Genomic DNA, 112,115 nt, shown 5'->3' on the forward strand with positions numbered 1-112,115 from the left:
GGGGCGCGGTCCGGTGGAGGAGGCTTCGCCTAGTCCGGTCTATGGCGCCGCACTGCTAATGCGGTTTGGGCCTTCAAGCCCATCGAGGGTTCAAATCCCTCAGCCTCCGCCATGGAGGGAGCCCCGTCGACGGAAGTCGGCGGGGCTCCCTGCATTTCCGGCGGGCCCCGGTACGCACCCGCACGGCTTGCAGGCCGTCGCGCCCCGGGCGGGTCCTGCCGGTCCCGCGGCCCCGGTGCGTGCCGGCCCCGCAGCCCCGGCGTGCGGGGTGCTCCCGGTGCGTCCCGGCAGGTCCCGGCGCCCGCGCGGGGCCGGGCCGGCCGCCGCGGGGCGTCCGGGATCAATCGATTTCACCCCAGGTCGACGGTCATGTAATGTTGTCCCCGCACCGCCCCGGAGGAAAGACGCCAGGGCGAGCGCTCATAGCTCAACGGATAGAGCACTTGACTACGGATCAAGAGGTTGCAGGTTCGAATCCTGCTGAGCGCACCACAACTTGCCGCGGCGGTCCCCAGGGGCCGCTCAGGCGCTCATAGCTCAACGGATAGAGCACTTGACTACGGATCAAGAGGTTGCAGGTTCGAATCCTGCTGAGCGCACCACCCGAAGGCCCCGGACACCGTCCGGGGCCTTCGTCGTTCCTCCTGGGCTCAGGCCAGTTCGGTGCGGTTGATCCAGGCGACGTCGCGCTCCTCCAGGAACCGCTCCGGGGCCGTCAGCGGGCGGGAGCGGTTGAGGGTGCGCGGCACGGGGTCGTGCCGGATCAGCGCGGGGTCCGCGCCGAGGCCGATCAGGATCTCCGTCACGGAGGGGGCGAGGTCGGGCGGCCCGCTGAGCAGCACCTCCCGGTTGGAGCAGTCGCCGAGCCGGTGCAGACCCTCGTGGAGGAGCGCGACCGCCTCGCCGCGCGCCGATCCGTCGGCGGGTGCGGCGAGCACGACGTCGAGGCGTACGCAGTCGGCCACCATGGCGTGCACGGCGTCGAGGTCGTAGTGGTCGGCGTCGTCGCGGGCGCCGAGCATCACGGTGACGTGCCGGGTTCCGTCCTTGACGACCTGCTCGACGACGGCCTTGACCTGGGCCCAGCCCGTGCCGCCCGCGACGGCCAGCAGGGGGCGCCGGGACGCCGCGTCGAGCACGGCCTCGCCGATCGGCGGGCCGATCCGCAGCCGGTCCCCGGGCACGACGTCGTTGACGAGCACGGGGGAGAGCTGCCCGTCCGGCACCCGGCGGACGTGCACGTCGAGCGTGCCGTCCCCGCGGGGGGCGCACGCGATCGAGAACGGCCGCCACACCTGGGGCACCCGCGGCGAACAGAGCGTGAGGTACTGGCCGGGGACGTACGGGTACGGCCGGTCGGGGGCGAGCGTCAGCACGGCGACGTCCGGTGCGGCGCGGCGGCGGCGCACCACCTCCGCCTCCCACCACGCGGGCGTGTCGGCGGGGACGGCCGCGGCCGCGTCGATCATCGCCTGGGAGATAACGGTCCACGCCTCCGTCCAGGACTTCTCGTCCTCCACCGTCCAGGAGTGGCCGCAGACCTGCTGGAGGGCGGCGATGAGGCTGGCGCCGACGGCGGGGTAGTGCTCGGGGGCGGCGCCGAACTTGCGGTGGTCGCGGCCGAGGGCCGCGAGGTAGCCGGTCAGCCGCTCGGGTTCTTCGAGACGGCCGATCAGGTGGGTGATCGCGGCGAGCAGCCGGTCGCGCTGCTCGTCGAGCTGTTCCGGGAAGAGCGCCCGCACGCCGGGGTTGTGGGCGAAGAGGTGCGCGTAGAAATAGGTGGTCAGCTGGTCGGCGCGACGCTCGGCCACGGCGAGGCCGGCGCGCAGGACAGCGGGGTCGAAGGCCACCGGAGCGGTCTCAGTCGCGGGCCGCGGATCGGACGGCGTCCGCCAGCGCGCCGCCCATGACGTCCGTGACGACGCCGTACACGGCGGTCCACGAGGCCTCGGTCTCCGGGGTCCACGCGTCGCCAGCGAAGTGCGCCAGGGTCGCGAGCAGGCTGCCGCCGACCGCCGGGAAGTGCTCGGGCAGCGCGCCGTACGCGGCGTGGCGGCGGCCGAGGTCCTGCAGGATCCCGACGAGGGTGTCGGTGTCCTCCAGGTGGGTGACCAGTGCGCCGAGGGCGGCGAACAGGCGGTCCTGCTGGTCGTCCATGTGTTCGGCGAAAAGGCCGCGCACGGCGGGGTGGTGTTCGAAGAGGTGGCGGTAGAAGTAGGCCGTCACCTCGGTGCCGTGGGGTTCGACGGCGGCGAAACTGCTCTTCACGAGAACGGGGTCGATGCTCACGTGCGCCGACTCTACTGACGCGCCGACAAATCGAACAGGTCCCATCGACGAATGATCGGAAACAGGCGGGGATTTCCGATCGTGATCTCACCGGAATGGCGGGAAACCGCCATGTCCGCAGAGCTTCTGACGTGCCGTCCGGCCGGGGCCAATCGGGTGCAAATGCGGATGGGTCGACTGGTGTCGTGGTTTGACGGATTGCCGGTCGTGGTTCCCTTTTGTCGGATGTTATGGCCGCGTCATCTCTCGGCTGCGCGGCACGCCCCACGGCAGCGAAGGAGAGCCGGATGAACCGACGGTTCCGCCCGTCCGCACCGGTGCCCGGTGCCGGCCTCCGGGCGGTGGAGGCGCTGCGACCCGCCCGGACGACCCGCCCGGCCGCGGCGGCACTGGCCGCGGCGCTCCTCGCCCTGTCGACGGGGGCCGCGGACGCGCAGCAGAGCCCGGCCGCCTGGGGTCAGGACCGCCGCGCCCTGCTGCCGTCCGGCCTCGCCGTCCAGATGGACTTCTCCCCCCTTCCCGGGGTCACCGCGAGCGCCGTCCCCGGAACGCTCGGCCGGCACGCCGGAGCAGGCGAAGCGTACACGGACGGAATCCGGCCGGGTGATCCCGCCGAGACCTTCCGGATCGGCGGGAACAGGCCGTCCGCGGACGGTTCCTGGCGCACCCTCGGGGAGCTCCGGATCACCTTCTCCCGACCCGTGCGCAATCCCCGGCTGCACGTCAGCGGCCTGACCGCACGCGCCACCGGCACCACCGGCACCACCGCCACGGCGGCCCGGCTCACCGTCACCGGGGCCACCCCCACCGCACCCACCCTGGTCGGCCGGACCGCCTGGACGGGCTGGACCGCCGCAGGCAACGAGCTGGCCCCGCCCGCCGACGCGAACGCCGACACCGCAGCCGACGGCACCGGCACCGTCGAGCTCGCCGGCACCCTCGCCGGGGTCACCCTCCGGGTCGAGCAGCGCACCACCGCCCGCAACGGCTCCACCACGCCGCCGCCCGCGCTCACCCCCGCCCTCACCGTCACCCTGGACGAGTCGCTCGGCACCGCCCCGCAGAGCTACGGCAACGCCTCGCACGTGCTCTCCGACCTCTACCTCGGCCAGGACGCCGCCGACGAGACCCACCGGCCGCGCGCCGTGCCGCCGCCGCTGGTGCGGCCGCTCGTCCCCGCGCCGCCCGCCGACGGCCCGGGCACCTCCGTCCCGCCGGCGGGCACGTCCGCCGACAGGACGGACGCCGGCGGCCGGCCCGAGGTGCCGGCCGCCCGCCCGCTGGTCGAGCTCGCCCCCGGGGCCGCGTGGCGCAGCATCTGGGCCAACCCCGTGCCGCCCCGCACCGGCCCGGGCCGGGCGCCGTACCAGGGCGCGGACCCGACGCTCGTCTTCCCGGCCGACGCGGTGACCGGCGGCACGTACGGGCTGGACGTGCCCGTCGCCACCGGCGGCGGCGCGGCCGTCCTCGCCGGCTGGGTCGACTTCGACCGCAACGGCCGGTTCGACGCGCTGGAGCGCGTCCAGGCCGAGGTCGTGGCCGGTGCCGACGCGGCCCGGCTGGAGTGGACCGTGCAGGGCCGGGTGGTGCCCGGCGACACGTGGGCCCGGCTCCGCATCGGGCGCGACGCCTCCCAGCTGGTCGACCCCGCGGGCTTCGCCGACTCCGGGCAGGTGTCCGACCAGCGCATCCGGCTCGCGCCCGGCTCCGTCCGTCCGGAGATCACCCTGCCGGTGGACGGCACGGTCACCGCCGACGTCCGGCCCCAGGTCGTGGGCGCGGGGGCCGCCGGTGCGGCGGTCGCCGTCACCGACGGCGCGACCGCGGTCTGCCGGGCCACCGCCGGCCAGGACGGCAACTGGGCGTGCCGCCCCGACGCCGCCCTCGCGGAGGGCCCGCACGCGCTCGTGGCGGAGGAGTCCGCGGCGGGTGGTGCGGTGCGCCGCAGCGAGCCCGTCCGACTGACCGTCAAGACGGCGCCGCCCGCGGCTCCCGTCCTCACGCTGCCCGAGTACACCAACGACCCCGGCCTCCTGGTCACCGGCCGCGGCGAACCCGCCAGCACCGTCTCGGTGACCGAGCCGGCCGGATCCACCCGGATCGCCGGGGAGCTCTGCAGCACCGGGGTCGGCGCCGACGGCACGTGGTCCTGCCTGCCCGTCGAGCCCCTCGGCGAGGGGGCCCACCGGCTCACCGCCAGGGCGGTGGACGCCGCGGGGAACACCGCCACCGGCCGGCCGGCCGCCCTCACCGTGGACACGGTCGCGCCCGGGGCCCCCGCGCTGGCGTCGCCGCGGGCGGGCGAGGACGTCCCGTCCCGGCCGCGGTTCGCCGGCCGTGCGGAGGCCGCCGCCACCGTCACCGTGACCGCGCGCACGGGCGGCGGGGAGCGGACCACCCTGTGCAGCGGGACGGCGGCCGCCGACGGGGCCTGGTCCTGCGCCGCCGACGCCCCGATGGCGGTGGGGGAGCAGGTCGTGTCGGCCACCGCCACCGACCGGGCCGGCAACGGCACGGCGGCGGCACCGGTCGTCGTCCACGTGACGGAGGACCCGCCCGGCCCGGCCGGACCGTCCGACGGTCCCCCGGCGTCCGCGGCCGCACCGGCCGGTGGCACGCCCGCCGCGGGAGCGCCCCCGGCGTCCCCGTCGCCGACGGTGTCCGGGAAGCCCGGCGAGCCCTCGCCCGCCGCCGTCCTGCTGGCCCACGCGATGGCCCCGCCGCCGGACCGCACGGCGCTGTCGCAGTCCGGCGGGGAGGACCTGCGCCTCGTGCTGTACGGCGGGATGCCGCTGGTCACGCTGGTGGCCGGCCTGCTGCTGCGGCGCATGCTCGCCCGCGGGTCCGGAGCCCGGCGCCGCTGACCGTGCGGCCGACCGTCCACCGGCGGCCGGACCCCGGGTCCGTGCCGCCGGTCCGGCGGCCCCGCACGGTCGGCGGACCGCCCGTCGACACGCCCACCGCTGTCCGCTGTGGCACATGTGACGACTTGTCAACCTAGCCTGAAACCGGCGCTGCCCGTCAGATCCGGGCCCCCGTTGTGCCGCACTCGAACCCGAGGATCCGCGCATGGACGTCACCCGCGACTCGTCGCCACGACCCGCCCCCCACCCGGCCCCCCGGCCCGACCTCGCGGCGGGCGCCCCCGGCGGGACCGGCGCGGCCGGGTCGACCGCCGCCACCGGCAAGGCCCAGCCGCCCCGGGCGACGAGCGGAGGCCTCACCCGACCGCTGCTCCGCAAGGCCACCCCGCCGTCCCGGCCCGCACCGGCCGCCCCGCCGGCCCTCCCGGACGACCGGGACGGGCCGCCCACCCGGCCGCTGACCCCGGTGCGCCCCGGCCCCGGGGCCGAGACGCCCGCCGCCCGCCGCCCGCCCCGCGTCGACCAGGCGGTGCGCGAACGGCACGCCCTCGCGCTGCCCGGCTGGCTCGCGCTGCTCGTGCTCCTCGCCGGTGCCGCCGGTGTGCTGGCGATCCTCGTCCGGGCCGGTGTGCTGCCGGAGTTCGAGGCACTCCCCGACATCCGCACCGGCGCCGTACACCGCGGCGGCCCGGTCGGCCTCACCGCCCCCGAGATCGCCGTGGTCGCCGGGCTCGGCCTGCTGCTGGTCACCGTCCTCGCCGGACTGCTCTCCAACCCCGGGGGCGAGGCCCGCGTGCTGACCCGCTGGGGCCGCTACCGCGGAACCGTCCGCCGGGCCGGCCTGCTCTGGGTCAACCCGCTGGTCCGCCGGCGGCGGGTCGACATCCGCCTGCGGCACTGGCGCAGCGACCCGGTCACCGTCACCGACCGCACCGGCACGCCCATCGTCGTCCGGCTGCTCGTCGTGTGGCGCGTCCGGGACACGGCACGCGCCGTGCTGTCGGTCGCCGAACACGAGGCCTACCTGCGGGAGCAGATCCACGCGGTGCTCAGCCGCACCGCCAGCCGCCTCCCGTGCGACTCCAACTCCGGCCCGGGCCCCGCGCTCCGCGACGGCCCGTGGTTCGCCGACGAGCTCAGCCGCGCGCTCGCCGCGGAGGCGCACGCGGCGGGCCTGGAGGTCTACTCCGCGCAGCCCCTCGCCCTTGAGTACGCGCCCGAGGTCGCCGAGTCCATGCGCCGCCGCCGCCTCGCGGACCTGGATGCGGGCCTGCGCACGGTGCTCGTCGACGACGCCGTCGAGGCGGCCGCCCTGGCCGTCCGGAGGCTGGAGCGCGCCACCGCCCACGAGCTCGACGAGGCCGCCCGCAGCGCGCTCATGGAGCACCTGCTGGTGGCGTTCGTCGCCCCGGCGGGGGTGACGGCCCCGGTGCCCGCGCCCGCCGCCCGCGCCGCCCGCAAGGAGGGTGCGGCCCGCACCGACGGGCGGCAGACGTGACGACAACCGCAGGCACCGGGCCGATCGGCTCCGCCGAGGCGGTGGCGGCCGACCGCCACCCGACCCGCTCCGACCGCCGCCCGACCCGCTCCGGCCGGCCGTAGCCGCGGCCCGTCCGCAGGTCGAAGAGTTGTCCACAGGCTGTGGACGGGGATCCGGTACCGGGCCCCGTCCACAGCCTGTGGGTTTCCGCCGCGCGGGCGTCCGGACTCAGGCCGAGGCCTCGTCGAGCAGGGCCGTCTCCTCGGGCGACAGCCGCAGGTCCACCGAGGCCAGCAGCGGCGGCAGCTGGGCCGCGGTGCGGGCGCTGGCGATCGGCGCCGCCACGGTCGGCCGGGCGGCCAGCCAGGCGAGCGCGACGGTCGAGGGCTCCGTCCCGCGGGCCTCCGCCACCTTGTCGAGCGCCTCCAGCACCAGCGGGCCGCGCGGCTGCGCCAGGTAGCGGGCCGCGCCCTGGGCCCGGGCGCTGGCCACCTCCGCGCCGCCCGGCCGGTACTTGCCGGTGAGGAAGCCCGAGGCCAGCGCGTAGTACGGCACCGCGGACAGCCCGTGGCCGGCCGTCACCTCCGCCAGGTCGCCCTCGTAGGTGCCGCGGGAGACGAGGTTGTAGTGCGGCTGCACCGCGACGTACCGGGCCAGGCCCTCGCGCTCGGCGAACGCCAGCGACGCGGCGAGCCGCTCCGGGCCGATGTTGGAGGCCGCGACCTCGCGGACCTTGCCCTCCCGCACCAGTTCGTCGAGGGCGGTGACGATCTCCTCGACCGGCGTCTCCGGGTCGTCGCGGTGCGTGTAGAAGAGGTCGATCCGCTCGATCCCGAGCCGCCGGAGCGACTCCTCGGCGACCCGCTTGATGTTCGCGGCCTTCAGCCCGGACGCCTCCGGGTGCATGCCCGCCTTGGTCGCGACCACGATGTCCTCGCGGTTGCCGCGGCTGCGCAGCCACGCACCGATGACCGTCTCGGACTCGCCGCCGCTGTTGCCCGGCACCCAGGCCGAGTACGAGTCGGCGGTGTCGACGAAGTTGCCGCCGGCCGCGGCGTAGGCGTCGAGGACGGCGAAGGACTCCGCCTCGTCCGCCGTCCAGCCGAAGACGTTGCCGCCGAGGGCGAGCGGGAAGACGGCGAGGTCCGAGGAGCCGAGCGTGACTCGGCGGGCGTCGTTTCGGTAAGCGCTCATGCCAGGAGTCAACCCGATCGCCGGGCGGCGTCTTCCGGCATCGGGAGGGAGTTCACACACCTGTCGCACGGGCGCCCCCGCGGACCGGTGGGGAGGGTGCGTGGAGATCGCCCCGGGGAGGGGTCCGGGCTGTTCCGCCGGCCGCAGGGTTGGCTAGAGTCCTCGGCATGGCTGACAACGACTACGACCCCGCCGGCAGCACCCAGATGTTCCGGGCGTTCGTCGACGAGACCCCGGCGCCCCAGGCCCCCGGCGCCGTCACCACCTACAGCAGCAACGGCGGCGGCTCCAGCCGCACCGGCGTGATCGCCGTGGCCGTGCTGGTCGCGCTCGCCGTCGTGGGCGGCGTGATCTGGCTCGCCGTCAAGTAGGGCCGCTCCCCGGCCGGCGTCCGTGCCGCGGGGCGGTCCCTAGACTGGGCGGGCCCATGCCGTACACCCGTGCCAGGAGGCCGCCACCGTGACCCAGCCCACCGAGACCGCTCGCAGCCTGGGCCTCCGGGGCGCGGTCAACGCCCGTGACCTGGGCGGATACCGGACCTCGGACGGGCGGACGGTGCGGCCGGGCGCCGCCCTGCGCGCTGATGCGCTCAACCGTCTGACCGACGGCGACCTCACCGTGCTGTCGGACCACGGGCTGCGGCAGATCGTCGACCTGCGCAGCCTCGACGAGGTCCGCGAGGCCGGGCCGGACCGGGTGGCCGGGCTGCCCACCGCCGCGATCTCCGCCGCGGAGCTGTCGGCCACCCCGGTGACCGTCGAGCGCACCAGCCCGGACGGCATCACCCTGCACCACCTGCCGGTCTTCGCCGAGGACTTCGACATCTACGTGGCGCTGCGCAACGCGCTCGCCGACCGCGACGCCGACAAGCAGCGGGCCCTGCTCGGCGGCGGCAAGGCCGAGGCGATGATGACCGGCCTCTACCGGTGGTTCGTCACCGACGCGGTCGCGCGCGACCGCTTCGCGACCGTGGTCCGGCTGATGGCCGAGCCCGACGGCACTCCGCTGCTGTTCCACTGCTCCGCCGGCAAGGACCGCACCGGCTGGACGGCCGCGATCGTGCTCACCGCGCTCGGCGTCGACCGCGACACCGTGTACGCCGACTACCTGCTCACCAACGAGCGCTCGGCCGCGATCGTCGAGCACGTCGTCGACAGCTTCGGCACCCGCGGCCTGATGGAGGAGCCGGCGCTGCTCCTCCCGGTCTTCCGGGCCGACCGCCGCTACCTCGACGCGGCGTTCGAGGAGGTCACGGCGGGCTGGCCGTCCTTCGAGGACTTCTGGCGCGACGGCCTCGGCCTCGACGGCGCCGTGCTCGACGGGCTGCGGGCCAACCTGCTGGACTGACCCGGCTCTCAGCCCTCCGAGGTCAGGCCGGCGCGGAGCTGGGCGAGGGTCTTGGTGAGCAGCCGGGAGACGTGCATCTGGGAGATGCCGATCTCCTCGCCGATCTGCGACTGCGTCAGGTTGCCGAAGAAGCGCAGCATGATGATCCGCCGCTCGCGGGCGGGCAGCCTGGCCAGCAGCGGCTTGAGGGACTCGCGGTACTCGACGCCCTCCAGCGCCAGGTCCTCGTAGCCGAGCCGGTCGGCCAGCGGGCCCTCGCCGTCCTCGTCGCCGGGCGCGGAGTCGAGCGAGCTCGCGGTGTACGCGTTGCCGACGGCGAGGCCCTCGACGACGTCCTCCTCGCTGACGCCGAGGCAGACGGCGAGCTCGGCGACGGTGGGGGAGCGGTCGAGCTTCTGCGCGAGTTCGTCGCCGGCCTTGGTGAGGGCGAGCCGCAGCTCCTGGAGCCGCCTGGGCACCCGCACCGACCAGCTGGTGTCGCGGAAGAACCGCTTGATCTCGCCGACGACGGTCGGCATCGCGAAGGTCGGGAACTCCACCCCGCGGTCCGGGTCGAAGCGGTCGATGGCCTTGATCAGCCCGATCGTGCCGACCTGGACGATGTCCTCCATCGGCTCGTTCCGGCTGCGGAAGCGGGCGGAGGCGTAGCGCACGAGCGGCAGGTTGAGCTCGATCAGGGTGTCGCGGACGTACGTGTGCTCCTCGCCGCCCGGCTCCAGGCCGGCGAGGCGGCGGAACAGCGTGCGGGAGAGCGTGCGGGTGTCCATCGGCCGGTCGCCGACCACGGCCGCGCCCGGGGCAGCGGACGCCCCTGCGGCACCGTCCGGCGCGACGGCCTGCTCGGGGACGACCTGGCGCCCCGGCACGACCGTGCCGGGCCCCGTCGGGCCCGGGACCACCGGCGCGGGGACCACCGGGTGCGGGACGTGCTGCGCGGGCAGCACCGGACCTGCGGGCCGCTCCGCGGGCCCCTCTTCGACGACGACCGCACCGGCCGGCTCTGCGGACACGCGCCCACCCCCCTCGTGACTGACCGTTCAACGGCCACCACCGCTGCGTGGTTCCCGCCGACATCCCTCCCCCCACATACCGGCACACCGCCCCCGGCAAACCCGGCCGTCGCAAGATGTCACGCAGTGGTAACGCGCGGCGATCCGCGGGCGCCGGTCACTCCTCCCAGGTGTTGCCGGTCCGCAGGCGGTTGAGGATGCGGGAGAGCAGCCGTGAGACGTGCATCTGGGACATGCCCAGTTCGGTGGAGATCTGCGACTGCGTCAGGTTGGCGAAGAAGCGCAGCATGATGATCCGCCGCTCCCGCTCGGGCAGCTGCACCAGCAGGTGGCGGACCATGTCGCGGTGCTCGACGTCGGCGAGCGCCGAGTCCTCGTAGCCGAGCCGGTCGAGCAGGGCGAGCCCGCCCTCGTGCTCCTGCGCGGCCTCCAGGGAGGCGGCGTTGTAGGCCCGGCCGGCGTCGAGGCAGGCCCGCACGTCCTCCTCCGGGATGCGCAGGCAGGCGGCGATCTCGGGCACCTTGGGGGTGCGGCCGTGGGTGACGGTGAGCTCCTCCATCGCCCCGCTGACCTGCACCCACAGCTCCTGGAGTCGCCGTGGCACGTGCATGGTGCGCACGTTGTCGCGGAAGTACCGCTTGATCTCGCCGAGGATGGTCGGCAGCGCGTACGTCGGGAACTGCACGCCGCGGCCGGGGTCGAAGCGGTCGATGGCGTTGATCAGTCCGATGGTGCCGACCTGGACGATGTCCTCCATCGGCTCGTTGCGGCTGCGGAACCGGGTGGCCGCGTACCGGACCAGCGGGATGTTGATCTCGATCAGGGCGGCCCGCACCCGCTCCCGTTCGGGGGTGTCCGGGGCCAGCTCGGTGAGCCGTTCGAAAAGCACCCGGGTGAGCGTGCGGACGTCGACGGGTGTCCGGGTGCCGCTCTGGCGGTCCCTCGTCCCGGCGGCCCGCAGGTCCGCGACGAGGCTCTCCGTGGGCGACCGGGGGGCCTGCGGCCCGTCCGTCCCCCGTGCGCTGTTCTGTGTCTGCACGGACACGTCACCCCTCCCAGACTCGACACCTGCGATCCGGGCCGCTGCCCGGAGGGTTCCGGCCGCGCTCACCACCTCGCCAGATCAGGCAAAACCGGTCATAGCATCACAAGTCGTCCACATCGGCGGCAAGCACCACCCTTGCGCGTGTTGGCTGACACCGTTCGGCCGGACGGGGAACGCCACAGCCCTCCGCCGGGGTGAAGGCGAAGGGCTGCAAGGGTGGTGCGTGCACGATGTGCGGATGTTCGGGGTCAGACCTCGATGTCGGCGATCACCCAGGTGGCGAACTCCCGCCACTGCCCGGCCGCGGCCTGGTGCGCGGGGTGGGTGAGATAGGCCTGCAGTGCGTCCCGGTCCTCGACCAGGCTGTTGATCGCGTAGTCGTGGGCGATGTCGCGGACGGTCGTGTTCCAGCCGCACTCCCACTCGCGCAGCTCGGGGATCTGCGGGCCGAGCGCGGCGAACGCCGCGGCGCCGGCGACCGCCCGCGGGTCCTCCGGGGAGACGCCGTCGACGAGCTTGAACAGGACCAGGTGCCGGATCACGATGCCGCTCCTTGCTGAAGGGGTGAGGAACCCCGCCACGGTAGCCGTCCGGCCGCCCGCCTCAGCTCACCAGCCCCGTCATGAACGTCCCCAGCGCCTTCGCGGCGTCCGAGATCCCGACGAAGCCGGACTGCACCAGCTCCGCCGACCTGGTCGGTGACGTGATGATCGTGTAGATCACGAAGATGAGCAGGAGGTACATGCCGATCTTCTTCGCCTGCGCCATCGAACCGGCCGCCTCCCTGCCACGGGCCGCCGCCGCTCTCCCCGGGCGTCCCTGCTGTCGGGCAGCTTATCCACCGGACGGCCCATCGGGTGAGAGCGGCATTCACTCCCCGGGACGAAGGTCCCCGCGAGTGGTGGCTTTGTGCGGTCGCCCGGGTGCGACGGGTGTCGCAGGATGGAGGGGTACCGCGGGATCTGGCAGGAATCCCCGGTGCGAGGAACCGGGATTCCCCGCTGTGGGACCGGACGCCGCGGCTTCCCCCTGACGCGGCGCCGGTAGTGGGAGTCCCGACGGGGGCGCGGCCCTTCCCCCCGAGGCCGCGCCCCCTCCGTCGTACCCGCACACCGCGCACGACGAAGGCCCCGACCGTCTCCGGTCGGGGCCTTCGTCCTGCTCTGGCGGTAGCGGTGGGATTCGAACCCACGGTGAAGTTGCCCCCACACACGCTTTCGAGGCGTGCTCCTTTGGCCGCTCGGACACGCTACCGAGGGAGACTCTACCGGACGTCCCGGGCCGTCACGAAATCCGTTTCAGCGCTGGGTGCCGAAGAAGGCGAGCAGCTGGGCGGAGCAGTCGTCGGCGAGGACGCCGGACACGACCTCGGGGCGGTGGTTGAGCCGGCGGTCGCGGACCACGTCGAAGAGGGAGCCCGCCGCACCGGCCTTCTCGTCGAGGGCGCCGTAGACGACCCGGTCGAGCCGGGACAGCACGATCGCGCCCGCGCACATGGTGCAGGGCTCCAGGGTGACGACCAGGGTGCAGCCGCTCAGCCGCCATTCGCCGACGGCGGCGGCGGCCTCGCGGATCGCCACGACCTCGGCGTGCGCGGTGGGGTCGCCGACCGCCTCGCGCTCGTTGTGGCCGCGGCCGATCACGGCGCCGTCCGGCCCGAGCACGAGCGCCCCGACCGGTACGTCGCCGGTGGCGGTGGCCAGTGCGGCCTCGGCGATGGCGAGGCGCATCAGGTCCGTCCACCGGTCGCGTACCGGGTCGGGGCGCACGGGGGCCGGGAGAGGGGCGATGCGGGGGACGGGTGCGGACTGCATGGCACCAGTGTCGGGCACCCGTGCCGCCGCTACCGAACGGCCTCCAGCACCTCGCCCGCGCCGAGCGCGTCGGCGATCTCGGAGAGGGCGTCGCCGGGCACCGCGCCTTCGGCGGCGAGGGCCAGCAGTTCCTTGGCGGACAGCCCGAAGTCGGCGAGCAGGTCGGACTCGCCGAGCGGGCCGGCCTGCGGGCCGAGCGGGCCGTCGGCGGAGCCGTCGTCACCGTCGTCGTCGAGGGCGAGCGTGCCCTCCTCGTCGTCATCGGTCTCCCCGACGTCGGCCACGATGGCGTCGAGGTCGTCGTCGAAGTCCTCGGACTCGATCAGCTCGTCGGTCAGCACCGACCCGTACGAGCTGCGCGCCGCGGCAGCGCCGTCGGAGACGAAGATGCGCGGGTCCTCCTCGCCGTCGACGCGGACGACGGCGAACCAGGCGTCCTCCTGTTCGATGAACACCAGGACGCTGTCGTCGTCCTGGGCGGCCTCCCGGGCCAGGTCGGCAAGATCCGCAAGGGTTTCGACATCGTCGAGTTCCGTCTCGCTCACATTCCACCCGCCGTCGGTGCGAGCAAGCACTGCAGCGAAGTACGCCACCAGGGACACTCCCAAGATTGGTCTCGGCTGTAGGCGATCTCGGGCGAACGCGGTCTGGCCGCCCCCGCGCCAGAGGCGGCCCGCCGTTCGGACCGTCCCTCCGGCATCGTGACAGAAAGCCCGGCGCCGCGGGGGGTGTTCGGCAGCGCGTCTTTGCAGGTCGTGTCGGAATGGCCGACCGGAGGCCGGTCGGACGGCCCGGCCGGTCTCAGATCCGGAAAGTTCGCATCCGCATGGCTTCGCGGAGCCGCCGCTCCTTCGTGCGCCGGGGCTGCACCCGGGCCCGGAGCTCGCGCGCCTCGGCGAGCTCACGGAGGAAGAGGGTGCGGCGCTTGCGGCGCTGCGCCTCGGTCTCGGGGGCGGCGGGCCCGGACTCCGTCGAGCCGGTCCCGGGGTCCGGGTTGCTCTTCATGCGATCCGACCTTCCCAGATGTGTCGGCTTGATACCACCGGGAAGGTCTCGGTTCGGCCTCCCCGCCGCCCGGCCCCGGGGGCCCCGCCGCCGGGCGAGTCGTACGCCAGTGCCCTTGCCCGTTATGGTCGATACATGCGTCTCCACGTCGTCGACCACCCTCTGGTGGCCCACAAGCTCTCCACCCTGCGCGACGAGCGCACCGACTCCCCGACCTTCCGCCGGCTCACCGACGAGCTGGTCACCCTGCTCGCGTACGAGGCCACCCGGGACGTCCGGACGGACGCGGTGGAGATCACCACGCCGGTCGCCGTCACCACCGGCACCCGGCTCAGCCACCCGCGGCCGCTGGTCGTCCCGATCCTGCGCGCCGGCCTCGGCATGCTGGACGGCATGACCCGGCTGCTCCCGACCGCCGAGGTCGGCTTCCTGGGAATGGTGCGCAACGAGGAGACGCTGGAGGCGTCCACCTACGCGACCCGCATGCCCGACGACCTCTCCGGCCGTCAGGTGTACGTCCTCGATCCGATGCTGGCGACCGGCGGCACGCTGGTCGCGGCGATCCGGATGCTGCTGGAGCGCGGGGCCACGGACGTGACCGCGGTCGTGCTCCTCGCCGCCCCGGAGGGCGTCGAGCTGCTGGAGAAGGAGCTCGCCGGCCGGCCGGTCACCGTGGTCACCGCCGCGCTCGACGAGCGGCTCAACGAGCACGGCTACATCGTGCCCGGCCTCGGCGACGCCGGCGACCGGCTCTACGGCACCGCGGGCTGAGAGGCCTTCCCGCGCAGGCGCGCGGACACCAGCGCGGACACCAGCGCGGACACGAGGAAGGGCCCGCTCCCCCGGGGGAGCGGGCCCTTCCTCGTGCCGTGGTGCGGGGCCGTCAGCAGGAACCGGGCTGCGGCGACGGGGTGGGCGAGGGCTTGGTGGCCTCGGCCAGGGCGGCCGCGGCCTGGGCGGGGTCGAGCAGGGCGGCGAAGCCGTCGCCGATCACGAAGTCGACGGTGGCGTCCGTGCGGGTGTCGGCGGTGGCCGCGGAGTTCGCCACCTGGGAGCCGAGGAGCGTCGCGGCCCCCAGCCCGCCCGGGCCGCTGATCACCTGGACGGTGCCGGTGACCTTCTTGTCCAGTGCGGCCGGCGCGTTGCCGACCTGGCCGATGGTGAAGCCGCGCTTCTTGAGCTCCTCGGCCGTCCGCGCCGCCATGCCGGACTTGTCCGTGGCGTTGAAGACGTTCACCGTCACGGTCTGCGGCTGCGGCACCGCGGTGCTGGTGGCACCGGGGGCCGGGGGGGCCGAAGCGGCCGCGGCGTCCGAGGCGGGCGCCGCGAGCGGTTTGCCGGAGGCGCCCGGTGTCGAGCAGGCCTGCGCCGAGGCGTGGCGGCCCTTGAAGATGTCGAGGAGCTGGACGCCGCCGAGGGCGATCAGCGCCAGGGCGAGCAGGGTGCCGATGGCGGCCAGCACCTTCCGGCTCCTGCGGGGCGGTCGGCCCAGGCGGGGGTAGGAGTTCCCGGTGATCCGGTACTGCTTCCCCTTCAATCCCTGGGGGGTCAGCATGCTCACGTCGGTGTCCCCCTCGTGCCAGGACAGGCTCGGTCTCGGGTGCGGCCAAAGGGGCGTGCGCCAGAAGAATAGGCCGTTGTTCAGCAGATTAGTGCGACAGCTGCTGTGAAGGTACTAAATGATCATCATCTGGAGTACCCGGGTACCCGAAAGGATGTACCGGAGCCGTCCCGGGCCGCCCGGCAGGGCGCCCGCGGGGGGTGGTTCGACCCCGGTCAGTCCATTTCCAGCACACGTGCGTGCAGCACCTGACGCTGCTGCAGTGCGGCCCGCACCGCGCGGTGCAGGCCGTCCTCCAGATAGAGGTCGCCGCGCCACTTCACCACGTGGGCGAAGAGGTCGCCGTAGAAGGTCGAGTCCTCCGCGAGGAGGGTTTCCAGGTCCAGCTGACCCTTGGTCGTGACCAGCTGGTCCAGCCGCACCGGACGCGGCGCGACGTCCGCCCACTGGCGGGTGCTGGTCCGGCCGTGATCCGGGTACGGCCGCCCGTTGCCGATGCGCTTGAAGATCACACGGAAAGCCTACCGTCATGCGTGCGGGGGGCGCAGCAAGCGCGGCGTTACCGACCTGCCTCCTCGTCCGGATGTTTGATGGCAGACGGCCTGTCCGCCTCGCCGCCCGGGAGCCCGCCGCGATGACCGATCCCCGTAGTCCCGCCCCCGCAGGGCCGCCCGAGGCCGTCCGGGAGATCGCCGACGGCTACGCCTTCACCGGCCCCGCCCTCGACCTCGGCGCCGTCCTGCACGACGGCACGGCGTACCCGGACGCACAGGTGCGTATCCCGCTCGGGGTGCTCAACCGGCACGGGCTGGTCGCCGGGGCCACCGGCACCGGCAAGACGAAGACCCTCCAGCTGATCGCCGAGCAGCTCTCCGCCCAGGGCGTGCCGGTGTTCCTCGCCGACATCAAGGGCGACGTCTCCGGCATCGCCGCACCCGGCGTGCCCGGCGAACGCGTCTCGGCCCGCGCCGCCGAGGTCGGGCAGAGCTGGACCCCGCAGGGCAGCCCCGCCGAGTTCTACGCGCTCGGCGGGCAGGGCACGGGAATCCCCGTCCGGGCCACGGTCACGAGCTTCGGCCCGCTGCTCCTCGCCAAGGTGCTCGGCCTCAACGAGACCCAGGAGGCCTCGCTCGGCCTCGTCTTCCACTACGCCGACCGGGCCGGGCTGGAGCTCCACGACCTCAAGGACCTCACGGCCGTCATCACCTTCCTCACCTCGCCCGAGGGCAAGGGGGAGCTCAAGGGCCTCGGCGGGGTGTCCGCGGCGACGGCGGGCGTCATCCTCCGCTCGCTGACGGTGCTCGCCAACGAGGGCGCGGACACGTTCTTCGGCGAGCCCGAGTTCGACACCGCCGACCTCCTGCGCACGGTCGGGGGCCGGGGCACGGTGTCGGTGCTGGAACTGCCCGCCGTGCAGGACCGGCCCCGGCTCTTCTCCACCTTCCTCATGTGGTTGCTCGCCGACCTCCACCAGGAGCTGCCGGAGGTCGGCGACCCCGACCGCCCGAAGCTGGTGTTCTTCTTCGACGAGGCGCACCTGCTCTTCGCCGACGCCTCCCGGGCCTTCCTGGAGGCCATCACCCGGACGGTCCGGCTGATCCGCTCCAAGGGCGTCGGGATCTTCTTCCCTCCCGATAGTTTCCTCCCATGGACACCGGAACGACAGCCGGCGGGTACATCCGTCAGAGCCAAGAGCGGCAAGACAAGTCGGAGGCGTCGCCCCGCGCGCAGCGTGAGGCATGCCGGGCAGAAGCCACGAAGCGCGGCCTCGTCTACGTCGACGACTACGAGGACAAGGATCTGTCCGGCTACAAACTCGGCGTAGTACGTCCCGCGTTCGATCGCTTGATCAACGACGCCCGTTCGGGCTTGCTCAGCGTGATCATCGTGCACTACATCAGTCGGTTCTCCAGGCAGCGTCCGAAGGATGCGCTCCCTGTGATCCTGGAGCTGCACCGTCTCGGCGTCACGATCGTCTCCGTGATGGAGGGTGAGTTCCCGCCTGACGGAGACACCATCTCTCTGTTCTCTCTGATCATGCGCCTGGACGCAGCGCATCAGGAGAGCGCCAACAAGTCGAAGGCCGTCAGATCGGCGAAGAAGATCCTTCGTGATGCTGGCTCGTGGGTTGGGGGGCTACCGCCCTACGGCTACGCGACGGAGGAAGTCCAGGAGAACAAGCTCACCCTCCGCCGACTCGTGGTTGTAGAGGACGAGGCGGACGTCATCCGGGAGATCGTGCGCACGATCCTGGACAACAAGGATCGTCCGGCAGAGTCGGGGCAGCGTCACCCCGGTTCACTGGCGGGCATCTGTGCAGACTTGAACGCCCGTGGTGTGCCGACCAAAACGGCTCGACTCCAGGGCAAGTGGCGTGGGGCAGTAACCGTGACAACTCCCGGGCGGAAGAACCCCCCGCAATGGGAGGTGACGACGCTTCGCCGGATCCTGGAAGACCCGCGGCTACTTGGCTACAGCGTTGAACCGGTCTACGAGGAGAAGGAAGCGCGGGACGGCGCTGTGCGTACGCGGGTCACGGGGTATCGGATCCTCCGGGACAGCGTGACGCAAGAGCCGCTCGTCAGCCATGACCGGATCCTGGAGCCCGCAGACTGGCACGCGCTGCAGACATGGCTGACCACCCGGGGGCGCGGGAAAGGGCTCGCACGGGCCGGATCTCTGCTCAGCGGCTTGGCGCTGCTGTTCTGTGAGTGTGGCGCCACCATGGCCAGCAACGGCATGCACGACGACACCGCGTCCTATCGGTGCACGCGTCCGAAGGGTGCCACCACCGGCCACAAGGGCGGCAACAGCATCAAGCGCAAGTACGTCGAAGACCACGTGGCGCTTCGTCTCTTCGCCCGCTTGACGAGCGCGGAGGGCGACGAGGAGGTGTTGGCCATGATCGAGGAAGCCACCCGCCGGTATGCCGCCACCATTGCGGCACCTGGCGTCGCTGCGGAGCGCGCATCCCTAACGATCGACAGAGCTGACCATGAGACTGCCCTAGGGCAGATGTACGACGACCTGAAGAGCGGCATCTACGAAGGTCGCATCGGGCGGGAGCGGTTCCTCGCAGAGAAGCTGCAGCTTGAAACCCTGATCGGCGCCGTGAGTAAGCGGCTCGAAGAGATCGGACGGCTGGAGAACCCTCGGCTTCCGATCCACGAATGGGCAGACCCGAACGACAGTGAGCACCCGATTGGGCCCGGGTCGTTCTGGTCCCGCGCGACCCTCGCGGAGAAGCGCGATGTGCTTCGGCTCTTCGTCGACCGTGTCGAAGTAGCGAAGGCCACCACACGCGGGAACCGGTGGGTCACCTACGACGCTGAGACGCGCGTAGTGATCCATTGGGCAACGCCTGCTGACGACGAGCAGGACTGACGCTCAGCGTCACAAGATCATGGGTGCCCGGCAGACCAACTTTGGACGGTCTGTCTGCCGGGCGCTCCCCAATCACAGAGGAGCAACTATCATGGCAGACGCACAGCTCACCGTTCTCGGTTCTGCAATCCGGCCCGGGGACACGATCCTCCGGTACCCGACTGCCACCGTGGCAGCCGTGGAGCCCTACCGGGCGGATCTGAAGGTCACCCGCACCTTCCGCATGGCGAACGGCGCCTGGTACGCCGTCGACCGGACCGCGGAGTACAAGATCGTCCGTCCCGCCCCCTCCCGCGTCCTCGTCATCGGCCCGGCCTCCACGGCGGACGAGCTGCGGGACCTGAGTGCCTACTGCTGGGACGCCGCTGACCAGTCGGGGCGCACGGCCGTCGTCGCGACGGACACCGACCACGACGTGACGGCGTACGCGGCTGTCTACGCCGCTCCCGGGTGGATGGACGACTGGACGGCCCTCGTGCTCGGCACGGAGGCGTGGGGGGCCGGTGTGCCGCTCGTTGAGCAGCCCACGTGGGACGACGTCAGCCGCTGCACGGGCTGCCGGCTGCCGCTGACCGTCGGCACCGTCGACGGCGCGCCGAACCTCTGCGGTCCGTGCGCCGGTACGCACTGCTCGTGGTGCGGCACCGACGAGGACCGGGCGCTTCCCTACAGCTCGGACGAAGGCGCCACGTGGGACATGTTCTGCCGCCCGTGCGCCCGTCAGGACCGGCGGGAGACGAAGCGCCTGCGGGCCGTGAAGGTGGCGAAGGCTGCCTGACGCCCGACGCACCTCCGAAGCCCCTGCCGCCCTCCCGGGTCGCGGGGGCTTCGGCCGTTACGGAGGGTGATGAGACACGTCGGGTAGTCAGGGCGTCCGCGGGACGTCGATCACGGCCTCATCCTCCGCCGAACACCGCTGAGCGGACGTATATGTCCGGGAGGCTTGGCGCAGACATGGCGCTAGTGTCCGATATATGCCTTTCGGGAGGATCTCTGGTGTCCAAAATTCCAAACTTACCCCTCACCTTCTAAACCCTCTAACGCGAGTAAGAAGGTTTAGGAATTGTCCAAAAGTTTGGACAGTCTGTATCGCGGTTCGCCGCGCCCCGGCGTCACTCACTGTTCGTGGCGATGGAGGATGTGCGCGACGAAGGCGCCGCCGGTGGAATCTGGGGCCGGTGCTGCTACGGCAAGGCGGTGCGGGAGTCTAGAGCAGGGATGGGCCGTAGAGCGGCCTGGAGGGCCCTTGGGGTGCCTTGGGTGTAACCCTGGGCCATTCGTCCATCGTGGACCTGCGTGCCCCCTGGGTGGCATTGTGTGGCTTTTGAGCTGCGGGGGCGATTTGGATCGCTGTCGCCGGCGTCGAGCATAACGTTTATATAACGGAAGCGAGTGATCCCCCGGCCCCGCATCCTGGAGTCAACACGCCCAACGTCCCACTTGACGTGCTGTTTCGAGTCGATCGACGGGAACGGGTCAACGTCGCAACAGGCAAACGCGGGCACCAATAACTCTAACGAGGGAAGAAGGACCGCGACGCCGGCGAATGGCGCGGCGTCCCCTTCTCCCGGGCGCCGCCACCGCCATCCGAAGGTGGGAGAGAGCGGCGGTAGGACAGCCCCGCAATAACTCGGTAGAGGGAACCTTCCAACGCCCGGACAGCCCGCCTAACAACATAGGTAGGAGGCTCGGCTGAGACGGCCTACCTCCCCCACAACGAGCCGACGCGCACTCTCCTCCGCGTCGGTTCTCCCCTCCGGTCTGCCGTTGAGCTGTTGCAGCGCGCTCTCCTCCTCTCGGGCGCGCTCCGGCTCCGGCAGACCGGAGACCTTCCCGCCGGTGGCCCGTGGTCGCCGGCTTTTTCTTTGCGCCGCGATTGCTGCGAACACCCCAATCAACCGAATGGAGGCGGGATGAATCTGTTCCCGTGCAAGTGCTGCGGCGCTTCCATGCCCCGCAACCGCTCGAACTTCAGGATCCGGCTGGGATGCCGTGACGGGCTCAGTCCCACGTGTATGCCGTGTGACCGCGCGCAGGCGCGTGCCCGGTACGCGGCCAACCCGGAGCCGTTCAAGGCGGCTGTGGCCGCTCGACGTGCGCGACAGCGGACGGCCCTGGGGCTCCCACCGTCGACACCGCGCGAGCGGATGCCTGGCGACGACCCGACCAGCCCGACGTTCTGACCTACCCCCTGTGGCCCGTAGCGGATCCCCGCTACGGGCCACACGTGTTTCTGGACCCGAGAGGACACCATGATCAACCCTGAGATGGAAGCCGCCTGGAACGCGGTACCCGAGTTCGCGGCCCTGACGGACCGTCGCACCGAACTGTCGAAGAAGGCGGACGCGCTCCGCGCGCAGGGCACCGACCCGGAGCGTGCGCGGAGCGCCGTCATCGCCGAGATCGCTGCTGCAGTCGCTGACGGGTCGGCTCTGCCCGCGGACGCCGGCAAGAGGGCCGCGAAGGCGTACCTGACGGCCCTGGAGGCGTCCGCCGAGTGGCGCATCCTCTCCGAAGCCCACGTGGCCGTGGAGAGCCGTCTGCGAGCCCTGCGGGAGACCGACGGGGCGGATGCGGCCCTCTCCGCGCTGAACGTCCGCCTGTCGGAGGTGCTCGCGGAGTCCCGGGGCGTGCTGGAGCGTCTCGGCGGCATCAGCACCGCCGAGAACGCCATCGACGCCGGCAAGGGTGAGGAGTTCGGACGCCTGCGCGTTCTGCTGCGGGCGGTCGCGGACATCCGGTCCGCGCAGAGCATGACCACGGGCCGCGTGCGCGACGGCATCGGCGGACCGGGAGGTCTGGCACGGAAGGTCGCTGCGCACGCGCGCAACCTGACGGAGGCGGACGTTCCCGCGGACGTCGTGCGCGTCATCCAGGGTGCCGATCCCGTCGGAGTGACGTACCTGCGATGGATCGCAGGCGTCGCGGAGCCGTGGGTGCCGACGGTGTCCGAGCTGTTCGACGCCGTGGAGACGGAGAAGGCGCTCGCTCTCGGCGAGGGCATGCCCGACGACATCGGCCCACACATCGTCATCACCTCTGACCCGACGCCCGTCCCGGCCCGCCGTGTCCGCGACACCGACGGCTACGGGAGCGAGCACCCGCGTGCCCGCCGTGTCCGCTCCAACTTCTGACCGACCCGAGAGGAACAACGATCATGTCCGAACCTGACGAACTCGCAGCCGCGCAGGCTGCGCAGGCCGACGCCGAGCGGCGCGCCCTGGCGCTCGAAGTGGCGGCAGAGAAGGGCCTGACGGGTCCACTGGCGGCCCGACTGCAGGGCAACACACGTGAGGAGCTGGAGGCGGACGTAAGGACGCTGATGGCGCTCTTCCCGGGCCCTGCGGCCCCACCTGCCCCCCGGTCGGGTGGCTCGCGGGGTGTCGACGTCAGGGCGTCGAACGGCAGCGTGCAGGCGGGTATGGACCTGTACCACGAGAAGAACCCGCCGAAGCCGGAACCGAAGCCGATGCCCGGCCCCAACGACCGCACCCACGATCGTGGCCCGACCTACCGATTCGAGCGCTGATGTTCCCGACGAAGGATCAGCCGCGACCCTGCATCGGGTGCTCGGCGGAGGTAGTCCAGCAGCCCGGACCGGGCCGCCTGAAGTGGTTCTGCAAGCCAAGCTGCGGGCGCAGGTTCCGCGCCCTCCAGGCGGCCCGCTACGGCGCGGACGCTTGCCCCTCGTCCCTGTGGAGGACCGCATGAACGACGACGCTCTGAACACCCTCACAGCCCGCGCTACCGCCCTCGTCGGTACGACCGTGACCGTCCGTCTGCGGGGCGGTGGGGCGGACGTGACGGGCACCCTGACGGCCTTCGCGGGCAGTGCTCCGGCGTGGCCCGCGGGCACGGCTGCACCGAAGGCATGCCTGACCGTCACCGAGACGTCCGGCGGGAAGGTCTGGACGGTCCGCGTCGACGAGGTCGCGGCCATCGGCGCGTGACGGCGCAGGTAGTAGGCGCGGTTCGCCCGTGACTGGCTACGCCAAGGTAAGAGCGCATCATCTTGCGCGCGCAAGACTCTGGCTGCTAAGTTTCATTCATCGGGGCTTGACCCCTGGTTCCGCATGCCCGTACTCTCTCGTGCCATGCAGTCGTTCCTGACGGGCTTTCAGCCCGCAAGCCTCATGGTCGCCCTGGTCGTCGCGCTTGGGCTGACGGCCACGTGCAGCCCCAATCCTGACGCCCGGCGCCGCGCGCTGGAGACGCTCCGTGCGATGTTCGGGGGCCGCCCCTGACGTCGCGCTTGTGCAGTGGCAGCCCAGCCAGCAACCTGCCGGCTGGGCTGCCAGGGGTTGCACCTATCGCCCGCGCCCCCGGAGGGACCGGAAGAACTCGGCGAGTGCCTTGATGATCGCCGGTCGCTCCTTCGCGGCAGTGCCGCGAAGGCACAGAGCGAGCGATCCGAGCAGGATGAAGCCCAGCAGGAACAGCAACAGGGCGAGAATCATGGGCGCGGTGGCTGCCAGGTCGGCAACAGTGGACCAGATCATGGCGGGGTCTCCTCGACGGTGCGTCGAGCCACCTGTTCGAAGAGGACAGCCATCGGCAGCACCCCAACGAAGACAGATGACTGTCCAAGACGCAGGGCCCGATGCTGCGCCACACCGTCATGGTGTGTTCGTTGAGGTCTGCAAGAGACCAGGAGTCGACTGGATGCACGGCGAGCGTGCGTAAGTCGGGCCGACCTCGCGTTCCGCTGAGCGGTTAGTGAGGCCCAAGAGCGTCCACCATCACGGTTTAACGCCCAGCGCCGACCATCACGGTCAGCGGGAACTAGGTAGGTCGCTCTAGCCTGCGCCCGGGATTGCCCCGAGGTGGGATTGCCCCACTCCTGTGAGGACTGTAACACGCCAGCTAGCAACTGCGCTTGCAAGTCACCCTCGTGGATGGAGAGTTAAGCGGGTACCCCCCAGGCCGTGACCCCCTCCGGCCGATCTTGCGCATCGAAGAGGTGCTGCCCTCGCCAGTTCGTACGGGTCTGGGGGAAGTCGCTCCAGGTGCCTCGCTGAGCACTCTGGGCGCTCCGTAGCGGCCCGCAGGCGGATCGAGTGGGATGGATGGCGCTCTCAGGGCGTCGCCCGGCAGGCGTGCGCACGGGGCGTCAGCCTTATTGACTACTTTACATCTCTGCAGGTCAGGCTATGTTTTACCGTCACATCGGGTAGACTGGAGCCGTGAAGACGAGGGCGTGCGAGCGATGCGGGGAACACCTCCGCGCGCGTCACTCGCACCGGGCCCGCTTCTGCAGCGCTGCATGCCGACAGGCCGCGTACCGCGCACGCAAGGCGCAGGCTGACCTTCCTGCGGAACTGACGAGTCGTCCCCGGTGGGTGCGCCGGTCGGAGGACAAGAGGCCGCTTACGGCAGCTGGCAGGGCTGCCAACAGCACCGACCCGCAGACCTGGACGACCTACGACGAAGCGGTCCGGTCGACGGCCGGGGCGGGCGTCGGGTTCGTGCTCAACGGTGACGGCGTCGCCTGCATCGACCTGGACCACAGCGTCCGCCCTGACGGCTCGCTGGAGCCGTGGGCGGAGGCAATCGTCCAAGCCGCCGGTCCCACGTTCGTAGAAGTGTCCGTCAGCGGTACGGGCCTCCACATCTTCGGGTACGCCAGCGTCCGCCAGGGACGGCGCATCCGACGAGACGGCATGTCCGTGGAGGTTTATGGAACCGGCCGGTTTATTGCCGTTACTGGGCGCCGGTTTGCGGATGCTCCCGCCGTGCTCGCAGACATTTCAGAGCTGGTCGCCGATCTGATGGCTTAATCGCTCTCCCAACACATTCAAGCCCCCTGCAGCCTTCGGACTGACGGGGGCTTTCGCATGCCCCGACGAGAGGAACACATCATGACGGAGACGACCACCCACCGAGTCTGCGAGCGGGCAGGCTGCCGGTTTCCGCGCCTGTATCTTCCGAAAGTCGCGGGGCGGAAGCGGAAGCGGTCCCGATATTGCGGCTCGCAATGTCATGTCTGGAGCGCCAGAGCGCGCCGCGTCTCCCTGATGTCCGGCGCGGAAGCGGCTGCTGACGCTGCCGAACTGCTGCGACTCTCAGTGCTGCTGGATGCCCGTCAGAGCCCTGACGAAGAGGTGGCCGGGGTCTTCGACCACGCTCGCCGTCAGCGGCCGTAGACGGCCCGCGCGGCCCCTTCTTAGCCCCGTCGCCATTCCTGCGACGGGGCTTTTCCATTCCCACGAGAGGACGAACCATGACCGAGTCTCGATGCGCGCGCACTGACTGCCCGCTTCCCGTCGGCTATTACCCTGGCGCTTTTTGCTCGCCGATTTGTGAGACCTGGTTTGCCTACTTCATCATCCTCCGGGACGCCGATCCGTCCGACGAGGTGGAACGGGCTTCGGAGGAAATGCTGTTTTGGCTGCCGGTGATGAACTCCCGTACCGACCCGCGGGAGAACCCCCTCGACATTTCCGATATTCTTCAGGCAGGTGAATGATGCCCGGTACTGACATTGTCGGCACGGTCGGCGTCGACGTCGTCCCGATCGGCCAGGGCTTCAACGAGAAGATGGCAGCCATTGCCAAGCCTGCTGGCGACGCTGCTGGCCGGGTGGCAGGACAGGCATTCGTCGACAAGTTCGGCGACGTGATCGGGCAGCGTCTGACGATCACCCTTCCCGCCTCCGTCACCCGGGCCGGTCAGGCTGCCGGCCGCGCTGCTGGTCGCGCGGGTGACGACACGGCCGGGGCGTTCGCCCGGTCGGTGAAATCCCGCCTGGAGGTCGCGTTCCGATCGATGCCCCGCCTGGATATCCAGGTAGGGCAGACGGGCGTGGATGTGGAGCTTGCGCGCCTGCGGACGAAGCTCCAGCAGCTCTCCGGTAAGCGCATCGGTATCGACATCAGCGCAGCGGATGCGGCTGCGAAGGTCGCGGAGTTGGACGAGAAACTCGCGCGACTCGGCGCACGGCACCCGAACCCTGTCGTTCGCGTGGACATCGGCACTGCTCGCGCAGCCCTGGCGGAGGTGCGGGCCGAGATCGCAGCGATCGACGGGAAGACAGCGCACACGCGCGTCGACGTCGACACGAGCGGCGCCGCGTCCGCGGTGCTCGCTCTGGCTATCCAGATCGGCGCACTCGCTGCGATCCCCGCCGTGCCGGTGCTCGCTGTCGGCGTGGGCGGCATCGCGTCCGCCTTCGTCGCGGCCGGTGTCGGTGCGGGCGCCTTCGCTCTCGCTGCAGCCCCGGCGCTCAAGAGCGTGACGGCAGCGCTGCACGCGCAGTCGGCTGCGCAGCAGCAGGCGACGAACGGCAACATCACCGCGCAGCAGCATGCGCTGTCTCTCGCAGGTGCGCAGCAGTCCCTTGCGTCGGCACAGCGGAGCGCAGCTCAGCAGGTGGCCAGTGCGAACCGTCAGGTGGAGTCTGCAAGCCGCAGCCTCGTCGATGCGCAGAAGGCCGAACGGGCTGCGCAGGACGATCTGACAGCCGCTCGACGGACCGCGGAGCAGCAGCTCCAGGCGTACGAGGATCGCCTCCGGGACGGTGCTCTCAGCGAGCGGGAGGCGGCTCTCCGGGTCGCCGAAGCGCAGGAGAATCTGCAGGCCGTACAGGCGAAGGGCGCGGCTGCGACGGGACTGGAACGGGAGCGTGCGCAGCTCGACTATGACCGAGCGGTGCAGGCCGCGAAGGAAGCTGCGACTGCGCAAAGAGACCTGTCCGCGGAAGCGAAGGCTGCTCGGGATGCGGGTGTCGACGGCTCCGCGGTTGTGCAGCAGGCGCAGGACAAGCTGACGCAGGCGCAGCGCCGTGCAGTCGACGCTTCGCGTGCCGTGGCGGATGCGCAGAAGGCTGCTGCGTCCGCGCAGGCGGCTGCAGCGGAGAGCGTGGCCAGTGCGCAGCGTGGTCTGCAGCAGGCGATGCTGTCGACGGAGAAGAGCGCAGGGAGTGCGGACGACGCGCTGTCGAAGCTCTCGCCGTCCGCTCGCGCCCTCTTCGACGCCATCGCAGGCCCGAACGGGCTTAAGACGGCGTTCTCCTCGTGGTCGGCGTCGATGTCCCCGGCCGTCCTGCCGCTGTTCGTCCGGGGCGTGGACGCTGCGAAGCACACGCTGCCCGGTCTGACGCCACTCGTCACGGCCACGGCTGACGCGATCGGCGAGCTCTTCGACCGGTCGTCCCGGGCCGTCAAGTCCCCCTTCTGGCAGGGCTTCAAGGCTGACCTTGACGGGGCCGTGAAGCCGGCGTTCGTCGGTCTCGGCGTCGCGGTCGGCAAGGTCTTCACCGGCATAGCCGGCATCGTGGACGCCTTCCTCCCGCACATGGGCGGCATCTCGACGACGCTCCAGCGGATCACCGACAAGTTCGCCCGGTGGGCAACGGGGCTGAAGGGCTCGCCGGAGTTCGAGAAGTTCCTCAGCTTCGCGTCCCGCGTCGGCCCCGGCCTGGCCGATGCCTTCGGCAAGGTGGCGGACGCGCTGCTCTCCGTCTCGAAGGCTCTCGCGCCACTCTCCGGCCCGGTGCTTGAAGGGTTCGGCATCGTGGCTGACGGAATTTCGGCTGTTGCGGATTACGCGCCGGAAGCTGTGCTCGGAATCTACGCGCTCGTCGTGGCGATGAACGTCGCGAAGCTCGGATTGATCGCGTGGAACGGCGCAATGGCCGTCTACAATGCGATCGTCGCTATCGCCACGGCCGAGACGATCACATGGGACGTGGCACTCCAGGCGACGGGAATTGTCCCGCTGATCACGCTGATAGTCGCAGCCATCGCAGGTCTTGTGGCGGGCGTCATCTACGCGTACAACCATTTCACGTGGTTCCACGTGGCGGTGGACGCGGTATGGGCCGCTATCAAAATCGGCGCGCTGTTCCTCTGGAACAACGTCCTGAAACCGACGTTCGAAGCGATCTGGATCGGCCTGCAGTACGTCGGCAAGGCTGCGATGTGGCTGTGGGAGAATGCGCTCCGACCAGCGTTCGAAGGAATCTGGCTAGCCGCCCGCATCCTGTTCGCCATTGTCGCCGTCGCCGTTCTGGCGCCGCTCGTCATCGGATTCAAGGTTCTCGCAGCCGTAGGAATGTGGCTGTGGGAGGTAGCCCTGAAGCCCGTGTTCGGGTTCATTGGTGACGCTGCGGTGTGGATGTGGAAGAACTACATAAAGCCGAGTTTTGACGGCGTAGTCCTCATCTTGAAGGCGCTCGGAATTGCCGGAATGTGGCTGTGGACGAACGCGCTGAAGCCTGCGTTCGAAGCCATCGGCGCCGTGGCGTCGTGGCTCTGGGAAAAGGCGCTGAAGCCTGCGTTCGAGAAGACGAAGGACGCGCTGCGGCCGTTGGGCCAGGCTTTCGAGTCGGCGAAAGATCTCATTGCGGCAGCCTGGAACAAGCTCTACGACATCACGAAGAAGCCCATCAACTTCTTGATCGAGTGGGTTTACACAAAGGGCATCAAGGCCGTGTGGGACAAGGTGGCCGACTTCGTCGACCTCCCGCACCTGCCTGACGCCCCTAAGCTGCTCGCGGCCGGCGGAACGGTCGGCAACGGCTGGGGACCGGCGGTCCCGATGATGACGAATCGTCCGACGGCGATTGTCGGCGAGGGTAATCCGCTCTACCCCGAGTTCGTCATCCCGACGGACCCGAAGTACCGGGATCGCGCCCTCGCGATGCACGCTGCTGCCGGTACCCGCCTCATGGCGTCCGGCGGAATTCTCGGATCGATCTGGGACGGGATCAAGGGCGCAGGCGGCGCAGCGTGGGATTTCACGAAAGACGGAGCCGACCTCTTCGCCCACCCCGGTAAGGCGTGGGAGAAGCTGACGAAGCCCGTCCGCGATCTGATTGCGAAGATCGGTCAGTCCTCCATGGCTAAGACCATCGCAGGCATTCCGACGAAGGCAGTCGGCGGCCTGGCGGACAAGCTGAGCGGATTCATCGGGCTCGGCGGTGGAGGCGGAGGCGGTAACGGGGGCTCCGGCGTGCAGCAGTGGGCGCCGACGGTCCTCCAGGCGCTGAGCATGCTCGGGCAGCCGTCGTCGTGGCTGGACGTCGTTCTCCGACGGATGAATCAGGAATCCGGCGGTAACCCCAACGTCGTGAACCGATGGGACTCCAACTGGCTCGCCGGGACACCGAGCGTCGGTCTGATGCAGGTCATCGGCCCGACCTTCCGCGCCTACGCGGAGGGATTCCGGAACACCGGACCTTTCCTCTACGGAACGTCGACGAACCCTCTGGCGAATATTTTTGCCGGCCTGAACTACGCACAGCACCGGTACGGCTCGCTGAGCGCGCTCAACCGGCCCGGAGGCTACGACCAGGGCGGCTACCTGCCGACCGGCACGAGCCTCGTCTACAACCACAGCGGGAAGCCGGAGCCGGTGTTCACCACCGGCCAGTGGGACGCGATCAAGGCTGGTGGCCTGAACGGCGGACACGTCCCCAACGTGCAGATCGACAACCGGACCTTCCTGGGGGACCGCGAGATCACCGATCTCGTGCGGACCGAAGTGGATGTCAAGGTCGACGGCATCGCCCGCGACCTGTACGCCGGCGTGAAGTAGCCCGGCAGCACAAGAGCCCCGCATCATCCCTCGGGACGGTGCGGGGCTCTTCGGCGTTTCCGGGGGCGTCACTCCGGCGGCACGCTGTACCGCTCGACGGCAGCCTTGCCGGTGCTTGCTTCCTTGAACGTCAGCGTCCACGGGCCGCTGTTGATCTCGAAGTCACGGCCGAAGCCGATCCACTTGCCCGCCATGCGACGGCCCGTCGGCTCGACAAGCATCTGAAGGGCGCCGTGGTAACGGGCGCCGCTGTAGTACCCGTCCGACGCTGTCTGCTCCACCCACGTGCCGGTCACGACGTTGCCGTCCGCCTGCAAGTCCAGGGTCAACGGGCTGTCAGGGTTGGACGAGGACAGCGACCGGCCGGTGATCCGGTTCCCACGCTGGAGCAGCAGCACGTAGTGCATCCCGACGAAGGTGTCGGACCGTCCGGAGCTGTAGAACTCGTAGCGACTTAGCCAGATGCCGGAGATTGGTCCCACAGCCGCCGACGCTTCCGCGGCAGGAGCCGGGAGATCGCCCGCAGGGGCGTCAAGGTCATGCCCGCCCTGGCCGTCGGGGTGGACGCGGGGAGACTGCTCGGGAAGGTCGAAGCCCATGGACTCCACGGGTACTCCCGTGACGGCCTCCAGGGCCCTGGCATAGACCGGGCGTGGCTGACGGACCTGGCCGCCTTCCCATCGCTGGACGAGGCGCTTGCTTGCCTCGTTGGGTTCCCCTATGTCCTCGCCCGCCTTCCTGAGTTTCTGGGCTAGCTCGTCCTGGCTGAGACGCATGCCAATGCGTACAGCCCTGAAGGTGTCGTTCGGCGTCGGCATACATCCAAGGTAGGACGAACGGCGCGGTAATGACACCGAAATGACGCCCCGTCGTGTCGCCGCTTTGACGCCTTGACGTCGTCGCAGTGCCCGGGGAAGTGGATCACCCTGGCTGAGTGGGCATCGGCGACGAAGGGGGCGCGGACATGGCAGGGAGAGCAGGCGTCGGAAGCATGGCCCGTGAACAGGCGCCTCCCGGCGTTGTGCTCTCCCGGGACATGGCGGACACGCTCACCCGGGAGCAGCTCCACGGCAGCCGGTGCTACCGCGGACTCGACTGCACGGGGCCGCTCGTACCGGCAGGGCACGCGTACACCACGCCGGCAGAAGACGGAGCGCCGCTCGGCTGGGTCGTCGCGGCCTGCAAGCGGCACGGCCGGCGGAGGACGGCGTGAACGAGACGACGCGCGCCAGGTTCCGCGCCGAGAAGATGGGCGACGGAGACCCGTACCCCGGCATGTGGGGGGTCCGCGACGGCGACGAGTGGCGGATCGTCGGCGACGAGGCCGACCGCTACCCGATGCAGCACTCCGCGGAACAGGCGGCCCGAAGCCTCGGGTACGTCGCCCGCATGACATGAGACTGCCGCGCCTGCCCGCAGGAAGGGTCAACAGGGTAGGCGCGGTGCAGTACCCGTCGGGCGGAGGCATGCCCTTCACTCGTCCTCCCGACGGTCGGCCGGCAAGGGGTGCAGACCCGAACCGGCCACCCCCGCTGCGGGTCGCTACCGAGATTCACACAGAGCGCAGCGGGGCAAGCGGTAAGGGTCGCAGCCCGTAACCGCGGGCCGGAGGGATTGCAGTCCGAAGGCCCAAAGACGCCTCGCCCGGTGTCGGTGCACAGACGGCGGGTGAGGGCAGAGCGGGGCCGTGGGTAAAGACGCTTGGCGGTGTCACACCCGCGGCCCCGTGCAGTGCGCCGGGGGCTGTGCGGGCATCGCCGCAGGCTGGGAAACTAGTGGGGTAATTGACAGAAGCGTTCGTCACGCAGACCCCGAAGGACGTCCCCGCGGACGTGCTCGCCCAGCTCGGCAACCGGGTGCAGCACGCACTGCGCGCCTTCACCCCGGACGACGCGAAGGCCCTGAAGGCCACCGTCTCCACCTTCCCGCGGTCCTCCTACGACCTCGCGGAGGTGCTCACCGGCCTCGGCACCGGGGAGGCTGTGGTGACGGTGCTCTCGGAGAAGGGCGCGCCGACGCCGGTGGCGGCGACCCGGCTGCGGGCGCCGCAGTCGCTCATGGGCCCGCTGGACGCCGTCGCGCTCGGTACGGCGGTGGCGTCCTCGCCGCTCGCCGCACGCTACGCGGAGGCGGTCGACCGGGAGTCCGCGTACGAGAAGCTGGCCGCCCGGCCGGCCGCCCACGAGGAGGCGCCCGCGCCGGGGCGGGAACCGGCGGCGCGGCAGGCACCCCCGCGGGAGGCCCCGGCCGAGGGCGGCGACGGCGGCGGGCTGATCGGGTCGCTGATGCGCAACCCGGCCCTGAAGTCGCTCGCGCGGTCGGCCGGCACCCAGCTCGGACGGGAGATCACCCGCAGCCTGTTCGGGACGTCCCGGCGTCGGCGGTAGGCCCCGGCCGGAGCCCGCTCAGGCGCGCAGGGCGGCGCCGATCCGGTCGAGCGAGGAGAGCCGCATCAGGCCGTAGTGGTAGAACTCCACCTCCGGCACGCCCAGCTCGCGCAGCACGCCGATCTTGGCGGCGAGGTTGGCCGGGCCGTCGCAGTCCTCGGCCATCGGCCGGAGGATCACCGCCATCGCCTCGGGGCTCACGCCGTGCAGCGCGAACGCGGCGACCTTCTCCCGCACCTCCCCGGGGGAGCGGGCGTAGCCGAGCGTCTCGACCTGGTGCGCGGCCTTGGCGAGGGCCGGGAGGTCGATGCCGGAGAGCCAGCCCTTGCCGGGCCCGGCGCCGTCCATGAAGGTGAGCCGCATGCCGTGGGCGGCGGCCGCCTCGGCGACCTCGGCGGCGAGCGAGGTGACGGTGCCGGTGGCGGCGTCCAGGTAGGCGGCGAGGGCGCCGCCCGCGAGCTCGTCGAGGGCGGCCGGCTCGGCGGCCCTCCGCTCGTCGGCGAGACGGCCGCGCAGCTCGTCCCGGACGGCCTGCTGCACCTCCTCGGCGGGGACGCCGGCGGCGCGTGCGGCGGCGCGGCAGTGCGGGCAGAAGCAGATGCCGAGCAGGGCCTCCGCGACGGCGCCGAGCTCCTCGAAGTACCGCTCGTGGTGGTAGCCGTGCCGGAGGCCGTGGAAGTGCAGCGACTCGGCGCGGATCGCGTCGACGCCGTACCGGGCGAGCTCCTCGACCAGCGTCAGCGCGTAGGCGCGGACCTCGGGATGGGCGGGACACAGCTCGGTGAGGTGGCGGTCGCCGAAGGCGTTGGCCGGGGCGCAGTCGGGGTGCTGGAAGCCGAGCCGGTCGTTGTGGCAGAAGACCGTCCAGGCGTGCAGCTTCAGGCCGCGCCGGCCGGCCTCGGCGGCGGCCTCGGCGAAGGGGTCGCGGTCGCCGATCGCGCCGGAGGGCGCCGGGACGAGCCGTCGCCCCGCCCAGCGGGCCGGGTCGGGCCGGAAGTACGCGGCGCCGGGCTCCAGGTACCGCACGACGCGGCGCGGGTTGTGCGGGAAGACGTCCCGGGCCTCGTGGTAGACCGAGGCGAGGGTCAGGCCGCCCACGCCGGCCCGGTCGGTAAGGTGGCCGAAGAAGGTGTCGGCGCCCTCGTCCAGCAGGTCGGTGGCGAAGGCGAGGACGGACGACTCCACGGGGCGGCTCCGGGGCAGACGGTGCGGGTGCGCCCCCACGCTAGCCCGGTACCCGGCATTGGTCTATACCTCAAGGCTTGGGAGACGGGCGATGACGCCGCTGTACCGCGAGTTCGACCACGGGGAACTCGCCCGCGAGTACTCCCCGAGCAGCTGCGTCGACGACCTGGCGGCCGAGCTCGCCGCGTACACCGACCGCAGCCGCGCCGCGTACGCCGCGCTGGAGGTCCGCACCGACCTGCCGTACGGCGCCGGGCCGCCCGAACTGATCGACTTCTTCCCCGCCGCCCGGCCCGGCGCACCCCTGCACGTCTTCGTCCACGGCGGCTACTGGCAGGAGCTGGACAAGACCGACTCCGCCTTCGCCGCCCCCGACTTCACCGCCCTCGGCACGGCCTACGCCGCCGTCGGCTACGGCCTCGCACCCGGCTGGCCCCTGGACGCCATCGTGGCGCAGGTCCGCCGCGCGGTGCACTGGCTGCTCGACCACGCCGAGGACCTCGGCGCCGACCCGCACCGCGTGCAGCTCTCCGGCAGCTCCGCCGGCGCCCACCTCGCCGCGATGGCCCTCCTCGGCCCCGCCTCCCCGCGCGGCCGCCGCGTCGCCGACGCGGTGCTGCTCAGCGGCGTGTACGACCTGGAGCCGATCACCCTCACCTACGTCAACGACGCGCTCGGCCTCGACCCGGCCGCCGCCCGCCGCAACAGCCCGCTGCTGCTCCTCGCCGACCACCCGCCGGCGGAGCCGCTGCCGCCGCTGCTGCTCGCCGTCGGCGAGCACGAGACCGGCGAGTTCGCCCGGCAGCAGGAGGAGTTCGCGGCCGCCGCGCGGAAGGCCGGGGTGCCGGTGGAGGCCGTGGTCGTCGCCGGCCGCAACCACTTCGACCTGCCGCTCGACCTCGGCCGGCCGGACACTCCGCTCGGCGCGGCCGTCACCGCCAGGCTCGCTCCCTAGACTCGGAGGAGAGCCACCCGCGCGACGAAGAAGGAGAAGGTGCAGCGACCATGACGCTCCGTCCGCCCCTGCCGTACGACCACCTGCCGAAGGTGCCCGGCTTCGACCTGACCAGCCGTGACCTCGTGGACGGCGCCACGATGCCCGACGCGCACGTGCACGCCCACGGCAACGGGTCGCCGCACCTCGCGTGGTCCGGCTTCCCCGCCGAGACCCGCGGCTTCGCCGTGACCTGCTTCGACCCGGACGCCCCCACCGCGAGCGGCTGGTGGCACTGGCTGGCGCTCGACCTGCCCGTCGGCACCACCGAACTCGCCCGCGGCGCCGGTGCCTCTGACGCGACCCTGCCCGGTGACGGCTACCACGCCCGCAACGACTTCCCGGGCCACCGGTACGACGGCGCCGCCCCGCCGCCCGGCCCGGCGCACCGCTACGTCTTCGCCGTGCACGCGCTCGACGTGCCCACGCTCGGGCTGACGTCCGACACCCCGGCCGCGGTGGTCGGCTTCAACCTCACCTTCCACACCGTGGCGCGGGCCCTGCTCACCGTCGAGTACGCGAGCGGCTGACCGGCGCGGCGCACCGCCCCGGGCGGACTCCCGGCCGACCGCCGGGAGCCCGCCGGCTCAACCCCCGGCCCCCTCGGCCTCCTTGGCCCCCTTGGCCTTCTTCGCGGCCTGCTTCGCCTCCTGCTTGGTCGCCCGCACCTTCACGAGCGACTCCGGCCCGGTGATGTCCGCCACCGAACGGAACCCCGGCTCGCCGTACGCCCCGGCGGCCTCGCGCCAGCCGTCCGGGGTGACGCCGAACTGCTTGCCCAGCAGGGCGAGGAAGATCTGCGCCTTCTGCCTGCCGAAGCCGGGCAGGTCGTCGAGCCGCTTCAGCAGCTCACGGCCGTCGGGCGCATCCCGCCAGACCGCCCCGGCGTCGCCGTCGTAGTGCTCCACCAGGTACTGGCAGAGCTGCTGCACCCGCTTGGCCATCGAGCCCGGATACCGGTGCACGGCGGGCTTCTGCGACAGCAGGGCGGCGAACTCCTCCGGGTCGGCGGCGGCGATCCGGTGCGCGTCCAGGTCGTCCGCGTCGAGCCGTTGCGCGATCGTGTACGGGCCGGTGAAGGCCCACTCCATGGGGATCTGCTGGTCCAGCAGCATGCCGGTGAGCGCGGCGAGCGGGCTGCGGCCGAGCAGGTCGTCGGCCTCCGCTTGCTGCGCGAGGTGGATGGTGACGCTCACGGTGCGGCCCCTGGTGCGGCGGTCGGTCGGGTCGCCCTCATCGTGGCAGCCCGGGCGCGGGGGCGCGGCGCACAACACACCGCCCGGTCACCGCCCGCGTGGTGCACGTCCGCCGTACGAAGGCTGCCGCGGGCGCCGACTGACGGGGGGTCGGGTGATTGGGCCGGGCGGGCGACAGGCGGCCTGTCGGCGCCGGGTCCGCCGCGACGCGGCTGCACGATGAACCGACGAGCAGATGGTCGGCCCCGGCCGGTACGGGTCTCCCGGACCGGCCGGGGCCGGTTTGCCCACCCGCGCCCCCGCCGGGCCGCCGACCACGGCGCCCGCCGCCGCGCGGTTCGCGCACCGCAGGCCCACGGCGGGTCCAGGAGGCTCCGTGCACCGTTCCAGATCGCTCACGTCCGCACTCGTACAGGTCGCCGCCGCGGCCCTGGCCGCCGGCACCCTCACCGCACCCGCCGGGGCGGCGCCACCACCCGCCCGGGTGACCGTCGCCGACCCCGCGCAGTACGTCGACGCGTACGTCGGCACCAAGCAGGGCGAGCCGGACTTCGGCAACGGCGGCGGGGCCGGCAACACCTTCCCCGGCGCCTCCGCGCCCCTCGGCATGGTGCAGTGGAGTCCCGACACCGCCACCTACCAGCACGGCGGCTACTTCTACGACGACCAGCGGATCAACGGCTTCAGCCTCACCCACATCTCCGGCGCCGGCTGCGGCGACTACGGCACCACGCCGTTCATGCCGGTGCTCGACGGCCGCCCGACCGACCACGCGGACTTCCGGCACGCCGACGAGACCATCGCCCCCGGCTCGTACGCCGTCACCTTCGGCAACGGCCTGCGGACCGAACTCGCCACCACCCAGCGCTCCGGCATCGCCCGCTTCACGTACCCCGCGGGCCGCACCGCCTCGCTGACCGTCGACGCAGGCAAGGCCTTCAACGACGCCTCCGGCAGCATCAGCATCGGCGCCGACACCCTCTCCGGCTGGACCGAGAGCGGCGGCTTCTGCGGCACCGGCAACCGCTACCGCGTCTACTTCCACGCGCAGTTCGACCGGCCGTTCAGCAGCGCCGGGATCGTCCGCACGGGCGGCGCCGACGCCGGCACCGTCGACACCACCCGCCGCACCGCCACCGGCGGCAGCGAGGGCGTGGCCCCGCAGGCCGCCCGCACCGCGCAGGACCACGGCACCGGCACCGGCGAGGACCAGCACCCCGCCCGTACCCGGGCCGCCTCCGGCGCCCAGGCCCTCGTCTCCTTCGACACCGGCACCGACCGCACCGTCACCGCCCGGGTCGGCGTCTCCTTCGTCAGCGCGGACGGCGCCCGCGCCAACCTCGCCGCCGAACAGGGCACCACCGCGTTCGACCGGCTCCGCGACGACGCCCGCGCCACCTGGAACGACCTGCTCGGCAGGATCGCCGTCGACGGCGGCACCACCACGCAGCGCCGCATCCTCTACACCGCGCTCTACCACGCGCTGCTGCACCCCAGCGTGATCAGCGACACCGACGGCCGCTACCCCGGCTTCGACGGCGCGATCCGGACCGCCCGGCCCGGCCACGCGCAGTACGCCGACTACTCCGGCTGGGACGTCTACCGCTCGCAGGTGCAACTGCTGGCGCTGCTCGACCCCGCCCGGGCCGCCGACATCGCGCAGTCCGTCGTCGACCAGGGCGCGAGCGCCGGCTACCTCGACCGGTGGACCCTCGCCAACGGCGGCACCGGCGTCATGGTCGGCGACCCCCTGCCGATCATCGCCGCGAGCATCCACGCCTTCGGCGGCACCGACTTCGACGCCGCGGGCCTGCTCCGCATCGCCACCGCGGGCAGCCGCGACCCCCGCCAGCGGCCCGGACACGGCCCGTACGACACGATCGGCTACATCCCGTCCGACGCGTCCGGCATCTGGGGCTCCGCCGCGACCACCCTGGAGTACACCAGCGCCGACTTCGCCCTCGCCCAGCTCGCCGGCCGGATCGGCGACACCGCCGCCCACGACACCCTGATGCACCGCTCCGCGAACTGGCGCAACCTGCTCAACAGCGGCAGCGGTTACCTCCAGCCCCGCGGCACCGACCACGCCTGGCCCGACTTCCGGCCCGCCCAGCAGGACCACTTCGTCGAGGGCAGCGCCGCGCAGTACGCCTGGATGGTGCCCTACAACCACCGCGGACTCTTCGACGCGATGGGCGGCGACACCGCCGCCGTCGCCCGGCTCGACGGGTTCTTCGCCGAACTCAACGGCGGCCCCGACTCCGAGCACGCCTACCTCGGCAACGAGCCCTCCGCCAACACCCCGTGGGCGTACGCCTACGCGGGCCGGCCGGACCGCACCCAGGACACCGTGCGGCGCGCCCTCACCGAGCTCTTCTCCGACGCCCCCGACGGCGAGCCCGGCAACGACGACCTCGGACAGATGTCCTCCTGGGTGGTGTGGGCGGCGCTCGGCATGTACCCGCAGGCACCGGGAAGGTCCGAACTCGTGCTCGCCAGCCCGCTGTTCCCCGCCGTCACGGTGCGCCGCGGCAACGGAGCCGTGATCGAGGTGACCGCACCCGGTGCCTCCGAGCAGGCCCGGTACGTGCACGCCCTCGCCGTGGACGGTGCCGCCACCGGACGCCCCTGGTTGAGCGAGGAGTTCGTACGCCGCGGCGGCACCCTGGCCTTCACCCTCTCCGACGCGCCCGACCCCGCCTGGGGGCGCGCCCCGGAGGACGCGCCGCCCTCCTTCGACGTCGGCCCGGCCCGCCCGGCCACCGGACCGGTCGTCGGTCCCGACGCCAAGTGCGTCGGAGCGGACGGGGGTTCGGCCGTCAACGGCACCGCCGTGCAGCTCGCCGCGTGCACCGGCGCCGCCGCCCAGCAGTGGACCACCGCCTCCGACGGCAGCATCCGTTCGCTCGGCAAGTGCCTCGACGTCGACGGGAGTTCGGTCTTCAACGGGGCGGCCGTCCAGCTGTGGGACTGCAACGGCACCGGCGCCCAGCAGTGGTGGCCGCGCGCCGACGGCTCGCTCCTCAACCCGCCGTCCGGCCGCTGCCTCGACCTGCCCGGCAGCGACACCACCGACGGCAGCCGCCTGCAGCTGTGGGACTGCAACGGCACCGGCGCCCAGCGCTGGACCGTCCCGGTGTGACCCCGTCCCCGCCCGGCGCCCGGTCCCGCCGGACGCCCCTCCCCGCCGTCCTTGTACGACCGCCGCCACCCGAACAGGAGGAGGACCATGAACACCCCGCCCGCCGCCGCCCTCCCGCGCGAGCGCGCCGACCTGCTGGAGACGCTCGGCAAGCACCGCGGCTTCCTGCGGTACACCGTCCGTGAACTCACCGACGAGCAGGCCGCGCAGCGCACCACCGCCAGCGCGCTGTGCCTCGGCGGCCTCGTCAAGCACGTCAGCGGCGTCGAGGCCCGCTGGATCCGGTTCGTGCTCGGCGGCGCCGATGCCATGCGGAGCGAACCCGTCGACTGGGAGGGCCAGTTCAGGATGGCCGACGGCGACACCCTGGACGGGCTGCTGGCGGCCTACGCGGAGGTCGCGGCCCGCACCGACGACCTCGTCGCGACCCTCCCCGACCTCGACGCGGCCCACCCGCTGCCCGAGGCGCCGTGGTTCGAGCCCGGCGCCACCTGGTCGGCCCGGCGCGTCCTGCTGCACATCATCGCCGAGACCGCCCAGCACGCCGGCCACGCCGACATCATCCGCGAATCCCTCGACGGGGCCAGGACGATGGGCTGACCCGGCCCGTGCCCCGCCCCCGCCACCCACCCCTGCGAGAGGAAGCAGACACCATGGCAGTGCAGCCCGAAGGCACCCCCTGTTGGGCCGACGCGATGTTCACCGACCTGGAGGGCGCCAAGGACTTCTACGGCGCCGTCCTCGGCTGGACCTTCGGCGAGAGCTCCTCCGAGTACGGCAACTACACGCAGGCGTACAAGGACGGCAAGGCCGTCGCCGCCGTCGTCCCGCCGATGCCCGGCCAGGAGGCGCAGTCCGCCTGGTGCCTGTACTTCGCCTCCCCGGACGCCGCGGCGTCCGCGGAGAAGATCCGCGTGGCCGGCGGCGAGATCGTCATGGGCCCCATGCAGGTGGGCGACTTCGGCACCATGCTGATCGCCCGCGAGCCCGGCGGTGCGGCCTTCGGCATCTGGCAGGCCGACCGCCACGAGGGCTTCGAGAAGGTCGGCGAGCCCGGCGGGTACGCCTGGGCCGAGCTCTGCACCCGCGACACCGCCGCCACCGACGCCTTCCTCACGGCCGCCTTCCCGTACCGGGCCCAGCAGATGGACGCCGGCGGCATGGACTACCGGGTCTACAGCATCGGCTCCGATCCGGTGCTCGGCCGGATGGAGATGGGCTCAGACTTCCCGTCCGGCCTGCCGCCGTTCATCAACGTGCACTTCGCCGTGGACGACTGCGACGCGGCCGTCGCCAAGGCCACCGAGCTCGGCGGCCACCTCCACTACGGCCCGATGGACAGCCCGTTCGGCCGCTTCGCCTCCCTCACCGACCCGCAGAACGCGGCCTTCGCGATCATCGACCTCGGCCGCACCGAGGGCGAGATGCCCTCCCTCAAGGACGTCTGATCCGTCCTCCCCCCCAGCCCACCCGGCCCCGTCGGGGCACCCCCCACGGTGCCCCGCCGGGGCCGCGGTGCGACCTCCCGCACCCGCGGCCGCAGGCCGTCAAGCCGATGGCAATCGGATGCCAAGCCGCGCGGGGCACGCTTGTTCCGTCGACGCGAGTGCTCCGTCGACGGAAGGGGGACACCATGACAGGCAACGGCCCGCACAGACGCGGACACGCTGTCGTCGCCGGAGCGGGGATCGGCGGCCTGCTCGCCGCCCGGGTGCTCGCCGGGACGTACGAGCGGGTCACCGTGATCGAGCGAGACGCCCTGCCCGACGACGCCGCACCGCGGCGCGGCGTACCGCAGAGCCACCACGCGCACGGTCTGCTCTCCAAGGGCTTCGAGGTCCTGGAGGACCTCTTCCCCGGCCTCGGCGACGACCTCGTCGCCCGCGGCGCCATCATCCGCGACGCCCAGAACGACGTGCGCTGGGTCAACGACGGCCACCCCCTGCTGCAGGCCGAGTCCGGACTGCGCTGCCTGATGGTGAGCCGGCCCACCCTCGAACACCACCTCCGCACCCGGGTGGAGGCCCTGCCCGGCGTGGAGATCCACCAGCGGTGCGAGGTCGTCGAACCCCTCGCCGACGGCGCCGCCGGACGGATCACCGGCGTCCGGCTGCTGCGCGTCAACGCCGAACCGGAGGACCTGCCCGCCGACCTCCTCGTCGACGCCACCGGCCGCGGCAACCGCGGCGCCACCTGGCTCCGCGCGCTCGGCTACGAACCCGCCCCGGAGGAACGCGTCGACTCCGGCATCGCCTACGTCTCCCGCGAGTACCGGCGCCGTCCGGGCGACTCCGACGTCGACGCCTACGTCATCGGCGCCGAGGCGAACGCACCGCGCGGCGGCGTCGCCCTCAGCGGGGAGGGCGACCGCTGGCTCGTCACCCTCTTCGGCATGAACGCCGACCTCCCGCCCGTCGACCCGGACGGCTACCACCGGTTCGCCGAACGGCTGCCCGTCCCCGACCTGCACCAGCTCCTGCAGCGGCTCGAACCGCTCGGCGCACCCCGGATGATGCGCATCCCGGTCTCCATCCGGCGCCACTACGAACGGCTGACCCGCTTCCCCGAGGGCTACCTCGTCTTCGGCGACGCCCTCTGCCAGTTCAACCCCTCCTACGGGCAGGGCATGACCGTCGCCGCGTGCGAGGCCGCCGCGCTGCAGGCGTGCCTCGCGGAGAACCCCGGGGACGGGCTCGCCCGGCGGTTCTTCCGCCGGGCCGCGCGCATCACCGACGTCCCGTGGGACATGTCCGTCGGCGGCGACCTGCGCTTCCCGTTCGTCGAGGGCCGCCGCACCCTCCGGGTGAGGCTGCTCAACCGCTACATCGGCCGCCTCCACCGTGCGGCCGCGGTCGACCCGGCCGTCGGACGCGCCTTCCTGAGCGTCGCCAACCTGCAGGCCCCGCCGCAGCGACTCTTCGCCCCCGGCGTGCTCGGCCGGGTGCTGCGGCCCCGCGCCGCCCGCCCGGCGGTGGCGGCGCCTGCTGCGGTGGCGGCCGGTCCGGTGGCGGCCGAGCCGGCCCCGCGGTCCGTGCCGCGGGCGGCGGCCTGACACGGCCCGGCGCCGCCGACCGCGGCGCGCCGCACCCGGCCGACGGGGCACGCGGTGCGCCGGGGCGCGCGGTGTGCCGGGTCAGAGCGCGGCGGCCCTGACCTGGGTCTTCAGGGCGGCGTACAGCCAGGTGTGCGCGGAGCCCAGGGTCGGCTCCGCCGGGCCGGACGGCGGAGAGAGGAGCTCCCCGGTGAGGTCCCAGTAGCGTTCGACGACCGGGTCCGCGGTCTGCGCGAGCATGCCCGCCAGCCCGCGGCGGAACGCCGGGGTGTCCCGTGCGCCCCGCGCCTGCGCGTGGGCGGCGACGAAGCAGTCCAGCGAGCCGCCCTCCTGCGGCGGCCGCCGGCCCCGCAGGTCGTCGGAGGCCAGCGCGTACGCCTCACCGAGGCCCGCGTACAGGACGGCCGGACGGAACCCGTCGTCCGGCATGCGGGACGCGGGACGGCACTGCTCCTTGCCGAACTGCACGCCGCCCACCAGGACGTGCAGCCGGGCGAAGGCCAGCACCTGGGCGGGGGTCGGGTCGGCAGGAGGCTGCGGTACGGCCGACTCCAGGATCGAGGAGAGCAGCGGGGCCGGGAGCCGCGCAGGGAGCACCCGGCGCCAGAACCGGGCCAGCGCGTCCGAGCCGGGCGGCGCCGGGACGGCCCCGACCAGCCGCAGCAGACCGGGCCGCTCCTCGGGCGTGGCGTCGTGAACCAGCCGCAGGGCGGCCTCCTGCCAGCGGAGCGCGGCGAGCTGCGAACCGAGCTCCCGCAACTGCCTGGCCACGGCGTCCTCCAGCGCACCGCCGGAGGCGTCCTCGGCGGCGAGGATCCGGCCGACCTCCGGCACCGGCAGGTCGAGCGAGCGGAGCGAGCGGATCAGACGCAGCCGGTCGAGCGCCGGAGGACCGTACCGGCGGTGCCCGCCGGAACTGCGGGCCGCCTCGGGCAGCAGCCCGCGGTCGGAGTAGAAACGGACGGTCTTGACGGTGACGCCCGCCTGGCCGGCGAGCTCCCCGATGCTCCACAGGTCGTCGGAGACCACGGCTTGAACCTCCCTCAGGGGGAACTCCCACCGTACCCAGGAGCGCGGACGGGCAGCGAGACCCGCACCGCGGAGCCGGGGTGCGCGGGGAAGGGGACGGCCGTGACGGCATTCGTCCGGTCAGTGCGCCGTGCGCTCGTCGGTGCCGGGCACCTTCGCCGTGCTCAGCGCGATGCGGTTCCAGGTGTTGATCGTGAGGATCAGGGCCAGCAGCCGGGCCAGCTCCTCCTCGGTGAACTGCGCCGCGGCCGGGCCGTAGACGGTGTCGGGCACACCCGCCCGCCCCACGAGGGTGACCGCCTCGGTGAGCGCGAGCGCGGCCTGCTCCTGCTCGGTGAAGAAGTGCGCGGCGTCCTTCCAGACGGACACCATGTGCAGCCGCTCCTCGCTCTCACCGGCTTTGCGGGCGTCCGAGGTGTGCATGTGCAGGCAGTAGGCGCAGCCGTTGAGCTGCGACGCGCGGATCTGGACGAGCTCGACGAGGGCCGGGTCGAGACCCTCGCGGGCCGCGGCGTCGAGCCCGATCAGGGCCCGGAACGCCTTCGGGGCGGCTTTGGCGAAGTTCAGGCGGGCGATGGTGGTGGTGGTGGTGGCTGCGCCGGTGTTCGTCATGACCACGAATCTAGGCCCGGAAAGACCCCCGGTAGAGTGCACTTCCATGCCGGAATCCTGGGTCGATTCGGCCGAGCGCATCGGCCTCGACCTCCACCTGGCCCTCGCCGGACCGGGGAGCCGCCAGGCCGCCCTCACCCGGGCGCTGCGCGAGGCGGTGAGCGACGGCCGCCTGGCCCCCGGCACCCGCCTGCCGCCCTACCGCTCGCTCGCCGCCGACCTCGGCATCGCCCGCAACACCGTCGCCTCCGCCTACGCCGAACTCGTCGCCGAGGGCCGGTTCACCGCCCGCCAGGGATCCGGCACCCGCGTCGCCGACCGCGCCGCCCCGCCGAAGCCCGTCCGCGTGCCGGTCAAGGCGCCCGCCCGCAGGCCGGGGCCCCTGCACGACCTGCGGCAGGGACAGCCGGACGCCGCCTCCTTCCCCCGCACGGACTGGCTCGCCGCCGCCCGCCGCGCCGTCGGCTCCGCTCCCAACGAGGCCTTCGGGCCCGGCGACCCGCAGGGCCGCACCGAACTCCGCCAGGCCCTCGCCGCGTACCTGGCACGGGTCCGCGGGGTGCGTACGCTGCCCGACCGCATCGTCATCTGCTCCGGATTCGCCCACGCCCTAAGGCTGTTGTTCGGCGGCGCCGGGGGATCGGGCCGGGGCGTGCTGCGCGGCCCGCTGGCCGTCGAGGCGTACGGTCTCGGCTTCCACCGCGAGCTGCTCGCCCAGGCCGGCGTCACCGGCGTGCCGTTGACCGTCGACGAACGCGGCGCCCGCATCGAGGAGTTGGCCGACCACCGGGCCGTCCGGGCCGCACTCCTCACCCCGGCGCACCAGTTCCCCACCGGCGGCCCCCTGCACTCCGACCGCCGTGCCGCCGCCGTCGACTGGGCCCGTTCCCGGGGCGGCCTGCTCCTGGAGGACGACTACGACGGCGAGTTCCGCTACGACCGCGAACCCGTCGGCGCCGTCCAGGGGTTGGACCCCGAGCGGGTCGTTCACCTCGGGTCGGTCAGCAAGAGCCTCTCGCCGGCGCTCCGCCTCGGCTGGATGGTCCTGCCCGAGCACCTCGTCGACCGCGTCCTGGCCGTCAAGGGCGAACGCGAAGCCTGGGCCGGCACCCTGGACCAGCTCACCCTGGCCGAACTCATCACCTCCGGCCGGTACGACCGGCACGTCCGCCGGATGCGGCAGCGCTACCGCCACCGCCGCGACCGGCTCGTCGCCGCCCTCGCCGAGCACGCCCCGCACATCCGCGTCACCGGCATCGCCGCAGGCCTGCACGCCGTGCTGCGCCTCCCCGCCGGCACCGAGGCGGCGGCCCTCAAGGCCGCCGCCTGGCAGGGGCTCGCTCTCGACGGCCTCGGAGCCTTCCGTCACCCGCAGGCCGCCGGGCCGGCGCCCGACGGCCTCGTCGTGGGCTACGCCACCCCGCCGGACCACGCCTACGGCGCCGCCCTGGAGGCGCTCTGCCGCGCCCTCCCGCCTGCGTGAGCGTCCAGCGCCGGGGCCTTCCGGCTCTCCCGGGTCTTCCGGCTCTCCCGCCCGCCGCGCACCGGCGGCGCGCGGGCGGGAGGGAGAGTCGGGTGCGCCTAGCTCAGGGTCCGCAGCGCGGCCGCGTCGTACGGCTTCAGCTCGTCGAGCCGGCCGCCCAGCACCTTCGCCGCCCACTCCGGGTCCTGCAGCAGGGCGCGGCCCACCGCGACCATGTCGAACTCGTCGCGCTCCAGGCGGTCGAGGAGGTTGTCGAGGGCCCGGACGGGCGCGCCCTCGCCCATGAAGCCGCGGATGAAGTCGCCGTCGAGGCCGACCGAGCCGACGGTGATGGTGGGCCGGTCGGTGAGCTTCCTGGTCCAGCCCGCGAGGTTCAGGTCGGAGCCCTCGAACTCCGGCAGCCAGTAGCGGCGGGTGGAGGCGTGGAAGGCGTCGACGCCGGCCTCGGCCAGCGGCGTCAGGATCGCCGCCAGCTCCTCCGGGGTGTCGGCGAGGCGCGAGTCGTACGCCTCCTGCTTCCACTGCGAGTAACGGAAGATCACCGGGAAGCCGGGCGAGACCACCGCGCGGACCGCGGCCACGATCTCGGCCGCGAACCTCGTACGGGCCACGGGGTCGCCGCCGTAGGCGTCGGTGCGGCGGTTCGTCCCGGCCCACAGGAACTGGTCGAGGAGGTAGCCGTGGGCGCCGTGCAGCTCGACCCCGTCGAAGCCGATGCGCTCGGCGGCGGCCGCGGCCTCGGCGAACGCGCCGATGACGTCGTCGAGGTCGCCCCGGGTCATCGCCCTGCCGGTGCCCTCGGTGCCGTCGACACGGATGCCGGAGGGACCGACGGCCGGGGCGTCGGCGAACGGCGGCTCGCCCTGCTTGCGCACCATGCCGATGTGCCACAGCTGCGGCACGATCGTGCCGCCCGCCGCGTGGACGGCCCCGGCGACCTGCGCCCACCCCGCCAGCTGCTCCTCGCCGTGGAACCGCGGCACGCGGTCGCTCTGCCCGGCCGACTCGTGGCCGACGTACGTCCCCTCGGTGACGATCAGGCCCACGCCCGCGGCGGCGCGCCGGGCGTAGTACGACCGCACGTCCTCCCCGGGCACACCGCCCGGGGAGAACATGCGCGTCATGGGGGCCATCGCGATGCGGTTGGGAACGGTCAGGCCGTTCAGCGCGACGGGCCGGGACAGGAGGGCGGCCGCGCGGGAGGCGGAGGATGCAGCGACGGTCATGGGTGGTCCTCGCAGGTACGGACGGTATGTGCACGTGCATTGAATGTACGGGTGCCAACCGTTCGGGCCGCCGTGGCATTTCGTCCACCCGGCGAACCGCCCTGTGATCCCGGACACGCGCCCCGGGGTGGGGCGGCTTCGACCGTACGGCCCCGCCGGCCGCGGTGAGGCCCCGGCTACACCCGCGCCTCCCGGGCCGCCCGGAGGAACCGGTCGCCCCACTCGCCGATCCGGTCGAGCAGCTCGGGCGGCCCGACGACGTGGAAGTCCGCACGGACCGAGCCGAGCGCCATCATCGGCCAGTCCAGGGAGTCGGCGGTCATCCGGACCCGGCAGCGCCCCGCGTCGACCTCCTCGACCGTGCTCCACCGGCCGATCCGCTCACGCACGGCCGCGGCCGGAGCGTCCACCACGGCCTCCACCCGGTACGGGCGGGGCATGGTCGTGAGCCCGGCCCGCACGAAGGCGGCGGCATCGGCAGCGGGCAGGTCACGCGGTCTGAAACGCGTGCCGGCACCCTGCGGCACGGCGAGACGGTCGAGCCGGAACGTGCGCCAGTCGTGCCGTCCGAGGTCGTACGCGACCAGGTACCAGCGGCGGCCGAGGCAGACCAGCCGGTGCGGTTCGACGTGCCGATCCGCGCGGCGCCCGTCGGCGGCGGTGTAGGAGAAGCGGAGCTGCTCGGCATCCCGGCAGGCCAGTGCCACCACCGTCAACTCGTCCGGATCGACGCCCGAGGGGGCCGACCCGCCCCAGTCGGTGCGCACGGTCATCGCCCGCAGCGCGTCGACCCGGCGCCGCAACCGCGGCGGCATCACCTGCACCACCTTGGCCAGCACCCGGACCGAAGCCTCCGCGATGCCCTCCACCGGGCCCTCCGCGGCGGCCTGCAGGCCGACCGCGAGCGCCACCGCCTCCTCGTCGTCGATCACCAGCGGCGGCAGCACCGCACCCGCGGCGAGCTGGTAACCGCCGGCGACACCGCGCTGCGCCTCGACCGGGTAGCCCAGCTCACGGAGCCGGTCGATGTCGCGGCGCAGGGTACGGACCGAGACGTCCAGCCGGTCGGCCAGCTCGTCGCCCGGCCAGTGCCGGTGTGTCTGGAGCAGGGAGAGCAGTCGCAGCGTGCGGTTGCTGGTGTTCGCCATGGCTCCGATCATCCCGGGATTCAGGCCGGAAAGTGACCGCTGTGCCTCATAGCGTGGACCTTGTCCGACGGAGCAAGAACGACGAAGGCGGAGACCATGAGCGAGACCCTGACCGTCAGCGAGTCGACCACCGGCGCGCAGGCCACCGACACCCAGGCCACCGACACGCGGACGGCGACCGGCGAGCGCGCCGACCTGCTGGTGGCCCTGGCCAAGCAGCGCCACTTCCTGCGCTTCACCACCCGCGACCTCACCGACGAGCAGGCCGCGCTGCGGACCACCGCCAGCGCGCTCTGTCTGGGCGGCCTCGTCAAGCACGTCGCCTCGGTGGAGCGGGCCTGGGCCGCCTTCATCCTGGACGGCCCGTCGGCGATGCCCGACTTCGCCGCCATGACCGAGGCGGACTTCGCCCGTCGCGCCGACGAGTTCCGGCTGCTGCCCGGGGAGACGCTCGCCGGTGTCCTGGCCGACTACGAGGAGGCCGCCCGCCGGACCGACGACCTGGTCGCCGCCCTGCCCGACCTCGGCGCCACCCAGCCGCTGCCGAAGGCCCCGTGGTTCGAGTCCGGTGCGGAGTGGTCGGCCCGCCGCGTCCTGATGCACATCGTCGCCGAGACCGCCCAGCACGCCGGCCACGCAGACATCATCCGCGAGTCCCTGGACGGCGCCAAGAGCATGGGGTGAGTGCGGCCGCCCCCGGCGTGCCGCGTACGGCGAAGGCCCGGACCGCCGTGCGGTCCGGGCCTTCGTCCGGCGCTCACCCCGGAGTCCGTGCGGTCCGTGGTGGTGCGGTGCGGTCCGTGGTGGTGCGGTCCGGCGCGCTACGCGGTTGCCGGGATGCCGCCCGACCGCAGTGTGAGCAGCGTGATCTCGCTCGGTGCGAAGACCCGGAAGGGCGGCCCCCAGAAGCCGGTGCCCCGGCTGGTGTAGAGCTGGGTCCGCTCCCCGTGCCGGCTCAGACCGTGCACCACCGGCTGGTCGATCCGGACGAGGAAGTTGAACGGCCAGATCTGGCCGCCGTGGGTGTGCCCGGAGATCTGCAGGTCGATGCCGGCGGCCGCGGCCTGCGGCACGTACTTGGGCTGGTGGGCGACCAGCAGGACCGGGCGGGCCGGGTCCGCCCCCGCCAGTGCGCCGTGCAGGTTCGCGCGGTGTCCGGCCAGGCCGGAGGACTCCGCGGTCACGTCGTCCACGCCCGCGAGCACGAGGGCGTCGCCGTCGCGCTCCACCACGACATGGCGGTTGTGCAGCGGCTCCCAGCCCAGTTCCGCCATGCGGTCCAGCCAGCCCTGGGCCTCCCCGGAGTACTCGTGGTTCCCCGTGACGTAGACCTTGGCCAGCCGCGACCGGATCGTTCCGAGCGGCGCGGACTGCTCCCGGCGCTGGCCGGGGGTGCCGTCGGCGATGTCGCCGGCGTGGACCACGACGTCCGCGTCGAGCGCGTTGACCGCCTCGGCAACCCGCGCCGACCAGTCCGCCCGGTCGATCGGCCCGTAGTGGGTGTCGGCCAGCACGACGACACGGGTTCCGTCCAGGCCGCCGCCGAGTCGCGGGACGTGGACGTCCAGCCGCTTCACCCGGGGCACGCGCATGGCCTCGTGGTGCCCCCAGGCCAGCAGCCCGGCGGAGACCACGGCGACGGACACGGCGACGGTCCTGGCCCGGCCGGCGCCGCCGACGTCGAGCCCGGTCAGCACGAGGTCCACCAGGCCGCCCAGCACCGACCAGGTGAAGAGCACCCAGATCATCCCGAGGGTGGTGTCCGCGACGCGCGCGGCCCGGTCGTTCCGTCGTGACCCGTGGCCCGCGGCCATCAGGAAGGGGAAGGAGGCCGCCCAGGCGGCGAGGACCGCCGTGCCGGCCAGGACGACCGGGAGCGGCCAGTCGGCGCCGGAGCCGAACAGCGTCCACCACGGCGGGAGGCACAGGACCACGAGGACGAGGACGGCCACGGCCAGCCGCCGGCCCGTGGACCGCCGACGCCCTGTCCTCCTGCCCGGGGCCTCGGCGCCCGGTACCTCGGCGCCCGGTACCTCGGCGCCCGGTGGAGGTACCGCCCCGGCCTCGGGCCCAGCGGTGTGCACGGCGGTCTCCGGCCCCGACCCGATCGATTCACTGTCTGTCACTGCGCGCCCCTCGTCTTCGCTGTCCCCATCATCCGGCACGCGGTGACCGTCGGAGCCGTCCGGGTCCGGACCGGACCGGGTCCGGAGCCGTCCGGTCCGGACCGTCCGGAGGCCCGACGACGGTGCTGTCGCCGTCCCGGGCTACGCGGGCATCACGCCGTGGATACGGGAGATGGTGAACATGCGCTCGTCGTCCCGCAGGTGGCACCAGGCGTGGAGGTAGGGGGCGTCGAGTTCGAGCCGGCTGAGGGTGCGGACGGTCGTGCTGCCCGAGGTGGCGACGTACTCGATCGTGATCGGCTGGCCCTTGTCGACGGCGTGGGTCAGTTGGCGGACATCGGTGAAGGTGAGGTTGCGCGCGTACCCGGCGATGATCTCCTCGGTGTCGCTGGCGTAGGGGCGGCCGTCGTGCGGGTCGGGCTCCGCGAGGTCCTGCGGGGCGTTCAGGAGCCGGGCGGCGAGGGCGTGCAGGTCGACGGCCGTCCCCGCGTCCGCGGTGGGGGCCTCCGTCCGCTGCTTGCGGGACCTGCCGCCGGGCAGGCGCGGGGACGGGACGGGGCTCGCCGCACGGTGGCGCCGGGCCCGTTCGATCCGGACGGATCCGTCGGGCTTCTCGGCGACCGGGGCGTAACCCGCGGCGCGCAGCGCCGTGAGGGTCTTGTCCGCCGGGGCCCGGCTGATCAGCACCGTCGGTGCCAGCTGTCGCAGGCCGAGCGGGACGAGTCTGCGGTGGGCGGCCAGTTCCGCCAGGAGAGCGGGCTCCTGGCCGTGGATCACACAGGCGGCGGAGACGACGCGTACCCGGCCGTGGCTGCGCGCGGTGTCGTGGATCAGGTACGAGAGCGGCTGGGGAAGCGACTCGACGGCGACGGCGGCCAGGTCGGCCGTGAGGTCGTCGGGGGTGAGGCCCGCGTCGATGGCGCGGCGGACGCTCCCCGGGCTGAACCGCCACACGGACGCCGCACCGGCGGTCTCCCGGTCCGCGACGGAGTCCAGCAGCGCGAGGAGGTGCGCCGACGGCGTACCGGCGACCACGGCCGTGAGGTCGCTGCCGAAGCGGGCGGTCCCGCTGGCGGCGGGCAGCAGCCGCCGGCAGACGTCGGTCAGAGCTTCGGCGTCGTCGGAGAGCAGGGCGGCCCCGATCGGGGACACGGCCCCGCGGGCGAGTGCGCCGAGCAGTTCCGCCTCCCGGATCAGGGTGGCGAACGGCGTGGCGTCCTGGGGGAGTTCGTCGACAAGCGGGCGGAGCCATGCGAGCAGCGCCCCCAAGTCCGCCGAGTTCGCCACGCCTTCGTCGGCCGGCAGTTGCGATGCGGCGGCGAGCAGCCCGTGCCGGGCCTGTACGCAGTCTCCGCAGGGTGGTGCCCCGGCGAGTGCCGGCAGGGCCTTCCCGTCCTCGTCGCGGCTCCCGCCAGGGGTCAGCGGAAGTGCCCACCACGTTCGGAGCAGCACGGCGAGCTGGTCGGCCGGTTCCTGCCCGGCCCAGGTGTCGTAGGTCGCTGTCGCCGCGACCCGGTCGCCGTCCCGGGCCAGCAGCCCGGCCGCGCTTGCCGCCTCCAGCACGAGGCGTACCAGGATCTCGTCGCACTGTGCCGCTCTGCCGATCCGGGAGAGCTCGCGGGCGCCGACCCCGCCGGCCTTGAGCCGGGCCGGGGGAGCGGCGGCGCACACCCCGAGGACGGACACGGCGTGGGCGGCGAACGCCATCGAGGCGGCCGCGGCCTCCCGTTCGACGTCCGGGACGGTGGCGGGCACCGACCGCACGCCGGGCGGGACGGGTGTGAACGGGGCGTGCCAGTCGGAGCCGCGCAGCGCGAGTGCCACCTCCGCGGACATCCGGGCCGGCCCGTACCGGTGCCGGTCCCGGATCAGCAGCCCCCGTTCCACCGCCCATCGTTCGCCGGGCTCGGAGTCCGTCTGCGAAGCCCCGAACATGATGAAGCCCGGCCGTTCCGGAGCCTCACGTGCCCGCCGCTCAAGGAGTTTCCGGGTGGCCGCGGGCGCCTTGGCCACCAGCGTGGCGACCCGGGCCGGATCGCTGTGATGGCCGACCAGCGCCGCCAGCCGGGCCTCTTTTCTGCCGGCGACAGGTGCGACGTCGATTTTCGCCAGCATGCGGCCCAGCTCGTCGGAGGTCGAGCCCGCGAGCAGTCGCACGAGCGGTGCGTCGAGCCCCAGGGGCGAGCCCCATACGTCCCGCAGCGGCGCAGCCGTGCGCAGCAGGCCGTTGCCGTCCGGCCACACCAGGGCGTGATCCGCCAGCGTCTCCAGGACGGCGGCCAGTTCGTGGGCGCGTTCACCGTGCGTCGCGTCCAGGAAGCCTGACAGATCGTCCCGTGACGCGGCCGGCAGTGCGGCGAGGGCCTCCGCCACCTGCAGGCACGGCAGCGCGAGCCGGGGCAGGACCAGCGCCACTGACGCCGGGCGCTGAAGACGGTCCGCCAGTTCACCGACCGACCGCGGCTCCGGAGCCGACGCGGCGTCCGGACGCGCCGCCAGGACCCGCTCCAACCCGGCCGCATCGAGACCGCGCAGCCATGAGGCCGGCGCCGATCCGCTCTTCTTGCCGATGGGGACACCTCACCACGTAGGAGGACGGCCGCGCCCTGTCGAAGACCGGCCCGGAGCACCAGGATGACGTACCAACAGAGGCGGGAAAGACGGAGATCGTTCCAACCTGCTGCGGACCGGTCGGCCGAGCGGCGATCGAACCTGGCCGGACGCGTCGAACGGAACCGCGACCGGAAACGACGAAGGCCCGGACCGCGTGATGCGGTCCGGGCCTTCTGTCGGCGGAGGATACGAGATTCGAACTCGTGAGGGGTTGCCCCCGACACGCTTTCCCATTCTCCCGAACGCTGTCCGTCGAGGTTCACGCCCGCTCTGACCTGTGGTGGAGTGGTTTTCGCGCTGGGGTCGGACAGTCCCGAACCCCGATGGATGAGACCGGAACTGATACCAGGACGGGCTCAGACCGCGTGCGGCGTGAAGGCGACGGTGGAGGTGTCGCCGTCCAGGGCGATGTTCAGCGACGCGTCCAGCGCCTTGGCGAGGCGGGCCAGCAGTGGCAGCGTGGGGACGGTGCCGCCGAGCTCGAGTTTCGAGATCTGGGGCTGGGTCATGTTGGCGCGCTTGGCGAGTTCCGTCTGGGAGATGCCCAGCGCTGTCCGGCGGTCGTGGACTGCCTGTCCGAGGTCGAAGGCCATTCGGATCTCCGTGCGCATGGCTTCGACCTCAGGCGGTTCATTCTGGCCTTCGGTGATCGCGCGCTCGCGGGTGAGCTTCCAGCGAGTGTGGTTCATCGGGCTTCTCCCCTCGTCATGGTGCGGCTGAACTCGTCGTGTGCGGTGTGCCGTTCGTTCTCGCAAGTCTTCCTGGCCTGTTTGGCGCGATCCACCTCGGCGTCCTCGCGCATTTTGGTCTTGCGGAAGACGGTCAGGAGGACGATTCTCCGGCCTGGTGCGAGCCAGTAGGTCAGGCGAATTGCCTGACTGTCGTGGCCGAGCATGAATCGCAGCTCGCGCAGGCCGTCGCCAAGGTGGCGGGCATACGGCTCGGAGAGGGTGGTGGGGGCGTCGAGCAGCCGCTCGGCGGCGTGCTCCGCCTGGAGGTAGTCACGATCGGACAGGTTGTCCAGCCAGTGCCGGACTTCCGGTTCGATCTCGATCTCCCACCCAGCATCCATACAATCGACTGTATAGATAGTCGAGTGTATGGGCAAGTGTCCGGCGGGGGCGTCGCGAGCAGGTCGGCCCGGAGGGGGAAGTGCTGGCATCAGGGCGCGAAGACGACGAAGGCCCGGACCGTCGAAACGGTCCGGGCCTTCTGCCGGCGGAGGATACGAGATTCGAACTCGTGAGGGGTTGCCCCCAACACGCTTTCCAAGCGTGCGCCCTAGGCCTCTAGGCGAATCCTCCGTGGGAGAGCTTAGTACATGTCGAGGGGTGCTCGCGAACCACTGTCCCGGAGGTGTCCGCAGGTGGCTGCCTGCGGATCGGAGAGCGGGGTGGGTGGCTGGCTGCGGGTCCGGGATCCGCTACTCTTGGGGCAGCCCCTCGTGCGGCGCTATCTCTCTGAACTCCCCCAGGGCCGGAAGGCAGCAAGGGTAGGAGGGCTCTGGTGGGTGCACGAGGGGTCCTTGCGTTCCCGGGCCCGGCGCGACGGCCGGGTCGGGTGGGCGGGGCGCCGCGTTTGTCGGCCGGTGCCGATAACCTCGGTGGCGTGTCCCTAGCCCTGTACCGCCGCTATCGCCCCGAGACCTTCGCGGAGGTCATCGGGCAGGAGCACGTGACCGCCCCGCTCCAGCAGGCCCTGCGTAACAACCGGGTCAATCACGCCTACCTCTTCAGCGGGCCGCGCGGCTGCGGCAAGACGACGAGTGCCCGCATCCTGGCGCGCTGTCTGAACTGCGCGGAGGGCCCCACGCCGACGCCGTGCGGCGAGTGCCAGTCGTGCCGCGACCTGGCGACGGGCGGCCCGGGTTCGATCGACGTGATCGAGATCGACGCCGCCTCGCACGGTGGCGTGGACGACGCCCGTGAGCTGCGGGAGCGCGCGTTCTTCGCGCCGGTGCACAGCCGGTACAAGATCTTCATCCTGGACGAGGCGCACATGGTGACCTCGGCCGGCTTCAACGCGCTGCTGAAGGTGGTGGAGGAGCCGCCGGAGCACCTGAAGTTCATCTTCGCCACGACGGAGCCGGAGAAGGTGATCGGGACGATCCGCTCCCGCACCCACCACTACCCGTTCCGTCTGGTGCCGCCGGGGACGCTGCGCGACTACCTCACCGAGGTCTGCGGCCGCGAGGGCATCCAGGTCGAGGATTCGGTGTTCCCGCTGGTGGTGCGGGCGGGTGCCGGTTCGGTGCGTGACTCGATGTCGGTGATGGACCAGCTGCTGGCCGGCGCGGACGAGGGCGGCGTGACCTACCCGATGGCGACCGCGCTGCTCGGGTACACCGACTCGGCGCTGCTGGACGAGGTGGTCGACGCGTTCGCGGCGCAGGACGGCGCCACGGTCTTCCAGGTGATCGACCGCGTCGTGGAGGGCGGCCACGATCCTCGGCGTTTCGTGGCGGACCTGCTGGAGCGGCTGCGTGACCTGGTGATCCTGGCCACCGTGCCGGACGCGGGGGAGAAGGGCCTGCTCGACGCCCCGGCCGACCGGGTCGCGATCATGCAGGCGCAGGCGGACGGCTTCGGTGCGGCCGAGCTGAGCCGGGCCGCCGACCTCGTGAACACCGGCCTGACGGCGATGCGCGGGAACGCCGCGCCGCGGCTCCAGCTGGAACTGATCTGTGCCCGGGTGATGCTGCCCGGCGCGTACAGCGACGAACTCTCGCTGCAGGCGCGGCTCGACAAGCTGGAGCGGCGTGCGTCGGCCGGCGGTTTCGCCGCGGCCGGGCCGGGCGTCCCGGGGGCCCCTGCCATGGCACCGGCCCCGGTCGCCCAGGCCCCGGCGGCAGCGGCCGCCTCCGGCTTCGCGGCCCCGGCCCACCCGACCTATCCGGCCCCCGCGGCAGCCCCCGCCGCCCAGCCCGCAGCGGTCCCCGCTCCGGCCTCTACCCCGGCGCCCGCTCCGGCGCCCGCCGCGGCCCCTGGTGCGTGGCCGATCCCGCGCAGCTTCCCCGCCCCGGGCGGCGCCGAGGCGTCCGCCGCCGCACCGGTCCCCGCTCCCGCCCAGCCCGCGGCCCCCGCTCCGGTGGCCGCGGCCGTTGCGCCTGCCCCGGTGGCGTCGCCGACGCCGGGCGGCGCGCAGCCGTCCGCGGCGGCCCAGCAGGGCGCCGGGCAGGTCCGGCAGATGTGGCCGCAGATCCTGGAGGCGGTGAAGAACCGCCGGCGCTTCACCTGGATCCTGCTCAGCCAGAACGGCCAGGTCGCCGGGTTCGACGGCAGCGTGCTGCAGGTGTCGTTCATCAATGCGGGCGCCCGCGACAGTTTCGTCGGCAGCAACAGCGAGGAGGTGCTGCGGCAGGCGCTCGCGGACGCCCTCGGGGTCGACTGGCGGGTCGAGTGCATCGTCGACCCGTCCGGCGGTTCGGCGGCGGCTCCGGCCGCGCCCGCGCCGTCGGGCGGTGGCTGGGGTGCTCCGCAGGCTCCCCGTCCGGCTCCCGCCGCGGCTCCCGCGTACCAGGCGCCGGCCGCCCCGCCGGTGCAGCAGCCCGCGCCGGCACAGCCGCAGCGTCCGGCGGGGCCGGGTTCCGCGGCGCAGCCCGTGCAGGCCGCTCCGGCGCCCGTTGCCGCGCCGTACCAGCCCCCGCAGCCGCCGCCGGTGGCTCCGGAGGACGACGTGCCGGAGGACGACGATCCCGACCTCACGGAGGAGGCGTTCTCCGGTCAGGAGCTGATCATCCGCGAGCTGGGGGCGACGGTGCTGGAGGAGGTTCACCACAACGGCTGACCCGGTGTGGCGGCCGGTGCCGCCGCGTAGGCTCGGTGGCGACGATGTCGTGCACAGGCAGGAGTAGAGCCGTGTTCCCTGGTGGCCAGCCCAACATGCAGCAGCTGCTGAAGCAGGCGCAGAAGATGCAGGAGGAGCTCGGCAAGGCTCAGAAGGAGCTGGCCGAGACGAAGGTGTCGGGTTCGGCCGGCGGCGGCCTGGTCGAGGCGACGGTGACCGGCGCCGGCGAGCTGGTCGCGCTGGCGATCGCGCCCGCCGCGGTCGACCCCGAGGACACCGAGACGCTGGCCGACCTGGTGCTGGCCGCGGTGCGTGACGCCAACGCGGCGGCGCAGAAGATGCAGGCCGAGCGGATGGGCCCGCTGACGCAGGGCCTCGGCGGCGGCATCCCGGGGCTTCCGTTCTGACGCTGCCGACCGGCGGCGGGACGCAGCGTAGCCGTCCGGGCCGGAGCTGTGTGATTTATGGGTGAGTCGGGCGCCGGACGGTGTGTCCGGCGCCCGATTCGTTGGATGATGGCCCCGGGCGTCGGCCCGGGGCACTGGGCACCGGGCCGCGGCCCGGCCGAAGGAAGGCGTGACGTGTACGAGGGCGTGGTTCAGGACCTGATCGACGAACTGGGCAGGCTGCCCGGCGTCGGGCCCAAGAGCGCGCAGCGGATCGCCTTCCACGTCCTGCAGGCCGACCCGGTGGACGTCCGGCGGCTGGCGCACACGTTGATGCAGGTGAAGGAGCGGGTGCGGTTCTGCGTGGTCTGCGGCAACGTCGCGGAGGCCGAGCAGTGCCGGGTCTGCCTGGATCCGCGGCGCGACCTCGCGGTGATCTGCGTGGTCGAGGAGCCGAAGGACGTCGTGGCGGTCGAGCGGACGCGGGAGTTCCGTGGCCGGTACCACGTGCTGGGCGGCGCGATCAGCCCGATCGAGGGCGTCGGTCCGGACGACCTGCGGGTCCGCGAGCTCATGGTGCGGCTCGCCGACGGCACGGTCACCGAGCTGATCCTGGCCACCGACCCCAATCTGGAGGGGGAGGCGACCGCGACCTATCTGGCCCGGCTCTGCAAGCCGATGGGCCTGAAGGTGACCCGGCTGGCGAGCGGTCTGCCCGTCGGCGGGGATCTGGAGTACGCCGACGAGGTCACCCTCGGCCGGGCCTTCGAAGGGAGACGACTGCTCGATGTCTGACCACAGTGACACCACCCGTACCAGCGAGCCCGACGACTTCGCAGTGCAGATCGCCGACTCGGTGGAGAGCTTCGTGCTCGCCGTGACCGAGGTGGCGAAGGGCGACGAGCCGGGCAGTGCGATCTCGCTGCTGCTGCTGGAGGTCTCGCAGCTGCTGCTGGCCGGCGGCCGGCTGGGGGCCGTCGACGACGTGCTGCCGGAGGACCGCTTCGAGCCGGACACCGGTCCGGAGCCGGACGGTGTCGAGCTGCGGGAGCGCCTGGCCGAGCTGCTGGCGCCGATCGACGTGTACCACGAGGTCTTCGACCCGTACGGGCCGCCGGAGAAGCCGAGCGCCTTCCGGATCTCGGACGATCTGGCGGGTGTGGTGGCCGAGCTGCGGCACGGGCTGGTGCACTACCGCGAGGGCCGGATCAGCGAGGCGCTGTGGTGGTGGCAGTTCTCGTACCTGTCCAACTGGGGTTCGACGTGCACGGCGGTGCTGCGTGCGCTGCAGTCGCTGATCGCGCACGTGCGGCTGGACAGCCCGATCGGGGCGGCGGTGGACGGTGCGGACACCGACGACGACGGTCTGACCGACGAGCAGCTGGAGCAGCAGGCGGGCGACCTGATGGCCGCCGAGCTGGGGCTGTGACGAAGGATTCACCAGATCTGCACAACGTGAAATCCGGGACCGGGCCGACCCCGGTCCCGGATTTTCTTCTGGCCACCGCCGGTCCGCCCGTAGACCTGCCCGTTCCGGCTGTTCACCAGGCGATACGGTCGTCTCATCATATGGAGAAGGCCGGACGGCGCGGCCGTGCTCGATAGACTGACCGTGACCGCACAAGGGGGCCACCACCCCCGAAACGACACAAGTCGAGGAGCGCACGTGGGCCTTGTCGTGCAGAAGTACGGCGGCTCATCCGTTGCGGATGCCGAGGGCATCAAGCGCGTCGCCCGACGGATCGTCGACACCAGGAAGGCCGGCCATGAGGTCGTCGTCGTGGTGTCCGCGATGGGAGACACGACGGACGAGCTCATCGAACTCGCGGAACAGGTGACCCCTATTCCGTCCGGCCGTGAGTTCGACATGCTGCTGACCGCAGGAGAGCGCATCTCCATGGCCCTGCTGGCCATGGCGATCCGAACGCTGGGCTTCGACGCCCAGTCCTTCACGGGCAGCCAGGCCGGAGTCATCACCGACTCCACCCACAACCGGGCGCGCATCATCGACGTCACGCCCGGTCGCATCCGCAACGCCCTCGACGAGGGCAACATCGCGATCGTGGCCGGCTTCCAGGGCGTGTCGCAGGTCAGCAAGGACATCACCACCCTGGGCCGCGGCGGCTCCGACACCACGGCCGTCGCCCTGGCGGCGGCGCTCGGCGCCGAGGTCTGCGAGATCTACACCGACGTGGACGGCGTCTTCACCGCCGACCCGCGCGTGGTGAAGAAGGCCCGCAAGATCGACTGGATCGCCTTCGAGGACATGCTGGAGCTGGCGTCGTCCGGCTCCAAGGTGCTCCTCGACCGCTGTGTCGAGTACGCGCGCCGCTACAACATCCCGATCCACGTCCGCTCGTCGTTCTCCGGTCTGCCGGGGACTATCGTGAGCGGCGTCAACCCCAACAAGCCCGAAGGGGGCGAGATGGAGCAGGCCATCATCTCCGGAGTCGCCCACGACACGTCCGAGGCCAAGATCACGGTCGTCGGCGTGCCGGACAAGCCGGGCGAGGCGGCCCGCATCTTCCGCGCCATCGCGGACGCCGAGGTCAACATCGACATGGTGGTGCAGAACGTCTCCACCGCGTCGACCGGCCTCACCGACATCTCCTTCACCCTGCCGAAGGCGGACGGCCAGAAGGCCATCGACGCCCTCGGCCGGGTCAAGGACGGCATCGGCTACGAGTCGCTGCGCTACGACGACGCCATCGGCAAGCTCTCGCTCGTCGGCGCCGGCATGCGCTCCAACCCCGGCGTCACCGCGACGTTCTTCGAGGCGCTCTCCGAGGCGGGGGTCAACATCGAGCTGATCTCGACCTCCGAGATCCGCATCTCGGTCGTCACCCGCTCCGAGGACATCCCGGAGGCCGTGCGCGCCGTGCACACCGCCTTCGGCCTCGACACGGACACCGACGAGGCCGTCGTCTACGGCGGCACCGGCCGCTGACACCGGCACCGGGTGGGCCGGGCCGAACCGCTGCACGGCGGTCCGGCCCGGCCCACCTGTGCGCATTGCGGGGAACGGACACCGTTTCTCCCGATCCTGCCGAGACAATCCGTCAGAATCACCCGCCGTCCGCTGGAGCGCGTCCGGTCCGTACGGAAGAATGTCTCGCCGTCCGGGCAACCATGACGGGGGATCGTGTGTCCAACAGGCGTGTCGAACGTGATCGAGGCGGTGCCGAGGGTGTCGTTGCCGGTGCGCCGGCCGGCAGATAGTCGGATGAGCTTCTCCGCGGCGGCGGCGGACGCATCGGGAGCCAGCGTCGACCGGCTCACCGAGACCTACCAGGCCCACTACAGGTCGCTGCTTCGCCTTGCCGCCCTGCTCCTCGACGACCTCTCCTCCTGCGAGGACGTCGTGCAGGAGGCGTTCATCCGCGTCCACGCGGCGCGGCGCCGGGTCCGCGAGCCGGAGAAGACCCTCGCCTACCTGCGGCAGACCGTCGTCAACCTGTCGCGGTCCACCCTGCGCCGGCGGATCCTCGGCCTGCGGCTCCTCCCCAAACCCATGCCTGACATGGCCAGTGCAGAAGAAGGGGCCTACGATGCGCTGGAGCGCGATCAGCTGAGGAGCGCGCTGAAGGGGCTGCAACGCCGTCAGCGGGAGGTGCTCGTGCTGCGCTACTACGCGGACCTGACGGAGGCGCAGGTCGCCGAGGTGCTGGGCGTCTCGATCGGTTCGGTGAAGGCCTACGGCTCCCGCGGACTCGCCGCACTCCGCGTGCTGATGGAGAGCAGCCATGACTGACGGCCTGACAGGGGCCGAGCGCACCGAGCTCGCCCTCCGGGCCCGCTTCCACGAGGCCGTCGTCACCCTGGAGCCCGACCCCTCGGCCCTCGGCCGGATCCGTTCCGCCGTCCCGCGCCGCCGGGCCCGCCGCCGCCACGCCTGGGCCGGTGCCGTCGCCGTCACCCTGCTCTCCGTCGCGGCCGTCCCCGTGCTCCACGCGGCCCGCCCCCTCGCCCTCTCCGACGGCCCCGCCGCGGGCAGCACGGAGGCCCGCGACCCCTCCGCCGGCCCGCGGCCCAGCCCGAGCGGCCGGGGCGGCCCGCACACCCTGCCCGTCCCCGCCGTCCCCGGCGGCGGGCCCGCCGCCACCCCGAGCGGCTCCGCCCCGCCGAGCACCGGCACGTCCGCCTCCGCCGCCGCCACGGCGAGCGTCCCCGCCTGCGCACGGGCCGACCTCGGCCAGGCCGAGGCCCGCACCGACGCCCCCGACAGCGCGGGCAACGTGTACGGCTGGTTCACCGTCCGCAACGTCTCGGCGCACAGCTGCGGCATCACCGGGCCCGGTACGGTCACCGCCGTCGCGGCCGGCGGCGCGGACCAGTCCCGGGTCAGGGTCGCCGACCACATCGCCGGGGACGCGGCCGCAGCCCTGCCCCCGCCCGTCCCCGCCTCCGGCCCGCTGGTGCTCGCCCCCGGCACGGGCTACCGCGTGCGGTTCGGATGGGTGCCGGAGGGCACCTGCCCGAGCGCCGCCGCCGAGGCACGGACCGCCACCACGGCCGACCCGGCCGCGGGCCCCACCGAGGCCGCTGCCCCCGAGAGCCCCACCGACGGCCCCAGCCCCACCGCCACCCCGCCGGTCGCCGGGCCGAGCGTCACCGTCGCGCACACCCCCGACGGCGGCGCCCCGGAGGCGGCCGACACGGTCGTCACCGGCAGCTGCGGCGGCACGGTGTACCGCACGGCCCCGGAGCCGGCCCCGGCCGATCCCGCGCCCACCGCGCCGGTCACGGGCTGACCCGGCGCCCCGTCCCGTCCCGTCCCGTCCTGTCCTGTCCCGTCCTGTCCCGTTCCGCCCTGTCCCGCCTCGACCGCCCGACCTGCCGGCGGGACGGGGCCGGCAGGCTGCCGCTGCCTGCCTCCCCGCGGACCCATCGCGGCCTCCCGGCGGATCCACCGCGACCCTGCGGCCGGGGACGGCGTAGGAGGTCGTTACCGTGGTGGGGTGTACCGGTTCCTCCTCACCCCGCGCTGGATCATCGCCGGCGTCGTCGCCCTGGCCGCGATCGCGGTGTGCCTGGTCCTCGGCACCTGGCAGCTCGGCCGGTTCGAGGACCGCGTCGACAGCCACCGTGACACGGTCCGCGCCGGCAGCGCCGCCGCGGCGGCCGCCCCCGCCCCGCTCACCACGGTGCTCACCGCGGACCGCCCGCAGGTCGGCACCGACACCCTCGGCCGCCCCGTCACCGTGACCGGCAGCTACGACGGCGCCCACGAACTGCTCGTCCCCGGACGCACCGTCGACGGCCGCGAGGGCTACTACGTGCTCACGCCGCTGCGCACCGCGGAGGGCCGCGCCGCGGCCGTCGTCCGCGGCTGGGCCGCCGGTCCGCCCGGTGCCGCGGCACAGTCCGTCCCGGCGGCACCGACCGGCCGGGTCACCGTCGTCGGACGGCTGCAGGCGTCGGAGAACAGCGGCAGCGGCGGCGCCATCGCCGGCGGGCTGCCCGCGGGCCAGCTCGGCACCATCAGCCCGGCCGCCCTCGTCAACGTGCTGCCCTACCCGGTGTACGACGGCTGGATCGCCGCCGACCCCGCCCCGGCCCCGCTGACCGCGGTGCCGACCGTCGAACCGACGGGCGGCGACGGGCTCACGCTCCGGGCGTTCCAGAACCTCGGGTACACGCTGGAGTGGTTCGTCTTCGCCGGCTTCGTGGTGTTCATGTGGTTCCGGCTGGCCCGCCGGGAGGCGGAGGCCGCCCAGGACCGGGCCCTCGGGCTGGACCCGGCGGTCTGAGCCCCCGACCCCGCCGGGCCGGCTTCGGAGGAGCCTTTCCGGTCAGGGCATCCGGTCAGGGAATCCGGGTCGGCGACGGGCTCGGCGTGTACGACCCGCAGCCCTGACCGTCCCCGCCGGTGCTGTCGCTGTCGCTGTGGTGGTGCACCACGGTGCGACTGCTCTTCGACTTCTTCGAGCTGCGGCCGGACTTCGAGCCGCTGCGGCTCTTCGCCATCAGCTGCGCCCCGGCCTCGCCGAGGACCGACCCGCCGGGCAGCAGCGCGCCCGGGCGGATCGAAAGACCTGCGGGAGCACCGTCCGGCAGCGCGCCGTCCGCCACGTCCCGCAGCGCGCCGTCCGCACCGTCCGACAGTGCCACGTCCGGCAGCGTCACGGCCGGACGCCCGGCCACGTCGTCACAGGGGTCGTCGCTCCCGGCGGAGCAGGCCGTCGCGGTGAGCAGGACGGCCAGCACCGCCACCGCGGCCAGGGCGCTGCGTCTTCTCATCCGTCGTTCCCCCCGTGCGCCGGACGGCCCAGGTGCCGCTGCGCGAAGTCGATCTCCAGCCTCAGCTGCCTGATCCGTTCCTCCACCACGAGCGAGCCGTGCCCGGCGTCGTAGCGGTAGACCTCGTGCACCTTACCGAGCCCGTCCAGCCGGGCGACATAGTTCTCGATCTGCCGGATCGGGCAGCGCGGGTCGTTCACCCCGGCGCTGATGTAGACCGGTGCCTTCACCTGCTCGACGTACGTCAGCGGGGAGGACGCCCGCCAGCGGTCCGGCACCTCCTCGGGGGTACCGCCGAAGAGCGTGCGGTCGAGCGACTTCAGCGCCTCCATCTCGTCCGCGTACGCGGTGAGGTAGTCGGCGACCGGCACGGCGGCCAGGCCGAGCGTCCAGTCGTCCGGCTGCACGCCCAGGCCCAGCAGTGTGAGGTAGCCGCCCCAGGAGCCGCCGGAGAGCACCAGTTGCGCGGGGTCGGCCAGGCCGGAGTCCACCGCCCAGGCGCGGACCGCGCCGACGTCCTCCAGCTCGATCAGGCCGACCCGCTCGCGCAGCGCGTCCGTCCAGGCCTGGCCGTAGCCGGTGGAGCCGCGGTAGTTGACCCGGACGACGGCGAAGCCGTGGTCGAGCCAGGCGGCCGGACCGGCCGCGAAGGAGTCGCTGTCGTGGTGGGTCGGGCCGCCGTGCACCTCGAAGACCGTCGGGAACGGCCCCTCACCGGCCGGCCGCTGCACCAGGGCGTGCACCCGGCCGCCGGGCCCGTCCACCCAGACGTCCTCGACCGGCACCGACCCGGGCGGCACCGGGCCGGGTGCCCGCAGCACCACGGTGCCCGCCGTGGACCGGACGGCCGACGGCTCCGCCGCCGACGACCACAGGAACTCCACCGTGCCGTCGGGCCGCGCGGTCGCCCCCGCGACCGTGCCGCGCGGCGTGTCCAGCCGGGTCAGCACACCGGTGGCCAGCTCGTACGAGAACAGTTCGCTGCGGGCCTCGTACTCGTGCTCGACGAGCAGCGACCGCGCGCCGGGCCGCCACTGCGCGGACAGGTCGCCGGGGAACTCCCGGCCCTGCTCGTCGCGGAGCACCAGCTCGGTCTCGGCGCCCGTGACGACGTCCCACAGCATCGGCTCCCAGCGGCCGGTGCGCTGGTGCGCGACCAGCAGCCGGGTGTCGCCGTCGGCCGGGGCGAAGCCCAGGCAGGCCACCCCGCGCGGCTCGTCGCGTCCGGTCACCTCGTCGAGCTCGGCGACCGCGGAGCCGTCCGCGAGCCGCAGCACCCGGATCGCCGAGTGCATGGCGTCGCCGTGCTCGGTGTGGTCGACCGCCAGCAGCGCACTGTCGTAGGAGAGGTCGCCGATGCCGCCGTACTCGGCGTGGTGGTAGACCACCTCCACCGCCTCCGCGCCGGGGCGGCGCAGGTGCAGCGTGGTGCCCTCGTCGTCGGTGGAGGTGCCCACCACCACGGTGCCGTCCCGGCCGAGCGCCAGACCGGCCGAGTAGGCGGCGGGCACGCCCGGCACCGCCTCCTCGTCCGGGCCGCCCGCGAACGGCTGGCGCCGCCACACCCCGAACTCGTCGCCGTCCGTGTCGTCGAACCACCAGACCCACGTGCCGTCCGGGCTGAGCTCGGCGTCCGTCGTGCCGTTCGGGCGGTCGGTGACCCGGCGGTGCGCACCGGTCGTCCGGTCCCAGGCGTACACCTCGTACGTGCCGGTGCCGTTGGACACGTACAGCGCCCGCTCCGGGGCGTCCTCCGCCCAGTCGGGCAGCGACACGCGTGCCGCCCGGAACCGCTGCTCCCATGCCGGTACGGCGTTCTTCTCCTCGCTCATCCCCCCATCCAACCCGATGCCCGGCACCGGGCGGAACGCCCCCGGGAACCCGGGCCGCCGGCGGCCGCCCGCCGGCGGCCGGGGTGCCCGGACCGGCCCGTCCGCGCAGCCGTCCTGCGGCGACGCGCGGGCGGCACGTCCCTGGCGCGCCGCGGCGCGCGGTCCGGGTTATCAATGAGTCTGGACAAACACGGACAAAAGGAGAAGCGCCATGCCCGTCTCCAACCTGATCGTCGGCCCGCCGCCCCCACTGACCGTCACCGCGGACGGCTCCGCCCTCATCGCCGAGATCGAGGACTACCTGGCCTCCCTCCCCCCGTCGGCCCGCACCCCCGTCCCGTACGTCTGCCCGCTGGGCCGCGCCGTCCAGCCCTGGAACGCCGACCAGCCGCTGCCCCGCCGCACCGTGCTCGACCGCCTCACCCACCGCCCGCCGCAGCCGGTCCCCGTGTCGGTGGCCGGCCACCTCCAGCTGACGTCCCGCTACCTGACGGCCTTCGGCTGGCTGCAGGGCGCCCTCTGGGACTCCCGCGGACGCGTCTGCCTGCTCGGCGCCCAGGCCGCCGTCCTCGCCCACGGCTACGGCACCCCGCAGACCGTCCGCCGCGCCCGCACCCAGGTCATGGAAGTGCTGCACGCCGGCGGCATCACCGTCAGCTCCCCGGACGCCTACAACGACGCACCGACCACCCGCCAGGCCGACATCCACCGCCTCCTCGCCGCCTCCGCGGCCCGCGCCCACGGACTCCGCATCTGACCGGCCGCCCGTCCGGGGCTTCCGCCCCACCCGGGCCCGGCGGCAGGATGGACGGCAGGACGCGGGAGGCGCCCGTCCGGGCCCGGCCGCCCCCGGCCGCCCGCGACGCGACACGGGAACCCCGCCAGGGGCCCGGGAAGGAGCGGCGGCACCATGCGGACCGGCGGACCCCTCGCCCTCGTCACCGGGGCGAACCGCGGCATCGGCCGGGAGACGGCCCGACAGCTCGCCGCCCTCGGACACACCGTGCTCGTCTGCGCCCGCGACCCCGACGCCGCGGCCCGCGCCGCCGCCGGAATGCCCGGCACCGCACTGCCGTGCCGCCTCGACGTCACCGACCCGGGCACCGTCCGCGACCTCGCCCGCGCCGTCGGGACGGAGTTCGGACGCCTCGACGTGCTCGTCAACAACGCAGCCGTCGACTACGACACCGGCGCCCGCGCCACGGACGCCGACCTCGACGACGTCCGCCGCACCCTGGAGACCAACCTCTTCGGCGCCTGGACCGTCACCCAGGCGTTCCTCCCGCTGCTGCGCCGCTCCCCGCACCCCCGGGTGGTCAACGTGTCGAGCGAGTCGGGATCACTCGCCGGCATGGGCGGAGGCACCCCCGCCTACGGCATCTCCAAGGCCGCCCTCAACGCACTCACCCGCAAACTCGCCGACGAACTCCGACCGGACGGCATCCTGGTCAACGCCGTCTGCCCGGGATGGGTGGCCACCGACATGGGCGGACCCGGCGGCCGGCCCGTCGCCGAGGGCGCCGACGGCATCGTGTGGGCGGCCACCCTCCCCGACTCCGGACCCACCGGCGGCTTCCACCGCGACGGCCGCCCGCTGCCCTGGTAGGGCCGCAGGCCGCAGCGGGTGCGGTCCGTCCCCGCAGCTCGGCCCCGCAGCTCGGCCCCGCCCCGGAACCGCTCCTTCTCCAACGCGTGCTGAAGGAACGTCATGCGGGACGCCGGAGGTGAAAAACCCTCCGCGGGAAGGGTGCTGACCTGGCGCCGTGGAGTCGATCGGCCCCCGGTGCGGAGCGTCCCGGAAGCGGCCGTCCTCCCGGCGGGCGCGAGCCCCGGACCGTCGTCGGACGGTTCCTGACGGCCGGTGTTACACGGACAGGACAGTTGACGAACCGATCAGGGATCTCCGCTTGCCATGCTTCTCCTGTCGAACGGGGCAGCAGCAGGTCGAACGGGTGGGCAGTACTCCCGGGAGCGGCGGCGCGGCTCGCCGGACGCCAACTTTCGCACCGTCGTCCTTCCCGGGGGGGGGGGAACACCCATGTCTGCTCGTACTCGCCTGCGCACCGCCGCCGTCGCCCTGGCCCTCGTCGCCACCGCAGGCAGCTCGGCCCTGCTCACGGCCTGCGGCCCCGTGGCCGACACCGGTTCCGAGGCCGCCCCCGCCACGCCCGGCGCCCGCTCCGCGTCGCCCGGTCCGGCCGGTTCGCCCGGTCCGGCCGGCACCACCGCTCCGGTCTCGCCCCTCGGCTTGACGGCCACGACGCCGTCCACCGCCGCTCCGGCCGGCACCGGTGCCCCCGGCACCGCACCGGCCGTCGCCGACGGGACCGCCCACAGCGCACTGACCATCAGCAACGGCACCCGGTACGTGCTGATGAACGGCACCTCGGTCGACTTCGGCACCGCTGTCCGCGACCTCGCCTGGTCCCCCGACGGCGCCAGGGCCGCGTTCATCACCGGCTCCGGCGACCTGGCGACCGCGAACCCGGACGGCAGCGGACGCGTCGTGGTGGCCAGGAACCCCGGCGGCCAGACGTGGTCGCACCCCACCTGGCAGGTCGCGCCCGCCGCCGGCGAGTACCAGCTCCCCGCCAAGAACAACCTGATCTTCGCCGCGGCGAAGGACGGCGTCACCCGGCTGAAGCGCGTGACGGCCACGGCCGCCGGCGCCGTCCCGGCCGACCTCGCACTCGGTACCTACGCCGACGAGAACGCCAAGCCGCTGCCCGAGACCGGCAACACCTGGCCCAGCGCAGGCGGCACGTACGGCACCGCCGTGTACGCCAACACCGGGACAGGCGAGGTGTACATCCGCGACGAGTACCTGCGCCAGCAGGGCAGCGCGCTCACCCCCGGCTCCCAGCCCGCACTGTCCCCGGACGGCGAGGACATCGTCTTCGTCCGCGCCGTCGACGGCCACGACCACATCTTCGCCCTGACCGACCACGGCAGCCGCAGCAAGGACCTCACCCCGCACGCCACCACGGACTACACCGAGCCCGTCTTCTCCCCCGACGGCCGCACCATCGCCGTCCGTACGCCGTCGGGCATCGCGACCCTCCCGGCCGACGGCTCCGCCGCGCCCACCGTCGTCTCCGGCCACCCCGGCCTGCCCGCCTACCGCGGCGGCCACCGCTGAGACCACCGGCCTGGCCCGCCCCTGATCCCCGGACCCGGGCATCAGGGGCGGGCCAGCTCCGCGCGCAGCTCGTCCAGGTGCGCGTCGGCCGTCTCGTGCGGCATGAACTCGACCACGTCGAGAAAACGGAACAGCACCCTGGTCGGGGTGACCGCGTACTCGTACTCGCCGAACCCCACCACCGCGCCCGCCCCGCCCCGGGCCCGACCGCGCACCACGTGCGCGGTCAACTCGTCCGAGCCGTCGGCCGACAGACCGCGGCGGGCATTCGGACGGGCGAGGTACGGGCACACCATCGCGGCGTACAGCATGCAGGCGCGGTGCCCCGGCCCCTCCAGCGTGGGCGCGACGTTGCGGTACGGCCGCCCGGCCGCGAGCGCGTCGGCGATGGCCGCACTCTCGTCCGCACCGACCACCCGCCACACGGCGCCCCGCGGCATCACCGTGTTGCACACCGAGCAGAGCCGCTCGCGGGCACAAGCCGCACTGCGGCCGTGATCGGTGAGCGCGAACTGCGGTGCGCCGTCCTCCCACGGGGTGATCGCGGGCACCGGATAGCCACGGGGGTCATGCGGCCTGGCCCCGACGGCCGGCGGTTTGGGAACGCTCTCGAAACGCACCGCCCATACCTACCAGCCACCCCCGCCCGGGCGCACCCCACCCCGTCCACGGAAAGGTTGCGCGGCCCGGCTCGTGTGCACGCGTCAGGCCCCCGACGCGGCCGCCGCCGTGGCGCCCCGAGCGTCCGGAGCGTCCGGAGCGTCCGGAGCGGGAAGAGCCCGACAGGTTCCCCGATCGCTTCCCCGGCACGAGCCGACCGGTTCACCGCGGGCACCTTCACCGCCGCCACCCGGCCCGCCACACTGCCTGCCCCGGGAACGCCGGAGGCCCGGTATCTCTTGCGAGATACCGGGCCTCCGGTCCTACTGGGTCGGGGTGGCGGGATTTGAACCCACGGCCTCTTCGTCCCGAACGAAGCGCGCTACCAAGCTGCGCCACACCCCGGTCCTGCTCTGTTGCCTTCCGTGTCCGGCGCAACGAGTAGAACTCTAACAGGAGGTGCGCCGAGAGACGAAATCCGATTCCCCGGGGGGCGTCGGGCAGGTCAGCGGCCGGGTGTGAGGGTGAGCAGGGTGGCTTCGGGCGGGCAGGCGAAGCGGACCGGGGTGTAGCGGTTGGTGCCGCAGCCGGCGGAGACGTGCAGGTAGGAGCGGTGACCGCCGGCCTTGTGGGTGGAGAGGCCCTTGACCCGGTCGGCGTCGAGGTCGCAGTTGGTGACCAGGGCGCCGTAGAAGGGGATGCAGAGCTGTCCGCCGTGGGTGTGCCCGGCGAGGATGAGCGGGTACCGGTCGGCGGTGAAGGCGTCGAGCACCCGCAGGTAGGGGGCGTGCACGACGGCCAGCGACAGGTCGGCGTCGGGGGAGGGCCCGCCGGCGACCTTGGCGTACTTGTCGTGGCGGATGTGCGGGTCGTCGAGGCCGGTGAACTCGACGTCGAGGCCGCCCAGGGTGAGCCGGCCGCGGGCGTTGTTGAGGTCGAGCCAGCCGGCGTCGTCGAAGCCGTCGCGGAGCTTCTGCCAGGGGTTGTGGACGGCGCCGCTGATGCCGCGGCGGCTGGTGCCGTCGGGGTTGTTGAGGCCGTGGACGCCGCTGCGCAGGGCGCTGAGGTAGCGGGTGGGGCTCTTGCGGGCGGGGCCGTAGTAGTCGTTGGAGCCGAAGACGTACACCCCCGGGAACTCCATCAGCGGGCCGAGGGCGTCGAGGGCGGCGGGCACGCCGAGCGGGTCGGAGAGGTTGTCGCCGGTGTTGACCACCAGGTCGGGACGGAGGCCCGCGAGGCTCTGCAGCCATCGCTGCTTCTTCCGCTGGCCGGTCACCATGTGGATGTCGGAGACCTGCAGCACTCGGAGGGGCCGCGCGCCGCGCGGCAGGATCGGGACCTCGACGCGGCGCAGCCGGAACGAGCGGACCTCGTAGCCGGCGGAGTAGGCGAGGCAGGCGGCGCCGGTGGCGGCGATACCGAGCGGGACGGAGTACAGCGGTCGCATCGCCCCATGCTCTCAGACCCCGGATCGCGCCGGGAACGGGCAGGTCACTCCTGGTGTCCCCGGACGGCGACGGCGCTGCGGACGGCGGCGGCGACGGGGCCGCGGGGGCCGGTGGCGAGCGGCAGGTCGACGGCGCCCCGGGCGGGGTGCCGGGCGGGGTGCCGGAGCCGGGGCGGGCGATATTGCCGGGCGTCCGGGGCGCGGACCTTGCAGAATGGCGGCATGACGACGCTCAAGATGCAGCTGCGGGACGACCTCACGGTTGCGATCAAGGCACGGGACGAGCTCCGCTCGTCCACCCTCCGGCTCACGCTGTCCGCGATCACCAGCGAGGAGGTGGCGGGCACGGCCAAGCGTGAGCTGTCCGACGACGAGGTGCTGAAGGTGATCGCCCGGGAGGCGAAGAAGCGCCGGGAGGCCGCGGAGGCCTTCGAGAAGGCGGGTCGCGCCGAGTCGGCCGCCCAGGAGCGGGCCGAGGGCGAGGTGCTGGCGCAGTACCTGCCGCAGCAGCTGTCAGACGGGGAGCTGGCCGTGATCGTGGCCGCCGCCGTCGCGGAGAGCGGTGCGTCGGGGCCGCAGGCGATGGGTGCGGTGATGAAGCTGGTCCGCCCGAAGGTGGGGGACCGCGCCGAGGGCGGCCGGGTGGCCGCCGCGATCAGGGCGGCGCTGGCCGGCTGACCCGGCCCCGGCTGAGCCGGCCGGCCGACTGACCTGGCCGGCTGACCCGGCCGCCGCAGCGCACGGACACCCGACACGGGCGTCACGACGGGCCCCGCCTGCGAGGGCGCGTACAGGACGCCGGAGGGCGGCCACCCTGACCGGGTGGCCGCCCTCCTGTCGTTCGCGTGCTCAGCGGTGTCCGGGCCTGCCGGTGTTGCCGCCGATGACACCGGGCGGCAGGGTGAAGCCGCCGTTGATGACGCCGGTGCTGCCGGTGGGCGGCGGCGCCTGGGTGGTGGGCGTCTCGGACGGCTCCGGGGCCGTCTCCGGCACCTCGACGGTCTTGAAGTTGGTCCGCTTGGTGCCGACCAGCACCTCGTTCATGGCCTTCTGCCAGATCGGGCCGGGGCCGTCGGCGCCGTAGACCGAGGGGAAGTAGTGGCCGCCGATGGTGATCTTGCGCATCGAGGTGTTCTTGGTGGGGCCGCCGAGCCAGACCGAGGTGGCGAGCTCCGGGGTGTAGCCGGTGAACCAGGCGGCGTACCGGTTGTCGGTGGTGCCGGTCTTGCCGGCGATCTGGCGGCCGTCCGAGATGTTGATGCCGGAGGCGGTGCCCTTCTCGGTCACGCCGAGGAGGAGGGTGTTGATGCCGTCCGCGGTGGTCTCGGACATCGCCTGGGTGCACTCGGCCTTCGGCACGGCGAGCTTCTTGCCGTCGGTGCCGACGACCGAGGTGATGGCGACGGGCTTGCAGTACTTGCCGCGGGCGGCGAAGGCGGCGTAGGCGCTGGCCATGGTGAGCGGGCTGACCTCCTGGGTGCCGAGCACCATGGAGGGCACCTGCTTGATCGGGCTGCCGTTGGCGAGCTTGCCGATGCCGAGCTTGGTCGCCATCTGCTTCATCGCGCAGAGGCCGACCTCCTCCTCCATCTGCACGAAGTAGGTGTTGACCGACTTCGCCATGGCGTCCTTGAGCGCGTAGGGGCCCTTCTCCTTCTCGCTCTCGTTCTCGACCGGCACGCCCTTCTCGTTCCAGGTGCCGTCGCAGGTGGACATCTTGGGGTAGTCCATCTCGTAGGGCGAGGGGTACTGCTGGTCGATCGGGATGCCCGACTCCAGGGCGGCGGCGGCGAGGATCGGCTTGAAGGTCGAGCCGGGGGCGAAGCCGTTGCCGCCGCCCATCGCCGCGTCGACGTTGAGGTTGAGCACGGTCTCGTGCTGGTCGGAGTTGAGGCCGTACGGGCGGGTCTGCGCCATGCCCACGATCTTGCCGGTGCCGGGCTCGACCATGGTCATCGCGGCCGACACGCTGTCGGTGACGTGGACCTTGGTGGTGACGGCCTTGTAGGCCGCCTTCTGCTTGGCCGGGTCGATGGTGGTGTAGATCTTGAGGCCGCCCTGGGTCCAGAGCTTCTGGCGGTCGGCCGCGGTCTTGCCGAAGACCGGGTCCTGCTTCACGACGTGGCGGACGTAGTCGCAGAAGAAGCCCATGCCGGAGTCGGCGGTGATGCAGCCGTTCAGCGGCTCCTTGTAGTGGATGCCGAGCGGCGCGGCCTTGGCCTCCTTGGCCTGCTCCGCCGAGATGTGCTTGTTCTCCAGCATCTTGTCGATCACGGTGTCGCGGCGGATCTGTGCGGCCCGCGGGTGCAGGATCGGGTCGTAGGCCGAGGGGTTCTGGACGAGGCCGGCGAGCGTCGCGGCCTCGGGCAGGGTGAGGTCCTTGGCGCTCTTGCTGAAGTAGCGCGTCGACGCGGCCTCGATGCCGTACGCCTGGTGCCCGTAGAACGTGATGTTCAGGTAGTTGGTGAGGATCTGGTCCTTGGTCAGGTCCTCTTCCAGCTTGATCGCGAACTTCAGCTCCTGGACCTTGCGGCCGAGGCTCTTCCGGGTGGCGTCCAGGAAGGCCTGCTGGTCGTCGCCGGCCTGCTCGACGAAGACGTTCTTCACGTACTGCTGGGTCAGCGTCGACGCGCCCTGGGTCGCGGCGCCGGCCTCGGCGTTCTTGGTGATCGCGCGCAGCACGCCCTTGAGGTCGACCGCGCCGTGCTCGTAGAAGCGGGCGTCCTCGATGTCGACCTGGGCCTGCCGGATGACGGGCGCCATCTGCTCCTGGGTGAGGATGGTGCGGTCGCGATCGTAGACCTTGGCGATCACGCCGCCCTTGGCGTCGTAGATGGTCGACGCCTGGGAGAGGGCGGGGGTCTTGAAGTCGTCCGGGATGTTGTCGAAGCTGTCGGCGGTGTCCTTGGCGGTCAGCCCGAGTGCTCCGACGGCCGGCAGGGTCACACCGGCCACCAGGATCCCGGCCAGGACGCTGGTGCCGAGGAGCTTGATGCCGAGACCTGCCTTGTCGAGCACGGATCCCGCGGGTCGCTGAGTCGCCATGGGGAGAACACTACGTCGCCGATTCCCGTACAGGGGGGCAGGTGTTCGCCTACGCTTGTCACAAGACTGCGACAGCTTCTCTCTGTTCATCATCGTCACTCTTGTGAGTGATGAGCTTTGCCCGATTTGAACCATTCCGTGGCGGTCTGCCCCAGTGTGCTGGCTGATGTTCAGTGGCACAGAGTGACGAAAGTGGTCGAACAGCTTCTGGCAAGGCTTGCGACCTGCGATCACTCCAACGAGTGAGGTACTGAGCACCCATAGTCCGATCGGGCCATTCGAGATTGGGCCCGAAGGGGCTGTTGCTCGCTGCCGTTCTTCCGTAACGTCCTCAACTGGCAGCGGTGAATATGCCGTTGCCGCCGTGGGGGAGCCCCGATTCGGGAGAGGACGGCGCCGAGATGGGCTGGGTGGACGACTGGAGTGCGCAGGCGGCCTGTCGCACGAGTGACCCGGACGAGCTCTTCGTCCAGGGAGCGGCGCAGAATCGCGCCAAGGCCGTGTGCAGCGGGTGTCCTGTGCGTACGGAGTGTCTCGCGGACGCTCTGGACAACCGGGTGGAGTTCGGGGTCTGGGGCGGCATGACCGAGCGCGAACGCAGGGCGCTGCTGCGCCGCAGGCCGACCGTGATCTCGTGGCGCCGGCTGCTGGAGACCGCCCGCACCGAGTACGAGACCTCGCTGGCCACCGGTGTGGTGCTGACGGACTACGCACAGGCGGGATGACGAAGCGGCGGGCAGGGGGCCCGCCGCCGACTCCCCGTCCTGCCTGCCGTACGAGTCTCCCCGCAGCCGTCGGGCCGTCAGTCCGTGCCGTCTGCGGGGCCGGTGACTCCCAGCTGCTCGCCGATGGCCCGCAGCCCGTCGAGGTCGTGCACGTCGCCGGCGAGGGCGGCCACCTCGACGATGGGCACGTCCGGGTAGACCGAGGCGAACCTGTCCCGGGTACGCCGCTCGCGCCCCATCACCTGCATCCGTTCGGCATGCAGCCGCAGCAGACCCGCCGCCAGCATCTCGGCGGCCACCGACGAGGTCTGCGACCCGTTCTCCTCCAGCGCCTCGGCCGCGGCCAGGGCGCGCTCGGCGGTGAGCTGCGGGGCCCCCGTCGAGTGCACCCGGTTGAGGACCAGGCCAGCCAGCGGCATCTCGTCCGCGGCCAGCCGGTCCACGAAGTACGCGGCCTCGCGCAGCGCGTCCCGCTCCGGTGCGGCCACCACGAGGAACGCGGTGCCCGGCGCCTTGAGCAGCTGGTAGGTGCGGTCGGCCCGCTCGCGGAAACCGCCGAACATCGAGTCCGTCGCGGAGATGAACGTCTGGATGTCGGTCAGCAGCTGCGCGCCGAAGATCTTGCCGAGGGTGCCGGTGATCAGCCCCATGCCGACGTTCAGGAACTTCATCGCGCTACGGCCGCCGACCTTCGCCGGCGCGGTCAGCAGCCGGATCACCTTGCCGTCGAGGAACGACCCGAGCCGGCTCGGCGCGTCCAGGAAGTCCAGCGCCGACCGGGACGGCGGGGTGTCCACCACGATGAGGTCCCAGCGGTCCTCGGCCCGCAGCTGGCCGAGCTTCTCCATCGCCATGTACTCCTGCGTCCCCGCGAAGCCCGCCGACAGCGACTGGTAGAACGGGTTCGCCAGGATCGCCTTCGCCCGCTCGGGTTCGGCGTGGGCCAGCACGACCTCGTCGAAGGTCCGCTTCATGTCGAGCATCATGGCCTGCAGCTCGCCCGGGCCGTCAGCGCCCTTCACCACCCGCGGGGTGTTGTCCAGCTCCGTCAGGCCCATCGACTGCGCCAGCCGGCGGGCCGGGTCGATCGTCAGCACGACGACCTTCCGCCCCCGCTCCGCCGCCCGCAGGCCGATCGCCGCCGCCGTGGTGGTCTTGCCGACCCCGCCGGAACCGCAGCACACGACGATCCGGGTGCCCGGGTCGTCGATCAGCGCGTCCACGTCCAGCGCCGAGGCCGACCGGGCCTTCCGGGGCTGTGCCCCCCGCGCGCCCGCCGCCGTCATGCCGCCCCCTGCCGCTTCAGCTCGCCGGCGAGCCGGTACAGCCCGCCGAGGTCGACGCCCTCGCCCAGCAGCGGCAGCTCGTACATGGGCCGCTCCACCTGCCGCAGGTCCAGGCGCTGCTCGCGCTCCAGCTCGACCCGCTCCGCGTGCTCCCGGGCCTGTGCCAGCAGCGGACCGAGCAGCGGCTCCACGGCGGCCCGCACGGTCTCCGGCTTGCGCGAACGCCCGCCCAGCCCGGCCTCGCCGAGGGCCACGGCGACCTCCTCCCGGTGATCGCCGTCGACGGCGTCCAGCGCCGCCGCGTCCAGCACCGGCGGACGCACCATGTTGACCATCACCCCGCCCACCGGCAGCTGGGCGGCCCGCAGGTCCGCGATGCCGTCCACGGTCTCCTGCACCGGCATCTCCTCCAGCAGCGTGACGAAGTGCACCGCCGTCTCGGGCGACTTCAGCACCCGCATGACCGCCTGCGCCTGACCGTGGATCGGCCCGAACCGGGCCAGCCCGGCGACCTCCTCGTTGACGTTCAGGAAGCGCGTCAGGCGGCCGGTCGGCGGGGCGTCCATCACGATCGCGTCGTACGCGCGCCGGCCGTTCGGACCCTTGCGGCGGGCCGCCTCGCAGGCCTTGCCCGTCAGCAGCACGTCGCGCACGCCGGGGGCGATGGTGGTGGCGAAGTCCACGAAGCCGACCTTCTGCAGCGCCTTGCCGGCCCGGCCCAGCTTGTAGAACATCTCCAGGTACTCCAGCAGCGCCAGCTCGGTGTCGATCGCCAGCGCGTACACCTCGCCCTGCCCGGTGCCCGGGAGCCCCAGCCGCGCGGGGGAGACCGTGGCGACCTTGCGTTCCTCGTACGGCAGCGCGGCCATGCCGAACAGCTCGGCGATGCCCTGCCGGCCCTCCACCTCGATCAGCAGCGTCCGTCCGCCGTCGGCCGCCAGCGCCAGCGCCAGCGCCGCCGCCACGGTGGTCTTCCCGGTGCCGCCCTTGCCGCTGACGACGTGCAGCCGGACGCCTTCCCAGTCGGGCTCGGCCTGCGCCGGTGGGCCGGGAGTGCTCGCCACGCTCCGTCTCCGTCCTGCGTCGACCCGGCGCCGCACCGGGTGCCCTTCCTGGCGAGGGTAACCAGCGAGCGCCGCCGATGGCGGGACCATCGGGTCGCCCGAGGGGAATCATGCCCTCTTTGTGTCCCACCTCACACCGGCGCGGTTGGCTAGAGTCAGCCCCATGACCAAGTGGGAATACGTCACCGTGCCGCTCCTCGTCCACGCCACCAAGCAGATCCTGGACACCTGGGGCGAGGACGGCTGGGAGCTCGTCCAGGTGGTGCCCGGGCCGAACAACCCCGAGCAGCTGGTTGCCTACCTCAAGCGGGAGAAGAGCTGATGAGCAAGGTTGAGGAGAGGCTGGCCGCGCTCGGCCTGAGCCTCCCCGACGTGGCGCCGCCGGTCGCCGCCTACGTGCCCGCGGTGCGGACCGGGCACCACGTGCTGACCTCGGGCCAGCTCCCGATGGTCGCCGGCAAGCTGCAGCACACCGGCAAGGTCGGGGCCGAGGTCACCCCGGAGCAGGCCAAGGACCTCGCCCGGATCTGCGCGCTCAACGCGCTCGCCGCCGTGAAGTCCCTGGTCGGCGACCTCGACCGGGTCGCCCAGGTCGTCAAGGTCGTCGGCTTCGTCGCCTCCGCGTCCGACTTCACCGGCCAGCCCGCCGTGCTCAACGGCGCCAGCGAGCTGTTCGGCGAGGTGTTCGGCGAGGCCGGCGTGCACGCCCGCAGCGCCGTCGGCGTCGCGGTCCTGCCGCTGGACGCCCCGGTGGAGGTCGAGATCATGGTCCGGGTCACCGACCCGTCCTGACCCGCCGTACGCGCGGGGGTGCGGCAGGCCCTGTCCAAGCCCGCCCCCGCGCGTCTAGCATCCGGGCATGAACGATCGCGCACCGTCGGCACCGATGCCGCCCGGCTGGCCCGCCCGCATCCGGGCGGTCGCCGCGGGCGAGCTGACCCCGGCCGCACCGAAGCCCTCCGCGACGGTCGTCCTGCTCCGCGACACCCACGACGGCCCCGAGGCCTACCTGCTGCGCCGCCGCAGCTCGATGGCGTTCGCCGCCGGCATGTACGCCTACCCGGGGGGCGGCGTCGACCCGCGCGACGCCGACGCCGAGCTCGGCTGGGCCGGCCCCACCCCCGCGGAGTGGGCCGCCCGCCTCGGCGTCGACGCGCCCACCGCCCAGGCCGTCGTCTGCGCCGCCGTCCGGGAGACCTTCGAGGAGGCCGGCATCCTGCTGGCCGGCCCGGACGCGCACTCCACCGCCGAGCCCCGCGACTGGGCCCCCGAACGGGCCGCGCTGGAGGCCCACGAGCTCTCCTTCGCCGCGTTCCTCCGCTCGCACGGCCTCGTGCTGCGCAGCGACCTGCTCGGCGGCTGGGCCCGCTGGGTGACGCCCGAGTTCGAGGAGCGCCGCTACGACACGTGGTTCTTCGTCGCCGCGCTGCCGGCCGGACAGTCCGCCGCGCTGGAGGTCGGCGAGGCCGACCGCGTCGCCTGGCTCACCCCGGCCGACGCCGTCGCCGGCCACGACGCCGGCCGCTACGGCATGCTGCCGCCGACCGTCACCGTGCTGCGCGAGCTGCTGCCCGTGCGCTCCGCCGCCGAGGCGCTCGCCGCGGCCGGTCACCGCACGGTCGAGCCCGTGCTGGGCCGGGCCGAGACGGCGGGCGACCGAATGACCGTCCGCTGGGACGGGTATGACGAGCTGACCATCCACGGAGAATTCCCGGCGTGATCCGCACGCCGCGGTGCACCAGGAGAACACGGAAGGACACCCTGCCGATGACCCACAACGACGTGGCTCGCCGGACGGCGCACACCCTGCCCGCCCGCAGCCTCACCCCGCGCACCGTCGCCTGCGACGGCGAGTGCCCGGACCGCCGGGCCCCGCGAGCCCTGCACCGGCCGCTCCCGGCCCGCGGACCCCTGCACGGCGAGAGCGGCCGGTGAGCGGTCTCCTCCCGGGCGACCCCGCCGCCACGGTCGGCGGCGGGGCCACCCCGCGGGCGCTCTGCGTGCTGGCGCCCAACCCGTCCCCGATGACGCTGGACGGCACCAACACCTGGCTGCTGTCCGAACCGGGCTCGGACCTCGCCGTGGTCGTCGACCCGGGCCCCCTCGACGAGGGCCACCTGCAGCGCGTCGTCGACACCGCCGCGCAGCAGGGCAAGCGGATCGCGCTGACCCTGCTCACCCACGGCCACCACGACCACGCCGAGGGCGCCGCCCGCTTCGCCGAGCTCACCGGCACCCACGTGCGCGCCCTCGACCCGGCGATGCGCCTCGGCGACGAGGGCCTGCAGCACGGCCAGGGGCTGGACGTCGGCGGCCTGGAGATCAGGGTCGTCGGCACGCCCGGGCACACCGCGGACTCGCTCACCTTCCACCTGCCGGCCGACGGCGCGATCCTCACCGGCGACACCGTGCTCGGCCGCGGCACCACGATGGTCGCCCACCCCGACGGCCGCCTCGGCGACTACCTCGACTCGCTGCGCCACCTGCACACGATGGCCGCCGAGCACGGCGTACGGACGGTGCTGCCCGGCCACGGGCCGGTGCTGGCGGACGCCCTCGGGGCGGTCGACTACTACCTCGCGCACCGCGCGGCCCGCCTCGCGCAGGTGGAGACCGCGGTGGAGTCCGGCTGCCGCTCCGCCGCCGACGTCGTGGCGCGGGTGTACGCGGACGTCGACAAGGCGCTCTGGCCGGCCGCGGAGCTGTCCGTACGGGCCCAGATCAGCTATCTGGAGGAGCACGGCCTCATCTAGGCCGCTAGGCCGTCCGGGCGGCCGCGGTGCGGTTCTCCCCGGCTCCGGGCGGCCGTGGCGCCCCTCCTCGCCCGGTGGCCCGGGTACGCCGAAGGGGGCGCGGGGAGGTCCCCACGCCCCCTCCGGGGGCCGGTCTCAGCGCGAGCGGCGCGAGAGGCGCTCGACGTCCAGCAGGACGACCGCGCGGGCCTCCAGCTTCAGCCAGCCGCGGCCGGCGAAGTCGGCCAGGGCCTTGTTGACCGTCTCGCGGGAGGCGCCGACCAGCTGGGCCAGTTCCTCCTGGGTGAGGTCGTGGGAGACGTGGATGCCCTCCTCCGACTGCACGCCGAAGCGGCGGGAGAGGTCGAGCAGCGCCTTGGCGACGCGGCCGGGGACGTCCGAGAAGACCAGGTCGGACATGACGTCGTTGGTGCGGCGCAGCCGGCGGGCGATGGCGCGCAGCAGCGCGATCGACACCTCGGGGCGGGCGTGCAGCAGCGGCAGCAGGTCGCCGTGGCCGAGGCCGAGGAGCTTGACCTCGGTCAGTGCGGTGGCGGTGGCGGTGCGCGGGCCCGGGTCGAAGAGCGAGAGTTCGCCGATCATCTCGCTGGGGCCGAGTACGGCGAGCATGTTCTCCCTGCCGTCCGGCGAGGCCCGGTGCAGCTTGACCTTGCCTTCGACGACCACGTACAGCCGGTCACCCGGGTCGCCCTCGTGGAACAGCGATTCGCTGCGGGCGAGGGTCACCTCGGTCATGGAAGCGCGCAGCTCGGCAGCCTGGTCGTCGTCGAGGGCCGCGAACAGCGCGGCGCGGCGAAGAACGTCGTCCACGTGCTTCCTCCTGCATCGTCCGGTGGTGTTTCTCACCACCAAGGATGGCGCATGTCGCTCCGATCATATGAGGAGGGGTCGGTCACCGAGTGTGCTACGCCGCCATTCGTACCCGTCCGTGGTACTCGGGGCGTGTTCGGGAGGCGGTCGGAACCCGCAGGTGGGGGCGGTGTGCGGGGTCAGTGGTGGAGCACCGCGCTGGCGTGGTGGGGGTGGATCCGGGCGTCCCTGCGGCGGAGTCGTGCGCTGTCGGCACAGGCCCGCCGTTCGGCGGCGGTCACCGCGTCCTGCAGGGTGGTGCCGCGGACGACGAAGCTCTGGGTGCCGTGGCGGCCGTCGCGGGTGGTGGTGGGCATGGTGACCAGCCACAGGGGCCGGTCGTAGGGGCTGTGGTCGGGGGAGAGCGGGGCCCGGTGGGTGGTGCCGGGGCGGTGGCCGATGATCATGGGGCGTCCTCCTGGACGGCGCGGGGCGGTCGCGTGGGGGAGCGACGGCCGCGGGTGGGGCGGCGTGCCTGGGCGGGATGGCGCAGGAGGCGGGACCGCACGGGGTGGGGGCGGCGTGCTCCGACGATGCTCCGGGGCTGTGGAGGGTGTCAAGGTTACCCGCGAGTATGAATGTAACTTTCTGCAAGTTCTTGCCGTTCTGAGCGGCCAAGACCTCGAACGGGCGCGCACCGGCCGGAAATCGGGGCGCTCACGGTCTCTTTACGCGCCTGTCACGGCCGAGTAGCCTCCCTGGAAGCCTTGCAGAAACTTTCATAGGCAGGCGGCCGGCCCGGCCGCAGTCGAGCCCGATCGCCGCACCCTGGGGACCCCGGTACTACCCCTGCCGGGAGGGTGACGAGGGGCCACGGCACCCACCGGGACCTCCGTCACCCCCACCCGTCACGAGCCGACCGGGCAGCGCTGCTCCCGCCGTCCCCGCACAGCCGACCACGCTCCCCGGTCCCGGCCCCCACACGCCCGGACCGGCGGCGCATGGCCGGTCGCACCCGTGCCCGGCGGCTCGCCGTCCAAGGAGCCCTCCTTGAACACGCGTCCACGATCGCGAACCCGCTCGCCGCTGAGGCGGCGGCCCGCCGCTCTCGTCCTCGCCACCGTGACCGGCCTGGTCACGACCCTGCTCTCGACCACCTCGCTGGGCGGGGCGGCAAGCGCCGCCGAGACCGCCACCACCAGCAACACGGCGACGGTCTTCTACTACACCAAGACCCGCAACTGGACGGCCTACAACCTCCACTGGGCACCGGACGGCGGCAGCTGGACCACCGTGCCGGGCACCGCCATGCAGCCGGCGTGCACCGACTGGGTGAAGAAGACGGTCGACCTCGGCACCGCCACCGGTCTGCAGGCCACCTTCAACAACGGCTCCGGCACCTGGGACAACAACGGCGGCAGCAACTACGCCCTGGGCACCGGCACGGTCGTCGTCAAGGACGGCGTGGTCGCGCACAGCGACCCGTGCGGCACCACCGGCACCACCGCCTCGCCGTCGGCGAGCGCCGCCACGAGCACCACGCCCGCCGCCACCGGCACCTCGGCCACGGTGTACTACTACACGAAGACCCGTAACTGGTCGGCGTACAAGCTGCACTGGGCGCCGAACGGCGGCACCTGGACCACCGCGCCCGGCGTCGCGATGGACACGGCGTGCACCGACTGGGTGAAGAAGACGGTCGACCTCGGCACCGCCACCGGTCTGAAGGCCACCTTCAACAACGGCTCCGGCACCTGGGACAACAACAACGGCGCCAACTACGCCCTGGGCACCGGCACCGTGACGGTCAAGGACGGCGTGATCGGCAGCGCCGACCCGTGCGCCACCGCGAGCCCGTCCGCGAGCCCGTCGGCGAGTGCCTCGGCCTCGGCGAGCGCCTCCCCGACCGCGTCGGCCAGCGCCTCCGCCTCGGCGAGCCCCAGCAGTTCGCCCACCGGCTCGGGCAACAGCGCGACGGTCTACTACTCGACGGCCGTCGTCGGGTGGACCATCGTCAACCTGCACTACGCGCCCGCCGGAGCCGCCTGGACGGCCGTACCGGGCGTCGGCATGGAACTCGCCTGCACCGGCTGGTTCAAGAAGACCGTGTCGCTCGGCACCGCGTCGAGCATGGCCGCGACCTTCAACAACGGCAACGGCACCTGGGACAACAACAACGGCGCCAACTACGTGGTGCCGTCGGGCATCAGCACCGTCAAGGCCGGTGCGGTGACCGCCAACGCGGCCGACCCGTGCGCGGCCGTGGTGCCCGACACCACCGCGCCCACCGTGCCGTCGAACGTCGCCGCCTCGGCGACCAACACCTCGATCGTGCTCACCTGGAACCCGTCCAGCGACTTCACCGGCGTGACGAGCTACCAGGTCAACCGCACCGGCGGCACCAAGGGCGCGATGGTCGTCAACGTCGGCTCCACCGTGTACTCCGACGCCAACCTGGAGGAGAACACGGTCTACACCTACACGGTGAAGGCCCAGGACGCGGCCGGCAACGTCTCCGCGGCCTCCGCCGCGGCCGTCGCCACCACGACCACCGCCCCGCCGGTGGCGACCTCCGGCGAGATGATCGGCACCGACCCGCGCAAGGACCCGATCTACTTCGTCCTCACCGCGCGCTTCTACGACGGTGACAGCACCAACAACCGCGGCGGCAGCCAGGACGTGAAGTCCGGCAACGCGGCGAACAACGACCCGATGTTCCGCGGCGACTTCAAGGGCCTCGTCCAGAAGCTCGACTACGTCAAGGGCCTCGGCTTCTCGGCGATCTGGATCACCCCGGTCGTGCTCAACCGCTCCGACTACGACTACCACGGCTACCACGGCTACGACTTCTACAAGGTCGACCCGCGGCTGGAGTCCGCCGGCGCCTCGTACCAGGACCTGATCAACGCCGCGCACGCCAAGGGCATCAAGATCTACCAGGACGTCGTCTACAACCACAGCTCCCGCTGGGGCGCGAAGGGCCTGTACGTGCCGACCGTCTACGGCGTCCGGGACTCCCAGTGGTCCTGGTACTACGACGAGAAGCAGGCCGGCTTCGAGTACGACGGCCTGACCGTCGACACCAAGAGCGGCAAGTCGTACTACAACGGCGACCTCTGGTCGACGACCCAGCCCGCCGACTCCACCTGTGTCGGCTGGGGCACGCCCACCGGCTTCAAGAGCGCCGAGGGCTACACCGTCTACAACTGCCAGTGGCCGTCACCGACGTCGAAGATGTTCCCGTCGAAGTACTACCACCAGTGCTGGATCGGCAACTGGGAGGGCGAGGACTCGCGCTCCTGCTGGCTGCACGAGGACCTGGCGGACTTCAACACCGAGAACGCCGAGGTGCAGAACTACCTGATCGGCGCCTACAACAAGTACATCGACATGGGCGTCGACGGCTTCCGGGTCGACACCGCCGTGCACGTGCCCCGCGTGACGTGGAACCGCCGCTTCCTCCCGGCGATCCAGCAGCGCGTCACCCAGGACTGGGGTGCCGCCAAGGCGCAGAACTTCTTCGTGTTCGGCGAGGTCGGCGCGTTCGTCAACGACAAGTGGAACCGCGGATCGGTCAACCACTCGGCGCAGTTCTTCACGTGGAAGGAGCGCCGCGAGTACGTCGCGGACGACGTGCAGGCCGCCCTGGACCAGTTCAACTACGAGAACACCATGGGCACCGGCAACCAGCCGACGTCGACCAACGCCTTCCTGAGCGGGAACGCGTACCACACGCCCGACCACTCGCAGTTCTCCGGCATGAACATCATCGACATGCGCATGCACATGAACTTCGGTGACGCGCACAACGCGTTCTCCAACGGCAAGGACTCGGACGACTCGACGAACGACGCCACGTACAACGTGGTCTACGTCGACAGCCACGACTTCGGGCCGAACAAGTCGTCCACCCGGTACTCGGGCGGCACGGACGCGTGGGCCGAGAACATGGCCCTGATGTGGACCTTCCGCGGCATCCCGACGCTGTACTACGGCTCGGAGATCGAGTTCCAGGCCGGCAAGCAGATCGACTGCGGCCCGACCTGCCCGCTCGCCACCACCGGCCGCGCCTACTACGGCGCCGCCGTCGAGGGCAGCGTCACCGCGTCGGACTTCGGCACGGTCAGCTCCGCGAGCGGAGCGGTCGCCACCACCCTGCAGCAGCCCCTGGTCAAGCAGCTCCAGCGCCTCAACCAGATCCGCCGGGCCGTCCCGGCGCTGCAGATGGGCCAGTACTCGACCGACGGCGTGAGCGGCGGCATGTCGTTCAAGCGCCGCTACACGGACGCCGCGAGCGGCGTGGACAGCTTCGCCCTGGTCACCGTGACCGACGCGGCCACGTTCACCGGCATCCCGAACGGCACCTACAAGGACGCCGTCACCGGTGACGTGAAGACCGTCACCAACGGCACGCTCGCGATCTCCGCGCCCGGCAAGGGCAACCTGCGGGTCTACGTCCTCGACCTCGGCGGCAAGAACGCGGCCCCGGGCAAGATCGGCACGGACGGTCCGTACCTGAAGTAGCAGGTCCTCGCACCGTCAGCGGTCCGGCGGCGGCGGCCCTCCCACGGGAGGCCGCCGCCGTCGGCGTCACCCCGGCGGCCGGGGCAGCGGCGGTCGCAGGGCGTCCGAAAGTTGTCGAAAACATTCCGAAGTATGCACCGATCATTTTCGGTGACGCAAGACCCGCGTGCCGGACGCCTGCCGGGCCTGCCGGTGCGGCCCCCGCCGGGCGGGCCCGTGCGGACGCCGGCCGAGCCCGGGTCGGGGCAGGTCGGGGCAGGTCGGGGCAGGTCGAAGGCCGGATGCGGCCGGGCGCGGACGCGGGGCCGCCGGCCGACCGGCCGGGTGCTCCGTCAGGCGCTCTTCGGGGGCCCCGTGCTCGCCCGGACCACCAGGCTGGTGGAGAGCTCCAGCCGGGTCGCCGTCGCCTCCTCGGCCCGCAGCCGCAGCAGCATCTGCGCCGCCTCCTCGGCCATCTGCCGGAGCGGCTGGTGCACGGTGGTCAGCGCCGGGCTGGCCCACCGGGCGATGGCGACGTCGTCGTAGCCGACCACCGAGAGGTCGTCCGGCACCTTGAGCCCGTGCACCCGGGCCGCCTCCAGCACGCCGAGGGCCTGCAGGTCGCTGCCGGCGAAGATCGCGGTGGGGCGGTCGGGCCGGCCGAGCAGCTCCATCGCCTTGAGCCGGCCGCCCTCGACGTGGAAGTCGCCGAAGGTGACGAGCGAGGGGTCGACCGGGAGGCCGGCCATGCCCATCGCGGAGCGGAAGCCGTCGAGCCTGGCCAGCGAGCAGAGCATGTCCTCGGGCCCGGTGATGATGGCGATCCGCCGGTGCCCGCACTCGATGAGGTGGCGGGTCGCGGCGAGGCCGCCGGACCAGTTGGCGGAGCCGACCGAGGGGACGTCCGGCTCGGGGTCGCCGGCCGGGTCGATGATCACGAACGGGATGGCCCGCGAGCGGAGCTGCTGCTTGAACTCGGGCGGCAGGCTGGAGAACACGAGCACCACGCCGAGCGGTCGCCGGCGCAGCACGCCCTCGATCCAGCCGGGGTCGGGGGAGTGCCGGGTGCCGCTCTCGGTCAGCACCACGCTGGCGTCGTGCTCCTTCGCGACGTTCTCGATGCCGCGGATCAGCTCCATCGCCCAGATGCTGTCGAGCTCGTGGAAGACGATCTCGATGAGGGGCGCCTCCCAGGCCGATTTGGGCGTGCGCTGGTAGCCGTGGAGCTCCAGCAGACGCTCTACCTTGACCCGGGTCGGGCGGGACACGTCCTGCCGGCCGTTGAGAACTTTCGAAACCGTCGAGACGGAGACGCCTGCCTCTTCGGCCACCTGGGCCAGGGTGACGCGCCCGGCCTCCTCCTCTTCGCGCATGCCGTGCAGCATAGGGCACCGGTCGAGGTCACGTTCGGGTAACTGTCCTACCGGGGGTTGACCCCTCCCGGCGGGGGGTCTTAGCGTCGCAGCGCGCCACAGATTTCGGTAATGATGCCGAAAGATTTCGAAAGGCAACTGCGATGAGAAGAAACGCCTGGCTCCCCCGCACCCTGGCCGGCAGCGCCGCCATCGCCCTGAGTCTCACGCTCACGGCCTGCGGCTCCGGCTCCGGATCCTCCGCCGACAGCGGCTCCGGCGAGATCCACGTGCTGGTCTACGGCGACGCCACGAACAAGGTCGAGAAGCAGCTCGTCGAGACCTTCAACAAGACCTCCAAGGTGAAGGCCGTCCTGGACACCATCCCGGGCGCCGACTACCAGCAGAAGCTCCAGACGATCATCAACACCAAGCAGGCGCCCGACGTCTTCTTCAACTGGGGCGGCGGCAGCATCAAGCCCTTCGTCGACGCCGGCCTGCTCCAGCCGCTCGACGACATGATCGCCAAGGACCCCGGCCTCAAGGCCAACTTCCTCCCGTCGGTCTTCAACACCGCGGTCATCGACGGCAAGTCGTACGGCGTCCCGATGCGCGGCACCCAGCCCGTCCTGATGTTCAGCAACAAGAAGGTGCTCGCCGACGCCGGCGTCACCGCCCCGAAGACCTTCGACGAGCTGCTCGCCGCCGTGCAGACCCTCAAGGGCAAGGGCATCACCCCCATCGCCCTCGGCGGCGGCGACCAGTGGCCCACCCTGATGTGGTTCGAGTACCTCTACGACCGCGTCGCCGGCCCCGGCCTGTTCGAGAAGGCGCTCGGCGGCGACAAGGCCGCCTGGGCGAGCGACGACAGCAAGAAGGCCCTCGGCCTGCTCAAGCAGCTCGTCGACGCCGGTGCGTTCGGCACCAACTTCGACTCGGTGAAGTTCACCGACGGCGGCTCCCCGGCGCTCCTCGCCCGCGGCAAGGCCGCCTTCGAGCTCATGGGCTCGTGGGAGTACTCCACCCAGCAGGACGCCAACCCGGACTTCACCAAGACCGACCTCGGCTACGGCTCCTTCCCGACCGTCGCCGGCGGCAAGGGCGACCCGACGAACGTCGTCGGCAACACCAACAACTTCTACTCCGTGCTGAAGAAGACCAAGCACCCCGAGGCCGTCGCGGAGTTCCTCAAGCTCCAGTACTCCGACGAGTTCGTGCAGGCCCAGCTGGCGATCGGCAACCTGCCGACCACCACCACCACGGAGAAGTTCCTCAACACCGCCGCCAACCCGGCGTACTCCACCTACCAGTTCGACCTGGTCAAGGCCGCGCCGTCGTTCCAGCTCTCCTGGGACCAGGCCTACCCGCCGGCGGCGATCACCCCCATCCACCAGGCCGTCCAGCAGTTCCTCAACGGCCAGATCGACGAGGGCGGCTTCATCAAGGCCATGCAGGCCCTGCCGACCTCCTGACACGGAGACAGGTCGCACCATGACCACCACCATCGCCACCACCAAGGCAGTGGAGGGGCGCCGGGCCGACAACCGGGCCGGCGCCACGGTGAGCCGCCCGGGCTTCGTCTGGGCGGTCCCCGCCACCCTCTTCTTCGTCCTCTTCGCGATCGTCCCGCTCCTCCTCGTCGCCGTGCTCTCGTTCACCAAGTGGAACGGCCTCGGCTCGCCCGAGTTCGCCGGGTTCGACAACTGGACCGGACTGTTCGACGACCCCGTCATGATCAAGAGCCTCTGGCTCAGCCTGCTGCTCACCCTGCTCGGCGTCGCCGTGCAGACCCCGATCAGCATCCTGCTGGGCGTGTGGGCCGCCGGACAGCAGCGCAACCGCGCGGTGCTGTCGGCGATCTACTTCGTCCCGCTGCTGCTCTCGGCGACCGCGGTCTCCGTGCTCTGGCGGGCCCTGCTCGACCCCAACTTCGGCGTGCCCGCCGAGATGCAGTGGCTCTTCGGCGACGGCAACCTCTTCGGCTCCCGGAACAGCGCCATCGGCGTGCTCGTCTTCGTCGGGGCCTGGCAGTTCACGCCGTTCCACACGCTGATCTACCAGGGTGCGGCACGCGCCGTGCCACCGGTGCTCTACCAGGCGGCGGCGATCGACGGCGCCGGGCGCATCCGGCAGTTCTTCCACATCACACTGCCGCAGCTGCGCAACGCGGTCATCACCTCGGTGATCCTCATGGTCGTCGGCGGCCTCACCACCTTCGACACCGTGCTGATCCTCACCCAGGGCGGACCGGGCACGGACACCACCATCAGCGCCTACTACATGTACCAGAAGGCCTTCAAGGGCTTCGACTTCGGCGCCGGCTCGGCCATCGCGCTGCTGCTCGTGATCGTCGCCACCGTCATCTCGCTCCTCGTCGTGCGCCTCTCCGGCTACGACAAGATGCGCAGCACCTCGGAGGGCCTGTGATGAGGCGCCGTCCCAACGTTCTCGCCGGTCTCGGCTCGCTCGTCTGGCTGGCCGTCGTCGGCCTGCCGCTGTACGTGCTGCTCGCCGCGACCCTGCAGACCCGCTCCGACTACGCCGCGGCCGGCCCGCTCGGCCTGCCGAAGCACCTGACCCTGCAGAACTACATCGACGACCTCAGCGGCGGCTTCGGCCAGTACTTCCTCAACACGCTGATCGTCACCGTGAGCGTGGTCGCCATCGTGCTGCTGGTGGTGCCGCCGCTGTCGTACGCCATCGTGCGCAGCCGCGGCCGCACCACGACCGCCGTCTTCCGGCTGTTCCTGCTCGGCCTGGCGATCCCCGCGCAGGCGGTGATCGTGCCGATGTTCTACGTCATCAGCAAGGCCGGCCTGTACGACAACCTCATCGGCGTGATCCTGCCGACCGCGGCGTTCTCGCTGCCGGTCTGCGCGCTCATCCTCACCGGCACCATGCGCGACATCACCTCCGAGCTGTACGAGGCGATGGCGATGGACGGCGCCGCCCCCTGGCGCGTCTTCCTCCAGCTGGTGCTGCCGCTCTCCAAGGGCGGGCTCTCCACCATCACGGTCTTCTCCGCCCTGCAGGCGTGGAACGGCTTCCTCTTCCCGCTGGTCCTGACCCAGTCGAACGAGACGAAGGTCGTCACCCTCGGCCTCTACGACTTCCAGACCCAGTACGGCATCAACGTGCCCGGCCTGCTGGCCGCCGTCGTGCTCTCCATGATCCCCATCCTGCTCGTCTACCTGTTCGCCCGCCGCGCCCTCGTCCAGGGGCTCATGGGCGTCGGAGGAAAGTGACCGACGTGAACCTGGCCGTAGAGACCGCACCCGCCACGCCCGCCTGGCACGACACCACTCTCGACGCCCGGGCCCGCGCCGACGCGCTGATCGTCGCGATGACCCTGCGCGAGAAGATCGCCCAGCTGTTCGGCGTCTGGGTCGGCGCGTCCGACGACGGCGCCGAAGTGGCGCCGTACCAGAACGAGATGGACCCGGCGGCCGACCTCGAAGAGCTCCTGCCGCACGGCCTCGGCCAGCTCACCCGGCCGTTCGGCACCGCCCCCGTCGACCCGGCGATCGGCGCCCTCTCCCTGCTCCGCACCCAGCGCCGGATCACCGCCGCCAACCGCTTCGGCATCCCCGCCCTCGCCCACGAGGAGTGCCTGGCCGGCTTCGCCGCCTGGCGCGCCACCGCCTACCCGGTGCCGCTCTCCTGGGGAGCCACCTTCAACCCGGGGATCGTCCGCGAGATGGCCGCCGCGATCGGCCGCGACATGCGCGCCGTCGGCGTGCACCAGGGCCTCGCGCCCGTGCTGGACGTCGTCCGCGACGCCCGCTGGGGCCGGGTCGAGGAGACCATCGGCGAGGACCCGTACCTCGTCGGGACGGTCGGCACGGCGTACGTGCAGGGCCTGGAGTCCGCCGGGATCGTCGCCACCCTCAAGCACTTCGCCGGATACTCGGCCTCCCGCGCCGGGCGCAACCACGCCCCCGTCGGCATGGGCCCCCGCGAGCGAGCCGACGTCATCCTCCCGCCGTTCGAGATGGCCGTCCGCGAGGGCGGCGTGCGGTCGGTCATGCACGCCTACACCGACACCGACGGCGTGCCGTCCGCCGTCGACGAGCGCCTGCTCACCGAACTCCTCCGCGACACCTGGGGGTTCGAGGGCACCGTCGTCGCCGACTACTTCGGCATCGGCTTCCTCAAGACCCTGCACGGCGTCGCCGGCAGCTGGGCCGACGCCGCGGCCGCCGCCCTCGCCGCCGGTGTCGACGTCGAGCTGCCCACCGTCAAGACGTTCGGCGAGCCCCTCGTCGAGGCCGTCACCGCCGGCCGGATCCCCGAGGCGCTGATCGACCGGGCCCTGCGCCGGGTGCTCACGCAGAAGGCCGAACTCGGCCTGCTCGACCCCGACTGGAGCCCCGTCCCGGCCGTACTCGCCGGCGCCGACCTCACCGATGCCGCCGCCCTGCGCGGCACCGTCGACCTCGACCCGGCCGCCAACCGGGCCCTCGCCCGCGAGATCGCCGAGCAGGCCGTCGTCCTCCTCCGCAACGACGGCACCCTGCCGCTCGCCCGGCCGGCCCGCATCGCCCTCATCGGCCCCAACGCCGAGGCCGCGACCGCCGTCCTCGGCTGCTACGCCTTCCCCGTGCACGTCGGATCGCAGCACCCCGAGACCCCGCTCGGCGTCGAACTCCCCACCCTGCGCCAGGCGCTGGCCGCGGAGTTCGACGGCAGCGAGATCGTCACCGTCCGGGGCGCCGACATCGACACCGCCGACACCACGGGCATCGCCGAGGCCGTCGCCGCCGCCCGCGGCGCCGACGTCGTCGTCCTCGCCCTCGGCGACCGCGCCGGACTCTTCGGCCGCGGCACCAGCGGCGAGGGCTGCGACGCCGAGACGCTCGAACTCCCAGGCGTGCAGCAGCAGCTGCTCGACGCGCTGCTCGACTCCGGCACCCCCGTCGTCGTCACCCTCCTCGCCGGACGGCCGTACGCCCTCGGCCGTGCCGTGGGCGAGGCCGCCGCGATCGTGCAGGCCTTCTTCCCCGGCGAGGAGGGCACCGCCGCCGTCGCCGGCGTGCTCAGCGGGCGGCTCAACCCGTCCGGCCGGCTGCCGGTCAGCGTGCCGCGCCGGCCCGGCGTGCAGCCGTCCACCTACCTGGCGGCCCGCCTCGGCGAGGCCACCGACGTCTCCAGCACCGACCCCACCCCGGCGTACGGCTTCGGCCACGGCCTGAGCTACACCACGTTCGCGTGGTCCGACCTCATGGCCGAATCCGGACAGGCCGACACGGCGGACGGGTTCCGGTTCGCCCTGACCGTCCGCAACACCGGCCCGCGGGACGGCGTCGAGATCGTGCAGCTCTACCTGCACGACCCGGTGGCGTCCGTCGTCCAGCCCGTGCAGCGGCTCATCGGCTACCACCGCCTGCCGCTCGCCGCCGGGGAGTCCCGCCGGATCACCGTCACCGTGCCCGCCGACCTGGCCTCCTTCACCGGCCGCGACGGCCGGCGCATCGTCGAACCCGGCGCGCTGGAACTGCGGTTCGCCGCCTCCAGCACCGACCACCGGCTGACCGCGCAGGTCGGACTCACCGGACCCGTCCGCCCGCTCGACCACACCCGCCGGCTGCACGCGTCCTTCGACGCGGTCTGACCGGACCCGAAACTCCACCTGTTCCGGCCTCCCGCGCCCGGTACCCCGCTTCGCCGGGAGCGGCGGCAGAGGCCGGGACAGGTGGACCGCTCCGACTACGGTGGGGCGGAGATCCTTTCCGCCGAGGCCGAAGGAGCCACCGGTGCACACCGACCTTCCCGAGGACCAGCTCCGCACCTACCGCAGCGCCCAGAAGGACCCGGAGGACTTCGACGCGTTCTGGGCCGCCACCCTCGCCGAATCCCGCGCCGCGGGCGGCGGGGTCACCGTCACCCCCGTCGACACCGGACTCCGGACGGTCGACGTCTTCGACGTCGCCTTCCCCGGCTTCCGGGGCGAGCCCGTCCGGGCCTGGCTGCGCGTCCCGCACGGTGCCGAGGGTCCGCTGCCCGCCGTCGTCCAGTACGTCGGCTACGGCGGCGGCCGCGGCGACGCCCTGGAGAACCTGCTCTGGGCGTCCGCCGGCTTCGCCCACCTCCAGATGGACACCCGCGGCCAGGGCTCCGTCTGGAGCCGCGGCGCGACACCCGACTCCGGCCCGGCCGGACCCCAGGTGCCCGGCGTCATGACCCGGGGCATCGAGGACCCCCACGACTACTACTACCGGCGGCTGTTCACCGACGCCGTGCGCGCCGTCGACGCCGCCCGCGACCTGCCCGCCGTCGACGCCGCCCGGGTGGCCGTGCTCGGCAGCAGCCAGGGCGGCGGCACCGCCCTCGCCGTGGCCGGACTCGTGCCCGACCTGGCGGCCGTGGTCGCGCACGTGCCGTTCCTCTGCGACTTCCCGCGGGCCGTGGTCGTCACCGACAGCCACCCGTTCCGGGAGATCGCCGAGTACCTCGCCGTCCACCGCGGCACCGAGGACACCGTGCACCGCACCCTCGCGTACGTCGACGGCGTCAACTTCGCCCGCCGGGCCGTCGTGCCCGCCCGCTTCTCGGTGGCGCTGATGGACCAGATCGTCCCGCCGTCCACCGTCTTCGCCGCGCACAACGCCTACGCGGGTCCGAAGGAGATCGACGTCTGGCGCTACAACGGCCACGAGGGCGGCGGACCCGAGGACGAGCGCGCCGCCCTCGCGTTCCTGCACCGCCACCTCTGACGGCCCGCCGGGCCCGGCGGGCGCCCGGGTGCGGCGGGTGCGGCGGGTGCCCGGGGTGCGGCAGGCCGCCGGGCTCCCGTCGGGCCGTCGCGCACCGGATCGGCGGTACTGTCGACGGCAGGGCCCGCCAAGGGCGTGCGGACGGCGCACCCGTGCCGCCCGCAAGCCGTACGTGCCGGTGCGGCCCGCGGAAGGCGGCGTGCCGACCGCCCGCCGGGAGGCAGTGGTCACGAGAGGACACGCCGTGCACGTGACATTGATCTCGGCCGCCATGAGCGAGTCCGCCCGCACCGCCCGCTTCGACGACGGCCGCCCGCTCGACGCCCTCGGCCTCCGCACCGCGACCGCCGCCCGCGGCACCCTCCGGCCCGCCGGACGCGTCCTCCTCTCGCCCACCCCGCGCTGCCGGCAGACCGCCGACGCCCTCGGGCTCTCGCCGCACGCCGACGACGAACCCGCCCTCGCCCCCTGCGCCATGGGCCGCTGGCAGGGCCGCACCCTCGACGAGGTGGCCGCCGCCGAACCCGATGCCGTCGGCCGCTGGCTCACCGACCCCGACGCCGCACCGCACGGCGGCGAACCCCTGCGGAGCCTGCTCGACCGGGTCGCCGGCTGGCTCGACGCGCTCGTCCTCCGCGACGACGGTGACGGACCGGCCCGGCTGGTCGCCGTCGTCGAACCCGAGGTCGTCCGCGCCGCCGTCCTGCACGCCCTCGGCGCCCCCGCCTCCGCCTTCCGGCGCCTGGACGTCGCCCCGCTCACCGCCACCGGGTTCAGCGGACGCGCCGGGCGCTGGAACGTCCGCTGCGGCACCCCGCTCGGCGGGCCGGCCGACCAGGGGCACCCCGCCGACCACGGGCACCACGCGCAGGGCCGCTGACCCCGCCGCACCTGTCCGCCCCGCCCGTCGCCCGCCCTGTCCGTCCTGCCCGCCTTGCCCGTCCTGTTCGCCCGGCATCGTCGCGGTCGGTGTCCGCGGGCCGCGGGCCCGCGCGGGAAAGGGAGCCGCGCCGGTTCGGAAGCGTCAACTCCGCATTCTCCCGGTAAATCTGGGGGTGTTCGATGGCGTATGTCTCTGACGCATGGTCAAGACTCAGTAAAATATCTAAAAATGATAAAGGGTCGGTAAGTGCACCACCTAGGGTCTCGTCGGCAGTCGCACGACTGTGCGAACTGCATGGGGACGATTCTCTGAGGAGTTATCCGTGGGGGAATGGCGTAGTGGTGCGCCGCTGGGAAAACGCGTACGGGGGAAGGCACGCCGGTGGTTCGGAGTCATCGGACTGTCGGCGTTGGTCATGCCGCTGCTGGCGGCTCCCTCGGCCGAGGCCCTGGCGTTGAGACAGCCGCACGGCAAGGTGTGGACGCCGCCGAAGACGCCGATTTCGGGGCAGAAATCGGTCAAGGGCAAGGACGCCCGCCCCGGGACGCCGGTTGCGCCGGCGTACCCGGTACCGGGGGAGTGGAAGCCGGGCAGCCCGGCTGCGGTGCCGACGGGTTCGGCGACGGTGGCCCTGCCGGACGCCCGACCGGTGCAGGCCGGGAAGCTGCCGGTCAAGGTGGCACCGGGCGAGCACAGCCCGGTGCGGTCGCTCAAGGTCGAGGTGGCCGGGAGCGACAGGGGCGGTGCCGCGGGTGCGGCCGGTCCGGTGGTCGCACTGACCGACCCGGACGCCGCCGCGGGCGGTGACCGCACGGTGCGGGTCGCCCTCGACCTGAAGGCCCTCCAGGGCTCCGGCTGGGCCGACCGGGCCCGGCTGGTGGCGCTGCCGGCGTGTGCGCTGACCACGCCGGAGAAGGCGGAGTGCCGCAAGCAGACCCCGGTGGCGTCCCGCGTGGACCCGGCGACCGGGGTGCTGACGGCCGAGGTCGCCGTCGCGGGCGCGTCCGCGCCCGGCGCGGTGAAGAGCGCGGTGAAGAGCTCGCCGCCCCCGGCCGGCACGAGCCGCGCGGTGCAGGCCGTGCCCGCCGGAGCGGTGGCGGCCCCGTCGGCGACGGTGCTGGCCGCCACCACCTCCGCCGGCGGTGCCACCGGCACCTACGCCGCCTCGCCGCTGTCGCCGTCCGCGGCGTGGAGCTCCGGGACGAACATCGGCAACTTCACCTACTCGTACGAGATCGAGACGCCCGACTCGATCGGCGGCTCCGCGCCGTCGGTGTCGCTGTCCTACAGCTCCTCGACGGTGGACGGGAAGACCTCGGCGCAGAACGCCCAGTCGTCGTGGATCGGTGAGGGCTGGGAGTACCAGCCCGGCTTCGTCGAGCGCTCGTACCGGTCCTGCGACAAGGACGGGATCACCGGATCGGGCGACCAGTGCTGGGCCGGCCAGAACGCCGTCCTCAACCTCGGCAGCCACTCGGGCACCCTGGTGCGCGACGACACCACCGGCGCCTGGCACCTCCAGGGCGACGACGGCGCGAAGATCGAGCAGCTCACCGGCGCGGCCAACGAGGCGCGCTCCGGCGAGTACTGGCGGGTGACGACCTCCGACGGCACGCAGTACTACTTCGGTCAGAACCACCTGCCCGGCGGCAACCACAGCGACCCGGCGACCAACTCCGTGGCGTACGAGCCGGTCTACTCGCCGAACAGCGGGGACGACTGCTACGACTCCGCCAAGGGCAAGGCCTCGTGGTGCCAGGAGGGCTGGCGCTGGAACCTCGACTACGTCGTGGACACGCACCAGAACCTGGTCACCTACAGCTACCAGCAGGACCTCAACCACTACGGCCGCGGCGGCGGCCAGAACAACGGCACCGGCACGTTGACCCCGTACGTCCGGGCCACCGAGCCGACCCAGATCGCCTACGGCCAGCGGCTGCCGGAGCAGATCGCGGCCAACGGCACCCTGAAGCCGGCCGCGAAGGTGCTGTTCACCACCACCGAGCGGTGCACCGCCTCCGGCTCGGTCACCTGCACCACCGCGCAGCGCACCACGGCCAACCAGGCGAACTGGCCGGAGACCCCGCTGGACCAGAACTGCGCCTCCAGCGGCACCTGCACCAACTACGGGCCGACCTTCTGGTCCCCGCTGATGCTGTCGAAGATCGAGACGCAGGTCCTGGTCGGCGGCGCGTACCGTCAGGTCGACTCCTGGGCGCTGAGCCACAGCTTCCCGGACCCGGGCGACGGCACCAAGCCCTCGCTCTGGCTGTCGTCGGTGCAGCGCACCGGCACCGACGGCCAGGCGGCCGTGGCACTCCCCGCGGTCAGCTTCACGGCACGTGAGCTGGCGAACCGCGTCGACGGCCTGGTGCCGGCCCAGCCGGCGTTCTACCGGCCGCGCATCCAGCAGATCACCACCGAGACCGGCGGCCGGATCAGCGTGGTCTACGCCGACCCGGAGTGCTCGCGGGTGAGCAGCCGCATGCCGTCCTCCGAGGACTCCAACACGATGGCCTGCATGCCGGTGCACTGGTACCTGCCGGGCTCGTCGTCACCGGACCCGGTGAACGACTGGTTCCACAAGTACACGGTCACCGCGGTCAACGAGTCGGACCCGGTCAGCGGATCCGGGCTGACGAGGACGACGGGCTACTCCTACGGCGGCGGCGCCGCCTGGCACCGCAGCGACGGCGAGTTCACCGACCCCAAGGTCCGCACCTGGGACGACTTCCGCGGCTACCGGACGGTCACCGTGACGACCGGCAGCGGCACCGGCGGCGAGGCGCCCAGGACCCAGAAGGTCACCACCTACCTGCGGGGCATGAACGACGACCACCTCGCCAACGGCACGGCCCGCAGCGTGTCGGTGGCCTTCACGCCGTACCCGGGCGCCCCGGCGACCACGGTGACGGACGACAGGTGGCGCGCCGGCGCCGTGATCGGCACCCAGACGTACGACAAGGCCGGCGGCTCCGTGCAGGAGGCGTCGTCCACGGTCGCGTCCGGTGACGTGGTGACGGCGACGCACACGCAGCAGAACGGCATGCCCGACCTGGTCGCGCGCTACGGGGCGACGTCCTCGACGACCACCTCCTGGTCGAAGCTGTCCGGCGGCTCGTGGCGCACCACCTCGTCGGTGACCACGACCGACCCGGCCAACGGCAACCGGACGAGCCGGATCGACGACAAGGGCGACGGCACCGCCGCGGCCCCCGAGGTCTGCACCACGCTCAGCTACGCGACGAGCAGCAACCCGCAGTTCCTCTCGCTGGTCTCCGGGAAGCGCGCCGTGGCCGGTCCCTGCGGGACCACCCCGAACAAGGACAACACCGTCTCCGACACCCGGACCCGGTACGACGGCCTCGCCTTCGGACAGGCCGGAGCCGCCGGCGACGAGACCGGCTCGTGGACCCTCGACTCCTACGACGCCGGCGGCCAGCCGCAGTACACCCAGCTGAGCACCACGGCGTACGACGCGTACGGCCGCGCGGTCACGACGACGGACACCGACGGCACGACCACCACGACGGCGTTCGTGCCGGCGACCGGTGCGCTGCCGACGACGGTCAGGGTCACCGGCCCGATGGGCGCCACCTGGACGACCTCGCAGACGTACGACCCGGGCCGCCACCTCGCGCTGGTCACCACCGACCAGAACGGCCTGGCCACCACCCGGCAGTACGACGGCCTCGGCCGTCTGACGGCCGTGTGGCAGCCGGACCGGGCGACCGGCCTCAGCCCGACGGCGAAGTTCTCGTACGCGGTCAGCAACGGCACCACGCCCACCGTGGTGACCTCGCAGTCGCTCACGGAGGACGGCTCGTACCTCACCGGCACCGAGCTGTACGACGGCCAGGGCCGCCTGCGGCAGAAGCAGGAGACCCCGGCCACCGGCGGCACGGGACGGCTGATCACGGACACCGTGTACGACTCGCACGGCTGGGCGGTCAAGGCCTCCTCGCCGTACTTCGACGGTGCCGACCAGCCCAACGGCACGATCTTCGCGCCGCAGGACGCGCAGGTCCCGGCCCAGACCTGGGTCACGTACGACGGCACGGGGCGCAAGGTCACGGAGGCCTTCGTGTCCTACGGCCAGCAGCAGTGGTCCACCACGACCGCCCACCCCGGTGCGGACCGTACGGACGTCACACCGCCGCAGGGCAGCACGCCGACCAGCACCTTCACCGACGCGCGCGGCCGCACCACCCAGCAGTGGCAGTACCGCACCGCCACGGCCACCGGCAACGCCGCGGACGCGAACGTCACCACGTTCACCTTCACGCCGGCCGGCAAGCCGGCGACCCGGGTCGACTCGACCGGCAACAGCTGGGCGTACACCTACGACCTGCACGGCCGGCAGACGTCCGTGACCGACCCGGACACGGGCCGGACCGACACCGCGTACGACCAGGACTCGCGGATCGCGTCGACCACCGACGCGAAGGGCACCACCCTGGCGTACGCGTACGACGCGCTCGGCCGCAAGACGGGCCTGTACGCGGGCAGCGTGGCGCCGGCGAACCAGCTCGCGGGCTGGACGTACGACTCCGTCGCCGGCGGCAAGGGCAAGCTCGCCTCGTCCACCCGCTACGTGGGCGGCACGTCGGGCAAGGCCTACACCCAGGCGATCACCGGCTACGACGGGATGTACCGCCCGCTGGGCACCAGCCTGACCCTTCCCGCCACGGAGGGCGCGCTGGGCGGCACCTACACGACGGCCAACGAGTACTCGCCGGTCCTCGGATCGCTGATCCACACCGACCTGCCGGCGATGGGAGGCCTGCCCGCCGAGGGCGTCGACTTCCTGTACACCAACACCGGCCTGCTGATGGCCTCCGGCGGCAACAGCACGCTGGTGACGGACGTCCAGTACGACGCGATGGGCCGTCCGACCCGCACCACGGTCGGCGACTGGGGCAACCAGGTCGTCTCCACCCAGCAGTACGACTGGGCCACCGGCCGGGTCGTGCAGTCATTCCTGGACCGGCAGACCGGCACCACCTCGCTGGACCAGGTCGGCTACACCTACGCACCGTCCGGACAGGTCACCTCGGTGACGGACCTGCAGAGCGCCACGGCGACCGACCTGCAGTGCTTCACCTACGACCACCTCGGGCGCCTCACCAACGCCTGGACCGACACCGGGGGCACCAGCACCAGGCCCGCGCCGTCCGTCCCCGGCGTCGGCGGGTGCACCAACGCCGACGGTCCGGCCACGACCGGCACACCGGCCAGGCCCACCGTGGGCGGCCCGTCCCCGTACTGGCAGTCCTACGGCTACGACGCCACCGGCAACCGCACCTCCCTGGTGCAGCACGACGTCAACGGCGTCACCGCGAACGACGCCACCACCACGCAGGTCTTCGGCACCCCGAAGACCGTCAACACGGGTGACGGCAAGGGCGGACCGCACGCGCTGCTGTCCTCCTCGACCAGGTCGGCGAGCGGCACGGCCACCACGACGTACGCCTACGACGTGATGGGCCGCACGACCGGCATCACCGACGCGTCCGGCACCACGAACCTCGCGTGGAACGGCGAGGACAGGCTCGACACCATCGCCAAGGGCACCGCCCCGGGCACGTCGTACCTGTACGACGCGGACGGCAACCAGCTGATCCGCCGCAACCCGGGCCGGACCACGGTCGACATCGGCATGGACGAACTGACCCTGGACACCGCGACGGGCTCCATGTCCGACGTCCGCTACTACAGCGGGGCCGGCGGCATCACCGTCACCCGGGTCACCGCGGCCACCGGCGGCGGCAAGCTCGTCTACCAGTGCGCCGACCCGCACGGCACCAGCGGGGTCCAGATCGACACCGACGCCGCGCAGACCGTCACCCGCCGCCCCACCGACCCGTTCGGCAACCAGCGCGGCGTCCAGCCCGCGCCGGGCGCCTGGGCCGGCGACAAGGGCTTCGCCGGCGGCACGCTCGACACCGCCACCGGACTCACCAACCTCGGCGCCCGCGAGTACGACCCCGTCCACGGCCGCTTCCTCAACCCCGACCCGCTCCTGGTCGGCGAGGACCCGCAGCAGTGGAACGCGTACGCGTACGCGCACAACAACCCGGTCAACCGGGCCGACCCGACCGGTCTCTACGACCCGGACATGATGGACTACTGCCGCTCCAGCCCCGGCCAGTGCGAGCACGGCCGGGTCACGCCGAAGAAGACCTGCTACTACATGCTGCTCGACCCGTGCGGCGACGGGAACAAGCAGGTCTGCTACTACGTCCTCAAGGACCCGTGCGGCGGCGGTGGCGGTGGTTCGACCACCACGGCCACGACCACGAAGACGACGGCCACGACCGGAAACCCGTACGCCGACACGGACGCGAACAAGGCGAGCCGGCGCAAGGCGGCGGCCGACGCCGCGGCCAAGAAGAAGGACGAGTGCCACGGGTTCCTCGGCTGCCTCGGGCACTACGCGTCCGAGACCGGCAGCTGGGCCTGGGACCACCGGGGGATCATCGCGACCGGCATGGCGACGGCCGGCTGCTTCGTCCCCGCCGTCGGGTGGGCCGCCTGCGCGGCGCTCCAGGCCGGTGCCCTGGCCGTCCGCACGCACCAGAAGGTCGTGGACGAGGGAGGCTGGGACAAGAACAAGGAGTCGATCGTCTTCGACACCGTGTTCACGGTCGGGACGCTCGGCATCAGCGGGTCGATGTCCATGGCCCGCTACGGCTCGGCGCTCAACTTCACCCGCGGCACGGGTGAGGCGGCACCGGGCGCCTGGAACGCGGCGAAGAACCTGTTCAACGTCGCGGAGACCCCGAACTGGACCGCCATGTCGGGCGCCTACCAGTACACGGTGATCGGCGCGACCCTGGTGCCCACCGTGATCAACGTCACCAGGCAGGTGGGGCCGATGGTCGGCCCGTACGTCGTGCCCGCCCTCACCTCCATCCCGGTGCCCAACTACTCCGTGATGGTGCACCCGCCGATTCCGCTGGGATAGCACGGCCAGCAGAATAGGAACAGTCACACGTGACCGGCCCCGGCCGGGACGACCGGCCCCGGTCGTCCCGGCCGGGGCCGATCGCCCCATACCCGGCCCACGTGCGTGGGCCGCGAACCAGTGAGGCGGCTGTCGAACGCATGGTGAAGCTCTACCCGAAGGCGCAGCGGGTCCTCCTGGTGGTCCTCGGATCGGCGATGACGCTCCTCTGCTCGCTCGGGACCGTCCAGGGCGGCGCGGGCTCCCGCATCCTGTACACCGTCCTCACCGCCGGCGCGCTGCTGTTCACCTACCTCGGCGCACGTCTGGGCATGACCGTCGACCAGCACGGCATCACCGAGCGGAGGATCGGCCTGACCCGGCGCGTCCCGTGGACCCGCCTCGGCGAGCCGGACGTCGTCGAGCAGGCCGGCAACGCGGGCAACCGGCTCTACCTGGTGACCCTGCCGCTCCTGGCGGGCGGCGAGGTGCGGCTGGCGGCGACCGCGCGGTTCCGGCGGAAGGACGCCGAGGCGATCCGCGACAGGGTGGCCGCGTTCCGCGCACGGACCGCCGGGTCCGGCGGGTGACGCAGGCTCCCGCACGTCCTCCGGGCCCCGGAGGACCGGCAACGACGAAGGCCCGCCCCGCGATCCGCGGGGCGGGCCTCACTGCGTCGTGGCGGGGTCAGCTACGGCCGACGGACCACGTCTGGGCAGGCGTGCGGTTGCAGTCGTACAGCGCCAGCCTCGTGCCGTTGGCGGTGTTCGCGTTGGGCACGTCCACGCACCGGCCGGAGACCGGGTTGTAGATCGCCCCGTTCGCGAGCGGCACGAAGACCTGGTTCGGCCAGGCGGGATTGCTGCCGCAGGTCCAGATCTCCATCACGGTGCCGTTGGCGGTACCGCCGCCGGGGGCGTCCAGGCACATGCCGTTGCTGCTCAGCGTGCCGTTGGCGTTGACCGTCCAGCGCTGCGCCGTGGAACCGTTGCAGTCCCACACCTGGACGGCGGTGCCCGCGGCGGTGGCGCCGCCGTTGACGTCCATGCACTTGCCGGCGAAGCCGGTCAGGGCGATCTGGCCGGCGGTGGACGACCACGGGTCGGTCGGGTAGTTGTACGCGACGAGGTCGCTGGCACTGCCCTTGAACCACGAGGTCGAGGCGCCCTGGTACTTGTACCGGCCGAGGATCACGGGACCGGTGATGCCCGACGTGCTGGTGTGGATGCCGGTGCCGGCGAGCACGCCGTTCACGTACAGCTGGATCTGCCCGCCGGTGGCGTTGTAGCTCGCGGTGAGGCGGTCCCAGCGGCCGTTCTGGTAGCGGGCGGCGCTGGTCATGCCGACGATGGTCTGGTCGTAGCTCCAGTTGTTGTCGTCGGCGGTCGACATGCCGAACCGCCAGGTGCCGTCCGAGGCCTCGGGCCACAGGATGAAGCCGCTGGTGCTGGTGCCGTCCTGGCTGACCACCGGGCCGCCGGCCGACGCCGGGTTGGCCCACACGCTGACGGTGAACGACTTGGTGGTGTCGATCGAGGTGCCGGTGGTGTCGATCTCGCCCTTGACGCCGTCGAACGTCGCGACGTTGGTGGTGCGGTTGTTGACCGTGGCCGAACCGAAGGTCACGCCGGTCTTGACGGTGCCCGGGTGCAGGCCGGCCGAGTCCGCGGCGGTGGTCGCGCCGGCGGTCTCGTTCAGCCGCCAGCGGGCCGCCGGGGCGCGCAGGTCACCCAGGGTGCTCGGGGCGGTGAAACCGACCACCGTGCCGCCGGCGTTGGCGGCACCGGGCCACACGAGCAGCCGGCCGTCGTTGGTCCTGGCCCACAGGTCGGCGACGCCGTCGCCGTTGAGGTCGCCGTTGGAGCCCACCAGCGGGTAGGTCGTCGGGTCGACGCCTCCGGTGCCGCTGATGTAGCCGGTGGTCGGGTCGACGAGGGCGCTGAAGTCGACGCCGCCTCCGGCCTTCGTGGTGATCGGGTAGGCGTGGATGGTGCCGTTGCTCCGGTCGCGCGTCCACAGGGTGGGCTGGTTGTTGCCGTTGGCCTGGCCGGGACCGATCAGGTCGTAGGTGTCCCAGTTGGCGCTGGAGACCTGGGTGTCCACCGGCTTCAGCAGCCGGGCGCTGCTGGTGCCCGGCGGGAACAGCCACAGCTGGTGGTTGATCACCGCGAGGATCGACGTCCGGGTGAGGACGTAGTTGCCGTTGGCGTCCTTGGTGGCGTTCTCGCCCTCGGGGGTGCCGACGGCGAGGATCTGCGTGGCGTTGGTCCAGTCGGTGCCGAAGTCGGCGGGGCAGGCGATCGTGCCGCCGTTGATGTCCTGGCAGGTCACCGCCGAGTTGACGGTGGTGCCGGACTTGTAGAACGCGGTGCGGGTGACGAAGTTGCCGTGCCCGTCGTTGGCGTACAGGTACAGCCTGGGGTCGCCCGCGGGGTGGGCGATCAGGTCGTCGACCGGCTTGCCGGCGAGCAGCGAGGCACGGTGGGTGACCTGGACGCCGTTCCAGGTGCCGGTCGGCGAGGCCGCCCCGGCGCCGGCGATCGGGTTGGCGTTCGCCGGGTCGTTGCTGGTGTTGATCAGCCGCAGGTTGCCGTTGGCGTCCGGGAGCAGGAGGTCGGGCTTCTGGTCGCCGGTGAGGTCGCCGAAGACCGGCATGGTGCCCGGCTTCCAGGGCGCGTAGAAGCTGTAGGCGGACGGCTGGCTGTAGTTGCCGGCGTCGTCCTGCGCCTGGACGTACAGGATGTTGGTGCCCCAGGTGCCCGGGACGTAGCTGTACGCGGCCTTGCCGTTGGCGTCGGCCGACAGCGTGCCCGCGTCACCGCAGTGCCAGCCGGTGACCGGGGTCGAGCTGGTGCTGACCCGGAAGCAGGCCAGGCCGGAGGCGTTGAGGCCGGCGCCGGGCGCCGGGTCGGTGCCGGTGATGCTGAAGGTGCCGGTGTCGGTCGCGTACTTCGCCGGGGTGGCGTTCGGCGTGCCGGACGGCGGGAAGTCGGTGGAACCGACCGCGACCGTCGGCGCGGTCTTGTCGACCCGGAAGTAGCACCACGAGGTTTCCGGCGAGGTGAGCGTGTCGTCGGTGGCCGTGGCGGTCCAGCCGTACTGGTGGCCGTCGGTCAGCGAACCGACCGCCACCGCCTCGTCGTTGTAGGAGCCGGTCTTCGGGCTGTTGCCGACCCACCCGAAGTTCGGGTCGTTGTCGTCCCACAGGCGGAAGTTGCCGTACACCGGCAGGCCGGCCGGGGACCAGTCCTTCGCGTTGAGCACGATGTTCTGGTTGGCGCCGACCCAGCCCGGGTTGTCCCAGGCGCTGCCGCCCGGGGTCTGGCAGTCGTTGTACGACCTGGTCTTCGCGAAGCCCGGGGTGGGGCTGGTCCGCGGCCACCACATGCTGGGGGTGATGTCGTAGTTGGTGGTGACGTGCGGGTTGTTCGCGAGGTGCTTGCGGTAGTACTTGTTGTTCTCGTCGTCCGGTGCGACGCCGACGGTCAGATCGGCCGAGTGGTTGGCGGCCGCCTGCTGCATGTGCCACGTGACGTCGAACGCGATCGGCCCGGTCCCGATGATCCAGGTCGAGTTGCCGATCTTGCTGCAGCCGCCCATCGTGCCGCTGCCGCTGCACGGCTGGTTGTTCCACGTGGTGTTCGAGCTGATCCCGCCGGTCCAGTAGAGACCGAGCGGGGTGCTGGTGCTCGGGCTGGAGGCACCGGTCACGTTGGCGTAGAACGTGGAGCTGTAGACGGTCGGCGGAGCCGGTGCGTCGACCGGCTGGTTGTAGATGGCCGAGTTGACGCCGATGCGGTAGTAGGCCCGCTCGCGGCCGGAGCCGGTGCAGTCGCTGTAGCCGCAGTACCCGAGGCCGAGGTTGGAGATGCTGTCGGCGTACTTGGTGTCCGGGTGGTACTCCTGGACCTGGACCGACATGGTCGACGCGCTGTCGGCGCTGATGGTCGGGTCGAGGTACCAGGGGCCGGAGCCCTTGCCGAAGGTGGCCGGGTCCGGGGTCAGGTCCAGCCCGGAGTTGCCGGCCTTGATGCCGATCCGGCCGACCTTGGCGTTCTCACCGGGGCCCCGGCTGCTGGAACGCTGCACCTTCGGGATGTCGTCGTCCCGGGCAGCGGCCCGGGGCGGCGTCCTGGCCGCGGTCGAGGTGGAGTCCCACTGGAAGGGCGTGGGTGCCTGGAGCCGCACCTTGCCCGTGCCGTCCTTGAAGCTGACGTTGCCGGCGGCGTCGGTGGCGACGTTCAGGCCGGCGGCCGTGATCGGGAAGTGGATGCTCTTCAGCCGCGGGTCGGCGGCCGCGGCGGCGGTCCGGACGACGAAGACGTCGCGCCAGCCGCCGTCCGGAAGCGCGGTGAGCTCCAGGTCGACGTCGGGCAGGACGTCGGCGTACGTCGCGGTGTCGCCGTCGAGCGTCGGGGCGGGCAGCGCGAAGGGCGCGCCGACGGCCAGCTTCTTGCCGTCGGCGGTGGTGATGGTGGCGAGCGGGCCGCTGCCGCCGCCGGAGACGGCCAGCGCGCTCGACGTGACGAGCGGGCTGATCGTGCCGTCGGCGTTCCTGCGGAGCGTCGCGTCGAGGTCCGCCCATGCCGCGCCGCGCTTGGCGCGGACGGGCTTGGCGTTGTCGGTCGTGGTGAGCGTGCCGTCGGGGTTGACCAGGGTCCGTGAGGTCTCGGTGGTCATCGTCTCGACGGCCACCGTCCTGCCGGTCGCCTTGGCCTCGACCCGGGCGTCCAGGATCTCCTGCTGCTGGGCGGTCGGGGCTGTCGGGGCGGTCAGGACGGGCTTGGTTCCGGGCGCGGTGCTGCCGCTCGTACTGTCCGCGGCGATCGCCGGGGCGGCCATGAGGCCGACGCCCAGTGCGGTTGTCGCGGCCAGAGCCACCAGCCGGGCACGCGTACTGCGGCCCGTTCCCCCTCTTCCGGTGGGTGATATGCCGTTAAGCATAGTTTTTGTCTAACTCCCCTCGATCCGAGTGCACCCTCGGACGGGTACGCACTCGGAGGCGAACAATGCCGCCGCCCGGCGGCCAGGTCAAACGTGAATTCGAATCAGATGGTGATGCTCCGTTTGTTCGGGTTCTCGGAGTAAATGCTTTATCGGTCATCTCATCTGATTCTCGGTCAAAGATCGTTCTGCCACGAAATCGCCACCGGGATCTGGGAGGATCGTGTCCGGATCGGCGGCGCCCGGGGGAGCGCCGTACGGCCTGTCCGCACGGCGGGGCGCCGATTCCGTCGCGGTCCGGTACGAACGGGGCGAAAGGCCGTTCGCCTGTCCTGTCCTGTCCTGTCCGCCGCCGCGGGCGGACCCGTCGTCCCGTCGTCCTCGTCGTCCGTGGTCCCCGGCCGCCCCGGCCCGTGCGGATGCGGTGGTCGGGCAGGGCGGCCGCTCCCGCCGTGCCGTCGGGCAGGGGCAGGGGCAGGGCCGCGTGGGAAACCTGCCGCCGCGTGTTCTGTTCGGCGTAGCCTTCGGGCATGGCAGAGAGCAAGGTCCGGACACCGAAGGCGGCCGCCGCCGTGAAGCCGAGGAAGCCGGAGACCCACCTCGGGATGGTCCGGCGGGCGCGGAAGATCAACCGGGCGCTGACGGAGCTGTACCCCTACGCGCATCCCGAGCTGGACTTCGACGACCCGTTCCAACTGCTGGTGGCGACGGTGCTGTCGGCGCAGACGACGGACCTGCGGGTCAACCAGACGACGCCGGCCCTGTTCGCGAAGTACCCCACTCCGGAGGACATGGCCGTGGCCGTCCCGGAGGAGCTGGAGGAGATCATCCGGCCGACGGGGTTCTTCCGGAACAAGGCGAAGTCGCTGATCGGCCTCTCCGCCGCGCTGCGCGACCGGTACGACGGCGAGGTGCCCGGACGGCTCGCCGATCTCGTCACGCTGCCCGGCGTCGGACGCAAGACCGCCAACGTGGTGCTCGGCAACGCCTTCGGGGTGCCCGGCATCACCGTCGACACGCACTTCGGCCGGCTGTCCCGCAGGTTCGGCTGGACGGAACAGGAGGACCCGGAGAAGGTCGAGGCCGTGGTGGCCGAGATCTTCCCGAAGTCCGAGTGGACGATGCTCTCGCACCGCGTGGTCTTCCACGGCCGCCGCGTCTGCCACTCCCGCCGCCCGGCCTGCGGAGCCTGCCCCATCGCGCCGCTCTGCCCGTCGTACGGCACCGGCGAGACCGACCCGGAGAAGGCGCAGAAGCTCCTCAAGTACGAGCTCGGCGGCCAGCCCGGCCAGCGGCTGCGGCCGCCCGCGGACTACCCGGGCCTGCCGGCCGCCCCCGCCCCCGCCCCCGCCACGCCTTCCGCCCCGCCGACCCCCGACACGACCGGCGCCTCCGACACGACCGGCATCTCCGACACGACCGGCGCCTCCGGCGCGACCGGACCCGGCGCCGGGGACGCCTCGTGACGGCCCGCATCGAGCGGGACGACCTGCCCGACTGGCTGCTGCCGGTCCGCGCGGCGGCGGAGGCCGCGCGCCCGGAGCAGCTCAGCCGGTTCCTGCCGCCGGCGGCGGGCGGGCGGCCCTCGGCGGTGCTGATGCTGTTCGGCGACGGCCCGTCCGGTCCGGACCTGCTGCTGATCGAGCGGGCCCGCTCGCTGCGGGCGCACGCGGGCCAGCCGTCCTTCCCGGGCGGCGCACTCGACCCGGAGGACGGCGACCCGGCGGGGCCGGGGCCGGTCGCCGCCGCCCTGCGGGAAGCCCGGGAGGAGACCGGGCTCGACCCGGCGGGCGTCCAGGTGTTCGCGACGCTGCCGGCGCTGTACATCCCGGTGTCCGGCTTCGTGGTGACCACGGTGCTGGGATGGTGGCGCCGGGAGACCCCGGTCGCGCCGGTCGACCCCGCCGAGACGGGCGCGGTGTTCCGGGTGCCGCTGTCGGAGCTGACCGACCCGGCGAACCGCGCGCGGCTGCGCCACCCGTCGGGCCACGTCGGCCCGGCGTTCGCCGTGGCGGACCGCCTGGTCTGGGGCTTCACCGCCGGGGTGATCGACCGGGTCCTGCACTTCAGCGGCCTGGAACGGCCCTGGGACGCCGGCCGCACCCTGGAGCTCTCCGAGGAGGCCGTCGGCCTCTCCCGCCGTGATCGCGACCGGGACCGCTCGGCCCGCTGACCGGCGGGTGGCCGACCGGCGGCCCGCTGACCGCTCGGCCCGCTGACCGCTCGGCCCGCTGACCGCTCGGCCCGCTGACCGCTCGGCCCGCTGGTCGGCGGGCGGCCGTCCCGCCGGTCGGTCCCGGGTCGTTCGGCTTCGTGCCGAAGGGTCCGCACGGGCGCCGTCCACAGGTGCGTCCCGATGCAGGACCGGTCCATGGGAGGGTATCGGGGTGAATGTCCTGGATCTGCTGCTGATCGCCGCCGCGGTGGGCTTCGCCGTGTCGGGTTACCGGCAGGGCTTCGTGGTGGGCGTGCTCTCGGTGCTCGGTTTCCTCGGCGGCGGCCTGATCGCGGTGCAGCTGCTGCCGTTCCTGCTGCACCGGCTCGGGCCCGGCACCACGGCCTCGGTGGTCGCGGTGGTGGTGGTGATCGTCTTCGCGGCGGTCGGCCAGGCCGTCACGACGCACTTCGGCTGGAAGCTGCGCGGCCGGATCGGGCGCCGCCGGGCGAAGACCCTCGACGCCGTCGGCGGTTCGCTGGTCAACGTGATCTCGATGCTGCTGGTGGCCTGGCTGATCGGCTCCGCGCTGGCCGGGACGTCCCTGCCGACGGTGTCCAAGCAGGTGCGGACGTCGACGGTGCTGTCGACCGTGCAGGACACCCTGCCGGCGGACGCGCCGAACTGGTTCTCCGACTTCAGCCGGGAGCTCGCCCGCAACGGCTTCCCGCAGGTCTTCAACCCCTTCGAGCACGAGCCGATCACCGAGGTCGAGGCCCCGGACCCGGCCATCGCGGGCACCGAGGCCGTCCAGCGGGCCCGGCAGAGCCTGGTGAAGGTGGTGGGCACGGCCCCCTCCTGCGGCAAGACGCTGGAGGGCAGCGGGTTCGTCTTCGCGCCGCACCGGGTCATGACGAACGCCCACGTGGTGGGCGGGGTGGACGAGCCGACCGTGCAGGTCGGCGGCACCGGCAAGGTGTACGACGCCACGGTGGTCACGTACGACTGGCAGCGCGACATCGCCGTCCTGGACGTGCCCAAGCTGAACGCCCCGGCGCTGCCGTTCGCCGGCGACGCGCGCACCAACGACAGTGCGATCGTCGCGGGCTTCCCGGAGAACGGGGCCTTCAACGTGCAGCCCGCCCGGATCCGCGGCCGGATCCAGGCGAACGGTCCGGACATCTACCACCGCGGCCAGGTCGTCCGTGACGTCTACTCGGTCCGGTCGCTCGTGCGCCAGGGCAACAGCGGCGGCCCGCTCCTCACCCCGTCCGGCGAGGTGTACGGGGTGGTGTTCGCGAAGTCGCTGGACAGCTCGGACACCGGCTACGTGCTGACCGCCGCCGAGGTGGCCGGAGACGCGACGCTCGGCGCGAGCGCGACGGCGCGGGTCGACACCGAGGGCTGCGCGCTCTGAGCCGAACGCAGCGGGCCGGGAGAGGCTGGGAACGGGGCCAGGGAAACAGGGGGCGCCGCCGCTCCGCCGCCCTCGCTGTGCGGGGCCCTCTGCCGGTCCTGTGCCGGTCCTGTGCCGGTCCTCAGCCCTCGCGGCGGAGCCGGGCCCCCACCCAGCGGGCGCGGCGGCCGAGGATGCGCGGGATGCCGAGCCGGTGCGCCTCCTGGCCTTCCGTCCGCCCCGGCGAGGTCCCGTAGGACCAGTCCGACTCGTGCGTGAGGTGCTGCGAGTTGCGGCTTCCACGGCGGCGTCGGCGCGGGGCTGCATCGCGATCGGGCATCCAGGTCATAAAGGATGGATGCCCGTGGGCCGTGAACGGTAACCGCTTCCGGACTGCCCACCTGGCTTATGCGACTGTCATATGAGTGATGGTCAGATTTTCTGGGCTCGCGATGCCCGTCTCACTCCTTGTGCTGCCGCACCCACGCGATCAGCTCCTCCGAGAACTGCTCCGGCGCCTCCTCGTGCGGGAAGTGCCCGACGTCCGGCATCAGCCGCCACCGGTACGGCGCCTCCACGTACTCGCCCGCCCCGAGCGCGGTGTGCGCCAGCAGCACCGGGTCCGCGGCGCCCTGCACGTGCAGGGTCGGCGCGGTGATCGGCCGCTTCATCCGCCGTGCGAACTGGATGCCGTCCGGCCGGGCCAGCGAGCGCAGCAGCCAGCGGTACGGCTCGATCGAGCAGTGCGCCGTCGACGGGATGCGGATGGCCTGCCGGTACGCGTCCACCGCGGCCGGCTCCAGCTTCTGCGGTCCCGTCCAGGCATCGAGGTACTCGGCGAGCAGCGCCGCGTCGTCCGCGACCAGCCGGCGCTCGGGGATCCACGGCCGCTGGAACCCCAGCACGTGATCGAAGGCCGCGATCTGGCGCCGGTCGGTCAGCAGCGCCCGCCGCAGGTGGCGCGGGTGCGCCGCCGAGACGACCGTCAGGCTGCGGATCACCGAGGGGCGCATGACGGCGGCCACCCAGGCCAGCGCGCCACCGGAGCCGTGCCCGACGAGGTGTGCACGCCGCTCGCCGAGCGAGCGGATCACGCCGGTGATGTCGAGCGCCAGGTTGCCGGGGTCGTAGCCGCGCGGGGTGCGGTCGCTGCCGCCGATGCCGCGCAGGTCCAGGGCGACGGCCCGGAAGCCGGCCTCGGCCAGCGCCGTCATCTGGTGGCGCCAGGCCCACCAGTACTCCGGCCAGCCGTGCACCAGCAGGACGAGCGGGCCCTCACCGACCTCGGCGACGTGGAACCGCGCACCGTTCGCCGCGACGTCGCGGTGCGTCCAGGGGCCGGGTTCGCGGACGCTCCAGGGGGCCGCCTCGGCCGCCCGGCCGCTCCCGGCGGCGGGTACGGGCCCGTTCTCGGCGGTCCGGGCCGCCCCCGACAGGGGCTCGGCGGGCTTCGCGGGTACGGGCTTCTGGTCCAACGGCATACCGAGAGCCTGTCATACCCGTGCTACGAACACGTCTCCGGCACTCGCGCAGCTCGGCAACGATCGAGTACGCGCGCGGTCAGGAGATCCGGCCGAGCGCCCGGTCGATCTCCTCCTTGGTGGCGGGCCGCGGACGCGCGTTCTTCAGCACGTCGGCGGTGGCCTGGGCCCCCTCGATGGTCCGGTGCGGCTTCTCGATCTTCTTGAAGGAGCGCATCGCGAGCAGCCCGAGCAGGGCCGCCAGCAGCAGGTAGGCCCCGCCGACGATCAGGAACGACCACCCCAGCGTCAGACCGAGCGCCTGCAGGCCGTACGCGGCGGCGAAGCTCAGCATCGGGACGGCTGCCAGAGCGACCACACCGGCGACCGTCAGCGACACCCCGCCGGTGACGCCGCGCTTCACGTCCGCGCGGATCTCGGCCTTCGCCAGGGCGATCTCGTCGTGCACGAGCGCCGACAGGTCCGCAGAGGCCGCGGCGAACAGCTGCCCGACGGAACGCTCGCCCTCGTACGGGGCCCGGCCGGTGCTGTACGGATCTGCGGTTCCTGCGGGCATCAGCGGTTCTCCTTCGCGGCGGCATCACTCGATCGACAGCTCAGCATCATGCCCCCCTCGGTCCGTCGGACACCACTCCGGGCACCCGCGGGCGGCGTGTCAGGCGACGGGCCGTCACGCCGGGCGCCGGTACACGTCGGGGACGCCGTCGTCGTCCGCGTCGACGTTCTCCTCGTCGTACAGCTCGCGGTAGTGACGGTTGCGGAGCTTCAGCAGCACCGTCGCCAGCAGCGCGCACAGCGCCGAGCCGACCAGGACGGCGGTCTTCGACAGGTCGGCCAGCGCATGGTCGTCGGGGAACGCCAGCTCGCTGATCAGCAGCGACACCGTGAAGCCGATGCCCGCCAGCGTCGACAGGGCGAAGAGGTCGGCCCACCTGAGCTGCGGGTTCAGCTCGGCCCGCGTGAAGCGCGCCGCCAGCCAGGTGCCGCCGAAGATGCCCACCGTCTTGCCGACCACCAGGCCCAGCACCACGCCCAGCGGCGTCGCCTCGTGGAACACGTCGCCGAGCGCCGACAGGGACACCGAGACGCCGGCCGCGAAGAGCGCGAACACCGGCACCGCCACACCGGCCGACAGCGGACGCACCAGGTGCTCGATGTGCTCGCCGGGCGAGTGCTCCTCGCCCGGACGCGTCGTGCAGCGCAGCATCAGACCCATCGCCACACCCGACACCGTGGCGTGCACACCGCTCTCGTGCATCAGCGCCCACGTCACCAGCGCCAGCGGCACGTACAGGTACCAGCCGTGCACACCCGCCCGGTTGAGCAGCCAGAACAGCAGCAGACCGGCGAGGGACAGGCCCAGCGCCCACAACCTGATGCCCGAGCTGTAGAAGACCGCGATGATCAGGATGGCGATCAGGTCGTCGACCACCGCCAGCGTCAGCAGGAACGCCCGCAGCGCGGACGGCAGGTGAGTGCCCACCACGGCGAGCACACCCAGCGCGAAGGCGATGTCGGTGGCCGTCGGGATGGCCCAGCCGGCCGGGTGCCCACCGGAGCCGCTGTTGACGACGGTGAACACGACGGCGGGCAGGACGACGCCGCAGACCGCGGCCACCACCGGCAGCGCCGCCGCGCTCGGCGTCCGCAGCTCGCCCGCCGTGAACTCCCGCTTCAGCTCGATGCCCGCCACGAAGAAGAAGACGGTCAGCAGGCCGTCCTCGGCCCACGCCTCCACCGACAGGTCCAGGTGCAGCGGCTTCGACGGGCCGAACGTGAACCCGCTGACCGTGGCGTACGACGCCGGCCAGCCGTTCGCCCAGATCAGTGCGGCGACCGCGGCGAGCAGCAGCAGGACGCCACCCACGGTCTCGGTGCGCAGCGCATCGGCGACGAAGCGCCGCTCGGGCAGCGGCAGCAGGCCGAGGAAGATGCGGCGCTGGTCGGGCGCGGGCGGCGTAGCCACGGCGGGGACCTCCTAGGGCGGGCGGTGGACTGCCTGCCGGTGCACGGGGACACCGGTGGTGCAGTGCCGACCAGTCTTCCCGGCGCGCCTCGGAGTGTGTTGCTACCGGAATCCTACGGGGCGCGGCCGCACGGCATGGGGCCTGGCGCAGTTTACGCAGCCCGCAGGCGGATTCCCGGGCGCGAAATGCCCTGCACCGCGGCGCCTGCCGCGCGCTCCCCCGGACGGTCTGCGACCGGATGCGTGAATGTCGGGTCGTCCTTATGGTCGGCATCGGGGCAGCCCGTCCGGGTGGCGTCCCGTCACCGGCGTTGCCCCGTCCGGCCGTCCGGCCGTCCACCCGCGCGCACGGCCGGACGGATCCGCTCCGGTCTCCCGCAGCAACGCCCGTCCCCCGCAGTGCCTGTCACGTCGCCGCCCGGATCTCCGCGCCGCTGGGGCTGATCGACACCTCCTGCAGCACCGGGCGCGAGCAGGGCATCGGCTACCGGAGGGGCCGCCATGTGCCGTCGTTCCGGATCCCCGCCCTCCCCGGTGCCTCCGCCCTGCACTCGACCGCGGACGACATGCTGCGCTACCTGCAGGCGCACCTGGCGTTGGACGCGGTGCCCGTCCCGGAGTGGACCGGCGCAGGGCGCTCGCTGCGGGCGGCGCTGCGCGAGGTGCGGCGGCCGCGGGTCGCGCACCGGCGCGACGGTTCGGGCTTCGGCCTGGTCCGGGGCCATCGGACGGTGGGGGAGGGCGAACTGTTCCACCACTCCGGCTCCACCAAGAGATTCTCGGCGTTCGTCGGCTTCGACCCGGTGTCGGGGTCGGGCTGGTGGCGATGGCGAACACCCTGCCCGGTACCCGGCGGCGGTTCACCCGGACCGCCTTCGACACGCTCTGCGCGCTCGTGCCCGAGCCGCCACCGGGCGACTGGAACCAAGGGCCGGCCGCTCCTGGCCGGGGCGGCTGGACGG

General features: G+C 72.6%; 94 protein-coding genes, 6 tRNA genes, 1 other RNA gene and 2 pseudogenes. 60 read left to right on the forward strand and 43 right to left on the reverse strand.

Translation table 11 applies throughout. The features are described from left to right. Positions 1-18 precede the first annotated feature (18 nt). From SNE206_RS09125 to SNE206_RS09135, 3 genes are all read left to right on the forward strand, one after another. Positions 19-112, forward strand: a tRNA-Ser gene (locus tag SNE206_RS09125). 304 nt (positions 113-416) lie between these two features. Continuing rightward, a tRNA-Arg gene (locus SNE206_RS09130) sits at positions 417-492 on the forward strand. A 34-nt stretch (positions 493-526) separates the two neighbouring features. Further along, positions 527-602 (forward strand) — tRNA-Arg (locus SNE206_RS09135). Between the two features lie 48 nt (positions 603-650). On the opposite strand, the gene SNE206_RS09140 is transcribed toward SNE206_RS09135, so the two are convergent. Beyond that, on the reverse strand, positions 651-1,850 hold the full coding sequence (locus SNE206_RS09140; RefSeq protein WP_407912874.1) for a globin domain-containing protein: 1,200 nt from the start codon (positions 1,848-1,850) through the stop codon (positions 651-653). Positions 1,851-1,860: 10 nt separating this feature from the next. Next, a complete protein-coding gene (locus SNE206_RS09145; protein ID WP_407912875.1) occupies positions 1,861-2,289 on the reverse strand; it encodes a globin family protein in 429 nt (142 codons plus the stop codon). Positions 2,290-2,576: 287 nt separating this feature from the next. Between SNE206_RS09145 and SNE206_RS09150 the strand changes: the two genes are divergently transcribed. After that, positions 2,577-5,153 (forward strand): Ig-like domain-containing protein, encoded by a 2,577-nt coding sequence (locus tag SNE206_RS09150; RefSeq protein ID WP_407912876.1) that lies wholly within the window; start codon positions 2,577-2,579, stop codon positions 5,151-5,153. Between the two features lie 205 nt (positions 5,154-5,358). Next, complete coding sequence (locus SNE206_RS09155) at positions 5,359-6,651, forward strand: SPFH domain-containing protein (RefSeq protein WP_407912877.1); 1,293 nt, start codon at positions 5,359-5,361, stop codon at positions 6,649-6,651. A 210-nt stretch (positions 6,652-6,861) separates the two neighbouring features. Here the strand turns inward: SNE206_RS09155 and SNE206_RS09160 are convergent, their stop codons facing one another. After that, complete coding sequence (locus SNE206_RS09160) at positions 6,862-7,827, reverse strand: aldo/keto reductase (RefSeq protein ID WP_407912878.1); 966 nt, start codon at positions 7,825-7,827, stop codon at positions 6,862-6,864. 167 nt (positions 7,828-7,994) lie between these two features. Here SNE206_RS09160 and SNE206_RS09165 point away from each other — a divergent pair, with 167 nt between their 5' ends. After that, complete coding sequence (locus SNE206_RS09165) at positions 7,995-8,198, forward strand: hypothetical protein (protein WP_405012492.1); 204 nt, start codon at positions 7,995-7,997, stop codon at positions 8,196-8,198. Between the two features lie 88 nt (positions 8,199-8,286). Continuing rightward, on the forward strand, positions 8,287-9,174 hold the full coding sequence (locus SNE206_RS09170; protein WP_407912879.1) for a tyrosine-protein phosphatase: 888 nt from the start codon (positions 8,287-8,289) through the stop codon (positions 9,172-9,174). Between the two features lie 8 nt (positions 9,175-9,182). On the opposite strand, the gene SNE206_RS09175 is transcribed toward SNE206_RS09170, so the two are convergent. From SNE206_RS09175 to SNE206_RS09210, 8 genes are all read right to left on the reverse strand, one after another. Beyond that, entirely contained in the window at positions 9,183-10,040 is an 858-nt protein-coding gene (locus SNE206_RS09175) for an RNA polymerase sigma factor SigF (RefSeq protein ID WP_407912953.1), read from the reverse strand. A 301-nt stretch (positions 10,041-10,341) separates the two neighbouring features. Then, a complete protein-coding gene (locus SNE206_RS09180) occupies positions 10,342-11,145 on the reverse strand; it encodes an RNA polymerase sigma factor SigF (protein WP_407912954.1) in 804 nt (267 codons plus the stop codon). Between the two features lie 332 nt (positions 11,146-11,477). Continuing rightward, on the reverse strand, positions 11,478-11,771 hold the full coding sequence (locus tag SNE206_RS09185) for a Dabb family protein (RefSeq protein ID WP_405012495.1): 294 nt from the start codon (positions 11,769-11,771) through the stop codon (positions 11,478-11,480). A gap of 61 nt (positions 11,772-11,832) precedes the next feature. Next, the gene (locus SNE206_RS09190) at positions 11,833-11,997 is read right to left on the reverse strand and encodes a hypothetical protein (protein ID WP_405012496.1); all 165 of its coding nucleotides are present in this window, start codon (positions 11,995-11,997) and stop codon (positions 11,833-11,835) included. 396 nt (positions 11,998-12,393) lie between these two features. Then, positions 12,394-12,483: transfer RNA gene (locus tag SNE206_RS09195), tRNA-Ser, on the reverse strand. Between the two features lie 44 nt (positions 12,484-12,527). Then, positions 12,528-13,043 carry a tRNA adenosine(34) deaminase TadA gene (gene tadA, locus SNE206_RS09200; RefSeq protein WP_407912880.1) on the reverse strand — a complete coding sequence of 172 codons (516 nt, stop codon included), beginning with the start codon at positions 13,041-13,043 and terminating at the stop codon, positions 12,528-12,530. A gap of 29 nt (positions 13,044-13,072) precedes the next feature. Beyond that, positions 13,073-13,654, reverse strand: coding sequence for a tRNA adenosine deaminase-associated protein (locus SNE206_RS09205; RefSeq protein ID WP_407912955.1), 582 nt, complete (start codon positions 13,652-13,654; stop codon positions 13,073-13,075). Positions 13,655-13,844: 190 nt separating this feature from the next. Beyond that, a complete protein-coding gene (locus SNE206_RS09210) occupies positions 13,845-14,048 on the reverse strand; it encodes a hypothetical protein (protein WP_407912881.1) in 204 nt (67 codons plus the stop codon). Between the two features lie 135 nt (positions 14,049-14,183). Between SNE206_RS09210 and upp the strand changes: the two genes are divergently transcribed. After that, positions 14,184-14,819 (forward strand): uracil phosphoribosyltransferase, encoded by a 636-nt coding sequence (gene upp / locus SNE206_RS09215; protein WP_405012500.1) that lies wholly within the window; start codon positions 14,184-14,186, stop codon positions 14,817-14,819. 112 nt (positions 14,820-14,931) lie between these two features. Here upp and SNE206_RS09220 read toward each other — a convergent pair whose 3' ends face one another. Together SNE206_RS09220 and SNE206_RS09225 are read right to left on the reverse strand one after the other, a co-directional pair. Beyond that, on the reverse strand, positions 14,932-15,603 hold the full coding sequence (locus SNE206_RS09220; protein ID WP_407912956.1) for a LytR C-terminal domain-containing protein: 672 nt from the start codon (positions 15,601-15,603) through the stop codon (positions 14,932-14,934). Between the two features lie 221 nt (positions 15,604-15,824). After that, positions 15,825-16,121: a type II toxin-antitoxin system VapB family antitoxin gene (locus SNE206_RS09225; RefSeq protein ID WP_014136828.1), complete on the reverse strand. Its 297-nt coding sequence runs from the start codon at positions 16,119-16,121 to the stop codon at positions 15,825-15,827. 122 nt (positions 16,122-16,243) lie between these two features. Here SNE206_RS09225 and SNE206_RS09230 point away from each other — a divergent pair. The 7 genes and pseudogenes from SNE206_RS09230 to SNE206_RS09260 all read left to right on the forward strand — a co-directional run. Then, a pseudogene (locus SNE206_RS09230) lies at positions 16,244-17,236 on the forward strand (helicase HerA-like domain-containing protein); the annotation flags it as partial. A gap of 20 nt (positions 17,237-17,256) precedes the next feature. Next, a complete protein-coding gene (locus tag SNE206_RS09235; protein ID WP_407912882.1) occupies positions 17,257-18,993 on the forward strand; it encodes a recombinase family protein in 1,737 nt (578 codons plus the stop codon). Positions 18,994-19,084: 91 nt separating this feature from the next. Further along, positions 19,085-19,771, forward strand: a complete 687-nt coding sequence (locus SNE206_RS09240) for a hypothetical protein (RefSeq protein WP_407912883.1) — start codon at positions 19,085-19,087, stop codon at positions 19,769-19,771. Positions 19,772-21,245: 1,474 nt separating this feature from the next. Continuing rightward, positions 21,246-22,127, forward strand: a complete 882-nt coding sequence (locus SNE206_RS09245) for a hypothetical protein (protein ID WP_407912884.1) — start codon at positions 21,246-21,248, stop codon at positions 22,125-22,127. A 23-nt stretch (positions 22,128-22,150) separates the two neighbouring features. Continuing rightward, positions 22,151-22,522: a hypothetical protein gene (locus tag SNE206_RS09250; RefSeq protein WP_407912885.1), complete on the forward strand. Its 372-nt coding sequence runs from the start codon at positions 22,151-22,153 to the stop codon at positions 22,520-22,522. Positions 22,523-22,700: 178 nt separating this feature from the next. Continuing rightward, positions 22,701-22,943, forward strand: coding sequence for a hypothetical protein (locus tag SNE206_RS09255; RefSeq protein WP_407912886.1), 243 nt, complete (start codon positions 22,701-22,703; stop codon positions 22,941-22,943). Between the two features lie 144 nt (positions 22,944-23,087). Beyond that, complete coding sequence (locus tag SNE206_RS09260; RefSeq protein WP_407912887.1) at positions 23,088-23,237, forward strand: hypothetical protein; 150 nt, start codon at positions 23,088-23,090, stop codon at positions 23,235-23,237. Positions 23,238-23,300: 63 nt separating this feature from the next. On the opposite strand, the gene SNE206_RS09265 is transcribed toward SNE206_RS09260, so the two are convergent. Continuing rightward, complete coding sequence (locus SNE206_RS09265) at positions 23,301-23,492, reverse strand: hypothetical protein (protein ID WP_407912888.1); 192 nt, start codon at positions 23,490-23,492, stop codon at positions 23,301-23,303. An 840-nt stretch (positions 23,493-24,332) separates the two neighbouring features. On the opposite strand from SNE206_RS09265, the gene SNE206_RS09270 reads away from it, so the two are divergent. The 3 genes from SNE206_RS09270 (at position 24,333) to SNE206_RS09280 (ending at position 29,529) form a co-directional block, all read left to right on the forward strand. Next, complete coding sequence (locus tag SNE206_RS09270; RefSeq protein ID WP_407912889.1) at positions 24,333-24,770, forward strand: bifunctional DNA primase/polymerase; 438 nt, start codon at positions 24,333-24,335, stop codon at positions 24,768-24,770. Between the two features lie 443 nt (positions 24,771-25,213). After that, positions 25,214-25,459 (forward strand): hypothetical protein, encoded by a 246-nt coding sequence (locus SNE206_RS09275; protein WP_407912890.1) that lies wholly within the window; start codon positions 25,214-25,216, stop codon positions 25,457-25,459. Beyond that, positions 25,459-29,529 carry a transglycosylase SLT domain-containing protein gene (locus SNE206_RS09280; RefSeq protein WP_407912891.1) on the forward strand — a complete coding sequence of 1,357 codons (4,071 nt, stop codon included), beginning with the start codon at positions 25,459-25,461 and terminating at the stop codon, positions 29,527-29,529. Before SNE206_RS09275 ends, SNE206_RS09280 begins: the two co-directional genes overlap by 1 nt. A 68-nt stretch (positions 29,530-29,597) precedes the next feature. On the opposite strand, the gene SNE206_RS09285 is transcribed toward SNE206_RS09280, so the two are convergent. Beyond that, on the reverse strand, positions 29,598-30,347 hold the full coding sequence (locus SNE206_RS09285; protein WP_407912892.1) for a helix-turn-helix domain-containing protein: 750 nt from the start codon (positions 30,345-30,347) through the stop codon (positions 29,598-29,600). 391 nt (positions 30,348-30,738) lie between these two features. Between SNE206_RS09285 and SNE206_RS09290 the strand changes: the two genes are divergently transcribed. After that, positions 30,739-30,927, forward strand: a complete 189-nt coding sequence (locus SNE206_RS09290; protein ID WP_407912893.1) for a hypothetical protein — start codon at positions 30,739-30,741, stop codon at positions 30,925-30,927. 398 nt (positions 30,928-31,325) lie between these two features. Beyond that, a pseudogene (locus SNE206_RS09295) lies at positions 31,326-31,916 on the forward strand (helicase HerA-like domain-containing protein); the annotation flags it as partial. Positions 31,917-31,934: 18 nt separating this feature from the next. Here the strand turns inward: SNE206_RS09295 and SNE206_RS09300 are convergent. Continuing rightward, positions 31,935-33,101, reverse strand: a complete 1,167-nt coding sequence (locus SNE206_RS09300) for a hypothetical protein (protein WP_407912894.1) — start codon at positions 33,099-33,101, stop codon at positions 31,935-31,937. Between the two features lie 91 nt (positions 33,102-33,192). On the opposite strand from SNE206_RS09300, the gene SNE206_RS09305 reads away from it, so the two are divergent. Together SNE206_RS09305 and SNE206_RS09310 are read left to right on the forward strand one after the other, a co-directional pair. After that, complete coding sequence (locus tag SNE206_RS09305) at positions 33,193-34,056, forward strand: alpha/beta hydrolase (RefSeq protein WP_407912895.1); 864 nt, start codon at positions 33,193-33,195, stop codon at positions 34,054-34,056. A 50-nt stretch (positions 34,057-34,106) separates the two neighbouring features. Then, positions 34,107-34,625, forward strand: a complete 519-nt coding sequence (locus SNE206_RS09310) for a YbhB/YbcL family Raf kinase inhibitor-like protein (RefSeq protein WP_407912896.1) — start codon at positions 34,107-34,109, stop codon at positions 34,623-34,625. A gap of 57 nt (positions 34,626-34,682) precedes the next feature. Here SNE206_RS09310 and SNE206_RS09315 read toward each other — a convergent pair whose 3' ends face one another. Further along, entirely contained in the window at positions 34,683-35,291 is a 609-nt protein-coding gene (locus tag SNE206_RS09315; RefSeq protein ID WP_407912897.1) for an HhH-GPD-type base excision DNA repair protein, read from the reverse strand. Between the two features lie 376 nt (positions 35,292-35,667). On the opposite strand from SNE206_RS09315, the gene SNE206_RS09320 reads away from it, so the two are divergent. The 4 genes from SNE206_RS09320 (at position 35,668) to SNE206_RS09335 (ending at position 41,485) form a co-directional block, all read left to right on the forward strand. Next, complete coding sequence (locus SNE206_RS09320) at positions 35,668-38,433, forward strand: GH92 family glycosyl hydrolase (RefSeq protein WP_407912898.1); 2,766 nt, start codon at positions 35,668-35,670, stop codon at positions 38,431-38,433. Between the two features lie 87 nt (positions 38,434-38,520). Next, complete coding sequence (locus tag SNE206_RS09325; protein ID WP_407912899.1) at positions 38,521-39,033, forward strand: DinB family protein; 513 nt, start codon at positions 38,521-38,523, stop codon at positions 39,031-39,033. A gap of 53 nt (positions 39,034-39,086) precedes the next feature. Then, the gene (locus SNE206_RS09330) at positions 39,087-39,881 is read left to right on the forward strand and encodes a VOC family protein (protein WP_407912900.1); all 795 of its coding nucleotides are present in this window, start codon (positions 39,087-39,089) and stop codon (positions 39,879-39,881) included. A gap of 185 nt (positions 39,882-40,066) precedes the next feature. Beyond that, positions 40,067-41,485: an NAD(P)/FAD-dependent oxidoreductase gene (locus SNE206_RS09335; protein ID WP_407912901.1), complete on the forward strand. Its 1,419-nt coding sequence runs from the start codon at positions 40,067-40,069 to the stop codon at positions 41,483-41,485. Between the two features lie 81 nt (positions 41,486-41,566). On the opposite strand, the gene SNE206_RS09340 is transcribed toward SNE206_RS09335, so the two are convergent. Together SNE206_RS09340 and SNE206_RS09345 are read right to left on the reverse strand one after the other, a co-directional pair. Further along, complete coding sequence (locus SNE206_RS09340; RefSeq protein ID WP_407912902.1) at positions 41,567-42,514, reverse strand: MerR family transcriptional regulator; 948 nt, start codon at positions 42,512-42,514, stop codon at positions 41,567-41,569. Between the two features lie 120 nt (positions 42,515-42,634). Next, positions 42,635-43,126 (reverse strand): carboxymuconolactone decarboxylase family protein, encoded by a 492-nt coding sequence (locus tag SNE206_RS09345; RefSeq protein WP_407912903.1) that lies wholly within the window; start codon positions 43,124-43,126, stop codon positions 42,635-42,637. 46 nt (positions 43,127-43,172) lie between these two features. Between SNE206_RS09345 and SNE206_RS09350 the strand changes: the two genes are divergently transcribed. Further along, entirely contained in the window at positions 43,173-44,609 is a 1,437-nt protein-coding gene (locus SNE206_RS09350) for a PLP-dependent aminotransferase family protein (protein WP_407912904.1), read from the forward strand. A gap of 98 nt (positions 44,610-44,707) precedes the next feature. Here SNE206_RS09350 and SNE206_RS09355 read toward each other — a convergent pair whose 3' ends face one another. Beyond that, on the reverse strand, positions 44,708-45,835 hold the full coding sequence (locus tag SNE206_RS09355; protein WP_407912905.1) for an NADH:flavin oxidoreductase: 1,128 nt from the start codon (positions 45,833-45,835) through the stop codon (positions 44,708-44,710). Between the two features lie 176 nt (positions 45,836-46,011). Beyond that, positions 46,012-46,983, reverse strand: coding sequence for a helix-turn-helix transcriptional regulator (locus tag SNE206_RS09360; RefSeq protein ID WP_407912906.1), 972 nt, complete (start codon positions 46,981-46,983; stop codon positions 46,012-46,014). A gap of 96 nt (positions 46,984-47,079) precedes the next feature. Here SNE206_RS09360 and SNE206_RS09365 point away from each other — a divergent pair, with 96 nt between their 5' ends. After that, positions 47,080-47,667, forward strand: a complete 588-nt coding sequence (locus SNE206_RS09365) for a DinB family protein (RefSeq protein ID WP_407912907.1) — start codon at positions 47,080-47,082, stop codon at positions 47,665-47,667. Positions 47,668-47,804: 137 nt separating this feature from the next. Here SNE206_RS09365 and SNE206_RS09370 read toward each other — a convergent pair whose 3' ends face one another. The 5 genes from SNE206_RS09370 to SNE206_RS09390 form a co-directional block, all read right to left on the reverse strand. Then, positions 47,805-48,935 (reverse strand): metallophosphoesterase, encoded by a 1,131-nt coding sequence (locus SNE206_RS09370; RefSeq protein ID WP_407912908.1) that lies wholly within the window; start codon positions 48,933-48,935, stop codon positions 47,805-47,807. Positions 48,936-49,250: 315 nt separating this feature from the next. Further along, complete coding sequence (locus SNE206_RS09375; protein WP_407912909.1) at positions 49,251-51,524, reverse strand: helicase C-terminal domain-containing protein; 2,274 nt, start codon at positions 51,522-51,524, stop codon at positions 49,251-49,253. Between the two features lie 554 nt (positions 51,525-52,078). After that, complete coding sequence (locus tag SNE206_RS09380; RefSeq protein WP_407912910.1) at positions 52,079-52,411, reverse strand: helix-turn-helix domain-containing protein; 333 nt, start codon at positions 52,409-52,411, stop codon at positions 52,079-52,081. Next, positions 52,408-52,794 carry a type II toxin-antitoxin system RelE/ParE family toxin gene (locus SNE206_RS09385; RefSeq protein ID WP_407912911.1) on the reverse strand — a complete coding sequence of 129 codons (387 nt, stop codon included), beginning with the start codon at positions 52,792-52,794 and terminating at the stop codon, positions 52,408-52,410. Before SNE206_RS09385 ends, SNE206_RS09380 begins: the two co-directional genes overlap by 4 nt. A 147-nt stretch (positions 52,795-52,941) precedes the next feature. Beyond that, a tRNA-Ser gene (locus SNE206_RS09390) sits at positions 52,942-53,026 on the reverse strand. Between the two features lie 132 nt (positions 53,027-53,158). Here SNE206_RS09390 and ffs point away from each other — a divergent pair. From ffs to SNE206_RS09435, 9 genes are all read left to right on the forward strand, one after another. Continuing rightward, positions 53,159-53,249, forward strand: an RNA gene (gene ffs / locus SNE206_RS09395) — signal recognition particle sRNA small type. Positions 53,250-53,330: 81 nt separating this feature from the next. After that, complete coding sequence (locus SNE206_RS09400) at positions 53,331-55,508, forward strand: DNA polymerase III subunit gamma and tau (RefSeq protein WP_407912912.1); 2,178 nt, start codon at positions 53,331-53,333, stop codon at positions 55,506-55,508. 44 nt (positions 55,509-55,552) lie between these two features. After that, positions 55,553-55,915: a YbaB/EbfC family nucleoid-associated protein gene (locus SNE206_RS09405; protein WP_407912957.1), complete on the forward strand. Its 363-nt coding sequence runs from the start codon at positions 55,553-55,555 to the stop codon at positions 55,913-55,915. Between the two features lie 174 nt (positions 55,916-56,089). Next, on the forward strand, positions 56,090-56,689 hold the full coding sequence (recR, locus tag SNE206_RS09410; RefSeq protein WP_407912913.1) for a recombination mediator RecR: 600 nt from the start codon (positions 56,090-56,092) through the stop codon (positions 56,687-56,689). After that, positions 56,682-57,323 carry a DUF5063 domain-containing protein gene (locus SNE206_RS09415; RefSeq protein ID WP_407912914.1) on the forward strand — a complete coding sequence of 214 codons (642 nt, stop codon included), beginning with the start codon at positions 56,682-56,684 and terminating at the stop codon, positions 57,321-57,323. The genes recR and SNE206_RS09415 overlap by 8 nt, the downstream gene beginning before the upstream one ends. A 237-nt stretch (positions 57,324-57,560) precedes the next feature. Beyond that, positions 57,561-58,841: an aspartate kinase gene (locus SNE206_RS09420; RefSeq protein ID WP_405012551.1), complete on the forward strand. Its 1,281-nt coding sequence runs from the start codon at positions 57,561-57,563 to the stop codon at positions 58,839-58,841. A 276-nt stretch (positions 58,842-59,117) separates the two neighbouring features. Continuing rightward, entirely contained in the window at positions 59,118-59,645 is a 528-nt protein-coding gene (locus tag SNE206_RS09425; RefSeq protein ID WP_405012552.1) for a SigE family RNA polymerase sigma factor, read from the forward strand. Continuing rightward, entirely contained in the window at positions 59,638-60,645 is a 1,008-nt protein-coding gene (locus SNE206_RS09430; protein WP_407912915.1) for a hypothetical protein, read from the forward strand. The genes SNE206_RS09425 and SNE206_RS09430 overlap by 8 nt, the downstream gene beginning before the upstream one ends. A gap of 207 nt (positions 60,646-60,852) precedes the next feature. Then, positions 60,853-61,644, forward strand: a complete 792-nt coding sequence (locus tag SNE206_RS09435) for an SURF1 family protein (RefSeq protein WP_407912916.1) — start codon at positions 60,853-60,855, stop codon at positions 61,642-61,644. A 55-nt stretch (positions 61,645-61,699) separates the two neighbouring features. On the opposite strand, the gene SNE206_RS09440 is transcribed toward SNE206_RS09435, so the two are convergent. Together SNE206_RS09440 and SNE206_RS09445 are read right to left on the reverse strand one after the other, a co-directional pair. Further along, entirely contained in the window at positions 61,700-62,134 is a 435-nt protein-coding gene (locus SNE206_RS09440) for a hypothetical protein (RefSeq protein WP_407912917.1), read from the reverse strand. Next, complete coding sequence (locus SNE206_RS09445; RefSeq protein WP_407912918.1) at positions 62,131-63,966, reverse strand: S9 family peptidase; 1,836 nt, start codon at positions 63,964-63,966, stop codon at positions 62,131-62,133. Before SNE206_RS09445 ends, SNE206_RS09440 begins: the two co-directional genes overlap by 4 nt. Before the next feature lie 211 nt (positions 63,967-64,177). On the opposite strand from SNE206_RS09445, the gene SNE206_RS09450 reads away from it, so the two are divergent. From SNE206_RS09450 to SNE206_RS09460, 3 genes are all read left to right on the forward strand, one after another. Next, positions 64,178-64,723, forward strand: coding sequence for a hypothetical protein (locus SNE206_RS09450; protein ID WP_407912919.1), 546 nt, complete (start codon positions 64,178-64,180; stop codon positions 64,721-64,723). A gap of 153 nt (positions 64,724-64,876) precedes the next feature. Beyond that, a complete protein-coding gene (locus SNE206_RS09455) occupies positions 64,877-65,572 on the forward strand; it encodes an SDR family NAD(P)-dependent oxidoreductase (protein WP_407912920.1) in 696 nt (231 codons plus the stop codon). Positions 65,573-66,004: 432 nt separating this feature from the next. Beyond that, a complete protein-coding gene (locus SNE206_RS09460; protein WP_407912921.1) occupies positions 66,005-67,105 on the forward strand; it encodes a hypothetical protein in 1,101 nt (366 codons plus the stop codon). 41 nt (positions 67,106-67,146) lie between these two features. Here SNE206_RS09460 and SNE206_RS09465 read toward each other — a convergent pair whose 3' ends face one another. The 4 genes from SNE206_RS09465 to SNE206_RS09480 all read right to left on the reverse strand — a co-directional run bounded on the left by SNE206_RS09465 (position 67,147) and on the right by SNE206_RS09480 (position 69,376). Further along, positions 67,147-67,656, reverse strand: coding sequence for a hypothetical protein (locus SNE206_RS09465; protein ID WP_407912922.1), 510 nt, complete (start codon positions 67,654-67,656; stop codon positions 67,147-67,149). A 380-nt stretch (positions 67,657-68,036) separates the two neighbouring features. Beyond that, positions 68,037-68,110 (reverse strand) — tRNA-Pro (locus tag SNE206_RS09470). A gap of 100 nt (positions 68,111-68,210) precedes the next feature. Beyond that, positions 68,211-69,152, reverse strand: a complete 942-nt coding sequence (locus SNE206_RS09475) for a metallophosphoesterase (protein ID WP_407912923.1) — start codon at positions 69,150-69,152, stop codon at positions 68,211-68,213. 44 nt (positions 69,153-69,196) lie between these two features. Beyond that, positions 69,197-69,376 (reverse strand): hypothetical protein, encoded by a 180-nt coding sequence (locus tag SNE206_RS09480; protein ID WP_407912924.1) that lies wholly within the window; start codon positions 69,374-69,376, stop codon positions 69,197-69,199. Between SNE206_RS09480 and SNE206_RS09485 the strand changes: the two genes are divergently transcribed. Continuing rightward, on the forward strand, positions 69,375-69,830 hold the full coding sequence (locus tag SNE206_RS09485) for a GatB/YqeY domain-containing protein (protein WP_407912925.1): 456 nt from the start codon (positions 69,375-69,377) through the stop codon (positions 69,828-69,830). The genes SNE206_RS09480 and SNE206_RS09485 overlap by 2 nt on opposite strands. Positions 69,831-70,001: 171 nt before the next feature. Here the strand turns inward: SNE206_RS09485 and SNE206_RS09490 are convergent, their stop codons facing one another. Beyond that, positions 70,002-72,197, reverse strand: coding sequence for a transglycosylase domain-containing protein (locus SNE206_RS09490; protein ID WP_407912926.1), 2,196 nt, complete (start codon positions 72,195-72,197; stop codon positions 70,002-70,004). A 401-nt stretch (positions 72,198-72,598) separates the two neighbouring features. On the opposite strand from SNE206_RS09490, the gene SNE206_RS09495 reads away from it, so the two are divergent. Further along, positions 72,599-72,922 (forward strand): WhiB family transcriptional regulator, encoded by a 324-nt coding sequence (locus tag SNE206_RS09495; RefSeq protein ID WP_405015463.1) that lies wholly within the window; start codon positions 72,599-72,601, stop codon positions 72,920-72,922. A gap of 77 nt (positions 72,923-72,999) precedes the next feature. On the opposite strand, the gene SNE206_RS09500 is transcribed toward SNE206_RS09495, so the two are convergent. Together SNE206_RS09500 and SNE206_RS09505 are read right to left on the reverse strand one after the other, a co-directional pair. Further along, a complete protein-coding gene (locus tag SNE206_RS09500) occupies positions 73,000-74,208 on the reverse strand; it encodes an ArsA family ATPase (RefSeq protein WP_407912927.1) in 1,209 nt (402 codons plus the stop codon). Further along, positions 74,205-75,272 carry an ArsA-related P-loop ATPase gene (locus SNE206_RS09505; RefSeq protein ID WP_407912928.1) on the reverse strand — a complete coding sequence of 356 codons (1,068 nt, stop codon included), beginning with the start codon at positions 75,270-75,272 and terminating at the stop codon, positions 74,205-74,207. The genes SNE206_RS09500 and SNE206_RS09505 overlap by 4 nt, the downstream gene beginning before the upstream one ends. Positions 75,273-75,435: 163 nt before the next feature. Between SNE206_RS09505 and SNE206_RS09510 the strand changes: the two genes are divergently transcribed. The 5 genes from SNE206_RS09510 to SNE206_RS09530 all read left to right on the forward strand — a co-directional run bounded on the left by SNE206_RS09510 (position 75,436) and on the right by SNE206_RS09530 (position 78,025). Continuing rightward, the gene (locus SNE206_RS09510) at positions 75,436-75,594 is read left to right on the forward strand and encodes a DUF4177 domain-containing protein (protein WP_095874066.1); all 159 of its coding nucleotides are present in this window, start codon (positions 75,436-75,438) and stop codon (positions 75,592-75,594) included. Next, a complete protein-coding gene (locus SNE206_RS09515; RefSeq protein WP_407912929.1) occupies positions 75,594-76,064 on the forward strand; it encodes a RidA family protein in 471 nt (156 codons plus the stop codon). The genes SNE206_RS09510 and SNE206_RS09515 overlap by 1 nt, the downstream gene beginning before the upstream one ends. Positions 76,065-76,131: 67 nt before the next feature. Next, positions 76,132-76,992: an NUDIX hydrolase gene (locus SNE206_RS09520; protein WP_407912930.1), complete on the forward strand. Its 861-nt coding sequence runs from the start codon at positions 76,132-76,134 to the stop codon at positions 76,990-76,992. A gap of 47 nt (positions 76,993-77,039) precedes the next feature. Further along, the gene (locus SNE206_RS09525; protein WP_407912931.1) at positions 77,040-77,207 is read left to right on the forward strand and encodes a hypothetical protein; all 168 of its coding nucleotides are present in this window, start codon (positions 77,040-77,042) and stop codon (positions 77,205-77,207) included. After that, positions 77,204-78,025 (forward strand): MBL fold metallo-hydrolase, encoded by an 822-nt coding sequence (locus SNE206_RS09530; RefSeq protein WP_407912932.1) that lies wholly within the window; start codon positions 77,204-77,206, stop codon positions 78,023-78,025. The genes SNE206_RS09525 and SNE206_RS09530 overlap by 4 nt, the downstream gene beginning before the upstream one ends. A gap of 135 nt (positions 78,026-78,160) precedes the next feature. Here the strand turns inward: SNE206_RS09530 and SNE206_RS09535 are convergent, their stop codons facing one another. Then, positions 78,161-78,835 carry a Crp/Fnr family transcriptional regulator gene (locus SNE206_RS09535; RefSeq protein WP_405012570.1) on the reverse strand — a complete coding sequence of 225 codons (675 nt, stop codon included), beginning with the start codon at positions 78,833-78,835 and terminating at the stop codon, positions 78,161-78,163. Between the two features lie 179 nt (positions 78,836-79,014). Then, positions 79,015-79,281: a hypothetical protein gene (locus SNE206_RS09540; RefSeq protein ID WP_407912933.1), complete on the reverse strand. Its 267-nt coding sequence runs from the start codon at positions 79,279-79,281 to the stop codon at positions 79,015-79,017. Positions 79,282-79,864: 583 nt separating this feature from the next. On the opposite strand from SNE206_RS09540, the gene SNE206_RS09545 reads away from it, so the two are divergent. Next, a complete protein-coding gene (locus tag SNE206_RS09545; protein ID WP_407912934.1) occupies positions 79,865-83,338 on the forward strand; it encodes a carbohydrate binding domain-containing protein in 3,474 nt (1,157 codons plus the stop codon). Between the two features lie 332 nt (positions 83,339-83,670). On the opposite strand, the gene SNE206_RS09550 is transcribed toward SNE206_RS09545, so the two are convergent. Next, positions 83,671-84,702: a LacI family DNA-binding transcriptional regulator gene (locus SNE206_RS09550; RefSeq protein WP_407912935.1), complete on the reverse strand. Its 1,032-nt coding sequence runs from the start codon at positions 84,700-84,702 to the stop codon at positions 83,671-83,673. A gap of 131 nt (positions 84,703-84,833) precedes the next feature. Between SNE206_RS09550 and SNE206_RS09555 the strand changes: the two genes are divergently transcribed. The 8 genes from SNE206_RS09555 to SNE206_RS09590 all read left to right on the forward strand — a co-directional run bounded on the left by SNE206_RS09555 (position 84,834) and on the right by SNE206_RS09590 (position 99,801). Beyond that, positions 84,834-86,141 carry an ABC transporter substrate-binding protein gene (locus tag SNE206_RS09555; protein WP_407912936.1) on the forward strand — a complete coding sequence of 436 codons (1,308 nt, stop codon included), beginning with the start codon at positions 84,834-84,836 and terminating at the stop codon, positions 86,139-86,141. Positions 86,142-86,160: 19 nt separating this feature from the next. Beyond that, on the forward strand, positions 86,161-87,096 hold the full coding sequence (locus tag SNE206_RS09560; RefSeq protein WP_407912937.1) for a carbohydrate ABC transporter permease: 936 nt from the start codon (positions 86,161-86,163) through the stop codon (positions 87,094-87,096). Continuing rightward, positions 87,096-87,914 carry a carbohydrate ABC transporter permease gene (locus tag SNE206_RS09565; protein WP_407912938.1) on the forward strand — a complete coding sequence of 273 codons (819 nt, stop codon included), beginning with the start codon at positions 87,096-87,098 and terminating at the stop codon, positions 87,912-87,914. The genes SNE206_RS09560 and SNE206_RS09565 overlap by 1 nt, the downstream gene beginning before the upstream one ends. Before the next feature lie 11 nt (positions 87,915-87,925). Next, complete coding sequence (locus SNE206_RS09570) at positions 87,926-90,280, forward strand: beta-glucosidase (RefSeq protein WP_407912958.1); 2,355 nt, start codon at positions 87,926-87,928, stop codon at positions 90,278-90,280. Between the two features lie 142 nt (positions 90,281-90,422). Then, positions 90,423-91,382: an acetylxylan esterase gene (locus SNE206_RS09575; RefSeq protein ID WP_407912939.1), complete on the forward strand. Its 960-nt coding sequence runs from the start codon at positions 90,423-90,425 to the stop codon at positions 91,380-91,382. A gap of 271 nt (positions 91,383-91,653) precedes the next feature. Next, complete coding sequence (locus SNE206_RS09580; RefSeq protein ID WP_407912959.1) at positions 91,654-92,262, forward strand: histidine phosphatase family protein; 609 nt, start codon at positions 91,654-91,656, stop codon at positions 92,260-92,262. A 418-nt stretch (positions 92,263-92,680) separates the two neighbouring features. Next, positions 92,681-99,232 (forward strand): RHS repeat-associated core domain-containing protein, encoded by a 6,552-nt coding sequence (locus SNE206_RS09585; protein WP_407912940.1) that lies wholly within the window; start codon positions 92,681-92,683, stop codon positions 99,230-99,232. 140 nt (positions 99,233-99,372) lie between these two features. Continuing rightward, positions 99,373-99,801 carry a hypothetical protein gene (locus SNE206_RS09590; protein ID WP_407912941.1) on the forward strand — a complete coding sequence of 143 codons (429 nt, stop codon included), beginning with the start codon at positions 99,373-99,375 and terminating at the stop codon, positions 99,799-99,801. 97 nt (positions 99,802-99,898) lie between these two features. On the opposite strand, the gene SNE206_RS09595 is transcribed toward SNE206_RS09590, so the two are convergent. After that, positions 99,899-104,092 (reverse strand): ricin-type beta-trefoil lectin domain protein, encoded by a 4,194-nt coding sequence (locus tag SNE206_RS09595; protein WP_407912942.1) that lies wholly within the window; start codon positions 104,090-104,092, stop codon positions 99,899-99,901. A 593-nt stretch (positions 104,093-104,685) separates the two neighbouring features. Between SNE206_RS09595 and nth the strand changes: the two genes are divergently transcribed. From nth to SNE206_RS09610, 3 genes are all read left to right on the forward strand, one after another. Next, the gene (nth, locus tag SNE206_RS09600) at positions 104,686-105,621 is read left to right on the forward strand and encodes an endonuclease III (RefSeq protein ID WP_407912943.1); all 936 of its coding nucleotides are present in this window, start codon (positions 104,686-104,688) and stop codon (positions 105,619-105,621) included. Continuing rightward, positions 105,618-106,328 (forward strand): NUDIX hydrolase, encoded by a 711-nt coding sequence (locus tag SNE206_RS09605; RefSeq protein ID WP_407912944.1) that lies wholly within the window; start codon positions 105,618-105,620, stop codon positions 106,326-106,328. The genes nth and SNE206_RS09605 overlap by 4 nt, the downstream gene beginning before the upstream one ends. Positions 106,329-106,542: 214 nt before the next feature. Next, positions 106,543-107,727, forward strand: coding sequence for a MarP family serine protease (locus tag SNE206_RS09610; protein WP_407912945.1), 1,185 nt, complete (start codon positions 106,543-106,545; stop codon positions 107,725-107,727). 121 nt (positions 107,728-107,848) lie between these two features. On the opposite strand, the gene SNE206_RS09615 is transcribed toward SNE206_RS09610, so the two are convergent. From SNE206_RS09615 to nhaA, 4 genes are all read right to left on the reverse strand, one after another. Then, positions 107,849-108,046 carry a hypothetical protein gene (locus tag SNE206_RS09615; RefSeq protein ID WP_407912946.1) on the reverse strand — a complete coding sequence of 66 codons (198 nt, stop codon included), beginning with the start codon at positions 108,044-108,046 and terminating at the stop codon, positions 107,849-107,851. Between the two features lie 121 nt (positions 108,047-108,167). Then, positions 108,168-109,187, reverse strand: a complete 1,020-nt coding sequence (locus SNE206_RS09620) for an alpha/beta fold hydrolase (protein ID WP_407912947.1) — start codon at positions 109,185-109,187, stop codon at positions 108,168-108,170. Between the two features lie 79 nt (positions 109,188-109,266). After that, positions 109,267-109,743, reverse strand: a complete 477-nt coding sequence (locus SNE206_RS09625; protein WP_405012585.1) for a phage holin family protein — start codon at positions 109,741-109,743, stop codon at positions 109,267-109,269. A gap of 114 nt (positions 109,744-109,857) precedes the next feature. Then, the gene (gene nhaA, locus SNE206_RS09630) at positions 109,858-111,153 is read right to left on the reverse strand and encodes a Na+/H+ antiporter NhaA (RefSeq protein WP_407912948.1); all 1,296 of its coding nucleotides are present in this window, start codon (positions 111,151-111,153) and stop codon (positions 109,858-109,860) included. Between the two features lie 263 nt (positions 111,154-111,416). On the opposite strand from nhaA, the gene SNE206_RS09635 reads away from it, so the two are divergent. Continuing rightward, positions 111,417-112,115 (forward strand): serine hydrolase (locus SNE206_RS09635; protein WP_407912949.1); only part of this gene is annotated, 699 nt, incomplete at its 3' end.

It is taken from the genome of Kitasatospora sp. NE20-6 (assembly GCF_045862635.1).

Bases quoted from the DNA above. Each gene is read 5' to 3' on its own strand.
- SNE206_RS09150 (WP_407912876.1), top strand. From the start codon at position 2,577: ATGAACCGACGGTTCCGCCCGTCCGCACCGGTGCCCGGTGCCGGCCTC.
- SNE206_RS09155 (WP_407912877.1), top strand. From the start codon at position 5,359: ATGGACGTCACCCGCGACTCGTCGCCACGACCCGCCCCCCACCCGGCC.
- SNE206_RS09160 (WP_407912878.1), bottom strand. From the start codon at position 7,827: ATGAGCGCTTACCGAAACGACGCCCGCCGAGTCACGCTCGGCTCCTCG.
- SNE206_RS09165 (WP_405012492.1), top strand. From the start codon at position 7,995: ATGGCTGACAACGACTACGACCCCGCCGGCAGCACCCAGATGTTCCGG.
- SNE206_RS09190 (WP_405012496.1), bottom strand. From the start codon at position 11,997: ATGGCGCAGGCGAAGAAGATCGGCATGTACCTCCTGCTCATCTTCGTG.
- tadA (WP_407912880.1), bottom strand. From the start codon at position 13,043: ATGCAGTCCGCACCCGTCCCCCGCATCGCCCCTCTCCCGGCCCCCGTG.
- SNE206_RS09210 (WP_407912881.1), bottom strand. From the start codon at position 14,048: ATGAAGAGCAACCCGGACCCCGGGACCGGCTCGACGGAGTCCGGGCCC.
- upp (WP_405012500.1), top strand. From the start codon at position 14,184: ATGCGTCTCCACGTCGTCGACCACCCTCTGGTGGCCCACAAGCTCTCC.
- SNE206_RS09220 (WP_407912956.1), bottom strand. From the start codon at position 15,603: ATGCTGACCCCCCAGGGATTGAAGGGGAAGCAGTACCGGATCACCGGG.
- SNE206_RS09235 (WP_407912882.1), top strand. From the start codon at position 17,257: ATGGACACCGGAACGACAGCCGGCGGGTACATCCGTCAGAGCCAAGAG.
- SNE206_RS09240 (WP_407912883.1), top strand. From the start codon at position 19,085: ATGGCAGACGCACAGCTCACCGTTCTCGGTTCTGCAATCCGGCCCGGG.
- SNE206_RS09245 (WP_407912884.1), top strand. From the start codon at position 21,246: ATGATCAACCCTGAGATGGAAGCCGCCTGGAACGCGGTACCCGAGTTC.
- SNE206_RS09250 (WP_407912885.1), top strand. From the start codon at position 22,151: ATGTCCGAACCTGACGAACTCGCAGCCGCGCAGGCTGCGCAGGCCGAC.
- SNE206_RS09255 (WP_407912886.1), top strand. From the start codon at position 22,701: ATGAACGACGACGCTCTGAACACCCTCACAGCCCGCGCTACCGCCCTC.
- SNE206_RS09260 (WP_407912887.1), top strand. From the start codon at position 23,088: ATGCAGTCGTTCCTGACGGGCTTTCAGCCCGCAAGCCTCATGGTCGCC.
- SNE206_RS09265 (WP_407912888.1), bottom strand. From the start codon at position 23,492: ATGATCTGGTCCACTGTTGCCGACCTGGCAGCCACCGCGCCCATGATT.
- SNE206_RS09275 (WP_407912890.1), top strand. From the start codon at position 25,214: ATGACCGAGTCTCGATGCGCGCGCACTGACTGCCCGCTTCCCGTCGGC.
- SNE206_RS09280 (WP_407912891.1), top strand. From the start codon at position 25,459: ATGCCCGGTACTGACATTGTCGGCACGGTCGGCGTCGACGTCGTCCCG.
- SNE206_RS09285 (WP_407912892.1), bottom strand. From the start codon at position 30,347: ATGCCGACGCCGAACGACACCTTCAGGGCTGTACGCATTGGCATGCGT.
- SNE206_RS09305 (WP_407912895.1), top strand. From the start codon at position 33,193: ATGACGCCGCTGTACCGCGAGTTCGACCACGGGGAACTCGCCCGCGAG.
- SNE206_RS09310 (WP_407912896.1), top strand. From the start codon at position 34,107: ATGACGCTCCGTCCGCCCCTGCCGTACGACCACCTGCCGAAGGTGCCC.
- SNE206_RS09325 (WP_407912899.1), top strand. From the start codon at position 38,521: ATGAACACCCCGCCCGCCGCCGCCCTCCCGCGCGAGCGCGCCGACCTG.
- SNE206_RS09330 (WP_407912900.1), top strand. From the start codon at position 39,087: ATGGCAGTGCAGCCCGAAGGCACCCCCTGTTGGGCCGACGCGATGTTC.
- SNE206_RS09335 (WP_407912901.1), top strand. From the start codon at position 40,067: ATGACAGGCAACGGCCCGCACAGACGCGGACACGCTGTCGTCGCCGGA.
- SNE206_RS09345 (WP_407912903.1), bottom strand. From the start codon at position 43,126: ATGACGAACACCGGCGCAGCCACCACCACCACCACCATCGCCCGCCTG.
- SNE206_RS09350 (WP_407912904.1), top strand. From the start codon at position 43,173: ATGCCGGAATCCTGGGTCGATTCGGCCGAGCGCATCGGCCTCGACCTC.
- SNE206_RS09355 (WP_407912905.1), bottom strand. From the start codon at position 45,835: ATGACCGTCGCTGCATCCTCCGCCTCCCGCGCGGCCGCCCTCCTGTCC.
- SNE206_RS09360 (WP_407912906.1), bottom strand. From the start codon at position 46,983: ATGGCGAACACCAGCAACCGCACGCTGCGACTGCTCTCCCTGCTCCAG.
- SNE206_RS09365 (WP_407912907.1), top strand. From the start codon at position 47,080: ATGAGCGAGACCCTGACCGTCAGCGAGTCGACCACCGGCGCGCAGGCC.
- SNE206_RS09380 (WP_407912910.1), bottom strand. From the start codon at position 52,411: ATGAACCACACTCGCTGGAAGCTCACCCGCGAGCGCGCGATCACCGAA.
- SNE206_RS09385 (WP_407912911.1), bottom strand. From the start codon at position 52,794: ATGGATGCTGGGTGGGAGATCGAGATCGAACCGGAAGTCCGGCACTGG.
- SNE206_RS09405 (WP_407912957.1), top strand. From the start codon at position 55,553: ATGTCGTGCACAGGCAGGAGTAGAGCCGTGTTCCCTGGTGGCCAGCCC.
- SNE206_RS09415 (WP_407912914.1), top strand. From the start codon at position 56,682: ATGTCTGACCACAGTGACACCACCCGTACCAGCGAGCCCGACGACTTC.
- SNE206_RS09425 (WP_405012552.1), top strand. From the start codon at position 59,118: ATGAGCTTCTCCGCGGCGGCGGCGGACGCATCGGGAGCCAGCGTCGAC.
- SNE206_RS09430 (WP_407912915.1), top strand. From the start codon at position 59,638: ATGACTGACGGCCTGACAGGGGCCGAGCGCACCGAGCTCGCCCTCCGG.
- SNE206_RS09440 (WP_407912917.1), bottom strand. From the start codon at position 62,134: ATGAGAAGACGCAGCGCCCTGGCCGCGGTGGCGGTGCTGGCCGTCCTG.
- SNE206_RS09445 (WP_407912918.1), bottom strand. From the start codon at position 63,966: ATGAGCGAGGAGAAGAACGCCGTACCGGCATGGGAGCAGCGGTTCCGG.
- SNE206_RS09450 (WP_407912919.1), top strand. From the start codon at position 64,178: ATGCCCGTCTCCAACCTGATCGTCGGCCCGCCGCCCCCACTGACCGTC.
- SNE206_RS09455 (WP_407912920.1), top strand. From the start codon at position 64,877: ATGCGGACCGGCGGACCCCTCGCCCTCGTCACCGGGGCGAACCGCGGC.
- SNE206_RS09460 (WP_407912921.1), top strand. From the start codon at position 66,005: ATGTCTGCTCGTACTCGCCTGCGCACCGCCGCCGTCGCCCTGGCCCTC.
- SNE206_RS09475 (WP_407912923.1), bottom strand. From the start codon at position 69,152: ATGCGACCGCTGTACTCCGTCCCGCTCGGTATCGCCGCCACCGGCGCC.
- SNE206_RS09485 (WP_407912925.1), top strand. From the start codon at position 69,375: ATGACGACGCTCAAGATGCAGCTGCGGGACGACCTCACGGTTGCGATC.
- SNE206_RS09480 (WP_407912924.1), bottom strand. From the start codon at position 69,376: ATGCCGCCATTCTGCAAGGTCCGCGCCCCGGACGCCCGGCAATATCGC.
- SNE206_RS09490 (WP_407912926.1), bottom strand. From the start codon at position 72,197: ATGGCGACTCAGCGACCCGCGGGATCCGTGCTCGACAAGGCAGGTCTC.
- SNE206_RS09495 (WP_405015463.1), top strand. From the start codon at position 72,599: ATGGGCTGGGTGGACGACTGGAGTGCGCAGGCGGCCTGTCGCACGAGT.
- SNE206_RS09500 (WP_407912927.1), bottom strand. From the start codon at position 74,208: ATGACGGCGGCGGGCGCGCGGGGGGCACAGCCCCGGAAGGCCCGGTCG.
- SNE206_RS09510 (WP_095874066.1), top strand. From the start codon at position 75,436: ATGACCAAGTGGGAATACGTCACCGTGCCGCTCCTCGTCCACGCCACC.
- SNE206_RS09515 (WP_407912929.1), top strand. From the start codon at position 75,594: ATGAGCAAGGTTGAGGAGAGGCTGGCCGCGCTCGGCCTGAGCCTCCCC.
- SNE206_RS09520 (WP_407912930.1), top strand. From the start codon at position 76,132: ATGAACGATCGCGCACCGTCGGCACCGATGCCGCCCGGCTGGCCCGCC.
- SNE206_RS09525 (WP_407912931.1), top strand. From the start codon at position 77,040: ATGACCCACAACGACGTGGCTCGCCGGACGGCGCACACCCTGCCCGCC.
- SNE206_RS09540 (WP_407912933.1), bottom strand. From the start codon at position 79,281: ATGATCATCGGCCACCGCCCCGGCACCACCCACCGGGCCCCGCTCTCC.
- SNE206_RS09550 (WP_407912935.1), bottom strand. From the start codon at position 84,702: ATGCTGCACGGCATGCGCGAAGAGGAGGAGGCCGGGCGCGTCACCCTG.
- SNE206_RS09555 (WP_407912936.1), top strand. From the start codon at position 84,834: ATGAGAAGAAACGCCTGGCTCCCCCGCACCCTGGCCGGCAGCGCCGCC.
- SNE206_RS09560 (WP_407912937.1), top strand. From the start codon at position 86,161: ATGACCACCACCATCGCCACCACCAAGGCAGTGGAGGGGCGCCGGGCC.
- SNE206_RS09565 (WP_407912938.1), top strand. From the start codon at position 87,096: ATGAGGCGCCGTCCCAACGTTCTCGCCGGTCTCGGCTCGCTCGTCTGG.
- SNE206_RS09580 (WP_407912959.1), top strand. From the start codon at position 91,654: ATGAGCGAGTCCGCCCGCACCGCCCGCTTCGACGACGGCCGCCCGCTC.
- SNE206_RS09585 (WP_407912940.1), top strand. From the start codon at position 92,681: ATGCCGCTGCTGGCGGCTCCCTCGGCCGAGGCCCTGGCGTTGAGACAG.
- SNE206_RS09590 (WP_407912941.1), top strand. From the start codon at position 99,373: ATGGTGAAGCTCTACCCGAAGGCGCAGCGGGTCCTCCTGGTGGTCCTC.
- nth (WP_407912943.1), top strand. From the start codon at position 104,686: ATGGCAGAGAGCAAGGTCCGGACACCGAAGGCGGCCGCCGCCGTGAAG.
- SNE206_RS09615 (WP_407912946.1), bottom strand. From the start codon at position 108,046: ATGCCCGATCGCGATGCAGCCCCGCGCCGACGCCGCCGTGGAAGCCGC.
- SNE206_RS09620 (WP_407912947.1), bottom strand. From the start codon at position 109,187: ATGCCGTTGGACCAGAAGCCCGTACCCGCGAAGCCCGCCGAGCCCCTG.
- SNE206_RS09625 (WP_405012585.1), bottom strand. From the start codon at position 109,743: ATGCCCGCAGGAACCGCAGATCCGTACAGCACCGGCCGGGCCCCGTAC.